General features: G+C 47.4%; 90 protein-coding genes and 1 pseudogene (2 of these 91 only partly in view). 66 read left to right on the top strand and 25 right to left on the bottom strand.

Translation table 11 applies throughout. The features are described from left to right. Positions 1-124, top strand: the end of a protein-coding gene (locus AB3Y94_RS09715; protein WP_125683567.1) for a hypothetical protein. 143 nt of this gene lie to the left of the window's left edge; only the last 124 of its 267 coding nucleotides appear in the window; its start codon lies beyond the left edge, outside the window; it ends in the stop codon at positions 122-124. Positions 125-393: 269 nt separating this feature from the next. Here AB3Y94_RS09715 and AB3Y94_RS09720 read toward each other — a convergent pair whose 3' ends face one another. Continuing rightward, complete coding sequence (locus tag AB3Y94_RS09720) at positions 394-675, bottom strand: type II toxin-antitoxin system mRNA interferase toxin, RelE/StbE family (protein WP_225428418.1); 282 nt, start codon at positions 673-675, stop codon at positions 394-396. Continuing rightward, positions 668-964, bottom strand: a complete 297-nt coding sequence (locus AB3Y94_RS09725) for a type II toxin-antitoxin system RelB/DinJ family antitoxin (RefSeq protein WP_367296042.1) — start codon at positions 962-964, stop codon at positions 668-670. Before AB3Y94_RS09725 ends, AB3Y94_RS09720 begins: the two co-directional genes overlap by 8 nt. 319 nt (positions 965-1,283) lie before the next feature. On the opposite strand from AB3Y94_RS09725, the gene AB3Y94_RS09730 reads away from it, so the two are divergent. The 6 genes from AB3Y94_RS09730 (at position 1,284) to AB3Y94_RS09755 (ending at position 8,600) form a co-directional block, all read left to right on the top strand. Beyond that, on the top strand, positions 1,284-1,667 hold the full coding sequence (locus AB3Y94_RS09730; RefSeq protein ID WP_367296043.1) for a hypothetical protein: 384 nt from the start codon (positions 1,284-1,286) through the stop codon (positions 1,665-1,667). Positions 1,668-1,903: 236 nt separating this feature from the next. Beyond that, positions 1,904-2,545, top strand: coding sequence for an SDR family oxidoreductase (locus tag AB3Y94_RS09735; protein ID WP_125683574.1), 642 nt, complete (start codon positions 1,904-1,906; stop codon positions 2,543-2,545). A gap of 694 nt (positions 2,546-3,239) precedes the next feature. Further along, positions 3,240-4,385 (top strand): ImmA/IrrE family metallo-endopeptidase, encoded by a 1,146-nt coding sequence (locus AB3Y94_RS09740; protein ID WP_367296044.1) that lies wholly within the window; start codon positions 3,240-3,242, stop codon positions 4,383-4,385. Continuing rightward, positions 4,370-4,885 (top strand): DUF4411 family protein, encoded by a 516-nt coding sequence (locus AB3Y94_RS09745; RefSeq protein WP_367296045.1) that lies wholly within the window; start codon positions 4,370-4,372, stop codon positions 4,883-4,885. Before AB3Y94_RS09740 ends, AB3Y94_RS09745 begins: the two co-directional genes overlap by 16 nt. Positions 4,886-6,240: 1,355 nt before the next feature. Continuing rightward, the gene (locus AB3Y94_RS09750) at positions 6,241-7,065 is read left to right on the top strand and encodes a phosphopentomutase (RefSeq protein WP_367296046.1); all 825 of its coding nucleotides are present in this window, start codon (positions 6,241-6,243) and stop codon (positions 7,063-7,065) included. A gap of 275 nt (positions 7,066-7,340) precedes the next feature. Next, entirely contained in the window at positions 7,341-8,600 is a 1,260-nt protein-coding gene (locus AB3Y94_RS09755; RefSeq protein WP_367296047.1) for a NupC/NupG family nucleoside CNT transporter, read from the top strand. Between the two features lie 558 nt (positions 8,601-9,158). On the opposite strand, the gene AB3Y94_RS09760 is transcribed toward AB3Y94_RS09755, so the two are convergent. Then, entirely contained in the window at positions 9,159-9,311 is a 153-nt protein-coding gene (locus AB3Y94_RS09760; protein WP_367296048.1) for a hypothetical protein, read from the bottom strand. A 156-nt stretch (positions 9,312-9,467) separates the two neighbouring features. On the opposite strand from AB3Y94_RS09760, the gene AB3Y94_RS09765 reads away from it, so the two are divergent. From AB3Y94_RS09765 to AB3Y94_RS09875, 23 genes are all read left to right on the top strand, one after another. Further along, positions 9,468-10,781: an NCS2 family permease gene (locus AB3Y94_RS09765; RefSeq protein ID WP_367296049.1), complete on the top strand. Its 1,314-nt coding sequence runs from the start codon at positions 9,468-9,470 to the stop codon at positions 10,779-10,781. A gap of 81 nt (positions 10,782-10,862) precedes the next feature. Then, the gene (rihC, locus tag AB3Y94_RS09770) at positions 10,863-11,777 is read left to right on the top strand and encodes a ribonucleoside hydrolase RihC (RefSeq protein WP_367296050.1); all 915 of its coding nucleotides are present in this window, start codon (positions 10,863-10,865) and stop codon (positions 11,775-11,777) included. A 515-nt stretch (positions 11,778-12,292) separates the two neighbouring features. After that, positions 12,293-13,201, top strand: a complete 909-nt coding sequence (locus AB3Y94_RS09775; protein WP_367296051.1) for a metallophosphoesterase — start codon at positions 12,293-12,295, stop codon at positions 13,199-13,201. Positions 13,202-13,739: 538 nt separating this feature from the next. Further along, positions 13,740-14,468: a 16S rRNA (guanine(527)-N(7))-methyltransferase RsmG gene (gene rsmG, locus AB3Y94_RS09780; protein WP_367296052.1), complete on the top strand. Its 729-nt coding sequence runs from the start codon at positions 13,740-13,742 to the stop codon at positions 14,466-14,468. Positions 14,469-14,487: 19 nt separating this feature from the next. Next, the gene (gene noc, locus AB3Y94_RS09785; protein WP_367296053.1) at positions 14,488-15,321 is read left to right on the top strand and encodes a nucleoid occlusion protein; all 834 of its coding nucleotides are present in this window, start codon (positions 14,488-14,490) and stop codon (positions 15,319-15,321) included. A 14-nt stretch (positions 15,322-15,335) separates the two neighbouring features. Continuing rightward, positions 15,336-16,103, top strand: coding sequence for a ParA family protein (locus AB3Y94_RS09790; RefSeq protein ID WP_125683594.1), 768 nt, complete (start codon positions 15,336-15,338; stop codon positions 16,101-16,103). Then, positions 16,093-16,977 (top strand): ParB/RepB/Spo0J family partition protein, encoded by an 885-nt coding sequence (locus tag AB3Y94_RS09795; RefSeq protein WP_367296054.1) that lies wholly within the window; start codon positions 16,093-16,095, stop codon positions 16,975-16,977. The genes AB3Y94_RS09790 and AB3Y94_RS09795 overlap by 11 nt, the downstream gene beginning before the upstream one ends. Positions 16,978-16,997: 20 nt before the next feature. After that, a complete protein-coding gene (locus AB3Y94_RS09800; protein ID WP_125683597.1) occupies positions 16,998-17,204 on the top strand; it encodes a DUF951 domain-containing protein in 207 nt (68 codons plus the stop codon). Positions 17,205-17,209: 5 nt separating this feature from the next. Next, a complete protein-coding gene (gene ychF / locus AB3Y94_RS09805) occupies positions 17,210-18,310 on the top strand; it encodes a redox-regulated ATPase YchF (protein WP_367296055.1) in 1,101 nt (366 codons plus the stop codon). A gap of 16 nt (positions 18,311-18,326) precedes the next feature. Further along, the gene (locus AB3Y94_RS09810) at positions 18,327-19,055 is read left to right on the top strand and encodes a DUF1129 family protein (protein WP_367296056.1); all 729 of its coding nucleotides are present in this window, start codon (positions 18,327-18,329) and stop codon (positions 19,053-19,055) included. A 1,177-nt stretch (positions 19,056-20,232) separates the two neighbouring features. Continuing rightward, positions 20,233-20,856, top strand: a complete 624-nt coding sequence (locus AB3Y94_RS09815; RefSeq protein WP_367296057.1) for a hypothetical protein — start codon at positions 20,233-20,235, stop codon at positions 20,854-20,856. Positions 20,857-20,947: 91 nt separating this feature from the next. Then, entirely contained in the window at positions 20,948-22,585 is a 1,638-nt protein-coding gene (locus tag AB3Y94_RS09820) for a teichoic acid glycosyl transferase (RefSeq protein WP_367296058.1), read from the top strand. Between the two features lie 950 nt (positions 22,586-23,535). Beyond that, the gene (locus tag AB3Y94_RS09825; protein WP_125683608.1) at positions 23,536-24,675 is read left to right on the top strand and encodes an IMP dehydrogenase; all 1,140 of its coding nucleotides are present in this window, start codon (positions 23,536-23,538) and stop codon (positions 24,673-24,675) included. Between the two features lie 668 nt (positions 24,676-25,343). Beyond that, positions 25,344-26,033, top strand: a complete 690-nt coding sequence (locus tag AB3Y94_RS09830) for a response regulator transcription factor (protein ID WP_125683610.1) — start codon at positions 25,344-25,346, stop codon at positions 26,031-26,033. 87 nt (positions 26,034-26,120) lie between these two features. Beyond that, on the top strand, positions 26,121-27,296 hold the full coding sequence (locus tag AB3Y94_RS09835) for a sensor histidine kinase (RefSeq protein ID WP_367296059.1): 1,176 nt from the start codon (positions 26,121-26,123) through the stop codon (positions 27,294-27,296). 51 nt (positions 27,297-27,347) lie between these two features. Continuing rightward, positions 27,348-28,676, top strand: coding sequence for a D-alanyl-D-alanine carboxypeptidase family protein (locus tag AB3Y94_RS09840; protein ID WP_367296060.1), 1,329 nt, complete (start codon positions 27,348-27,350; stop codon positions 28,674-28,676). A 405-nt stretch (positions 28,677-29,081) separates the two neighbouring features. After that, positions 29,082-32,189 (top strand): YhgE/Pip family protein, encoded by a 3,108-nt coding sequence (locus tag AB3Y94_RS09845; RefSeq protein ID WP_367296508.1) that lies wholly within the window; start codon positions 29,082-29,084, stop codon positions 32,187-32,189. Positions 32,190-32,288: 99 nt separating this feature from the next. Continuing rightward, positions 32,289-32,804 carry an N-acetyltransferase family protein gene (locus tag AB3Y94_RS09850; protein ID WP_367296061.1) on the top strand — a complete coding sequence of 172 codons (516 nt, stop codon included), beginning with the start codon at positions 32,289-32,291 and terminating at the stop codon, positions 32,802-32,804. 276 nt (positions 32,805-33,080) lie between these two features. Then, complete coding sequence (locus tag AB3Y94_RS09855; protein ID WP_367296509.1) at positions 33,081-33,803, top strand: AzlC family ABC transporter permease; 723 nt, start codon at positions 33,081-33,083, stop codon at positions 33,801-33,803. Positions 33,804-33,820: 17 nt separating this feature from the next. Beyond that, positions 33,821-34,168 (top strand): AzlD domain-containing protein, encoded by a 348-nt coding sequence (locus tag AB3Y94_RS09860; RefSeq protein ID WP_367296062.1) that lies wholly within the window; start codon positions 33,821-33,823, stop codon positions 34,166-34,168. Beyond that, positions 34,165-34,290: a hypothetical protein gene (locus AB3Y94_RS09865; RefSeq protein WP_367296063.1), complete on the top strand. Its 126-nt coding sequence runs from the start codon at positions 34,165-34,167 to the stop codon at positions 34,288-34,290. Before AB3Y94_RS09860 ends, AB3Y94_RS09865 begins: the two co-directional genes overlap by 4 nt. A 180-nt stretch (positions 34,291-34,470) precedes the next feature. Continuing rightward, on the top strand, positions 34,471-34,707 hold the full coding sequence (relB, locus tag AB3Y94_RS09870; RefSeq protein WP_367296064.1) for a type II toxin-antitoxin system RelB family antitoxin: 237 nt from the start codon (positions 34,471-34,473) through the stop codon (positions 34,705-34,707). Next, complete coding sequence (locus AB3Y94_RS09875) at positions 34,700-34,987, top strand: type II toxin-antitoxin system RelE/ParE family toxin (RefSeq protein ID WP_367296065.1); 288 nt, start codon at positions 34,700-34,702, stop codon at positions 34,985-34,987. The genes relB and AB3Y94_RS09875 overlap by 8 nt, the downstream gene beginning before the upstream one ends. A gap of 242 nt (positions 34,988-35,229) precedes the next feature. Here the strand turns inward: AB3Y94_RS09875 and AB3Y94_RS09880 are convergent, their stop codons facing one another. Continuing rightward, positions 35,230-36,426 carry a class I SAM-dependent methyltransferase gene (locus tag AB3Y94_RS09880; protein ID WP_367296066.1) on the bottom strand — a complete coding sequence of 399 codons (1,197 nt, stop codon included), beginning with the start codon at positions 36,424-36,426 and terminating at the stop codon, positions 35,230-35,232. Positions 36,427-36,632: 206 nt separating this feature from the next. Between AB3Y94_RS09880 and AB3Y94_RS09885 the strand changes: the two genes are divergently transcribed. From AB3Y94_RS09885 to AB3Y94_RS09945, 13 genes and pseudogenes are all read left to right on the top strand, one after another. Then, positions 36,633-37,529: a hypothetical protein gene (locus AB3Y94_RS09885; protein WP_367296067.1), complete on the top strand. Its 897-nt coding sequence runs from the start codon at positions 36,633-36,635 to the stop codon at positions 37,527-37,529. 458 nt (positions 37,530-37,987) lie between these two features. Beyond that, positions 37,988-39,151, top strand: a complete 1,164-nt coding sequence (locus tag AB3Y94_RS09890; protein WP_367296068.1) for an ROK family protein — start codon at positions 37,988-37,990, stop codon at positions 39,149-39,151. 211 nt (positions 39,152-39,362) lie between these two features. Continuing rightward, positions 39,363-40,445: an AI-2E family transporter gene (locus AB3Y94_RS09895; protein ID WP_367296069.1), complete on the top strand. Its 1,083-nt coding sequence runs from the start codon at positions 39,363-39,365 to the stop codon at positions 40,443-40,445. Positions 40,446-40,928: 483 nt separating this feature from the next. Continuing rightward, positions 40,929-41,621, top strand: a complete 693-nt coding sequence (locus AB3Y94_RS09900; protein WP_125683634.1) for a 2,3-diphosphoglycerate-dependent phosphoglycerate mutase — start codon at positions 40,929-40,931, stop codon at positions 41,619-41,621. Positions 41,622-41,733: 112 nt separating this feature from the next. Continuing rightward, positions 41,734-41,985 carry a hypothetical protein gene (locus AB3Y94_RS09905; protein ID WP_367296070.1) on the top strand — a complete coding sequence of 84 codons (252 nt, stop codon included), beginning with the start codon at positions 41,734-41,736 and terminating at the stop codon, positions 41,983-41,985. A gap of 576 nt (positions 41,986-42,561) precedes the next feature. Beyond that, positions 42,562-43,266 carry a hypothetical protein gene (locus tag AB3Y94_RS09910; protein ID WP_367296071.1) on the top strand — a complete coding sequence of 235 codons (705 nt, stop codon included), beginning with the start codon at positions 42,562-42,564 and terminating at the stop codon, positions 43,264-43,266. Positions 43,267-43,543: 277 nt separating this feature from the next. Next, positions 43,544-44,596, top strand: coding sequence for an IS30 family transposase (locus AB3Y94_RS09915; RefSeq protein ID WP_367296072.1), 1,053 nt, complete (start codon positions 43,544-43,546; stop codon positions 44,594-44,596). 568 nt (positions 44,597-45,164) lie between these two features. Further along, a complete protein-coding gene (locus tag AB3Y94_RS09920) occupies positions 45,165-45,530 on the top strand; it encodes a hypothetical protein (RefSeq protein WP_367296073.1) in 366 nt (121 codons plus the stop codon). A gap of 19 nt (positions 45,531-45,549) precedes the next feature. Continuing rightward, positions 45,550-46,233 carry a transcriptional regulator gene (locus tag AB3Y94_RS09925; protein ID WP_367296074.1) on the top strand — a complete coding sequence of 228 codons (684 nt, stop codon included), beginning with the start codon at positions 45,550-45,552 and terminating at the stop codon, positions 46,231-46,233. Beyond that, the gene (locus AB3Y94_RS09930; RefSeq protein WP_367296075.1) at positions 46,200-46,634 is read left to right on the top strand and encodes a hypothetical protein; all 435 of its coding nucleotides are present in this window, start codon (positions 46,200-46,202) and stop codon (positions 46,632-46,634) included. Before AB3Y94_RS09925 ends, AB3Y94_RS09930 begins: the two co-directional genes overlap by 34 nt. A gap of 569 nt (positions 46,635-47,203) precedes the next feature. Beyond that, on the top strand, positions 47,204-48,376 hold the full coding sequence (locus AB3Y94_RS09935; protein WP_367294952.1) for an IS256 family transposase: 1,173 nt from the start codon (positions 47,204-47,206) through the stop codon (positions 48,374-48,376). Positions 48,377-48,428: 52 nt separating this feature from the next. Continuing rightward, a pseudogene (gene gpmA, locus AB3Y94_RS09940) lies at positions 48,429-48,596 on the top strand (2,3-diphosphoglycerate-dependent phosphoglycerate mutase); the annotation flags it as partial. A gap of 112 nt (positions 48,597-48,708) precedes the next feature. Further along, entirely contained in the window at positions 48,709-48,960 is a 252-nt protein-coding gene (locus AB3Y94_RS09945; protein WP_367296076.1) for a hypothetical protein, read from the top strand. A gap of 582 nt (positions 48,961-49,542) precedes the next feature. On the opposite strand, the gene AB3Y94_RS09950 is transcribed toward AB3Y94_RS09945, so the two are convergent. Together AB3Y94_RS09950 and AB3Y94_RS09955 are read right to left on the bottom strand one after the other, a co-directional pair. Next, positions 49,543-53,043: a KxYKxGKxW signal peptide domain-containing protein gene (locus tag AB3Y94_RS09950; RefSeq protein WP_367296077.1), complete on the bottom strand. Its 3,501-nt coding sequence runs from the start codon at positions 53,041-53,043 to the stop codon at positions 49,543-49,545. 743 nt (positions 53,044-53,786) lie between these two features. Then, positions 53,787-54,716: a helix-turn-helix transcriptional regulator gene (locus AB3Y94_RS09955; protein ID WP_367296078.1), complete on the bottom strand. Its 930-nt coding sequence runs from the start codon at positions 54,714-54,716 to the stop codon at positions 53,787-53,789. A 101-nt stretch (positions 54,717-54,817) separates the two neighbouring features. On the opposite strand from AB3Y94_RS09955, the gene AB3Y94_RS09960 reads away from it, so the two are divergent. Beyond that, positions 54,818-55,468: an FMN-dependent NADH-azoreductase gene (locus AB3Y94_RS09960; protein WP_367296079.1), complete on the top strand. Its 651-nt coding sequence runs from the start codon at positions 54,818-54,820 to the stop codon at positions 55,466-55,468. A gap of 228 nt (positions 55,469-55,696) precedes the next feature. Here the strand turns inward: AB3Y94_RS09960 and AB3Y94_RS09965 are convergent, their stop codons facing one another. Continuing rightward, on the bottom strand, positions 55,697-55,873 hold the full coding sequence (locus AB3Y94_RS09965; protein ID WP_367296080.1) for a hypothetical protein: 177 nt from the start codon (positions 55,871-55,873) through the stop codon (positions 55,697-55,699). Positions 55,874-55,897: 24 nt separating this feature from the next. Beyond that, a complete protein-coding gene (locus AB3Y94_RS09970) occupies positions 55,898-56,182 on the bottom strand; it encodes a hypothetical protein (protein WP_367296081.1) in 285 nt (94 codons plus the stop codon). Between the two features lie 340 nt (positions 56,183-56,522). Between AB3Y94_RS09970 and AB3Y94_RS09975 the strand changes: the two genes are divergently transcribed. From AB3Y94_RS09975 to AB3Y94_RS09995, 5 genes are all read left to right on the top strand, one after another. Next, positions 56,523-56,834 (top strand): hypothetical protein, encoded by a 312-nt coding sequence (locus AB3Y94_RS09975; protein WP_367296082.1) that lies wholly within the window; start codon positions 56,523-56,525, stop codon positions 56,832-56,834. Between the two features lie 946 nt (positions 56,835-57,780). Then, a complete protein-coding gene (locus AB3Y94_RS09980) occupies positions 57,781-65,610 on the top strand; it encodes an MBG domain-containing protein (RefSeq protein ID WP_367296083.1) in 7,830 nt (2,609 codons plus the stop codon). 255 nt (positions 65,611-65,865) lie between these two features. Beyond that, positions 65,866-68,406 carry an AAA family ATPase gene (locus AB3Y94_RS09985; protein WP_367296084.1) on the top strand — a complete coding sequence of 847 codons (2,541 nt, stop codon included), beginning with the start codon at positions 65,866-65,868 and terminating at the stop codon, positions 68,404-68,406. Between the two features lie 339 nt (positions 68,407-68,745). Next, positions 68,746-69,306 (top strand): hypothetical protein, encoded by a 561-nt coding sequence (locus AB3Y94_RS09990; RefSeq protein ID WP_367296085.1) that lies wholly within the window; start codon positions 68,746-68,748, stop codon positions 69,304-69,306. A gap of 30 nt (positions 69,307-69,336) precedes the next feature. Continuing rightward, positions 69,337-69,900, top strand: coding sequence for a hypothetical protein (locus tag AB3Y94_RS09995; RefSeq protein WP_367296086.1), 564 nt, complete (start codon positions 69,337-69,339; stop codon positions 69,898-69,900). Between the two features lie 171 nt (positions 69,901-70,071). On the opposite strand, the gene AB3Y94_RS10000 is transcribed toward AB3Y94_RS09995, so the two are convergent. Continuing rightward, positions 70,072-70,590, bottom strand: a complete 519-nt coding sequence (locus tag AB3Y94_RS10000; protein WP_367296087.1) for a MarR family winged helix-turn-helix transcriptional regulator — start codon at positions 70,588-70,590, stop codon at positions 70,072-70,074. Between the two features lie 151 nt (positions 70,591-70,741). Here AB3Y94_RS10000 and AB3Y94_RS10005 point away from each other — a divergent pair, with 151 nt between their 5' ends. From AB3Y94_RS10005 to AB3Y94_RS10015, 3 genes are all read left to right on the top strand, one after another. After that, positions 70,742-71,677 carry an ATP-binding cassette domain-containing protein gene (locus tag AB3Y94_RS10005; RefSeq protein ID WP_367296088.1) on the top strand — a complete coding sequence of 312 codons (936 nt, stop codon included), beginning with the start codon at positions 70,742-70,744 and terminating at the stop codon, positions 71,675-71,677. A 16-nt stretch (positions 71,678-71,693) separates the two neighbouring features. Continuing rightward, entirely contained in the window at positions 71,694-72,467 is a 774-nt protein-coding gene (locus AB3Y94_RS10010) for an ABC transporter permease (protein ID WP_367296089.1), read from the top strand. A 906-nt stretch (positions 72,468-73,373) separates the two neighbouring features. Next, entirely contained in the window at positions 73,374-79,550 is a 6,177-nt protein-coding gene (locus AB3Y94_RS10015; RefSeq protein ID WP_367296090.1) for an MBG domain-containing protein, read from the top strand. Positions 79,551-79,999: 449 nt separating this feature from the next. On the opposite strand, the gene AB3Y94_RS10020 is transcribed toward AB3Y94_RS10015, so the two are convergent. Continuing rightward, positions 80,000-80,359 carry a hypothetical protein gene (locus tag AB3Y94_RS10020; RefSeq protein ID WP_367296091.1) on the bottom strand — a complete coding sequence of 120 codons (360 nt, stop codon included), beginning with the start codon at positions 80,357-80,359 and terminating at the stop codon, positions 80,000-80,002. Between the two features lie 153 nt (positions 80,360-80,512). Continuing rightward, on the bottom strand, positions 80,513-81,442 hold the full coding sequence (locus tag AB3Y94_RS10025) for a tyrosine-protein phosphatase (RefSeq protein ID WP_367296092.1): 930 nt from the start codon (positions 81,440-81,442) through the stop codon (positions 80,513-80,515). A 244-nt stretch (positions 81,443-81,686) separates the two neighbouring features. Here AB3Y94_RS10025 and AB3Y94_RS10030 point away from each other — a divergent pair, with 244 nt between their 5' ends. After that, positions 81,687-82,259, top strand: a complete 573-nt coding sequence (locus AB3Y94_RS10030; RefSeq protein WP_367296093.1) for a DUF2975 domain-containing protein — start codon at positions 81,687-81,689, stop codon at positions 82,257-82,259. Positions 82,260-82,272: 13 nt separating this feature from the next. Then, complete coding sequence (locus AB3Y94_RS10035; protein WP_367296094.1) at positions 82,273-82,497, top strand: helix-turn-helix domain-containing protein; 225 nt, start codon at positions 82,273-82,275, stop codon at positions 82,495-82,497. Between the two features lie 151 nt (positions 82,498-82,648). Here AB3Y94_RS10035 and AB3Y94_RS10040 read toward each other — a convergent pair whose 3' ends face one another. After that, positions 82,649-83,977, bottom strand: a complete 1,329-nt coding sequence (locus AB3Y94_RS10040; RefSeq protein WP_367296095.1) for an enolase C-terminal domain-like protein — start codon at positions 83,975-83,977, stop codon at positions 82,649-82,651. A gap of 243 nt (positions 83,978-84,220) precedes the next feature. On the opposite strand from AB3Y94_RS10040, the gene AB3Y94_RS10045 reads away from it, so the two are divergent. Next, positions 84,221-85,111 carry a LysR family transcriptional regulator gene (locus tag AB3Y94_RS10045; RefSeq protein ID WP_367296096.1) on the top strand — a complete coding sequence of 297 codons (891 nt, stop codon included), beginning with the start codon at positions 84,221-84,223 and terminating at the stop codon, positions 85,109-85,111. 360 nt (positions 85,112-85,471) lie between these two features. On the opposite strand, the gene AB3Y94_RS10050 is transcribed toward AB3Y94_RS10045, so the two are convergent. Both AB3Y94_RS10050 and AB3Y94_RS10055 read right to left on the bottom strand, forming a co-directional pair. Then, a complete protein-coding gene (locus tag AB3Y94_RS10050; RefSeq protein ID WP_367296097.1) occupies positions 85,472-86,599 on the bottom strand; it encodes a lactonase family protein in 1,128 nt (375 codons plus the stop codon). A gap of 14 nt (positions 86,600-86,613) precedes the next feature. Continuing rightward, entirely contained in the window at positions 86,614-87,831 is a 1,218-nt protein-coding gene (locus AB3Y94_RS10055) for a mandelate racemase/muconate lactonizing enzyme family protein (protein ID WP_367296098.1), read from the bottom strand. A 372-nt stretch (positions 87,832-88,203) separates the two neighbouring features. Here AB3Y94_RS10055 and AB3Y94_RS10060 point away from each other — a divergent pair, with 372 nt between their 5' ends. The 3 genes from AB3Y94_RS10060 (at position 88,204) to AB3Y94_RS10070 (ending at position 92,039) form a co-directional block, all read left to right on the top strand. Then, entirely contained in the window at positions 88,204-89,187 is a 984-nt protein-coding gene (locus AB3Y94_RS10060; protein WP_367296099.1) for a hydroxyacid dehydrogenase, read from the top strand. A 21-nt stretch (positions 89,188-89,208) separates the two neighbouring features. Further along, the gene (locus tag AB3Y94_RS10065) at positions 89,209-90,606 is read left to right on the top strand and encodes an SLC13 family permease (protein ID WP_367296100.1); all 1,398 of its coding nucleotides are present in this window, start codon (positions 89,209-89,211) and stop codon (positions 90,604-90,606) included. 95 nt (positions 90,607-90,701) lie between these two features. Then, the gene (locus AB3Y94_RS10070; protein ID WP_367296101.1) at positions 90,702-92,039 is read left to right on the top strand and encodes a gluconate:H+ symporter; all 1,338 of its coding nucleotides are present in this window, start codon (positions 90,702-90,704) and stop codon (positions 92,037-92,039) included. A gap of 145 nt (positions 92,040-92,184) precedes the next feature. Here the strand turns inward: AB3Y94_RS10070 and AB3Y94_RS10075 are convergent, their stop codons facing one another. Beyond that, the gene (locus AB3Y94_RS10075; RefSeq protein WP_367296102.1) at positions 92,185-94,029 is read right to left on the bottom strand and encodes a DUF5776 domain-containing protein; all 1,845 of its coding nucleotides are present in this window, start codon (positions 94,027-94,029) and stop codon (positions 92,185-92,187) included. Between the two features lie 268 nt (positions 94,030-94,297). Here AB3Y94_RS10075 and AB3Y94_RS10080 point away from each other — a divergent pair, with 268 nt between their 5' ends. The 3 genes from AB3Y94_RS10080 to AB3Y94_RS10090 all read left to right on the top strand — a co-directional run bounded on the left by AB3Y94_RS10080 (position 94,298) and on the right by AB3Y94_RS10090 (position 98,941). Then, on the top strand, positions 94,298-95,026 hold the full coding sequence (locus AB3Y94_RS10080; RefSeq protein ID WP_367296103.1) for a GntR family transcriptional regulator: 729 nt from the start codon (positions 94,298-94,300) through the stop codon (positions 95,024-95,026). Between the two features lie 274 nt (positions 95,027-95,300). Then, positions 95,301-97,760 carry a phosphoketolase family protein gene (locus AB3Y94_RS10085; protein WP_367296104.1) on the top strand — a complete coding sequence of 820 codons (2,460 nt, stop codon included), beginning with the start codon at positions 95,301-95,303 and terminating at the stop codon, positions 97,758-97,760. Positions 97,761-97,993: 233 nt separating this feature from the next. After that, entirely contained in the window at positions 97,994-98,941 is a 948-nt protein-coding gene (locus AB3Y94_RS10090) for a helix-turn-helix transcriptional regulator (protein WP_367296105.1), read from the top strand. Positions 98,942-99,083: 142 nt separating this feature from the next. On the opposite strand, the gene AB3Y94_RS10095 is transcribed toward AB3Y94_RS10090, so the two are convergent. The 4 genes from AB3Y94_RS10095 to AB3Y94_RS10110 are packed head-to-tail and all read right to left on the bottom strand — an operon-like array spanning position 99,084 to position 103,108. After that, positions 99,084-100,337 carry an ABC transporter substrate-binding protein gene (locus AB3Y94_RS10095; protein ID WP_367296106.1) on the bottom strand — a complete coding sequence of 418 codons (1,254 nt, stop codon included), beginning with the start codon at positions 100,335-100,337 and terminating at the stop codon, positions 99,084-99,086. A gap of 5 nt (positions 100,338-100,342) precedes the next feature. Beyond that, entirely contained in the window at positions 100,343-101,164 is an 822-nt protein-coding gene (locus tag AB3Y94_RS10100; protein WP_367296510.1) for a carbohydrate ABC transporter permease, read from the bottom strand. Between the two features lie 2 nt (positions 101,165-101,166). After that, a complete protein-coding gene (locus AB3Y94_RS10105) occupies positions 101,167-102,072 on the bottom strand; it encodes a carbohydrate ABC transporter permease (protein ID WP_367296511.1) in 906 nt (301 codons plus the stop codon). Further along, positions 102,065-103,108: an ABC transporter ATP-binding protein gene (locus tag AB3Y94_RS10110; protein WP_367296107.1), complete on the bottom strand. Its 1,044-nt coding sequence runs from the start codon at positions 103,106-103,108 to the stop codon at positions 102,065-102,067. The genes AB3Y94_RS10105 and AB3Y94_RS10110 overlap by 8 nt, the downstream gene beginning before the upstream one ends. Before the next feature lie 338 nt (positions 103,109-103,446). On the opposite strand from AB3Y94_RS10110, the gene AB3Y94_RS10115 reads away from it, so the two are divergent. Then, positions 103,447-103,623: a hypothetical protein gene (locus AB3Y94_RS10115; RefSeq protein WP_367296108.1), complete on the top strand. Its 177-nt coding sequence runs from the start codon at positions 103,447-103,449 to the stop codon at positions 103,621-103,623. 134 nt (positions 103,624-103,757) lie between these two features. Here AB3Y94_RS10115 and AB3Y94_RS10120 read toward each other — a convergent pair whose 3' ends face one another. Next, positions 103,758-105,410, bottom strand: a complete 1,653-nt coding sequence (locus tag AB3Y94_RS10120; RefSeq protein WP_367296109.1) for a peptide ABC transporter substrate-binding protein — start codon at positions 105,408-105,410, stop codon at positions 103,758-103,760. Between the two features lie 636 nt (positions 105,411-106,046). Between AB3Y94_RS10120 and AB3Y94_RS10125 the strand changes: the two genes are divergently transcribed. Both AB3Y94_RS10125 and asnS read left to right on the top strand, forming a co-directional pair. Then, positions 106,047-107,177 (top strand): GGDEF domain-containing protein, encoded by a 1,131-nt coding sequence (locus tag AB3Y94_RS10125; protein ID WP_367296110.1) that lies wholly within the window; start codon positions 106,047-106,049, stop codon positions 107,175-107,177. 748 nt (positions 107,178-107,925) lie between these two features. Beyond that, entirely contained in the window at positions 107,926-109,317 is a 1,392-nt protein-coding gene (asnS, locus tag AB3Y94_RS10130) for an asparagine--tRNA ligase (RefSeq protein WP_367296111.1), read from the top strand. A 91-nt stretch (positions 109,318-109,408) separates the two neighbouring features. Here asnS and AB3Y94_RS10135 read toward each other — a convergent pair whose 3' ends face one another. From AB3Y94_RS10135 to AB3Y94_RS10145, 3 genes are all read right to left on the bottom strand, one after another. Further along, a complete protein-coding gene (locus tag AB3Y94_RS10135) occupies positions 109,409-110,302 on the bottom strand; it encodes an IS3 family transposase (protein ID WP_367294846.1) in 894 nt (297 codons plus the stop codon). Further along, on the bottom strand, positions 110,299-110,973 hold the full coding sequence (locus AB3Y94_RS10140) for a helix-turn-helix domain-containing protein (RefSeq protein WP_367294845.1): 675 nt from the start codon (positions 110,971-110,973) through the stop codon (positions 110,299-110,301). The genes AB3Y94_RS10135 and AB3Y94_RS10140 overlap by 4 nt, the downstream gene beginning before the upstream one ends. A gap of 233 nt (positions 110,974-111,206) precedes the next feature. Continuing rightward, positions 111,207-111,632 carry an Rrf2 family transcriptional regulator gene (locus tag AB3Y94_RS10145; RefSeq protein WP_367296112.1) on the bottom strand — a complete coding sequence of 142 codons (426 nt, stop codon included), beginning with the start codon at positions 111,630-111,632 and terminating at the stop codon, positions 111,207-111,209. 187 nt (positions 111,633-111,819) lie between these two features. Between AB3Y94_RS10145 and AB3Y94_RS10150 the strand changes: the two genes are divergently transcribed. Then, complete coding sequence (locus AB3Y94_RS10150) at positions 111,820-112,395, top strand: NADPH-dependent F420 reductase (protein WP_367296113.1); 576 nt, start codon at positions 111,820-111,822, stop codon at positions 112,393-112,395. A 209-nt stretch (positions 112,396-112,604) separates the two neighbouring features. Here AB3Y94_RS10150 and AB3Y94_RS10155 read toward each other — a convergent pair whose 3' ends face one another. Both AB3Y94_RS10155 and AB3Y94_RS10160 read right to left on the bottom strand, forming a co-directional pair. Continuing rightward, positions 112,605-113,645, bottom strand: a complete 1,041-nt coding sequence (locus AB3Y94_RS10155) for a zinc-binding dehydrogenase (RefSeq protein WP_367296114.1) — start codon at positions 113,643-113,645, stop codon at positions 112,605-112,607. A gap of 176 nt (positions 113,646-113,821) precedes the next feature. Beyond that, the gene (locus tag AB3Y94_RS10160; protein WP_367296115.1) at positions 113,822-114,697 is read right to left on the bottom strand and encodes a LysR family transcriptional regulator; all 876 of its coding nucleotides are present in this window, start codon (positions 114,695-114,697) and stop codon (positions 113,822-113,824) included. Positions 114,698-114,815: 118 nt separating this feature from the next. Between AB3Y94_RS10160 and AB3Y94_RS10165 the strand changes: the two genes are divergently transcribed. After that, on the top strand, positions 114,816-115,343 hold the 5' portion of the coding sequence (locus AB3Y94_RS10165) for an aldo/keto reductase (RefSeq protein ID WP_367296116.1). 339 nt of this gene lie beyond the right edge of the window; the window shows 528 of its 867 coding nt (coding positions 1-528); it begins with the start codon at positions 114,816-114,818; the stop codon falls past the right edge of the window.

The following is a 115,343-nucleotide window of genomic DNA, read 5'->3' on the forward strand; positions in this document are numbered from 1 at the left end:
TCTGACCATTGAGAAATCAAACTTACGTGAATTAGCCCAACCAGTTTTCCAAAAGGAACTGGTCTTCGGTGACTTAGGCGACAGCCTGAACCCCGTTGAAGGCGTAACCTTAATGTTGATTTAGGGTGAAGCACTGTAATCTTAGATTACGGTGCTTTTTAATTTGGCTTTCCGCGGTGAGTCGGCCGAGGTGGGGAAGGCGGTCTTGTACCTCCACTAGGAATACCTCAACAAACCTGGACTTGATATCATGGGAATGTGATTGACACGTTAAAAAGGATTCAGACGAATTCAATTCGTTTGAATCCCTTTACTGATTAGTTGACTGTGATAGCCATCTAATTAAAGTTTTAAACCAATTTAGTGTTAACTCAAAATCGTTTATTTTCGTGTTCAGAGCATATCGTGCGAGCCGGTATTTAAAATCAGTAATGTAATCTCATCTTCACTGGTGACTTCGTATAGTAATAGCCAATTGGCGTCTAGGTGGATCTCGTTGATGCCTGTTTTATCGCCTTTGAGCATGTGCCACTTGAATTGTCGAACCAGAGCATCGTGGTCTTCAGCCGCAATCAAAGCGATTGCTTGTTTCATTCTCGAAGAGTCGTAATGCTTCTTTTTGAGCCGCTTCCAATTTCGCAAGAATATCTTAGTATATTCGATGCGCTTAATCATTAGTATAGCCGTCGGGGTCATCGAGAATCTTCAGGAATTCATCGACTGAGACCGTGGTGGTTTCGCCGTTTTTGACTTCCTTTAAAGCTTGCTTGAGATCTGAAGCTAGCGTGTCATTGGTTGGTTTGAAAGGCAGTCCGTTTTCTTTGATCATTTGTGAAATGAACAGGTTAACAGCTCCTGTGAGGTCGATACCTAAGCTGCTAGCTACTTGTTCGGCCTTCTGCTTACGGTCGAGGTCCATGCGGATCGTTAGACGCGTCTTTTCTGATTTACTGGTATTGATCATGATTTTTAGCCTCCTGCTGGTGCTATTTGGTGAATATTTTATCACCAAATGACACAAAGACATAGTGAATCGACTTTTTTTCGCCAAATTCACGCCTAAGTTAATAATTTGTAATGGTGTTGGCAGCCGTGCTTCTAGTGACTGAGTTTTAAGTAGTGTTGATCGTTGTTAGTGGTGGGCTTAGTTCAAGTACGCAGTGGTTTCTTGAAGTAACTGTTAGTGGCAAATTCAATTGTGGCTAATCAGCCACTACATTGTGGTTAACAGTTTAATAGTTTATTCTTAAAGTGAATAAGTGTGATTATTGGAGGAGATTGCGATGCGGCGCTATCTACGAGCGCTCATGCCATTAGTAATTAGTCTGATAGTGATTAATTTTAAACTAGACGTTTCAGGCGTTGTGCCAGTTTGGACCTGGTGGAGTCTTTATTTATTGCTGAACTATGGCCTGTTTTTTACGGCGGTGGACGGCTGGTTACGGACTGGGAGTGTGAAGCAAGTCACGCAGCTTCACCCTAAGTCAGATCAAGAAGCCATGCGGTTGGGAGCCAATTACGCAAATACCGGGCACACGGGTGTCGGGCGGATTGGTGATGCCGGCGGTGATAGTCGGTTAAGTAACTGGGGGACCGATTTTATTCTGCGTTCGTTGATTATCTGGTTTGGTGTGTTTTGGTATCTATGGTTGAAACTAAAGAAGTAAGATGTGCTTAGGCGCTTTGAATTAGGCCGACTCTAACTGCTTGTTGTTTAGCAAACGGCTAAAATCAGTCTGAGTTTTGAGAAATATATTTACTAAAAGAATGAATTTCAGTTAAGCGCTGACCCCCATAATGGTTTGGCGTTTTTTTAGTTTGATCGTTAAGACACTTGGCTTGCTAAATGTAACTATGAGTATTACAGTATAACTGTAAACAAAACGAAAAGGGGTTCTTCAATATGACAAACGTATTAGTTCTCGGTGCCAATGGTAAGATTGCCAAGCTGGCTACGGCTCAGTTGTTGGCGGAATCCGACGCACATTTAACGTTATTTTTACGAAACGCTAAGCGCTTAGCAAGTGCGGCCAGCGACCGCGTCAAGGTGGTTGACGGTGACGCCAGCAAGCCGACAGATTTGCAGGCAGCCATGGCCGGTATTGACGTGGTATACGCCAACTTGGCTGGCCACAACATCGAGGCCGAAGCTCAGGCGGTGGTAAGCGCCATGGACGCTGCCGGTGTGAAGCGTTTAGTTTGGATCTCGACGTTGGGCATCTACGATGAAGTTCCGGGTGCTTATGGCAAATGGAATCATCAGATGTTGGACGGTGGCTATCTGGAGACTTACAGTGCTGCAGCTAAGGTCATTGAGGGTTCCGACCTGGATTACACGTTGATTCGGCCAGCCTGGTTGTCTAACAAGGACGAGGTCGATTACGAGACCACTCAAAAGGGTGAAGCTTTCAAGGGAACTGAGGTTTCCCGGAAGAGTATCGCCGATTTGGTCAACAAATTAGTGGCTGATCCTAGCCAAGCAATTCGTGCTTCACTAGGGGTCAACAAGCCTAACACGGATGGGGATAAGCCTTCCTGGTACTAATCGAAAACTTATTTTTATCTGTAAACGCCCACCGGTAGGCATTATCCAAGGGTGGGGGTAAATTAGACGGTTCAAAAAGAGTGCAATGGTTCCGTTTTCGCGGTATAACTATGGTGTGCGTTGAGAAAGACTCCGTACATAGCCAGAAGACCGAAATCATCTAATTTGGAATCAATTTACTAAAGCTATTCTGTGAAACTTTTCCTCCAAACAAGAACCCATGGATTTGCCGGAAATTGATTCATACGTTGCGGAAATACCGTTGGTGGCACTGCCACTAGCGGTATTTTTTGTTGGGGTGGACGGCCACCGGTGGGTCAGTACAGGTGCCAGCTTTGGGGACCGGTCCAAGCCTGAGAGGCGGGCTTGAACCTCGACTTTAAGTCTTGGAAGCCCACCCAGTCTGAAAGCTCTTCCTGCGGTGTAAGCCCGGGAAGAACCTAGCACCTGAGCTAACACCACCGGAGGCTACGTTGTTGGTTAAATAAAGTAGGCTTCACATACTTAGTTTACAGTTGTTCTAAGAATTAAATTGTCGGCAGCTGGTGGGTTCGTAGATAAAATGACAATTAAAAGAAAAATTTAGAGCTAGCTTGCGTAGTTAAAGAGTGTCCCCTCAGATTGTTTAACCAGAAAGGATGTGGGGGAAGTGTGCTAGACTTAGTGAAAAGTTCGAGAAGGGGTGAGATAAGTAATGACGGTTTTGAGAGTGCCAGTAGCAAAAGCAGTTATTGATTGGGCAGTGACTCATGGTGAGAAGTCTCAGGAAGAATTACGGCAGAAGTATCAGCTGCAATCGTGGATTAGCCCAGAAACTGATCGTGATTATCCCACGTTTAAGCAATTGCAAAGTTTTAGCCGGGATACGCGAATCCCATTTAATTATTTTTTTCAGTCAGAAGTTCCGCACGAAAAGTATGGGTTTGTAAACTTTAGAACGGTTAATAATACGACTAGCCATCCTAGCCGGCGATTGATTGAGACGATTCATACGATGGCGGCTCGACAGGAGTGGATGAGGGACTATCTGATTGCACAAGATGATGGTCATAAATTTAAACTGCCAGGTGAGTTCACACGACGCTTGAGTCCAGAGATAGCTGCCACCAAAATCCTTAGGCTATTGGAGTTAGATGATAAATCTTCTCAGCACGCAACCGATGAGGTGTTCTTTAATCAATTACGGATGAGGATTAGTTCGCTGGGAATCATGGTCATGCAAAATGGGGTGGTTGGCACGAATACACATCGACCATTAGACGTTGCTGAGTTTCGGGCGTTTATTTTAGCTGACGAAGTAGTGCCATTAATATTTTTGAATAGTGCTGACAGTAGGAAGGCGAAGATATTCTCTCTAGTGCACGAATTTATTCATGCGCTACTTGGCGATGATGAGGTCCTTAACGTTTCGCCCGACGTGGATGTTGCCCATGAACGTTGGATCAATCAAGTGACAAGTAATGTGTTGTTACCGACCAAGCGCGTTATTACGACGCTATCTGACAGTTTGTCGATTGAGGCTAATCTTAAACAGTTGAGCCATATTTTTCATACGAGTCTGGTGGCCACAGCAATTCGGTTGAATACATTAGGATTGGTAGGCAATCGTGAAATAATTTGGGCTACGATTATCCAACGACGGAGTTTAGAGTTACGAACGAAAGAATCTGGTGGCGATTTTTATAATACAGTTGTGTCACGCGTTGATCGCCAATTTGCGAGCGCTGTTATTAGTGATGAGGCTTGCGGGCGTTTACCCGTGAATCAAGCAGCTGAAATGTTAGGTGTGACCTTGAAAACTTACGCGATGACGGCTGAAAAATTGTGGCAACGCGCATAGTGGATTATCTGTTAGATACGAATTCGTTGATCGATGCTCATACAAAGTGGTATCAGCCACAAGTTCTTCCGTCTGTCTGGCGGCGACTGGCTACTGATGAAGCTGTGGGGATGACTTCGCTGGTTTACGCAGAGCTCCAATATCCAGACACGCTGGTTAACTGGGCGTGGACCGCGTTTAGCAGCGACTTGCTTGAACCAACTGAAGAAGTTATTTTGGCTTATAGCCAAGTAATGAGTTGGGTGACGACAGCGACACGCTGGAATACAGCTGGCATTGCGCAATGGCAGAATCCAGATAAGGCCGATCCGTGGTTGATTGCGACGGCGATGGTGAATCATCAAGCTATTGTAACGTTAGATGGTAATGGGCGTGCGTTCATGCCGGATAAGCATGCTTTCTCAAAGCAGGAGCCTAAAATTTCTGCGGTGGCAGAGTTGTTTGGGGTAGCCACTCTAACTATCTATGAGTTACTTGATAAATTGCGTCTTTCACTATAACTAATCGAAGTGGCATCTCTAAACTAGAGGTGCCATTTTACTATCCTCAGCTTGAATGCCACTGAAAATAACCTCATCACCGCTAAATTATCTCCGCGACCAGTGACTGGGATTTTCAACTGCCATTGAATTTGAAAAATATAATGAATTCATCATGAAAATATTTAAGTCTTAATTGCGGTGAACCAACCGGACGAGGTGCGACTGTCTCAGCCCCAACCTGAGCCAAGAAAGGCCGTGTGTCAGCCTTGATAGAACCTCACTAACCCTGACCTATCAAGGGCTGCCGGCCAGTTAAACCAGCAGTGAAGGGCCAATTGAAACTGCATTTGTGCGTTTTTGAGCAAAAGTTAACGCTTTTCTATTGCAAACGCTTCCAGCTCGTGATACTATATGTTTGTGGAAAGGAACAAAGAGTTGTGATAGCAACACCAGTTAATCTAAAGAGTCATTGTTTTCAATAGAAACTGATTTCCGTTATTTGCGCAAATCAGGTTTTACAGAAACTCCGAGATACTGAATGATATTTAACAACTCCGATAAACCTTCTAACGAACTCTAGCGGTTCCAAACAAAAGGATTTGGGTCATGTATCATGATTCACGAATATGGTTCACGAAAAACTGAATAAAGGTTTAACTTAGTGCTTGTTGTAAGCGTAAGTGTTTAAAGACTTGTAAACAGTTCCAGATTCAAGCTAGAGCTCGGATGTCACTGCGGCGAGGTTCACAAGGATTTCAAGAAGAATCGTTAATAGCGAGTCTTGGTAAAGTGATGAAGGAATTAAGTTCCAAGTAAAACTGAAAACGGCAGCCGGAAGATAAATAGTGAAAATGTTAAAAGGGGCTGTGTCTGCTCAGTGGAAACGACAGTTATGAGGCGATTAAGAATTAAAAAGTTTACGCAACGGAAATTTAGTAACAATCACAACCTCCTTTCCATGAGTTAGCGGACTTCAAGTTATTCTCTAAATAAACTTGAAGCCCGTTTTTGATTTCGGAGAGACTTGTTGTTCGGGTCAACCAGAGATTTACAGTTTTAGATAATGGTCTTGGTATAAATAGTTTAATGGGAAATCCCGTAGACTAGCCGGGCTATCAGCACCTTTTTGATCTTTGAAAACTAGGGGAATTGTTAAAGGTAAATCCTTTTAGCAGATTAATGACGTCGTTCGGAATGCTCCCGAACAGATGGCTTCCCGTAACTGATTCATTGCCTGAATGTTCGGAAATAGGCAATAAACAGTTTTCCGCAATCGACCATTTACAGGCCGGTTCGGAAAAGGTATATTATTACTAGACCGAAAAATTTTGTTAAAGAATTTTATGGAACGTTGACCTAAGGAGTGAGAAGTAGTGGCCTTTCATCGCATTTTTGTGATTGATTTTGCTGGATTGGGTCTGGGCGAAGCCTCGGATGCTAACCGCTTTCAATCTGTGGGCGCCGATACGTTGGGTCACGTGGCGGTTAGTTGGCCCGATAAACTAAATCTTCCAACATTACAGCAGTTGGGGCTTGGTAATATTCGTGTTGACCATCCCATTCCCGGAGTTCCTCCGGTGGATCATCCCGCTGGATTCTTCGGTCGCTTGCATGTGCAGGCGGAAGGTAACCGGCGCGCCACGGGGTTACGTGAGATGTGGGACTTCACTGGTCGTGAGCGCACGGAAAGTGTGTTTGACACCTTACCCACGGCTGGTTATGACGTCAGTCTAGCCGGACCATTTCTCAGTTATCTTCAAACGCAGAACCTGGCGCAACGGAATCAATTGGGCAGTAATCAAGATGCCTTCCGGATTCTCTACGACCGGTTGTATCAGCCGGCTTCAGGATTGACCTACGTCGTGTTACCAGATTTCCGGTTCGCTGGTTCCCAGCAAGATCCTCATGCATTTGGGGAGTCCCTGGAAAGCGCCGACCGGTATCTCACACAGGTCAAGCATGATCTGGGGGCCAACGATCTGCTGATTGTTACCGCCACTCATGCCGACGACCCGACTATGGCAGTCACGCCGACTCGTGAGTATTTACCACTACTGGCGTATTCGCCGTCGCGGCCAAGCGCACACGCGTTGGGCATTCGGCGAACGTTAGCCGACGTGGGGGCCACGGTCCTCGAGAACTTCGGTTTAGCAGCCTACGCTGCCGGACATAGCTTTTTAAATGAAATTACGCAATAAGTAAGTGTAGAACGAACCTTGAAAGGGGGTGAGGGGGCGTCATACCGGATAAGTTCGATTGGGTTGCAAAGGTCAGCCGACCACTAAGCCGTAATTTATCAATTATTCACCAATTTTTTCCTTGGTGGTCGCTGAGACTCAATCGTTACGAACCGGCGTCGTTCGTTCGTAACAGAAGTTATGCGTTACATAATTTCTGCAGCAACATCGTGTCAACTTTTGTGCGGGAACGCTCGTGCATCAAACAATAATATCGGAAAGAGGTATTTTGACCAATGCTAGTCGCAGTCAATATTTTAGGGGTAATCGTTTACCTCGCTATCGCTTTCTTATTCTCTAAGAATAAGAAGAAAATTAATTGGAAATCAACTGCCATTGTTTTAGTACTTAACTTGATCTTAGCCTGGTTCTTCACCAGTTTCTCAATCGGTCAAGACATTGTTAAGGGTGCCGCAGATGGTTTCAACTGGTTAGTGCAAGTTGCCTACCAAGGGATTGTCTTCGCCTTACCTAACTGGGTAACGCCACAATTCGGTGGGACTGCTAAGTCCATGAACTTCATTACCAGTTCATTGCTGCCAATCTTATTGGTTGTTCCAATGTTTGATATCCTGACTTACATCGGGATCTTACCATGGATCATCAAGTGGGTTGGTCGTGGCCTTTCCTTCATTACTGGTCAACCTAAGTTTGAATCATTCTTCTCTGTTGAAATGATGTTCTTAGGTAACACTGAAGCCTTAGCCGTTTCTCAATTGCAATTGAAGAGCATGCGTAAAGAACGTAACTTGACGCTTGCTATGATGTCCATGTCATGTATCACTGCCTCCATTCTGGGTGCATATACCCAAATGGTTCCTGGGCAATTCGTTTTGACGGCCGTTCCAATTAACATCTTGAACGCCATCATCGTGACGAACATGTTGAACCCTGTTGAAGTAACGCCAGAAGAAGACACCATTGCTAAAATTGGTGGGTCTAACACTGCTGCTGCTGAAGAAGGCGCCGTTGAAGATGATGGGAAGCGCGAACCATTCTTCTCATTCTTGGGTGACTCCATCTTGGGTGCTGGTCGTCTGATCTTGATCATTGCCGCAAACGTTATCGCCTTCGTTGCCTTAGCTGCTTTGATCGACAAGTTGCTTGGCTTGGTTTACCCATGGTTATCCTTGGAACACATCTTGGGGATCATCATGTTCCCATTTGCATGGTTAATGGGTCTGAACGTCAACGATGCGTTCGGCTTCGCACAGTACATGGGTACTAAGTTGGTTACGAACGAATTCGTTGTCATGGGTAAGATTTCTTCAACCATCAACACGAATGCTTTCTCACCTCACTACCGGGCAATCCTGACTGTCTTCTTGACTTCATTCGCTAACTTCTCAACTACTGGGATGATTATCGGTTGTTTCAAGGGGATCGTTGACCGTGAAAACAACGAACTTATCTCTAAGAACGTTGGTTACATGCTCCTTTCCGGGATTCTGGTTTCCTTGCTATCAGCCGGAATTGTAGGACTGTTTGTTTGGTAAAATAAACGCTCACTCATGCGAGTAGGCTAAAAATTGGATGGCCCAGGGGCACTAGCTTCCTGGGCCATCTGTGTCACTAGGCCCTTGGTTTTAGTGGCAAAATGGTGTAAGGAAGCCGCTCACTGCGGGCCTTGTGGGGCTGGAACGGTGCCGGCACAACTTGAAGCCTCGAATACCACGAGTCTCCAAGCTTGGCCTTGTTCTAAGCCGTAAACGGCTAAGAACAACGAGGCGCCTGAGCCCCCGGCCCTCCGTTCGCTGGATAGTGGTTGTTAAAACCATGGTTCTAGTGAAGTGGGGGCGGCAACAATTGGCTCTGATTTTCAGTGAGACAACGGTGTTAACTCGGACTCGCTGGCTCACAATCAATAGTGGCCAATTAACACGCAGTCTGAGTCACTGCCGGTTCATGGGCTTAGTTGTGGGCCGACCACGTGGTTGTGGCGATGCACTAATCGTGAGCCGGAGGATGGCAGGGACCGCGCAGTGTCGATGTTCTTAGCGGTTTACCGCTTAGAACATGGGCCGACCTTGGAAACTCGCGAACTGAGCGAGGTTTCAAGGCGCCTGAGAGACCGCTCTTAGGCTCCCAGGTTCGCCCCACAGCGCGGTCCCTGCCAGCCGCAGGCGGGCAACTTGTTCTTCAACGCAACCAACAAGTAACCACCCAACAACTAAGCCCATAACCTTTTGGCAGTAACGAAGGACCATGTTAAAATATAAGGCGGTTGGCAATTGCCAGCCGTACGGGTGTCCGACCTTTCCTCAGCGGGAAAGTGAAACCCAGCCGGAAGTTTGAGACCCTCCGGTTGCAATGCCCGTGAAGTTTGTGCGTCACAGCTGGCGCACCGAAAGATAGGGATTTTTATGGATAAGCAACAGACGCAGGTGGAACGCGCCAACGACATGACGCTACGCGAAGCACTGCGACATAAGGATGTCGTTCGAAACGAGATAATCGCCGGAGTGACGGGGTTCTTCGCCATCTCCTACATTATTATCGTGAACCCGTTGATCCTGAAGGACGCGGGAATTCCCACGGACTTGAGCGTCTTCGCCACCATTTTCTCGTCAGTCATTGGGTGTTTGATGATGGCCTTCTGGGCCAATGCACCGGTGATTTTGACGCCTGGGATGGGGGTCAACGCCTTCTTTACCTACACCATCGTGGTGAACATGGGGCTAAGTTGGCAAGAAGCACTGGGTATCGCGGCGGTCGCCAGTTTTATTTACATGTTGATTGCCTTCACTAAAGTTTCGACCATTCTCTCAGAGGCGATTCCAGAGTCGCTGAAGAGTGGGATTACCGCGGGGATTGGGCTCTTCCTGGTTGAAATTGGCCTGGAAAAAGCGGGCCTGATCGTCGCCGGTAAAACCTCACTGGTCGTACTAGGTGATTTGACCAAACCGACGCCGTTATTGGCTCTGTTTGGCCTGGTACTCAGCTTGATTCTTTACATCCGCAAGATTAAAGGGAACTTCTTCATCGGCATCATTGCCACGAGTTTGCTGGCGTTCTTTCTGGGTGTGAAGGATAGTGACACGCCAACCGTTGATCTAGCACGGTTGGGCCAATACCACGAAATCGTCTTCAAAAATGACTTCTCTCACTGGTTGAGCACACCGTTCATCTTAGCGGCCTTCTCGATGACCATGATTTTGGTCTTCGAGTCGATGGGCCTGTTACAGGGCCTGCTACCGAACCACAAGAAGTTCAAGAAGACCTTTGAGGGAAGTGCGGTTACCACGTTTCTGTCTGGTTTCTTAGGGACCAGCCCGACCGTTGCCGCAGCCGAAAGTGCCTCCGGAATCGAGAGTGGGGGTCGGACCGGGATCATGGCCTTAGTGGCCGCCGTCCTGTTTGCCCTCTCCCTGATTTTCGTACCGCTGCTGGCCTACGTTCCTTCAGCTGCCATTGCGCCAGTGATTATCATCACTGGGGCCATTATGATGGCTGCCATCGGCAACATTGACATGAAGGACTTCTCTGAGTGGTTCCCAGCCTTTCTGATCATCGTGTTAATTTCGTTCACCAATAGTATTGCCACCGGGTTGGCTTTCGGATTCGTTTGCTACCCCATCATGAAAGTGGCGTTGGGCAAGGCCAAAGAGTTGACCTGGCCAGTTTATCTGCTTGGTGGGTTATTCCTGTGTGACTTGGTCTTCAGTGCCATGTTATAGCGGGAATTTACCGCCAGCCTAAAACGTAAGCGTTTCCGCTTTATAAAATTACAACTAATTTCATTGGGAGGATATTTTATTATGACTATCAAAATTATTATGGATACAGACCCAGGTATTGACGATGCAGCTGCTTTGACTATGGCTATCAACGACCCTAAGATCGACTTGAAGTTGATCACCACGGTTGCTGGTAACGTTACGGTCGACAAGACCACCATCAACGCCTTGAAGATCGTTCGGTTCTTCAACCAAGACATTCCAGTTGCCGGTGGTGCTGAACAACCACTGTTCAAGGACTTTGAAGATGCTGCTCGGATTCACGGAGCATCCGGGATGCCTGGCTACGAATTCCCAACTGATTTGCCAACGCCATTACACAAGACGGCCGTTGAAGCTCTGCATGATGAAATCATGGCTAGTCCAGATCCAATCACGTTGGTCCCAACGGGTTCATACACCAACATCGCTTTGCTCTTCTCTGAATACCCAGAAGTTAAGAGCCACATCGAACGGATCGTGGCCATGGGTGGTTCATTAGGCATGGGGAACATGACGAGTGCCGCTGAATTCAACGTCTTCACCGACCCAGACGCTGCCGCTATCGTTTACAAGTCCGGTGTGCCAATCGTGATGGTTGGTTTGGACATCACCATGAAGGCTTTGTTGACGCACGAAAGCATCGAAGAATTGCCTAAGATCAGTGAAACTGGGAAGATGTTACACGACATCATCGTTAACGATGGTGACAACAGTGATGCTGGGATCGCCATGCATGACGTGAACACCATCTTCTACCTGTTACACCCAGAAGCAATTACGACCAAGGACATGTGGGTCGACGTTGTGACCGATGGCCCAGCTATTGGTGAAACGGTCGGCGATATTCGTGGGGCTTATCACGATGGCAAGACCAACGCGAAGGTTTCTGTCGACATCGACGACCAAGCCTTCAACAAGTGGTTCCTTGAAGAAGTTCGGGCCATTAAGAACTAGTTTCGTAAAGTGAATGAGCTAAACGTCGTTTGAAATGACGACGGCAAAGGTAGTGTCAGACTGCGGTCTGACACTACCTTTTTTGATGAAAAAAACTTTACAGAAACGGGTGGTCTTTCCATACAGAATCGTTACATGAGCTTGGTATGATGGAGTCAAAATTAGGGGAAGAGGATGGTCCTATGTCTGCCACAGATACGGATACGTTGATCTTGTTGATTTTAACCTGGCTCCCCATGCTATGGTTCGTACGGAAGCCGAAGAACCGGTACTAGTTGAAAATAAAGCTGGGTCCTCAGAGTTGTTTCTGGGGGCCTTGATTAGTCGGGTGATGATGATAAATTGAATCGGTAATTCTGGCTGATTGGAATCGGATAACCTGGCGAGTTTGCTCAGCTTTTGCGGAAAATTTACAAGATGTTGACAGAGACCACATCAATTATTTACAAGAATCCGCTATGCTAGGGAGTAACTTAGTGATAGTCGGGGTTCTGCTGTCGCCGGGTGCTGTCCCGGTGGCTGCAAGTTTATTTGATGGGGGCAACGGGGGCATGAATAAATTCACAATCGTTCACATATCCGATCCACAGTTAACCACGGCGGAACCGCAGTACCACCAGCAGCTCCCGCCAACGGCCAAACTACAACGTATTTTTGACGATGTTTTAGCGCACGACCTTCGTCCAGACTTGGTGGTGGTGGGGGGCGACCTGCTACAGGAGGGGACCTCGCAGGACTATGCGTGGTTCCGGCAGTACTTGGCCCAACAAGCGAAGCGCTTGGGAGCACCAATCAACGTGATCTTAGGGGATGGAGACGACCGGGAAGCTTTTAACACCGGCTACTTAGAACAAGCACACCAACCGTATTACGCGTATAAGCAGATGTATCAGAACATGGATTTTTACTTTCTGGATTCCAAATGGGAACCGAACAAAGAGGCTGGTTGGCTGGATCGCCAGCAACTAGACTGGTTGAATAAGAATCTACACTTAGCGCCCCGGCGGCGGGCTTTTATTTTTCTCCACCACCCACTGGACGCACCGGCTTTGCACAATATGCGTTACGCTTTGCTCCAAAATAATCGTGAGTTGCTGGCAATTTTGCACGGCCATAACATCGGTGGCATTTTTGCTGGGCACCTGCACTTCGATGCCAGTTACCTGGTTGATTTGACTATTCCAGTGACGGCGGTGGGCTCGGCTTCTACGTACATTGACTGTCAGGACCCGAACCGTCACGAGGTTCACGACGGTTGTAGCTACAACGTCATTACGATTCAACGGGGGATGGCGAGTGTGACCCACCAGCCGCTATATCTGGGCCAGACCATCATCGACACCATCGACGTCAACAGTACGGGTTTCGTCAAGCACCGCCCCAGGCTAACCCTCTCAAAGAGAACGGCGGGGCCGTCGGTGTAGGGTGAATAACCCAAGATTCTCGTAGGCAGCGAGCAGTCTAGCAGCAAGTGATCGCAATTTTAGAAGAATAACCAACCAGAGTTGCTAACAATTAATCTGAATGAAGAATTACAATCAACGGCTAATCTTAGCCGAGAGGTCACAGCAGATGGGCTCAGGCGCCTCGTTATTCTTAGCGCCGGTGGGTTACCGACGCTTAGAATAAGACCAAGTTTTAAGACTCGGGGTTTTCGAGGCTTAAAATTGTGTCGGCACCGTTCCAGCCCATCTGCTGTGACCGGTAAGGCGAGCATTAAAGTAAATTGAAAAGAGTTCATGGAGGGGTGATTCCCAGTAGGTCAACGGGAATCACCCCTCATCTTATTTTCCCTGGGCAATTGCCGTTTCATGTGACGCCGCTTTTCGGTATAATAGGAAACGACGTAAAGACGAATCCCAATTGAACCGTCAGTTCGGTTGCGTTTCGCCTGTAAGTAAGGTAAAGTATAAATAAGCGTGAAACAATTGTGTTTCACAGAAGTGAACTGGGAGATATTGCATGAATCCTGAAGAATTTCGTGCCGCGCTCGCTGCGCAGGGCATTGCGTTAAACGACACACAGCAACAACAATTCGCTGACTACTATCAATTCTTGGTGGCGACCAACGAACACGTTAATTTAACCACGATTACCGCGGAGCCCGACGTCTACTTGAAGCATTTTTATGACTCGGTGACCCCCGCTTTTTACGTGCCCGCAATGCGGACGGAACCGTTGACGCTTTGTGACGTAGGAGCCGGCGCTGGTTTCCCTTCGTTACCGTTGAAGATTCTGTTTCCGCAACTACGGATTACTATCGTGGATTCATTGAACAAGCGGATCACCTTCCTGAATGACCTGGCAGCTAAGTTGAACCTGACCGGCGTCGCGTTTCATCACGCACGGGCCGAAGAGTTTGGTGGTAAGCGGGCCGATTCCCGGGAAGCATTTGACCTCGTGACGGCCCGCGCCGTTGCGCGGATGTCCGTGCTGAGTGAACTGTGCCTGCCACTAGTTAAGGTCGGCGGCCAGTTTGTTGCGTTGAAGGCGGCTCAGACGGAAAATGAATTGGCTGTTAGCCAGACGGCAATCACCACGTTAGGCGGTAAGCTGAACGCGGACCATGCTTTCAATTTGCCCGAATCCAACGACCCACGGCACATCGTGGTCATTGACAAGGTCAAACATACGCCCAAACGGTACCCACGTAAGGCGGGAACACCGAACCGGGAGCCGTTAGAAGATTAATGGGATGGGGGTAAGATAATTGCCATTTTCATTATTTGGAAATAATCGGGAAAAGGCCACGCATCCGGCACATCCTGTGAAACAAAATGTGGTGATGATTCCGGTTGCGCAAATCATTCCCAACCGGTTTCAACCGCGGCGTCGTTTCGATGCCACGGGCATTACGGAGCTAGCTCAAACTATTCAAGAGCACGGACTCTTACAGCCCATTGTGCTCCGGGAATATGAGACCGACCATTACGAGTTGATTGCCGGTGAGCGCCGCTTTCGGGCCGTCTCTTATTTAAAATGGGAGACAGTACCAGCTATTATCGAAGCCATGAACGACGACGAAACGGCCTCCATGGCGTTGATTGAAAACCTTCAGCGTGAGGAGTTGACCGCTGTTGAAGAGGCCCATGCCTATCAACAGTTGATGGAACTCAATCACATGACGCAGGCGCAACTGGCTGAAGGGATTGGAAAGTCCCAGGGGTTTGTGGCCAATAAGTTACGACTGCTTAAGCTGAGTGCCCCCGTAACCAACGCGATTTTGGACCGTAAGATTACGGAACGTCACGGCCGCGCGTTGTTGGCCGTCTCTACTGAGGACCAAGGGACCGTTTTGAAAACGGTGATTGATGAGGGCCTCACGGTCAAAGAGACCGAGGCACTAATTGCCAAACAAAAACACCCCAAAAAGAAACGTCGACGGGTGACAAAACGTAGCGTGACGGGAGATACCCGTATCGCCGTGAATACCATTCGTAAGTCAGTCAAGATGGTTACCGACGCCGGGATGACGTTGACGACCAAGGAAGAGGAGACGGCTGACGGTTACCGCATCACAATAGATATTCCCAAAGAAAGCTAGAGGTGGAACGACATATGGGCTACATCATTGCATTAGCCAATCAAAAGGGCGGCGTGGGTAAAACCACGACCGGGGTCAATTTAGGAGCCGCTTTGGCTTCAGCCGGCCAAAAAGTCCTGCTGGTGGATACCGATGCACAGGGTAACGCAACCAGTGGAGTCGGCATTCAAAAGGCCACCATTGAACGTGAAATTTACGACGTCTTGGTCAACGAAACACCCATCCAGGAGGCCATTTTACACACGGAGCACCCTGGATTGGACGTCGTGCCAGCAACCATCCAGCTTTCTGGGGCCGAAATTGAACTGACCCCAATGATGGCGCGGGAGACACGGTTGAAGGCCGCCCTAGACGACGTGCAGGATAGTTACGATTATATTTTGATCGACTGCCCGCCATCGCTGGGACTGTTGACCATCAACGCGTTTACGGCTGCCAATTCAATCCTGATTCCTGTGCAGAGTGAATACTACGCACTGGAAGGATTGACGCAGCTGTTGAACACGGTCAAGCTGGTCCAAAAGCACTTTAACCGCGACCTAAAGATTGAGGGCGTGTTGTTGACGCTGTACGACGCTCGGACTAATCTGGGTAAGCAGGTCAACGAAGAAGTTAAAAAGTATTTCCAAAACAAGGTCTACGCCACGATTATTCCGCGGAACGTTCAGTTAGCGGAAGCACCTAGTCACGGCATGCCAATTATTGATTACGCACCAAAGTCTAAGGGTGCGGAAGTTTACTCTGAACTCGCAAAGGAAGTGCTAGCTGCCCATGGCAAGTAAGAAAGAGAAAAGTTTAGGACGGGGAATCGACGCGTTGTTTGCGGAAAACGGCGTGGACACCGGCGAAGAGACCGTTGCTGACCTGACGTTAGCCGATATCCGGCCCAACCCGTATCAGCCACGGCAGAAGTTTGACAAGAAGGGGTTAGACGACCTGGCAGCTTCCATTCAAAAGGCCGGCGTCTTTCAACCGATCATCGTCCGTCAACCGGACAAGCAGGTCCAACGCTACGAGATTCTAGCTGGCGAACGGCGTTTCAGAGCGTCCAAGCTGGCTGGCAAAGACACGATTCCTGGCATTGTGCGGGACGTGACCGAAGAACAGATGATGGAAATCGCCGTGTTGGAAAACCTCCAACGCGAAGACCTGACACCACTAGAAGAGGCCGAAGCCTACGATACGTTGATGACGAAGTTAACGTTGACTCAGGCACAAGTCTCCGAACGGTTGGGGAAGAGTCGACCATACATTGCCAACTACTTGCGTTTGCTCGGCTTGCCTAAGGCTGTGAAGGACATGCTCCAACACAACGAGCTCTCAATGGGGCAGGCCCGGACGCTGTTGTCCTTGAAGGACAAGAGTAAATTGGTTGCCTTGGCTAAGAAGGCAGTCGCAGATGGCATGACCGTGCGGACCCTGGAGGCTGAAGTTGGTAAGTTGAATGGTGCAGCGAAGAAGCTTGCCAAGAAGCCGGCCAAGAAGAAGTCACCATTCCTCCGGTCGACTGAAAATCAATTGCAAGAACGGTTCGGTACGCAGGTCTCCATCAACGAGGCTGCTAACAAGGATCATCAGGGACATATTGAGATTGAATACATGTCTAATGATGATTTGAACCGAATCTTGGACCTACTGGATATCCACTTGGATTAGCGAACATTGGAGGGAAAGCCATGTACGATTTAGGTGATTTGGTAGAAATGAAGAAGCCCCATCCTTGCGGCACAAACCGTTGGGAGATTACCCGGATGGGTGCGGATATTAAAATCAAGTGTACCAACTGCGGGCACGTGGTAATGCTCTCGCGGCGTGATTTCGAAAAAAAACTTAAAAAGGTGCTGGTCCGTAAGGCCGACGCTGACAATGGAAAGAGTGAATAATTTTTATGTCATTAACTGCAGGGATCGTCGGACTGCCCAACGTCGGTAAGTCCACTTTATTTAACGCGATTACAAAGGCCGGGGCCGAAATGGCGAACTACCCATTCGCAACCATTGACCCGAACGTCGGGATGGTGGAAGTTCCAGATAGCCGGCTCGACCGGATTCAAGAACTGATTCCAGCTAAAAAAGTTGTGCCCACCACGTTTGAATTTACGGATATTGCCGGAATCGTTAAGGGTGCCAGCAAGGGTGAAGGTTTAGGGAACCAATTCCTGGAAAACATTCGCCAGGTGGACGCTATTGTGCACGTTGTGCGGGCATTTGACGACGACAACATCACCCACGTCTCTGGGAAGATCGACCCAATCGATGATATTGAAACCATCAACTTGGAACTCGGTCTCTCCGACCTGGAAGCCGTTAACAAGCGGTTGGCTAAGGTTGAACGGGCAGCTAAGGGGAGTGACAAGGAAGCCAAGGCTGAATTGGCCGTCCTCGAAAAAATTAAGCCAGTGCTCGAAGCCGGCGGTGCCGTTCGGACCATTGACTTCGATGAAGAAGAAATGAAGATCGTTAAGTGCCTCTTCTTATTGACGTCTAAACCAGTCTTGTACGTGGCCAACATTGCCGAAGACGACATGGCGGATCCGGAAGACTCCAAGTACTTTGGCCTCATCAAGGATTACGCTGCTAAGGAAGGCGCCGAAGCAATTGCCGTAGCCGCTGAAGCCGAAGAAGAAATCGCCCAATTGGACGATGACGAGAAGCAAGACTTCTTGGAAGCTGAAGGGGTCGAAGAACCTGGGTTGAACCGGTTGATTCGGGCTTCATACACGCTGTTAGGCCTGCAAACGTTCTTTACGGCTGGTGGTAAGGAAACCCGTGCCTGGACGTTTAAGAAGGGCACTAAGGCCCCTCAAGCAGCCGGGATTATTCACTCCGACTTTGAACGTGGGTTTATCCGTGCTGAAGTAATGGCCTTTGATTCTCTGGATAAATTTGAATCTGAAAGTGCCGTTAAGGAAGCCGGTAAACTCCGGGTCGAAGGGAAAGACTACGTGATGGAAGACGGCGACATCGTCGAATTCCGTTTCAACGTTTAGAAGGGAAACTGTATAGATGAGTGATAACAAAGAAACGCCACGGAATGCGGGCGTGCACCAAAACCGCAATACCGTTGCGTCTAACGAACGGGCAGCCTTTGACAACGTCGGGCTGACCAAGCGGAACGCCGACTACATGTTCCGGTTCAATAAGGCTTTAGAAAAGACCAAGTTGACGCCGGAAAAAAAGGCAGCTGCTGTTCAAAAGATGGTCGCAGAATTAGTTGACGGCCAAAAGAGTGGGGCGACCGCTAAGAACCTGTACGGGGATGTCGATGCGCGGGTCAAGGAAGTCGTTGAAGGGCCTGAACGTGAGGTTCAAGTCTTTGGCGGTCCTGATTACTGGCCAAACATGATTTACAACGCGCTGTCATTCTTCATGATCTTTAACCTGATGTTCGGGATACTCTACCTGTTTAGCCCGAACCTGGTCAAGGAAAGTAACAGTCCAATTGGGATCTCAGCAATCATTATCAGTGCGATTGGTGCCGGATTCATTATGCCAATCATGCCTAAGCTGTTCGATCCAAAGATCAAGCACAAATACAATGGGTGGATTCGCCTGTTGATCGTTTTAGGTGGGTTCTTGATCTGGATGGTGCTGTTCTTCTTCGCACAATTAATGCCACGGACAATCAACCCAGTACTGGGTGGCTGGCCTAGCTTGATGCTGGCGGTGTTCTCTGGTATCGGTATGTACTGGATTCGTCGGCATTACAAGATTACTGGTGGGTTCTTCGGTTAAAGCTTTGGGGTAAACCCAAGATTTTGACAAGGTGGACGGTGGTGTTGGCCGCCTGCGGCTGCCAGGGACTGCGCTGTGGGGCGAACCTGGGAGCCAAAAAGCGGTCTCCCAGGCGCCTTGAAACCTCGCTCAGTTCGCGAGTTTCCAAGGTCGGCCCATGTTCTAAGCGAAAACCGCTAAGAACATCGACACAGCGCAGTCCCTGGCTTTCTCCGGCTCACGTCGGTGGTTAGCTGGTCCACTTTAGTTTCCGAGTACCAATTATATTTTAATTTGTAAGGGGGTCGGGACGTTTTGTTCCGGCCTTTTTGTTGCAGTGAATGCCAATTATTGCCGTCTGCAGCTGACTGGGGCTACGTTGTGGGGTAAACCTGAGAGCCAAAGAGCGGTCTCTCAGGCGCCTAGCAACTTCGCTAAGATTGCGAGTTTCCAAGGACGGCCCATGTTCTAAGCGAAAATCGCTAAGAACATCGACACAGCGTGGCCCCAGTCAGCCTCCGGCTCTGAATTGTGGTGACTTGCTCTGTAGATAGCTAGGCTTATGATTGGCCAGTATAGGTGGTATGAATTGTTCGAATTATCTGGAATATTAATTGGGGGTTAGTGAGTTAATTTGCGGCATGCCTTTACCAGACTGATAGGGGTGCCAGCCATGTTAGCCGAGAGGTCGTCAAATATAGGCTCAGCCGTGGAACTGTCTTAGCGGAGTGGGTCTGCTCCGGTTAGACAGCGCCGGCTTGGGAGACCGCTCTTTGGCTCCCAAACGCGCGCACAGCGTTCCAGCCTATATTTGACGGCCGGCAGGCGGTACACAACCGGTACACAACCGACAATCCCACAATCCCATCAGACCAGTAAATGCAAGCCTGAACACTCGCTTAGTTTTAGTCGGAATAATAGAAAAAATTTTTTTCGGATGGTCTTTTTCAATAAATGGGCGTAGTGGTACAGGGGCGCATCTGCTTGTGAAAAGGTGGCTGGTATTGGCAGACGTACAGTCTGAAATTTTGACGCTAGATGTTGGCCCGTAGCGGTTAATGGGCGCACTCACGAATCGGGTAGAACCTGTGAAAAGTTGGCGCTTGACCCGGCAAGCGGATGGCCCTATTATGCAACCAAGTAGTTGAGCTGCTTCCGGGCCCGACGAAAAAATCCATATTCTCGGGGAGGATTTTTTATGAAAAAAGTCTTTGGATATGTTTTAGGGTTGGTTGCTGCGCTGACGCTTGCCGGGGGGATTGCCACGACCGCTAACGCTGATGGAAGTAGTGCTGACGCTGCGAGTGGTAGCGGTAGTGGGAGCGGAAGTGCTCCTGTTAGTGCCGTCGTGCCTTCAGGGCCTTCAGATACGATTGCCCCGGCTGCTGCGATGTCGAGTAGCAGTTCTAGCAGTGAGTCCAGCAGTGCTGCCAACAGTAGTAGTGCCGTTGATAGCTCCAGTGCCGTTAGCTCATCATCCAGTTCCGCAACGCAAAAACCACAGAAACCTGAAAAGCCTGCGAAGAAGCCAGCCAAGGAAAAGGAAATGCGTGCTGCGAAGAAGATGCGCGGGCGTTTACACTACAAGAAGGATTCTCGTGTCATCCTTTTCCAGAAAGGCCGCAAGGGTGCTGAAGTAACGTTACGCAACCGCGAGGGCAAGTTCGTTAAGAAGTTCCGAATTAAGAAGAATGGCAAGTTTGAAGTTCGTTTGTCTGCCAAGGAAGTTAAGGAATTAAACAAGGGCGGCAAGTACTTCAAGTTCACTGTTAAGGAAAAGGACTACAAAGCCTACACTATCCACTACCTGATTGAAAAGTAGCCGATTGGTTTAGAAAAGACGTGGGTGACCACGCCTTTTCTTATGCAGAGAGATTGATTGTTCACCGAATTAATGGGGAGGGGCAATTATTATGAAGCGAATAGGGACACACCTGCATAGTAAAAATAGTCAGGTCCTGGGGTTGTTAACGATTGTAGGCGTGTTTATCATGACCTTCTGCTCCTACACCTCCCCAGCGTTTTATTTTGACACGTCACCGGATAACAACGCGTTCTTCACGGTCGGCAAGGCCATGATGCACGGCATCGTTCCCTATAAAGATATTTTTGAACAGAAGGGGCCGTACGTCTACTTTCTCCACGGCTTGGCCTACCTCGTCAGCAATCGCAGTTTCTTGTTGATCTTTGTGTATGAAGTTGCGACGCTGGTGGCCGCCATGTTTTTGGTCTACAAGTTGGGCCAGCTACTCAAGGTCAGCCAACTGGGCGCACTGTTGATTGCGTTGTTATCGCCATTACTATTTTTATATCACCCGTACTACGATTACGGGGATACGGTGGAATTTTTCACGTTGCCGCTATTGATTTCCCTCGTTTACCTGCTAGTTCTGTTGGACCAACGGGGGTTAACGGTCAGTCACTGGTGGTTCTTCGCGCAGGGCGCCATCGTGGGGGTCGTGTTCCTGTCGAAGTATACGTTGCTAGGCGCCTGGATCGTCTTTTATTTGGGCTTGGTGGGTGGCTTGCTGGCGAAGCGCCAGTGGCGGCAATTGGGTCGCGTGGTGGGTTGGAGTGCCGGCGGGTTCCTGGTGACGACCGTGCCGTGGCTGATTTACTTCCTGGTCACGGGTGGGTTGCGTGCGTTCATCAACGTGTATATTCTGTTTAACACCAAGGTTTACCTGACTTCATCAGTCGCCGCGTTTTCTAACCTGGTGCAGTCGATGACGGTGGTTTCTCAATTTTTCCAGAACAACGTCCTGTTCTTCTTACTGGGCGTGGTGGGGACGTTACTGGTGACGTTTCAACGCGACGTGTTTCAGCATAACTTCACACGTGGCCTGTATCTGTTGACAATGTTGGGGTGCGACCTCTTTGCGCTCTATGGATACCAAGCGGGGTCGGTATACCAGTACTATGAACTGATTTACTTTGCGGGCTTCGTCCTACCATTCGTGTACCTGGGCAAGCTATTCTTTGCACGGGTTCAGTTGCCAAATGAAAACGAAGACACGTTCGCAATTTTGGCAACGTTGATCATCAGTTTATTTCTGGTACTGGGTGTGAATAATAACGTGACGAATTCCAAGATATTTCCCAATAACGCGTCCGTTACAGAAAAGGCGACGACCAAGCCGCAACAGCCCGCGCAATTGGTTTTTGGGCACATCATGCGCTCGGCGCACGCTCCGCTGACGATGTTGAACTACGGCTCAATCGATATGGGTTTTTATACAGCATCGGGCGCCGTGCCGTCGACGTATTTCTTTCAGAACTACAACATTCCGCAGGCCTCAGCGCCGCAGATCCTGCAGTCACAGGTTAATTTGATCAAGCAGGGCCAGGTAGAATGGGTCGTGTTGAATACGCCGGCTGGTAAGACAGTGAAACAGTGGCAGGGCGGGGGTGGCCGCATTAGCAGCGGCAATCTGAACCCGGGGACGGCGAAGTTGGCAAAACCACTGAATGAGAATTATCGGGAAGTGGCGCAACACACCCAGGTCTTTGAAGGGGTCAGCGTGACTTACTGGTTGTATCGGCTTCGGTAGTGTTCTTATTGCCGCCTCCGGCGCCCAGAAATTTGGCCCGCTGTGGGGAACGGGCCAAGCCTGGGGAGCGGTCTTGTCCCTCGACTTGAAGCCTCGGTAACCCGTCGAGGCTCCAAGCTCGTCCCACGGACTAGGTCGGCCAAGAACGCCAACCAATTCCGTCGCCACTGCGGACCAAATTTCTGGTCACCTACGGCTACGGTGGTCGGTGACCACTACCTGGCTGATGCAGTCTGTGACGTCACTGGGCCTGGCATGTGGTGTGCTGACCAGTTGATTACTGTTGGGATTGGAATAGCTGATTTGTATTGTAGGCTGGCTGTGTGCGACGGCTACGACAATTGATTTTTCGATTGCTGACAGATTAACTGAAGGGTCAGAATAGCTAGCTCACTCAGTATCTAAGTTGTGGCTAACGACGGAAGATTTAGTGGTTAAGACTATGATGGAAATTTTAAACTAAACTGATGATTAGCGGACGATGTAGCCGGAGAAAGTCAGGAGCGGTGCTGGCCGTGTCGGTGGTCTTAGCTCGGCGAAATTTGCCGAAGTTAGAGCACGGGACGACCTTGGAGACTCAGGGTTCTTCTGAGGCTTCAAGTCGAGCTGAAGGACCGGTCCTTAGGCCGGAAGCGGTCCCCACGGCAGGCACTGCTCCTGACTTTTGTAGGCGGAAAGCTTCTCGGAACCAGCATCACACCAGATATTTTTTAACCAATTAATGATATGACAACTCTAATATAAGGGGCGTTGGAGACTACTCTGACGCCCTTTATGTTGGACTTGATACACAGCGGGAAATAGCGTGGTTGCTTTGAAATTTGCTCAAAACGATGATAGTTCAATGAGAGTCCTTGACCTGACTGGCCTAGACTGGTAAATTAAGAAACAATATCTCCCAGGATTCCTAACCGAGCCTGAGACTGAAAAAAAGAGGAGCGATATCAACCATGTCTAATTGGGACACGAAGTTTGCTAAAGAAGGAATCACTTTTGATGATGTTTTGTTAATACCCGCTGAAAGTCACGTTTTACCAAATGAAGTCGACTTAAGTACCCAATTAGCGCCTAACCTGAAGTTGAACGTTCCATTTCTGAGTGCCTCGATGGACACGGTTACTGAGACTAAGATGGCAACAACCATGGCTCGTAACGGGGGCTTGGGGGTCATCCACAAGAACATGAGCGCTCAGGAACAGGCCAAGATGGTGGCCAGCGTCAAGGCTATCGAAAACGATGCCAGTGAGTTCCCTCAAGCAGCAGTGGATGACAACAATCACCTGCTGGTTGCCGCTGCCGTTGGGGTGACCTCCGACACTTTTGATCGGGCCGACGCTTTACTCAAAGCTGGCGCAGACGCCATCATCATTGATACGGCGCACGGTCACTCTGCTGGGGTGATTCGTAAAATTACTGAAATTCGCCAACAATTCCCAGACGCAACGCTGATTGCCGGCAACGTGGCTACGGGTGAAGGTACCCGGGCCCTGTTTGAAGCCGGTGTTGATGTGGTTAAAGTTGGTATCGGCCCTGGTTCGATCTGCACGACGCGGATCGTTGCCGGTGTTGGGGTGCCACAACTGACGGCGATTTACGATGCCGCAGCCGTTGCCCGTGACTTTGGCAAGCCAATCATCGCTGATGGTGGGATCAAGTATTCCGGGGATATCGTCAAGGCCATTGCGGCTGGCGGTAACGCTGTGATGTTTGGGTCCATGTTCTCCGGGACTGATGAAGCCCCTGGCGACATCATTGAAGATGGCGGTAAGAAATACAAGACGTACCGTGGGATGGGGAGTTTAGCGTCCATGTCGCATGGGTCAGCCGACCGGTACTTCCAGGGTGGCGTCAACGAAGCCAACAAGTTAGTGCCAGAAGGTATTGAAGCTCGCGTGGAATACAAGGGCAGCGTCAATGATATCATCTTCCAAATGGTTGGTGGGTTACGTTCAGGGATGGGCTACACGGGTAGCGCTACGATTCAAGACCTGATCAACGACGCCCAATTCGTCCGGATCTCTAACGCTGGTCTGATCGAATCGCATCCACATGATGTGCAGATCACAAAGGCAGCACCTAACTACAAATAAACAGACTTTTTAAATTGAAGGGACTGACCGTTGTTTAACGGTTGGCCTTTTTTGTTTGTGTGTTGTTTGCGCCTTGCCAGGCGAGAAAAATAGGCTGGAACGCTGTGAACGCGATTTCGAGCCAAAGAGCGGTCTCGAAACTCGGTTCTGCCTAACCACGGAAGGACGCCGTGCTAAGGCAGTGCCACGGCTGAGCCTATTTTTCTCGCCTTCACGGCTGATACAGATGGACGACTAAGATGTTCAGCGACGATGAACCGGGCGGTCAAGTCAGGGTGAACCTGTGTTACAGTTGGTGTGATGTCAGCCGTGAGGGCGGGCCTGTAGGTGCTCAGCCATGAAATTTCTCTTAGCTGAGGGGACTTCTCAGGTTAGAGAAAGGTCGGCCTTTGAGACCGTTCTTTGGCTCAAAGCCGTGCCCATGGCGTTCCAGCACCTACAGGATCGCCCGGTAAGGCGCCAACAAAGCACCACTCCCAGCACAAACCCTTAGTTGGTCAGGAACAGGAAAATAGTGTAAGATTAAGGAATGGTAAAGTGCCTTACGCCCGACTAAAGGTTCGGGTTTTTCGGCCGCACTCCGGCGTTTATTTGCTAAAATGGACAGTAAACCTACGGGGACAGACCGCTAGTGAAATTGCCTAGCTGTTAAAGGAGATTACTACACGATGAAAATTTTAGTTGTCGATGACGATAAAGAAATTGCCCAGTTACTTGAAATCTACATTAAAAACGAAGGTTACGAACCCCTGACCGCTTATGACGGTAAGGAAGCGCTGACCAAATTACACACCACGCCTGATATTTCATTGATGATTTTGGACATTATGATGCCCGAAATGAGTGGGATTGAAGTCATGAAGGAAGTTCGGAAAGACTCCCAAATTCCCATCTTGATTCTCTCTGCTAAGACTGGGGATATGGACAAGATTCAGGGGTTGATTTCTGGTGCCGATGATTATGTAACCAAGCCATTTAACCCATTAGAAGTTATGGCTCGGGTCAAGTCACTGTTACGGCGGAGTCAAGACCAAGTCACTGACGATGCGCCAGACGTTCTGGACATCGGGACGTTGACCATCAACAAAGATTCCCACGAAGTCAAGACGATTGCCGGCAAGACTATTTCCCTGACGGCGCTGGAATTTGGGATTCTCTACCTGCTGGCCAGTCACCCCAACCGGGTCTTCTCAGCCGATGAGATTTTTGAACGCGTTTGGCGTCAGGAAAGCATTGTTTCGGCCAAGACTGTCATGGTCCACGTGAGTCACTTGCGGGATAAGATCGAAGAAGCCACGAACGGCGAAAAGGTTATTCAAACCGTTTGGGGCGTTGGTTACAAGATTGAGTCACACTAAGCCAACAAGTTGCGGCTATTGGAGAGGGAAGTTACCATTGGAAAATTTACACACATCCCAATTAAATAGCAGACTGGGGGCCGCGGCATGAAGCTAACGACACGGGAAAAAAGCGCGCTCTTCATGGAAGGTGTCGTGACGGTTATTCTCCTATTGATGCTGAACCTGGCATTGCTGGTGCTGATCAGTCAGGCCATCGAAAGCAACCCCGGACTGCGTGATGGGATCTTTATCATCAAACGGTCCGTGGTGTTTGGCCCTAACCACTTCCAATTGTGGAGTTGGGAAAACGTCTTTGTGACCTTCATGGTATTGGCCGACGGGGTCGTCGTTTGGTGGCGCCTGATTCGCCGGTATCACCAGATGCAGCTGCATCACATCATCGACGAATTACACTATATTGCCAACGGCCACTTTGACCATCGGATTCCGTTCCGGGTCAGTGGGGACGTGCAGCGGGTGGTAGATTCTGTCAACGCCCTGGTGGATTCCGTCATTAACTCGATGGATGAAGAACGGGCCATCGAGAAGTCGAAAGATGAGCTGATCACGAACGTCAGTCATGATATCCGGACGCCGTTGACCTCGATCATTGGCTACTTGGGTTTGATTGAAGACCAGCAATATCACACGAAGGACGACCTGTTAAAATACACGCATACGGCCTTTTTGAAATCGAAACAGATGAAGTCCTTGGTGGATGATTTGTTTGAATACACCAAGGTGCGGCAGACCGATACGCCGTTGAGTCTAAACAACATTGACTTAGCGGCCATGTTGGAACAGCTTGGCGCTAGCTTTGAGCTGGAGGCCCAGAAGAAGGGCATGACGATTGGCTCAACCAGTGAGCCAGCAATCCTCATGATGGAGGCAGACCCCGAGAAATTAGTCCGGGTATTTAACAACTTGGTCTCTAATGCGTTGAAGTATGGCGACGGCGGTAAGGAAATCAACCTGAACGCTAAGCGCCTGAGCGACAACGAGTTGGAAGTTCGGGTCACGAACGATGGGCCGAAGATTCCTAAAGAATCCCTGGCGTTGATCTTCGAACGGTTTTATCGGGTCGAAGAATCGCGTTCCAAGGAAACCGGTGGAACCGGGCTGGGACTCGCCATTGCGCAGAGCATCGTAGCCTTACACGGTGGCTACATTTACGTGGAGTCGGACGACGAACTCACCAGCTTTGTGATTCATTTACCAGTTAAACACGATCACCCGTTGGAGATTCCGCAACGGTTGAAGGGTCCAGCTACGCGCAAGTAAGTCAGCGTCGGTTCACGCCGACATTACATAAGATAGAGGAGTTTTAATTCAATGAAACGATTAAAGCAAGTTGTCATGGGCCTGGTAACGGCGGTTACGCTGTTTGCCGGGGGCATGAGCACGGCCGTGACGGCGCCGGTAACGGCCCAGGCGGCAACGACCAGTAAAACGAGCACGACCGTTAACCTGAAGGCTAAGGCGGGAATCGCCGTTGACGCCAAGACCGGTCAGATTCTGTACGAAAAAAACGGTGACCAAGCGTTGCCCGTTGCTTCCATGACGAAGTTGTTGTCCATCTACCTGGTTCTTCAGGCGATTCACAACGGCAAACTGAAATGGGACCAGAAAATTACCATCAATAAGGATATTGCTAAAATTGCCCAGAACACTAAGTTGTCCAACGTCCCACTACGGGCGGGTCACAGCTACACGGTTAAGTCTCTGTACCAGGCCTCGCTGATTTACTCCGCTAACGGGGCGATTGAGGCGCTGGGGGAGGCCGTTGCCGGTTCACCGCACGCGTTTGTGACTCAGATGAGGGCACAGGCCAAGAAGCTGGGAATGACCGACGTAACTATTTACAACGCCTGTGGGTTGACCAACAAACAGGTTGGTAACCTGGGGTACGACAACGTGAGTGGTTCCACGGAAAACAAGTGGTCTGCCGCGGACCAAGCTAAGCTGACAGTGGCCTTGTTGAATAAATATCCAGAAGTCTTACAGACGACGAAGATTTCTAAGCAGTGGTTTGAGAAGGGCACCGCTGATGCCACGAAGATGGAAAACTGGAATTGGATGTTGAAAGGTTTATCCGCAGCCTATTCTAAGCTCCACGTTGATGGGTTGAAGACGGGGACGTCCGACGCTGCCGGGGCCAACTTTACTGGGACCGCCAACAACAACGGAAATCGGATCGTGACGGTGGTCTTACACGCCGCCCACAAGTCTGAGACCGACCCATCTCGTTTTAAGCAAACGCAAAAGATGATGTCGTACGTTTACAACAATTTCAAGACGGTCGACGTTAAGGCAGACAGCCAAGTGGCTGGGGCCAAGTCCGTGAAAACGAACGATGCGAAACAGCCAACCGCTAAGACGGCGGTGGCCAGTGGCGTCAAGCTCTGGATTCGTAACGACCAAGTGGCCAGCAACGTGCAGGCTAAGGCCCAGTTGAAAGGGAAGCTGACCAAGAACAACGCCTTGGAAGCACCCGTTTCAAAGAATTCAACTATTGGAACGGCCAACATTTCCTTGAAGGGTGACCAGTTAGGTTTCTTGGGCAATACCAAGACGACGAAGGTACCGTTGAAGGTGACGCAAACCGTTGAGAAAGCCAACATCTTTGTTCGGCTGTGGCGGTCCATCGTCGCGTTATTCTAATTTAGATGGTAGAATCGCTCACTGATGGTGGGCGATTTTTTAATGCAGTAATTGATAAGAATCAAGTTGTTTGGTGAGCGAATCTGCTACGATATCAGCTAGAGTAGTCTTCACCCGAGACCTCATCGAGTAGTACGGCGTTGGTCTCAAATCGGTAAGTTGAGTGGGACTGTTTATTCAGTTAGTCCTATTAACTGCTAGTTTCCTAATGCAAATTTTATTTTTGTCTTATTTTCGACGATTAAGACTGGTATCACGCGTTTGACGGCGATTTCAGTGATTAATGAATGCCGTGTTGTGTTTTTGACAAGTCAAGTAATAGTGTGCGAAGATACTTTTATTATTAGCTGAAAACGCGCAATTTTAAGGATATTTTGAGGATAAAGGGAGTTGGAATTCGTGAACATGATTAAAGGCGAGTGGAATTACATTCGGCACAACCGGTTAATTTTGATTTCTGTGTTGGCCATTATGTTTATTCCATTCCTCTACAGTATCTTCTTTCTGAAGTCTGTCTGGGATCCATATGGTGAGACTGGCTCGTTACCCGTTGCGGTCGTCAACCAAGACCAACCAGTGACGTATCAGGGACAGAAGTTAAATGTTGGTGACCAAACGGTAACTAACTTGAAGAAGAACCATCAATTAGGATGGAAGTTTGTCTCCGCGAAGACCGCGGCAGATGGGTTGAAGCATCACAAGTACTACACGGTGATCACTTTCCCTAAGAACTTCTCGGCCAACGCCGCTACGGCGCTGAACGAACATCCTAAGAAGATGACGTTTAGCTACAAGACGAATGGGTCAGCCAACTACATCGCGCAAGTTATGAGTGAAGTGGGTTCATCGCAACTCGACAGTCAGATTCGCTCTAAGGTAACGAAGGCTTACGCCCAGGCTACCTTTAAGCAGATCTACTCTGTTGGTAAGGGGATGGAAAAGGCGGCCACCGGTTCCGCTAAGTTAAAGGACGGAACGGTCACCTTGACTGATGGTCTGAACACCTATACGACTGGAGTTCACACGTTGAACAATGGTCTGCAACAAATGAAGACCTCCGTGGGACCACTGGCGACTGGGATTCAACAGTTAAACACTGGGGCACAGAAATTGAATTCTGGTCTGGGTGAATACACAAGTAAAGTTAATACGTATGCTAACGGGACAAGCCAATACGTCAGTGGAGTCAACCAATTTACTGGCGGTGTTAGCAAGTTGAGTGCTGGTATGCCAAAATTGACTTCAGGTGCTAACCAAGTGGCTGCGGGAACCAAGTCATTGAACTCGGGTGTATATCAATATGTAAATGGTGTTTACACGCTGAAGACTGGTGTTAAGCAATTAGGCAGCGGAGTTGGTCCATTAGCTAATGGTGTCTCGAAACTTTACACTGGAAGTAAGTCGTTGAATTCTGGCTTATCGGAACTTAGTGGTAAGTCGAAAGACTTGAACTCTGGTGCAAGCACAGTTGCAGCTGGTGCCTCTAAGCTGAGCCAAGGGGTTAGTTCTGTGAAGTCTGAGCTGAACGGCTTGACGGAACCTAATGCAGCTGGTCAGAGTGTTTCAGATCAAATTGTAGCTGCACAAGCATTAATTAAAAATATGCAGGCATTGCAAGCTAATTCAGGCCTACAGAACATTGCGTCAGTCTTAACGCCGGCTTTGCAAGATTTGACGAAGGCAGAAGTACAATTGAATGCAGCTTTAGCTAATCAAAAGGCTGCTGCCAAGACTCTGGAACAGGATGCATCCCAAGGGTCAACGACCACTAAGAGTAGTGGTTCGACTGATCTCAGCAGTAAAATAAAGGCAGCTCAGTCTACCGCTGCCAAAATTGCCGCTGAAAAGGGCGATAGTGACGGGGTTGGCACTGACACCGCAACGTTGCAAAAGCAATTAGCTGAACTGCAAGATGCTGCGGGCAGTGGGTCGTCTAACACTGTGACGACTAAGTCCAATAATGATGTTACTGGTGACGCGACAGAGTTAGAACAGGCAACTCAGGCGGTTCAAACAGCAACTGCAGCATTACAAACAGCACTTGGTCAAGTTATGACGGGGTTGAATACAACCGGACTTGATGCAACAACTGCACAACAACTTCAAGCTGTTGTTGCTGGAGCTAAGAACACCGATCTTGCTGACTTGCAAACTAAGTTGGGGAGTTTAAAGACGTTAGCCGATAATTCTGGCCAATTATCTGACCTTATCGATGGTGCTAATGAATTAAGCGCCGGTGCTTCAACGTTAAGTAATGGTGTTGGACAATATACATCTGGTGTTGACTTAGCATTTGCTGGATCAACTCAACTGAACAGTGGGATTTCAAGTTTGAACGCACAAGTTCCTACTTTGCAAAATGGTGTAACTAAGATTGTGAATGGGACTGCTAAGTTAGCCAAGAAGGGAACTACTTTGAAGAGTGGTTCCGCTAAGGTTGCTAGCGGGGCATCTCAAGTCAGTGGCGGTCTGCAAAAGGCAGCCGCTGGGGTTAACCAGTTAACTGCTGGTACACCTAAGCTTGCCGCAGCTGGTAGTAAGCTGCAGGCTGGTACACCTAAGTTGGTGGCTGGTGGTAATCAGCTGAACCAAGGAGCCAACCAGGTGGCTAGTGGTTTGACCCAACTGAACAGCAAGGTACCAGCATTGACCAGTGGGGTTACGCAACTGGCCGATGGCTCACAAAAACTGGACGACAATAGTGGCCAGTTGATGAGCGGTGCCAAGAAGCTTTCTGATGGGAATGGCACGTTAGCTAAGTCCTTGAAGTCAGGTGCTGATCAGATTCAAGCACAACCATTGACGAGCAAGACAGCTGACATGTTTGCCGCACCAACTAAGCTGAAGCATGAAAGTTACAGTTACGTGCCTAACTACGGTCACGCACTGGCACCTTACGTGTTGTCCGTTGCCCTCTACGTTGGGGCGTTGGTCTTCAACTTTGCTTTCCCAATTCGGAAAGTCTCGCGTAAAGACGGGACTGCTACTGGTTGGTTCTTGAGTAAGGTCTCTATTGGTGCCGTTGAAGCACTCGCAATGGGACTGATTGAACCAGCTTTGATGATGTTGGGTGGCTTGAGCGTTGATCATCCAGGCCAAATGATTCTGATCTCCGTCATCTTTGCCGAGGCGTCGATGTTCATTGTCATGTTCCTGTCGATGCTCCTGGATAACCCTGGTCGTTTCATTGCCATGGTGCTTCTGATGTTGCAACTTGGTGGTTCCGGTGGGACGTTCCCTATGGAAGTTACCAACCACTTCTACAACGTTGTGCACCCATTCTTGCCAATGACTTACTCAATCCTCGGATTCCGTCAAGCCATTACGTCAGGGATGACGGGCATGGTCGGCGAAGCGGTTTGGGTCTTGATTCTGTTCACGATTTTGGCATTGGCACTTCTCTGGCCAACCATGATCTGGTTACAGAAGAAGCACCTGATGGGCTTGTCGCAATTAGACAATAACCAAGAGTTACAGGCGGTTGAAGATCCAAACGCTAAGAACCATTTATAGAAATAAATTTAAGAGATAAACGGAGCGTCGCGAAGCCACTGGTTTCGCGACGCTTTTTGCGTATAATTAATTTCATACTGAGAAAAGAAGGAATTGCTCATGTCCGTAACCTTTCGTTTAGCCACACCAGCTGACCAACCAAGAATTGTGGCCATCTACAACCAGGCCATTGCCACTAAGGAGAGTACGGCAGATCTCACGCCCATGACGGTGGCGGAACGCCAACCGTGGTTTCAGGAGTTTGATTCTCATCATTTTTCACTCTGGGTCATCGTCCATGAAAATCAGGTCATTGGTTACGTTGGTCTGGAACCCTACAGCGACCGTGCAGCGTACAACCAAACGGCCGAAATTGCCCTCTATTTAGCCGCAGGAGCGCAGGGAATGCACGTGGGCAGTCAGACACTCGACTGGGTAGCTAAAGTCGCTCCTGCCCATCAAATTACGACAATTATTTCGCGTATCTTTGGGCATAACCAAGCAAGTCGCCGGTTATTTGAAAAGAAGGGTTATGAACGGTGGGGCCATTTGCCAGCAATTGCCGATATGGCGGGATTTTCAGCGGATTTGGAAGTCTACGGTCGACATTTCGTGAAACCGCACGGGGATGAATAGATATGAAAACTGCCTTTGGATTTTCACAAACATTTAATCAAAGCAGACCCAATGCAGGATTACCTTTGCTAAATATCACATCTGTTATATGAAAATAGCCTGAAACATGTTAAAATATCCTCGTGTGGTTTTATGGATGACGGGTCTTACCCGTTAACTCGCTTCATATCTCAGAGTATTCGACGGAGGCAAACATTTTTGAATAAACGACGGCCAAACCCCAAGCAGGTGCCTGACCCCAACGAACCCTTATGGCGGTCAACACTGCGGGTAGCCATGCCCCTTAACTTAAGTTACATCCCAATCGGGCTGGCTTGTGGGATTTTGCTTCACGCGGCAGGGTTCAATACCTTACTGACTGGATTAGTTTCATTATTGATCTTTTCCGGTGGGGCACAATTTTTAATTGCCACGATGTTGACTATTAATTCCCCTCTACTTTCAATTGTCTTGATGCTATTCTTCTTGGAATTACGGTATGCGTTATTAAGTTCGAGTCTATCCCCTTACTTAAAGGGTCAATCCAACCGCTTTCTATTTATCTTCGCGGTCTCTCTTAACGATGAAAATTACGCCATCAATTACTTAAAATTTGCCACTGATAAAAAGTGGACGGGTAAGGAAGCTCTGATGGTGGAGCACTATTCCTTGCTGTTCTGGGCAGTCAGCAATGTTATCGGGAGTTTGATCGGTAGCACCTTAAAGATTGACCTAGGAATCGTCAACTTTGCATTAACGGCTTTATTCATCTACATGATCGTGATGCAGATCAAGAACCGATTGACTATTGTGATTTGTTTGATTTCCGGTGTGCTTGCTGCGCTCTGCATGATGTTGACCAAGAGTACGTTAGGGCTAGTTATTTCGACCCTGATTGCGTCTCTGATCGGGTTCTTACTCGAGTCAACGTTGCGCAAGCGTTTGCCGGACAGCCACTGGTTATGGCGTTTGCATAGTCCCGGATCGAAGAAGTCGGCAGTCGAAAATACGGATAATTAGGACACAGGAGACGCTATATGAGTACAGTTAATACGTGGACCAGTACGCAACACTTTTGGCTAATCATTCTAGGATTTTTCGTTGCCTTCGTACCGCGCTTTCTTCCCCTGATGTTGTTCACCAAGCGGGCAATTCCCGAATGGTTCAACGAATGGATGAAGTATGTGCCGGTATCATTATTTACGGCACTGGTGGTCAAGGATATCTTTATCAATAGCGAAAGCTATCAATTCATGTTCACCAAGTTTTCCGAAATGATTGCAGGCATTATTGTGGTGTTCATTGCGTACAGGACGCGGTCAATGGCACTTTCCGTAGTTGTCGGACTAATTGCTGTTTTCCTGTTGTCGATGGTTATTGCGTGACTAAATTTAACGAATATGACGAAGGCGGAGCTGCTGGCTCCGTCTTTTTTGAGGCCTTTTTTATTGATAAAGTTATCTTTGAAATTAAGTTAATGATGTTCACCATCTCTGATGGAGGCTAAGCATAGCACGTTTTTCCTCCGAGAAACAGGAGAGATGAAAATCAGGTGAATCGGTTTAGGGGCGACGCTACATTAATAGAATTTTTGGGGAGATTTTGCGTAGTTATCTGGAGTAAGGCCTTTAGCTTGTGCATTCTGAAAGGACGTAGTAAGATTTGACTACAAGTTGGGAGTGATTTTATGACACAGGCTACCTCAGTTCGTTTTGATTCAGAAACGAATGCATTACTTAATGTATATACACAGGCTCATGGAATTAGTAAATCTGAGTATATTAAACGAGTAGTTGCAGAAAGTCTTGAAGATTGGGCAGATATTCAAGCAGCAGATCAAGCATTTCAAGCGTGGAAGGCTGATAATTTTAAGACAAAGTCATGGCAAGATACTTTAAAAGAATTGAAATTAGACGATGAGTAAATATGATGTGAGAACTGCGAAACCATTTCGACAAGCACTTACTAAATTGGATAAGTCAACACAAAGGACAATTTTAAAATGGATTGCGAAACATTTAGTGGATACGGATTTTCCAAGTTCTCCGGGAAAAAAATTGACTGGCAAGTTCTCCGGATACGTTAGGTTTCGTATCGGTTCATATCGTTTAATTGCGGTAGTTGATGATGAGCGTTTAGTAATTACAAATGTTTTTGTTGCTAAACGAGAGATAGTTTATAAAAATAAGAGATATGATTACTAACTGTTGTAGGCTAGAGTACGGGTCGATCTTTGAAACACGTCCTTTGAGGTTCAAAGTTGCCCTGAAGACCGGGCCACAGGCTTCAGGTCTACGCCACGAGACGACGTACCGGCCGACCGACAACGGAATTACACAACGCCAGTTCGAAATAAAAAGCACCGCTCCAACCAGTGATCAATCCGGTTGAAACGGTGCTTTTAACATTCATATCGAGTGATCCGCGGTCACCCAATCTATTTGGCTTAGTCCGCTACCTTGGCGTGGGTTTCATCGTACATGTAATCACGCGTCATAGGTAACATCCGGGCTGAAGGGCCCTTAGAAATCAAATACTGAATCACGTCAATATTACCAGATTTGAAGGACGCAGCGCAAGCCTGTAGGTAAAGATCCCACATGCGGACGAAACGTTCGTCAAACATCTTGGTAACTTCGTCGCGGTGTTCGTTGAAATTCTTGTCCCAAATTTCGACCGTCTTTTGGTAGTGACGACGTAGGGGTTCCATATCATCGATCTGTAAACCACTTTCGATGATGTGGGTGGTGTTTTCAATCAAACCAGGAACGTAGCCACCTGGGAAGATCCATTTGTTCAACCAACCGTTGTTAGCGCCACCTTGTTGACGGGTAATCCCGTGAATCAAGGCAACCCCATCGTTCATCAGGTACTTTTGAACGCAGTCGAAGTATTGACCCAAGTTTTCTTGGCCCACGTGTTCGAACATTCCAACGGAGGTGATGTAGTCCCATTTCTCGTCGCCTAATTCCCGGTAGTCTTCCAACCGGACTTCAGCAACGTCTTCGAGGCCTTCATCGGCGATGCGTTGGTTCACGTAGTCGTATTGTTCCTGACTCAACGTGATCCCAGTAACGTGCAGGCCATATTCCTTGGCAGCCGTTAACATCAAGGTTCCCCAGCCACAGCCAATATCAAGCAACGTTTTACCCGGTTGGGGGTTCAACTTCTTGATGATGTGGTGGACCTTGTTGACTTGGGCCGTGTAGAGGTCGTCCTCAGGTGTTTCAAAGTAGGCACAGGAGTAAGTCATCGTGTCGTCCAACCAGAGATTGTAGAAGTTATTCCCAATGTCGTAATGGTTTTGAACGTCAGTCTTGCTTTCCTTTTCGGTGTGCTTTTGCTTAGGCAGGAAGTGGATAAACTTCTTGTTGTGGAAGAAACTGTCGGCATTTTCGTAAGCAGCCGTCAGTAGGTCCTCAATACTGCCGTCGATTTCAATCTTACCGTCCATGATGGCTTCCCCCAGCGCAATGGATGCGTTGCGAGAAATTTCCTTAATTGGAATGGCCTCATGAATTGTGATGGTGACTTCGGGAGTGCCAGTCCCATATACATCAGATGATCCGTCCCAATAGTTAACGCGAACGGGGATGTTAAAGGTGTGACTCAGAAACGTTTTGTAAAAAGTTTTTTCAAGCATGTCTGGGGTCCTTTCCGGTTTCGGTGTCAATGACAGAGAAACAAAATTACCTAGCCATTATACGCCAATTACCCCCCTAAACGTAAGAGTGATGACTTAATGTAAGCGATTAACCTTTGCTTTTGATAAGAGTATTTCCAAATATAGGCGGACTCCGGGTCAGCATGGTATAATGAAAGTACAATTAACCAGCGGAGGTCTTCATTTTGAAAAAATGGGTATGGGTCGTGGCAACAATCGTGGTGGCACTGCTGATTGGTGGTTACGCATATTCGAATCATCATGCGACAGCCAAAGAATACCAAGCGGCAATGGCCAACGGGCGGACAGCCATTCAAAGTAAACACTACACGCAAGCGGAAAGTTACTTCCAAAACGCTTTAAAGCGGCGGTTGAATGATAAGACCGCGCAGACGTATTTGACACAGACACAACGGTACGTGGCCGCTGACAGTGCCATGGATGCCTTAAAGTTTGATAATGCTGAAAAGCACTATCAGGACGTTAAGGAGACGACTGGTGGGTCGAAGGTTTTAGTTACGCGGGCCAAAGCAGCGTACAAGAACGTTAAGGTGGTTCGCAATAACGCTAAGCAATTTAAGAAGATTTTGAGCAAGGCCCAGGGTGAGAACAAAGCCTTGAATTACGGGCAATCCAACACGACGTTGGATGAGTTATTTACAAATGCTAAGTTCAAGCAAAAGTATTACAAGGATATCTATGCTCAGGCATTGGCACTTCGTAAGGCCAACAATGCTGGTCAAACGAGTCAAGTGACGTCTGATGCTACGACGGCAACTTCTTCCAGCGATAAGAGCGGTAGCGACACGGCTACTAGTAGTTCCAGTGCTGGCTTGACGTCCGCCGAACAGGCAGCGGCCAATAATTACTCTGGAACCAATGAGTACACCGTGACGAAGAAGCAAAAGGAATTGAATGGCAAGGTCATTACGGACGGTCAAATCAGTAGCGCCCGGAAGACCATCAATGCAGCCGGCGGCCAAGCCGACGCCATGAGTGATCAGGACGTGCGGGTTGCCTTACAATCAGCCAGCAAGAAGGGCATGTCTTTAACTAAGTACGCCCAACAATATTTGAAATAGATTCAGCGATAGACGCCACATCAGTTAACGCAGTTTAGCTGGTGCGGGCGTCTATTTTTAGTCAAAACTTACCTTTTTGAACGAAACAGTCCCGGAACTTAACCCGATTGGTAAGTTAGCGAACAAATAGTTTCGGTGGGTGTATAATTAATTTGATTGGTGGATTAGTTATTTTAATGACTTAAACCCCACAGTGACGCTGGTTTCCCGGATATTCAACGTTTAAACCAGCAAAAAAGTTCACGAGTCATTATTTATAACAAATTGGTATGGTTGGCTTACTATAGACTTAGAATCAGAATCTACAAAGGGGGTGGGTAACACGGCCCCTGAAGAATAGCAGGTGAGCACCAATCTTGGGGGATGGGGCGACCTATAAACTGATTTGATTCCCGAATCACCAAAGCTATTTGGGGGAGCAGTGTTACCAGAAAATTATGATTATCAACAAACACATCATGCGTACAACCAATGAGAAACAGGTTTTGCAGCAGATCGTGAATGCTGGGCCAATTTCTCGTAGTCAAATTTCAAGAAATCTCTGTTTGAATAAGGTGACGGTCTCTGATATTTATAGTCAATTACTCAGTGAAGGGTTGATCCGTGAGGTTGGTCACGGCGTTAGCACCCGGAACGGTGGTAGAAAACCAGTTATGGCATTGCTAAACGTGGGGTATGGTTATGTCATTAGTATTAACATTTTGCGGTCACGTTTTTCAATGATTACGTGCCGGCTGGATGGTCGGTCTGAGAACTATCAGAGTGTGTCGACCCGCGACGTTGATCTGACGACTGTGCTAGACATGATCGACGAACGGATTGCGGCCACTATTGCGGCCAGCGAGACCAAATTATTAGGCATCTCGTTTGGACTGGACGGCGTCATTTACGAAAACCAGATTTTGGGTGCCTCACTGAAGGGCTTTAAGAACTTTGATTTAGCGAAATACTTCAGCGATAAGTTCCAGGTACCGGTCGTTTTGGAAAACCTGGCGAATGAATCCGCTATTTACGAGCGGGACTTCTCGGGTAAGGGTGTCTACAACAACCTGATTTCCGTGACGATTCGGGATCAGGTTTCCGCCGGTATCATTACCGAAGGTCACCTGTACCGTGGACATAACGGTGAGGCTGGCAATATCGGTTCCTGTCCATTAGCGGACCGTTATGAAGAAAAGACGTCAGATACCGTCAACCATTATGTGGCGGAGCGGCCAGTCTTACAGAAAATTATGGCGTACCAGAAGCTCGACCGGGTCGACGTTAACCGGATTCGGCGTGACTACCTGGGGCACCGGCCAGAGTTGTTGGCAATTCTCGACGAATTTGCCTACTACCTGGCGAAAGTCCTGGGCAACCTGTCTAATACCTTTGCCCCGGACGCCATCATTGTAAACGCACCAATCTTGGAACTCCTGCCTGAAATCATGGATAAGGTGCGGACTTACGTGGACGGCATGGCTATTATGCGTAAGGCACCGATGATTTTAACGAAGAACGCGAAGGAAGCCTCTCTGATGGGGGGAGCCTCCGCTATCATCCACAAGGCCTTGGCCTTAGACGACCTGCAACTGACATTTGGCAATCAGCGGTCGGCGGTTCTAGAAGAAGTTGAATCTTAAAATAAGAGAATGAGTGAAATACTCGCTTGAATGAGAAAATGGGAAGCTGGGTCCGGTGGGACTGAGCTTCTTTTTTTGCGTGGAAAGTTTGGTGGATGGGTTAAGGCTGCCTGGGGCTAGCTCACGCGTTGGGGTGTCTGACAAAAATACTAGGGAATCTGTCCCCTTAGGGTATAATAAGGGTATTAAAAGAACAGAGGGAGGACCACAAGTGAGTTTATGGCAACGCTTCGTTGAAAACGTTCGGCTCCGGCGATTTACGGTGCTGGTATTATTGATATTTGTCCTATGGTTGATTCGGTCGGAAATGAACATGATTCTACTGACGTTCATCTTTACTTTTCTGGTGTTGCAGCTGGTTAAAGCGATTCGTAAGGTCGTTAAACTGCCGTCTGCGCTGATTGTGACGGTGACCTACGTGTTGGTTATCGGTGGCCTGTACTGGGCGGTAACGACTTATTTGCCGCAAATTATAACGTCTTCGATGCATGGTATCGACAATTTGTATAAGTTCTACCAGAAACCGGGGAACGACAATAACGAGATCATTCGTTATGTGACCAGTTATATCAACAATACCAACTTCATGAGCCAGCTCCAGAGTGGGGCGAAGATCGTCTTGACCTACATTTCAACGATTGGGTCGTTCGGGGTCACACTATTCATGTCGATGATTCTGAGTTTCTTCTTCACCATTGAGAGCAAACAGATGACGGCGTTCTCTAAGCGCTTCTTGACGAGTACGTACGGCTGGTTCTTTGAAGATATCAATTTCTTTGCGACTAAGTTCGTGAACACGTTTGGAATCGTGCTGGAAGCGCAGTTCTTCATTGCACTGTGTAATACCGTGATTACGACGGTAATATTGGCGATTATGGGGATGCCCCAGTTGCCAACGTTGGCCATCATGATCTTTATCCTGAGTCTGATTCCAGTGGCCGGGGTCATCGTGTCCATCGTACCGTTGTCGATCCTGGGTTACTCAGTTGGTGGCTTCCGCTACGTGGTCTACATTTTGGTCATGATGGTGGTCGTTCACGCGTTAGAAGCTTACGTGTTGAATCCAAAATTCATGTCGAGTCGAACGGAACTCCCCATCTTCTACACCTTCGTGGTGCTGCTGGCTGGGGAACAACTCTTTGGCGTGTGGGGTCTGATTGTCGGGGTACCCATCTTTACGTTCTTCCTGGATATCCTCGGTGTCCGGCCGGTGCATGGGCTGCACCAAGCACCGCATGTCGATGTCAAAAAACTCAAGGAGTATCGGCGAAATCACAGTAACGACGAACGCTAGTCGTTGCTTGGGGTGGTCGCCTGCGGCCGCCAGGGATGGTGACGCTGCTGTGGGGACCGGAGCAAGCCTGAGGAGCGGTCTTGCTCCTCGACTTGAAACCTCGGGAGGTCACCGAGTTTCCAAGCTCGTCCCGTGGCCTAACCTCGGGAGTTCAACGAGGCAATGCCACCGTCACAGCCGGTCACCATCCCTGGCAACCTCCGGCTACGTTGGTGGTTCGTGGTGATACTGGTGTTATGCCGGTACTGTTACGACGGTGGGTTGGTCGTGGTCGTACTAGTGGCTTAACTTTTAGAAACTTAAATAACTTGAACGGCGTCGTCGCAAGATTACTAGGCGATGACGCCGTTTTTCTTAGCAGTTGTTAATTAATTTCAAGAAGAAAGCGGATACATGAAAATGCCGCGACAATTAGGCTGAAATTTGCCGGTAGATGGTGTAAAATAAGACGGATAATACAAGAAAAGAAAGAGGTCATAAGTGATGGCAAAATTAGTATTGATTCGCCACGGCCAAAGTGAATGGAACTTAGCTAATAAGTTCACTGGCTGGGTTGACGTTGATTTAAGCGAAAAGGGTGTCGAAGAAGCCAAGGCTGCTGGTCAAAAGATCAAGGAATCTGGCATGAAGTTCGACTACGCTTACACGTCAGTTCTGAAGCGGGCAATCAAGACGTTACACTACGTCTTGGAAGAATCTGACCAACTTTGGATTCCAGAAACCAAGACTTGGCGTTTGAACGAACGTCACTACGGTGCTTTACAAGGCCTGAACAAGAAGGAAACCGCTGAAAAGTACGGTGATGACCAAGTTCACATCTGGCGTCGTTCATACGATGTTTTGCCTCCACTTTTGGATGCAGATGCTGAAGGTTCAGCTGTTAAGGACCCACGTTACGCTAACTTGGACCCTAACATCGTACCCGGTGGTGAAAACTTGAAGGTTACCCTGGAACGCGTTATGCCTTTCTGGGAAGACCAAATCGCACCTAAGTTACTTGATGGCAAGAACGTGATCATCGCTGCCCACGGTAACTCATTACGTGCTTTAAGCAAGTACATCGAACGGATCTCCGACGATGACATCATGGACCTCGAAATGGCTACTGGTGAACCAGTTGTCTACGACTTCGATGACAAGTTAAACATGACTAGCAAGACGAAGATGGGCAAGTAGTCCTTCTGACTCGGAGCCGCCTCGCACATGGGGGGCGGCTTTTTCGTGGCCTGAAACTGGCTGGTAACGTTAATAATTAGCAGCATACTTATAAGAGAAAAGAGATTGGATTTTGGCTGATAAAGAAGTAACACAACTTGAAAAGATGAAAATCATTGGTTTGTTCCGTAAAGAGGGGTTCTCAGGGGACTACGAGAGTTTCCAACGCGTCAGCGGAACCGACCGGGAATTTTTCGTAGTTATGAGTAACGAACAGGGCATCAAGGCGTTGTTCCGGGCTAGCTTGATGTTGAATGCTGTGGAATTCCAGTATGTGTTGGATGATAAGCATGTGTTTGTGACGGAAGACGCGGACGCAAGCTAATCGGGAGTTAGAAGCGTTAGTCATTGCGGTATTATAGGGTACCAATACTAATATCGAGGAACAAAGTGAAAAATTACGACGTGACTAATCTGCCACGGCAAGTACAGTTAGTGATCAATCCGGTTAACTACTTTTTGATTGCTGCAAGCTGTCTACCTGATTTGAATAGAAGAGAGCAATCAATGGGACTAACTCCTCAACTGATTCGTTCGTAAGTGGTGTGATGAAAGGTCAATCCAGTGATGGGTTGGCCTTTTTTATTTGCAATGGCAATAGAAAAATCCGTAGCCAACTGGTCGCGGATTTTTTTGCGTAAGAATTTAAACTAAATTAGTTAGCGATGCTTGTCGCACTGAGGCTGCCAGGAATTCCGCTAGTAGTATTCAAAGTACCAAGCATTTTTTCGTGGTAGCATTTAAAACGACATATTGTGTCACCACCGTTTTGTATAATAAGACCTATGAATTAGCAATAACTACTAGTGGAAACATTGAGAGTTGTCTGGACAAAATGAATCTACAAAAGTTGTACCAAAGTGTGTCCAATTAAGAAAAAATAAAAGGAGAGATACATATTATGAAAAAAATCGTTAAGGCAAGTGCCTTGGCCGTACTGAGTTTGGCTCTAGTTGTTCCAGCTGAATCGACATCGGCTAGTGCCAAGAGCCGCGTGAAGGTCATTTCAACGACTAGCGTGGCTAAGCGAGCTTATCATGGAAAAAAAGGAAATATTTATACGAGTGCTAAACTGAGCAAGCGTCACTATGTGATGAAGCATTATAAGCACACGACCTGGTACATGACGAAGAAAGCTGTCATTAAGAACAAGGGTAAGAAGGGCACTCTGGCCTACATCAAGGCTGGTAACAAGTCTGGCTGGATCTACAAAAAGTATTTGACGGCTGGCAAGGCACCAGTGAACAAGGCTAAGGTTTTAGCAAATGATTCTATTTCGTTTAACCGGGCGATGATGTCGGCTAGTTCACAGCTCCAGGACGAAGCAACTGGAAGCTATGATGGATACAAAGATATGGGTGGTCGACTAACGTATGGGTATGTATACGGTAATGAAGTAGATGAAATTAAAATGGACAGAACAGCACTGTTAAAGGTTTATAAGCTGTTTAAGGGTCGGTTTAACAAATCTCAAAATGCAGATTTAGCTGCAATGGCTAGCCAAATAAAGAACTTACAAGTTACTGGGGATAACTGGCAACTGGCAACGACTAAAATGGCGACGTTTGGAGCAACGCTGGGAAGCTTAATTGAGAGTCTGGCTTAGCTAGAAGTAAACTTAAGGTGCTCAAAGAAGTCGCTTTAAACTCAGCCCGATTATTCCGGGCTAGCTTGAGGTTGAACGCCGTTGAGTTGTAGATGATAAGCATACGTTTGTGACGGAAGCTGCGGACGCTAGCTAAGATTGTTAGTGCCTCACTAATCAAAGTGTTGTTACCAAATAGCTGATTTAAATCAATAGAAACGGCATCACCACGTGCAATTTAAACATGTGGTGGTGCTTTTTTTTACAAGACGAATTTACAATTGAAGTGCAACATTAATTGAATAAAAAAACCCATAGCGGGTACAATTACTTAACGACCAAGAAAAGCAAAGGAGTACTCGCTATGAGCTATCACCATCTTACTATAAATGAACGAGAAAGTATTCTAGAGCTTTCGGCTAAAGGATTATCAATTCGTGGGATTGCCTTGAAGTTACGGCGTTCACCTAGTTCAATTTCGAGAGAATTAGGTCGTTTGAATGGGCACTATTCACCATCTGAGGCTCAAAAGGATTATCGAAAACGACGCCGAAATAGCCACAAACCCCGACTTCTTGATCAGCTACCTCAACTGTGTTCAAGAATTGCCTATTTAATCAGGGAACGCCAATGGTCCCCACAACAGATCGCCAATCGTCTGAAATTAGAGGGCCAAACGTTTGTTAGCTACAATACTATCTACCGCCACATTGAGCAACATAACCTCAACCAATCTTTTACTTCTCATGGAGATACTGGTATTCGGCGCAAGTTAAGACACCGAGGTCGCCAACGGCATCGTCCAGGTGACCGTAAACATCGTGAACCTAAGGTAGACTACATTTCCATCCATGAGCGACCTAAGTTCATTAATGAACGTCGTCGCATCGGGGATTGGGAACTCGACACAGTTCAAGGAAAAGTTGGTGAAGAAGTTCTAGTGACTGCCGTTGATCGTAAAACACGATATACCTTGATTACTAAGGCATTGCGTAAGAATTCTGAGTCAATAAACGAGGCTCTATTGGCCATGTTTAGCCGTGTTCCTAAAGAGTTTGTCCACTCAATTACGCCAGACCACGGAACTGAATTCTTACAACTAGCAGATATTCGCGATGAGTTACAAGTGACCATTTACTGGCCGGATCCATATTCGCCAGAACAACGTGGAACCAATGAAAATACCAATGGGTTAATTCGAGAATATTTTCCTAAAGGGAAAAGCCTCAACGGTCACAACCTAGAGGAAGTTTTGAAGTGCCAGAATCGGCTAAATCGACGACCTAAAAGAGTTTTAGACTATCGTACCCCGGAAGAAATTTTATTTGATAAAGTGTTGCGCTTGGTTTGACAATTCGTCCCTGAAATTGACTTGTAACGTTAATAATCAGCAGTTTCCTTATAGGAAGAAGGAAATTCAATCTTGGTAAATAAAGAAGTATCACAACTTGAAGAGATAAAAATTATTGGTTTATTTTTTTAAAATAGTTCTCTGGAGATTACGAGAGCTTCAAGCGCGTCAACGGTACCGATTGGAAATCCTTGGTAGTTATGAGTAACGAGTTGGGAAACAAGGCATTGTTCTGGGCTAGTTTGATGCTGAATGTAGTTGAATTCCGATATGTGTTCAATGAAAAGCATACGTTTGTGAGGGAAGAGGCAGACGATAGGTAGATGAATGTTCCTAAAACCGTGTGACGGATACATAAGTAAAATTACTGCTAGTTCTATAAGGGAAACTAGTGGTTTTTTTTGTTGTCTATCTCCTGTGTTATTTCAATATTCTGCTAAGTTAACATTACAGGTCAGAACATATATTTCCTATGTATTCTCTCTGCACATAAAAAGCATCAGTTATTGATTTGTTGGAATCAAGCTGGTAAAATGTTACCATACAATAACAGGTGGTGGGAATTAAAGTGCAGGATGATAAGCTAAAAACTGAGATAGCCAAACTACGTATTATAGCTGACTATGATGCGGGACGTCTAAAGCCTGCCTTCCATAAAAAAACAACAGATTATATCCGTTCGCAAGGTTTAACTTATCAACTTGTAATAAAAGAAGCGGTGTCACATCTGGACACTTGCAGGTACAGCCGTGGCCCTAGTCCCCACCATTGGAAAAAGGATACAGAAGTATATGAATTTTTAGAATACATAGATTCTCTAGATATGTACGTTAAATTTAGTGTTAATATTTCCAGTCCTGACGGTGGAACACAGTTAGAGTCGTATCACAAAGCTGAAAAAGATGCGGACGAAACATGGCAGAATAATAACTAATAGAAATGGGGGCCTTATTTTGAAATCTAAAATAATTGGAAAATCTAGCTTCCCGGGTATTGATGGTAAATACATTAAATACAATGTGTTGGAGTTAACTGAAATTGTTACTGTCTTTACAGAATCCTTTAAAAACACCCATTGTTATTGGGTTGAAGAGGGTGAGGACATCAATAACGAAGAAAATTATATGGAACCTATGGATGATCCTGACTTTAACTTAAAGTTAGATTATAAGATGTATCGAGAAAAATTTAATTTCTTAAATCCAAACGAAATAAAACATAATCGAGAGAAACTAGGTCTCACGTTGCGAGAGGTCTCTACTGTTTTAGCGATGAGCTACGCGACTCTGTCAAATATTGAAAATGGCCTGATATTACAATCATATAGTCAGGAACTTAAGTTAAGACAGATGGATAACGTGACACGTTTTTGTGATCTTGCAGAGACACACAAATCACTTATAGCTCAAAGGAAATCTGTAGATGTGGAGAAACTCTTTAGAAAATTGCGCAAAGATAAAAACGAAGAAATAGCCTCATTTGATGATGAAGTTAGCACTCTAGCTGTTGATAGCTCCTATACTGACGAGAATTCTAGCGAAGATTCAAACGATCTCATAATCAATATTTTTAACAATTCGTTTAGTGAAGGAGGGGGAAATTCTTGGAAAAAGCACGTGGTAAGGTCGAGTATATAAGATCAATTATAGATGAAGTTAAATTTAGGAGAGATAATTTTAAAGGTAATCAAATTATAGTTCGTGAGAGAAATAGTATAGGACAAAATAAGGAACAAAATACTTTGAGATTTTCTTTAAAATGTGAAATAAGTAGTAAGGGACAGGAGCAACCTTTCTTTGAAGTTGAAATTCATTCATTTTTCAAAGCAGATTTCATGTTTGGTCTGAGTTCTAAAGAAATTCAAGAAGCAATTTGGGATGACGAGGCTTTGAAAAACGGGATTGCTAATCCCACTGCTGACTGGCTTTTAAATGTCTTTTCTAATACCACCTCCTGGGGACTTGGGAGACCCATCTCACTAAATAGAAGTGACTTGACTAAAGGCCTTTTTATAAAATCTAGTAAAGCCAGTGATTAAAAGAAGATACAGATGCTAGCTAATCAAACGGTCCTAATGAAATTAGGGGAAATGCCTGCTATGTAATTGGTGTATCAACGAGTGGACAAGAAGTTGTCAGTTAATCTGTCGCGGGTAGAAATAGAGGCGGCGGTAGTGATTGCGGTACTGAATGATGCCGCTAGCCGAGGCGAGAGGTTAGATGAAAATTACTACATGAATAACCAGTCTCTCCAGAGGCAATTGGTGATCAATTCGTTTAATTGTCTATTATAACTGTGCAACTGAATAGGGAACTATTAAATACTGTCAGCCCTGCTCAAGTGGTTGGCAGTATTTTTTAAACCTTACAATTCATTGTGTAAATGCAAAATTGGCTGGTATGTTCTGGTAAAACTCTGGAATTATGCCAGCCAATTAATAAATTAGAAATTCAATGCGATTGTAGGTCCCTTCGTTTCCAATTTAAGGGATTTGGGTGTTTAAATAATTATGTGTAAATAGAAAAATAAGCAATTGAAAAGGGAAAGCCTCTCCCTTATGATAGTTAGCAACCACACTCACTTCATAGGACATAGGAGGCTTTCCCCATGACTCAGTTTAACAAAGAAATTATGGCAGCACTAGCACAAAAGCAAGATTTAGATGAAGTTTTTCGGCAACATTTGGAAACGGCCATCAATGATTTAATGCACGAGGAACTTTCGTCGTTCCTCGGTTATGAGCCTTATGATCGCCAAGGTTTTAACAGCGGCAATTCACGCAATGGGCATTATCTGCGGACCTTTAAGACTAAGTATGGAGAATTAAATTTGGAGATTCCACGCGATCGAAATGGTATTTTTAATACGAAAACTATCCCGAGCTATCAACGACAAACGGATGGCTTAGAGGCTACTGTTGTCCAGCTCTACGAAAAAGGGATTACCACTAGTGAGATTGCGGATTTGATTGAGAAAATGTATGGGGCTCATTACACATCACAAACGGTTTCGAACCTCACGAAGGTCGTTGACCAACAGGTCAACGCCTTCAAAACGCGTCCTCTAGCGAGCCGATACGCAGTCATTTATGTGGACGCAACATACTTACCACTTCGCCGGGACTCAGTGGCTAAAGAAGCCGTGCATATCGCCATTGGCATTCGACCAAATGGAATGAAAGAGGTCCTAGCATACCAAGTCGCTCCAACTGAATCCAGTACCGTTTGGGAAGAGCTTCTCGTGGACATCCAGCAGCGTGGTGTAAAGGAAGTCCTCTTATTCGTGGCCGATGGCTTAGTCGGCCTTACCAACACAATTGGTGACCACTTCCCTAAGGCTAAGCTCCAGCAGTGCCTGATCCACGTCAGTCGGAACATTGAAGCTCACGTTCGAACTAAGGACCGACAAGAGGTTCTTAACGACTTCAAACTGATCCATCAAGCAGCTACCATGGACGACGCAAAACAAGCCTTAGCTGACTTCATAGACAAGTGGCAAAAGACGTATCCAAAAGTAACGAACAAGCTAGAAGATAATCTTCATCTCTTGACCTGTTTCACGTTTCCAGCTGCGATACGCAGTAGCATCTACAGCACAAATCTCATTGAATCGTTCAACAAGAAGCTAAAACGACAGACAAAGAAGAAAGAACAATTTCCAAATGAACCAGCGCTAGAACGAGTTCTGGTCACAGTTATTCGTGACTACAACGGCCAAAATTTTGAGCGAACGCATCGAGGTTTTAAGCAAATTCAGGACACGTTAGAATCCATGTATTAGAAACTAGCTAATGGGAGAGGACTTCCATTTACACAAAAAATTTGACACTCCCAACGTTATCATCGCTGCCCACGGTAACTCATTACGTGCTTTAAGCAAGTACATCGAACGGATCTCCGACGATGACATCATGGACCTCGAAATGGCTACTGGTGAACCAGTTGTCTACGACTTCGATGACAAGTTAAACATGACTAGCAAGACGAAGATGGGCAAGTAGTCCTTCTGACTCGGAGCCGCCTCGCACATGGGGGGCGGCTTTTTCGTGGCCTGAAACTGGCTGGTAACGTTAATAATTAGCAGCATACTTATAAGAGAAAAGAGATTGGATTTTGGCTGATAAAGAAGTAATGCAACTTGAAAAGATGAAGATCATTGGTTTATTCCGTAAAGAAGGGCTTTCTGGAGATTACGAAAGTTTCCAACGGGTCAGCGGTACTGATCGGGAATTCTTCGTGGTCATGAGTAATGAGCAGGGCATCAAGGCATTGTTCCGAGCTAGCTTGATGTTGAACGCCGTGGAGTTCCAGTATGTGTTGGATGACAAGCATACGTTTGTGACGGAAGATGCAGACGCTAGCTAATCGGAACCTTTTAGACGACCTTAAGAAGCACATCTGCTATACCAAACTGGTGTACCAGCGAGTGAATAAGAAGTTGGCTGTTGATCTGTCATAGCTGGAGGTAGAAGCGTTAGTCATTGCGGTGCTAGAGGATACCAATACTAGTGTCGAGAAATTAGGCAAAAATTACTACGTGACTAACCTTCTATGGCGAGTGCAGTTAGCGATTAATTAGTTTAACTATTGTTTGATTACTGCAAGCTGTTTACTTGATTTGGATGGAAGAGAGCAATCAATGGGACTACCCCCTCAACTGTGGGTTAGTCCCATTGATCGTTTTTCTAAACTAAAGTTCAAAAGCTACATAATTGCTAGATTGCTTTGCTGGGCAAAAAGATAGGGTTGTCTCCTTCCTAAGAAATCTACTTGTAATTCTGTGACCGTTTGTCAATCAAGTTTTCTTCTGTACGACTATTTGTGGAAACCGGAGGAGCTGATAATGATGTTCTAAAAGTTGAATGTGCTACTGTTGTACCTCAATTGTAAATTTGTCGGTAACCAAAAAGACGGCCACTGGCCGCCTCTTTATCTATCATGAGTCATCTACAACTTACGCCGTCCAATGACTGACACACCTAATAGTGTTAATAGTAAGCTGCCGATGAGTGCTAGGAACCCTTGCGATTGACCATCGGTTTGTGGCAGTGTAGCATTAGTCCGGTGCTCACGATCTTGTGCTTGGTCAGCAACCTCTTGCCGATTAGCAAGCGCCTTAAACTTGTCCTCGCTGTCCATCGCTACACTCGCCTTGGCCGACTTGTCAGCCGGATTTCGTTCGTTAGTTTGTCCTGGGTGATCGACACCATCTGGGTTATTCGAATCGGTTGGAAGGGGTGTGGGCTGACCTGGGTTAGTCCCGGGCACTTGGTTACCACCAGGTTCGGGAGATTCATTACCGGGATCAGTCGTTTCGGGATCAACCGTTCCGGGGGTGTTCGTTGAGGCTTCGGTAACGTGATTCAAACTAATGAGGGGTGCTTGCTTCGCGGACAAATTAAAGGCATTATCAATTTTCTTCTCGCCACCGGCAAATTTACCTGAGACATCGCTTCCACGCTCAATAGCTTTATTGGGCGCAGGTGTTGTTAATGTTCCAAGCGTGTCTAATGCCCCCTTGGTCCAGCTTCCTGGGGATTCCAAGACCTCCTTATCAAAAGGTTTTAAGCTGGGTAACGTAGTCTCAACGGCGAGATTTGTCAGATCGTCTACCCCTAGTTGCGGTGACGCGGTGTAGAGAAAGTAAAAGGTCGTATTCGTTTGGGTATTATAATTCATACCGGTAAACATCGCCATAACCTCGCCCACCGGATCAAAGCTCGTGAAGGTGTACACGTCTTGTATATTATCAAGCCTGGGCTCGCCATGACCATCACGTCCTAACCCCGGAACGGCGAATGCCGTCAGATGGTAGACCGTACCATCTTTCTCATAGAAAGGCAGAACCATTCCTTGTAATAGTTCGGCTAGTTCGGCTTTTTTAGCCTCATTAACGGTCAAATACTTCGCACCGGTTGTGCTCGTCTCTTCTTCGGTGTCTGTGGAGTCGATATAAAAGGCGACAAAGTTGCTGCGCGTACTTTGAACATCAGATGTTAACTGCCAATCCTTGACGGACTTACCAAGAAAATTATCTAACCCCTGAGCATACCGGGTGTCTATATTAACGCTCGAGCCCCCTCGCTCAAACTCATCGTCCTCAGTGGCAGAGTAGGCACCGTTAGTCGATAGATAATCACCATCTTTCATCCTGGCGACAACCGTCGCATTATTCTCCTCAGTTGGCGCACTCTTAGCCAAGAAGTCTAAAAATTCCTGGTAAACTGTTTCAAAGCTGGTCCAGTTCTTGCCAAAATTCGAGTATTGTGTCGTGACGTCATCATTCGCCGGATAAGTGTAGGCATCATCGGTAATGCCATAGTCCGCATTAGCAGTCGTTAGAGTCGCAATCAATTTAGCATAGCTGGCGACCTGATCATCGCCGTTAATCGCCAATTGATAGTCCACTGCCTTGCTGGCTAAGTCGGTCCCAATCGTTTGGAAGCTATCCGTCAAGACCGTCCAAATATTCCCGTCATAAGCTGTTTTATAAATGTTTTTTAGCATAGCTTGGTCACTGTTAATTGCGAGTACGATTTGATTGATTTGATTAATTCGTTGTTGTAAGGCGGTTTGCGTTCCAATAACTGCCAATAACTTCGGCGTAGCGGCTAGTACAGCGCTATTTTCTTCAATTTTTTGGGACAAGTCTGTTTGTAGGACCGCTAGATCAGGGAGCACCCCATCAGTGGTCTTAACCGTAGTCCGCCCACTCTTATCCAATGCCGTTTGATAGGCTGTCAACGTGGCCTGATAATCAGCCTGACTATTTGTCATCGCTGAGAGGGCGGCTTGGACTGCTGCTTGCGTCTGCAACACCGTCGTTGCCAGCGCCTTAAAGTCTGATGCGATGGACTCACTACTTACCGGCTGAGTAACCGCCGTCTCATATGCCGTGTAAGCTTTCTGCCAGACGGCCAATTTAGTAGTTAAGTCGCCGAGGGCCTCATTAAAGTTTTTGATGACCAGATCCTCGCGTTTTGCCAAGTCATCGAAGACTGCTTTAGGCTCCTGCATGGTCGTTTCAGCGGCTGCTACCACCTGCGTTGCCGCATCAAATCGGTCTTTATTTGATGCCACACTGGGTAATTTCTTGGCAATTTTATCTTCCCAGTACGTGGTGTCTGCACCGGCCGCCTGGGTCAGCGCTAAGTTTTCCTTTAGTTGTTCTAGATTAGTCTGCGAATTGTCATAGTCCGTTTTCGCACTACTTTTTGCTGCAACTGCGGATAAATAAGACTTATAAGTGTTCAAGTAAGCCGAGATAATGTCGTTATTTTGGGGATCCTGAACGACGTCACTGTAGTCAGCTTGCACCCCCGCCATCAACGCAGCAGCTTTTTCTACCGCCTCTCGGGAGGTCTGAAGTTCTGTTTCACTGGCCATTGGGGACATGGTTAAACTGCCCAAAGTCTCATTGTATTTGTTCACCGCAGTCTGCCAATCGCTCACCGCATCCTGATAAACTTTGGCCTTAGCTTGAAAATCTTCGTATTTCGCAACCGCCTGTGAATAAGTCTCCAACACCTGAAGATCGGCCAGCTTCTGAGTAATCTTTGGATTCTTATCGGCGCTAATGACGGCCATGGCCTCTCCAGTCTTATCGTTATAGGCAACGACCGCGGTATTGTAAGCCGTGAGTGCTAAATCGTATGTCGCTTTCAGCTTAATGAGGTCCGTACTCGTCAATTCTGGATTCTCAAGGCCTTTATTTAACTGCGTGGCGGCTCCTGTTAGCGTCTCACTCGCCTGGTTAACCTGGTCTGACACGACATAGTTGGCCAAATTTGTTTGTACTGTTTGAACCTGGGCTGTCACGTCTTTCTGGAGATTGGCCGTCAATTTTTGATAATCAACCAAGTTGTCGCTGATGGTTTCGGCATCTGTCACCTGTTTGACGGCATTGGGTGAATCTTTGATTGTTTCATTAATTTTGGCTTGGTAAGCCGTAATTAAGGCCTGCGTCTGAGAATTGGTCTCGCCAAAGGCGCTCACATTACTCTGATACTCGGTGAGCGCTGCGCGGATAGTTTCTTGCCAATTAGCTTGTGCGGTTAAGTCCGTAGCGTTCAGCAGGCTCTGTAATTTAGCTAGACTGTCATTGACCGCCTGAGCTTTCACGTTCGCTGCATCGACCTGCTTTTGAGCATCGGTATAGGTATCCGCTAAACTAGCGGACGGAGTCGTGGCTGAATCTCCCGGCTCCTTGGAATCTGAGTCAACTGGCTCATTCTGGATGGCTAGCGAATCTCCCGCCGGGTTTTCATCAATATCATCAGCCTGCTCTACCGGGGGATTCTGTTCACTGGCGGCCGATGCTGTCACTGGCTGGCCGACACTCAGCCCGGTTAAGAGACCAATGGTGACGATTGATCCAATCACCCAGTTCTTGCCAACTTTATACATTTTACGATGTTCATGAGTAATTGACCTTCGATTAAAATACATGGCGCTTCCTCCTACAATGGTTGACTGACATTAGGAATATCAAATTGCCGTGCGTTATCTACTGATTAATTGAAGTATAACAATATTAAATGGGTAAAACAACGCTCTTATGGAAACGCTTTCTTTATTTCTAGCGGTCTACATTAAATTCGTTTCAAATTTAACGTTAAAGCAGTTACTTTTAAAAAGGGGAACCGTGAGAAAACGATTGGTTAATGATCGCCATTAATCTCGTCCACTAGGTTTGAAGTAGTCTGATCGGAGAACTTAGCAGGCACTCGTACCTACTGAACAGGCGCCCCAATTATTATTTTCTCGAACCTAGAGGTTGAAAGCACTGAAACACCCACTATGACTGATACAACCAGGATTGGGTGTTCGGATTTGGTCAGACATAGTAGGAAATTGCCGCCTTACCGTTCGCCAAATTTGGACCGGAACGGAAGGACGGGACAAGCCCAAAAGCGGTCTTCCTCCTAAGTGTGAATAGGTTGTGCGCCTTTACTTATAGGTTGCGTACAAGCAAGATGTGACGGCCATTTCGCAAATTGAGAGGGGAATTCGCGCAACTAGGGGTGTCGCAATGGGGGACGAATGGCCGTTACAACAGTGTTTAATGTGGTTGCGTTGTGGCTAGCCGGTTTATCTTGGAAATATGAAATGAGCCTCCAAGATTGGACAGAAAATCCAACCTTGAGGGCTCATTTCAATGACTAGCAAGAACCTCATTTAGTGATAATTTTTTATTGGTACATGGCTTTGATTTTATTAATCGCGGCTAAGTAGCCGGCTTGTAAGGATTCAGGTTCTAAAATTTGAACGTTAGTGCCGAGGGACAATAAGTATTGAATCATGTAGTTATATTCGTCTTGGTTGTAGCCACCGTACAAATAGTCTTGGCCATCGATGGTTTCCAGCTGCATATTTGCGTAGTGGTTACGTTGAACCATTTCCCGGCCACGGGGAGTCAGCTGACACCGGTACGCAATATTGTGATGGTGTTGGTCGTAGGCAGCTTGATGCTGCTTAAGGGCCTCATAACTGAATGGGGCTGGTTGGTAAGTGGGGCTGAGCGCGGTTACCGTATCGCAGCGAATGATTTTCCAGTCTTGCGTGGCTAGGTTGACGCCACTGACAAACCAAACGCCGTTGCGGAAAAGAAGGTCGAATAGCTGGAACTGTTGCGGTGCTGGCTGGTCTTTTAGCTGTAAGGCCACAACGGCCTCATCCAAAATGGCGGTTAACAGCGGTTGTAAAAGTTGGGGACCATCGAGGTTAGGAATCGCGTAATAGTTGACGACTTCCTGAAGTCGCGTCACTTTTTGTTGCTCGGCTAGTGGCAAAGTCGCCATGAGTTTTTGATAAATGGTGGTGTAGGATTTTTCGAAGGGCGTCGCTGATAGTAGGCTCAGTGCTTTGATGGCAAAGAAGAGGGCGTTGATCTCTTGAATATTTAATAACACGGGAACCCAGAGTTGGCGCTTAGTCAGTTTATAGCCACCGTAACGCCCGGGTTCAACGTAAAAGGTGAGTCCTAATTGTTCTAGGGATTGAATATCGCGTAAAGCGGTGCGCTTGGAAATCGCAAAGGTCGTCATTAAATCTTTAATGTGGAAACCATTCTTATAACTTAAGAAAATCAATTCTTGGTTTAAACGTTCAGAGCGTTCCATACGAAATTCCTTTCCAAATAATTTCTAATGGTGACGGTAATTGGCACCTTTGACGTTTAGTATAGATCTTGTTGCAAGATAAAAGAAATGAGGACTTACTGATGATGAAAACCTTATTGATTAATGCCCACCCTGATTTTCGGAACGCCGCTCACTACTCGATTCAACTGGCACAAGACTTCTTAGCTCAGTTTCGAACCGCATTTCCAGATGAGACGGTTGATGTTTTGAATCTGTATGATACTGAGATTCCACAGGCGACGACAGAAGAGCTGCTGGGTATCTGGGAAAAACAAAGCAACCACGTTAGTTTAAATGATACGGAACAACATGTTTACGAAGTTAATCAACGACTACTAGCTCAGTTCAAAGCGCATCACCGTATCGTAATCGCGACACCGTTGCACAATTTTAACGTGACGTCGAAGTTAAAAGATTATCTGGATAATATTTTAGTGGCGCGCGAAACGTTTCGGTATACGGAAGCTGGGTCAGTTGGCCTGATGACGGATAACTATCAAGTGATGTTGTTACAGGCGAGCGGCTCGGTCTATACACGGAATGATCGTTACACGTCGATGGAATTTTCCCGGATGTACCTGGAGAAGATGTTTACTGAAATTATGGGGTTTGATGATTTTTACGTGGCCCGAGTCCAAGGCACTCAGACTCATGGTATCGATATTAGTCAGGCGGTTAAGGAAGGCCATGCCGAATTAACGACAGCTTTTGCTAAGTTTTATCAAGAATAGTAATTGACGCTATGCAGGAAAGTTAACCACTATAGCTAGAAGCTAGCTGGGTACCAGCTTTGGGCAGAATTAATTACCGATTGACGCATGTTCTAGCGCCATAATCCAAAAGTAAAATCGGCTTTTTCAGAACTTATACAATTCTGAAAAAGCCGATTTTGAGTTATGTTCAGTCAAGTTTTGTTGGACATAGCTTAGCTCTAGTAGGCCGAGCAGTGACCATATTCTCTAGCGCTTAGGAGTCCCACAGAAGCCATCGCAGGCACACTTACGGTCAGAAATCATTGGGCAGTGGCAAATGCCATCGGCACTGGCACAGCCACAACCAGGTGCGCAGGTCATCCCGGCATGACAAAATGGATTGTCGTCAGTTTTAGTTTCATTCTTTTTAACATTTTCAGCCATTATTATCGTCTCCAATTCAGTGAGTTAGCAACTTTCCAGGTTATCAGTACTGATTAAGCTAAAGTTCTCGTCGAGTTTCTGGGTCAACTGGGCTCGTTCTTGCTCAGTTAACTGGGTGCGTTCGCTGCCAGCGGCGGGCTGCGTCAAGACCTGCTGGTATAACGCAGTTTTGGCGCTTGTCGGGGAATCGGTCTTGACCGCTACCGCGACATCTAGTCCGGCAGCAGTATCTACATATGCAGCACCGTTGTTGACAACGAAACCGGCCGCAAAATAGTCTTGATGGTTGATCAGAAAATATTCAGTCATGACAAGTCCCCTTTGAAAAACAAGATTTACTACATGGTTAAAGTATACTAGCTGTGATTAGTAAAGCAATAGGGCTGAGTTCTTTAAATAATGGTGAGTTAATGGACCTGAATGACAGTTTAAAATTTGAGACGTTTTTCAATGGGTCACAAATAGTTCAGAAGGAATTTCGCAGGAAATGTAAACATGTAATAATTAGTTCAGCAATTATAGTGGCACGATTTCTTTTGATAATTTTGAGTTTCAGCTTGGACTGAATATAATAAAAAGTTAGTGATAATCAAAGCGGTTTGTTAAAATGTTTAGGTGACCGACATGAGCGTTAAGGGCAGGTGATTGCATGAACTGGTACCGAAGAATCTCCGAACGCTATGGTCGGACGTACACGCAGACTACGGTGAACCGAGTGATCCCCATTACTGGACTGGTTCTGTTTATTGCTAGTCTGATTTTATTGGCGGTCACTAAGTTACATGATTGGGGTTTTGGTTTGTACGGAATGTCAATTCTAGCGTGGGCCGATTATATCTCAGTTAAATTGGCACAACACAGAGTGGGAATCATTGGCAGCTTTTTCATCGCCTTTGGATTGTTTGCGATTGTCCTGGGTGGGGTTGGGATGATTCTGCTCGCACTGGCTTTTGGTGATTGAGAGTGGGACCAAATGCGGTTAGTCACTGGGTATTAACATCGATAGACGAATAATCTTGATCGTAGATTGTTTGACAATCGGGATTAAGCGGAGTGGACCGTCTTTTGTCGTACATTTCGACTATTTAAGTTTCGGAACACAACGAGGGTTGTCTCAAACTCTTGGTGAATGGTATATCAGTTTAGTTAGAATAGCTTGGTTTTTATCTGGGGTGGGTCCTTGCACAAAGGTCCCACTCTTTTTTCATGCCATTGATTTTGAAATTAGCGTGCCGAAATTCAAGCATACTTGGAGGACCCAGTATTCACAGACACGCAGCTGAATCCGGTGATTTTTAAACAGTGGACGAGGCTTACGAAATCAACCAACGCGGCAATTGACGGGGAAACTAATTACTAATTTTGGGACTGTGGAAAGTTTGATAACTTAACCGTCATATACATTGCTCTGTATAAATGTTGGTAACACATAATATTATTTGTGATTAGCAATAAAATCAAAGTATGAACGCCTTGAATGTTAGTCCCGTCACACTTATAATGAGATTGCGATTAAAATAACCGCGAAAAGGTTGGTAGTCAAAACGGTTTTTGAATTTTACATTAGCAACACAGTTATTTAACTGTGAGACACTATTTTCTAGCCTATGTATAACTCGGCTAGTCTGATGACTAGATAATTAATTTTGACAAGTTACTTCTGAGCGGGTAAAACTCTGGATTATACATCACGAAGATTTACTGGCAGGCGTTGACTAAACTTTGCCGGTAAGATGAATCCACTAGATGCCGTGATTATAGGCAGGTTAACCAGTGAAAGGTAATTTTACTAACTGATTGTGACTGGTTGTGTCAGGTAGCAATCTTTTTTTGGTTGTTGATTGGGATATAGATGAAGTGGTACTGAACACATGAGGGTTCAATATCGTTAAAAGGAGAGGTCAAGCTTGAGACAAAAGGTTGCGAATCAAAATGCAAAAAAGAACTTTATTTTATACAAGGGACATACGGGCTGGAAGATTAAGACCCGTTTATTTGGGACACTGCTAGTTGGTCTTTCTGCAGTAGCCATCGCTGAAAGTACGGGAACGGTTGATGTGCATGCGGCAACGGGGGATGCACCAGTGACGGACACGTCTTCATCACCAGCGCCAGCAACGTCTGGGAGTGCGACTCTTGGTTCTAGCAAAACTGATGGAACGACACCAACACCTACGGCACCGGCGACTACGACGCCCACAGGTACGGCACCAACGAATGCAGCACCAGCAGCGGAATCATATTCTATAAATGCTGAGTCAGGGGATATTCCCGCCGGTGATCCAGCAGCAAGCGCAACTGCTGCTGCCACGACGTCTGCTAAGCAGTATCAAACCTTAACGCCAGACCAATCAATGACGGTTGGCAAGACGGATGGGTCCGGCGTAACACTATCTGGTAGCCAGGTTCAGGACCACTTTACGAATTGGGTCGAAAACCTTAACACATCTGGCGACAACTCCCCTAAAATTTCTGCAGCGAATACGTCGTCACAGGCGGCTGATGCTAAAGGCGTTTGGCAGTTGACAACCGGCCAGCCGCATACTTACATCTCGCCAGATATGCCTGATTTTCCAATGAAAGGTGTTAAAGGCCAGGAAGTTGCTCACGTCGCTTTTGAAAATGAAATTGATTTTAGCCATAATTTTACAATGGACGGTGCTTTAGGGATTGGGACGAAGACCTCAGGTGGAGCTGACGGTATCGGAATTGTTTTCGCACCTGGTGATCCAGAATATGCAACGACAGGTAAGAGCGGTGGTAATTTAGGCTTAGGTGGGTTGAATAATGCCTTTGCCTTCGTTTTCGATGATTTTCATAACAGTGGTAGCGACACGAGTGGCGTAACTGACCCTGGTACAGGGGCATACTTTGGCTGGCGGTCGACGAATGGCAGTGGGGTTATTCAAAATGTTAATGACTCGAATGATTGGAAAGCGGCTAGCACATTTGACTTAAGCAACCGGGCAACCAATCCGCTGATAGATTTCAATATGACTTATGACGCGAAGAGTAAGATATTAACCGTTATTATCCAGAACAAAACGTTCACCCGTGACCTCACTGGCATCGACACTTCCAAAGGTTATTCAATTTCAATTGCGGCTTCAACTGGAGACAATAAGAATGATTACTCCGCCAGAATCGACAGCTTTACCTACGCCCCAAAGACGGCGTCAGTGGATGTCAAAGTGGCTACTGCGTCTGGAGATGTAAGTACCACGACGCCAGTCACTGCAAACATTGGGGATACCATTTCTGTGTTCTCTACGAAGGAAGCAGCGGAGCGGGCAGTGGCCGCAGATCCAACCCTGGATCCTAGCCTGGTTACAGTAATCCCTGCAAGTACGACGAACAATGTTTACGTTGTTGATGGCGACCAAGCCACTGCCAGCAATGGGACGGTTCACGCCTCAAGTCTTGCTGATGCATCGTACTACAGCTACAAGGTGACTGGGGATGCTACCCAAGCTTTTAGTGTACCTGTTAGTCAGGCATTTAAAGCTAACGTCACACCTATTGATTCCGTGACCGGGGACCCAATTCCTGGCATAGATCCTATCCAAGTGACCACGGTTGCCGGAAAATCAGTTGTTATTCAGATTCCAGGTTATACGCCAGCAACTGTTACGTTAGCCGCACCTAAGGCTGGTGAAACAGTCGCCAATGATGCCGTACAAGTTAATACGGGAACACCTGTGGATGCTACGACGACCACAACAACTTCGGATACTGCTAACCCAATTAAACATTACTACACGGCCACTGGCACCACGGTTGACGGGAAAACGGTCAGCGTTTCTGCCAGTGCCGGCACCAACCAGTCCGTTGCTGATGCTCTGAATGGCCAACCTTTGGAAAATGATGGGGCTGCTGTTGCGAGTGGAGATAAGACGCAGATTACCACTGATGACTACTATTGGGCACCAGTCGGCAACGCTGCTGGGACGGATTCCACGGATTCCACAACGCCTCAGGATAGTAAGAGTATCTTGGTTCCAACTCAATCGACGCTAGACTACTGGATTAAAAAGGCAACTGATAATCAAACCGCAGCCGATACTGAAAAGGCTGCAGCGCAGGATATCTATGATAAATTTGTGGCTTCACCCAACATCACGGATGAGCAAAAGGCTGCCGCAAAGAGTTTACTGGATTCCGTGAACGCAGTCTACGATCAACTCTCAAAGACCAATTCAGATGCTAAGGCATCTTTGGAAGATGCAAAGAATTCAACGGATCCTGCAACCATTGTTACAGACAGTCAGGCTGGTTATGCTGGTATCAGTGGCATGGATACGTCACTCAGTGAATTCAAAAACGATGTAGATAACATGTCGACGACTAACGCTGCAACCCAAGCTAGTATGGTGAGCTTTAGTTCTTGGTCCCAGGACTACGGTACGCCATTAAAACATCCTGAAGCTGTCTTTGGTGACGGTTTTAGTACTACTCCGGTCTCTGATGACCAAGTAGCGGGCTTATTTGCCGATCCAGATAACTTCTATTACGTTGATGCACTTGATTCAGATACGTCGGTTACGCCAAAAGATGTGGGTACCTACTACTTCAAGTTAACGGAAAAAGGGCGGAGCTATATTAAGAGCTTAACGCCAGACAACCCGAATGCGGGGCTCTACGTTTCTGGGACGGTCACGATTAACCCCGTAGCTGCGGCACCAACTATTAACGCAGCTAGCGTTGTGTACGGTGCAGAGCCAAAGATCACGGGTAGCTTAGGATCGGATTTAGCAAATACAGACGATCCACTTACTCAGGATGATTTTGAAATTATTGATAATGCTACTAAAGAGGTTGTTTCGAGTAATCAGCTACAAGCTGGTGGTGACTACACGATTCAATACACCACTGATGCACAGAACAATTTGAAGAAAGACACGAATTATACTTTTGGTAATTTTGGCACGGCCACGTTAACCGTGACGCCACGAGACATCACCGTAACCGCACCAACACTTACGAAGACTTATGGTGATAAGGATCCTGAATTTGAGCTTACCGGTGTCTCAAGTGGTGAGCTAGTCAATAATGATCACCTCTCTGATTTGGGTGTGACGCTCAATCGGGATGCTGGTGAAAATGTTAAGGCTCAGCCATATACAATCAGTGCTGACCCTACGTCAAAGCTGAATAATAATTACACCATTACCGTTACACCAGGAAGCCTAACTATCGACAAGAAGTCAGTCACGGTGACAGCTAATGATGTTGCGACTACTTACAATGGTTCTGCGCCCGCAACCAATGGCTACAGTGTGCCCGATGATGCTTTGGTCCCAGGCGATACGTCTACTGCTCTGGGGGTTACGTTGAACCAGATTACTAAGACTGATGCTGGAACGTATCCGGATGCTGTTACAGGGACTGCAACTTCAGACAACTATGACGTTAAAGTTACCCCGGGCAAGTTGACGATTGCGCAAGCAACTAGTTCTGTGGACTTAGGTGCCGCTACCATGGTTTATGGCGATACATTCCCTACGTTCACGTCCACAGACAACGTGCCAGGAACCACTAGTACCATTACTCAAGCTGACTTTGAAATTATGGATACTACTGGTAATACAGTTGGCGCATCCAAAGTACAAGCTAATGGCAAGTACACGCTACAACTGTCCCAGACTGCCAAAAATCGACTGATTTCGGAAAATCCTAACTATGCTATTACGTTTGGGACGAGTACCCTGACTGTAAAACCACGGCCAGTTTCAGTGACAGCGAAAAATATTGATAAGACTTATGGCGATGCAGATCCTGACCTAGAGTTAACCGATACAAGTACTGACGCAAGCACTGGTTTAGTTACTGATGATGATCTCGGCGTAAAGCTTACTCGGGAGTCAGGCGAAAGTGTTGGCTCGTATGATATTACGATGGATTCGTCTTCAAAACTGAACCCGAATTACGCAGTCACCTTTACTCCAGGAACCTTTACGATTAAGCAAGCGGATGGCAACGTGGCTGTAACGGGGACCAGTGTGACTTATGGTGATTCATTACCAAGTCTGTCAGTCTCAGTTAATGGGCCAGATGCTAGTGAACAACTTGGTGCGGACAATTTCGAGTTTGTTGATACAACGACACACTCAGTGGTAACAGCTGATAAATTACCAGCTGGTAGCTACACAGTACAATTAACCAAAGCTGCTCAGGATACTTTGAGCAAGGCCAATGGCAACTTCACACTTACTTTTGGGACAGGTACATTGACCGTGAATAAGCGGCCAATTACGGTGAACATTAATGATGTCACTACTGATTACGACGGCTCGGCACATGGTGCGAATGGCTTTAGCATTGCAGCGGGTGATAAGTTAGTCGATGGCGAATCGAGTGATGAGCTCGGTGTTAAACTGGCCCCAATCTCTGAGACTGATATTGGGACGTACACAATTACCGGGACCGCCGACTCAGCAAACTATGCCGTTACCGTTAACAATGGGACATTGAAGATTTTGGGCAATGATAAGGATGCCAAAGGTAATGTGACAATTACTGAAAAAGATGCAGCTGGTAACGTGGTTCGGATTGATAAGCAGTGGGCTGATGGCAGCGAAACAATTTACAAGAATGACAATGGTAAGCTGACAGTAACGGATAAAAAGGGCGACAAAACGCTTGACCAGCAGACGTTTAACCCTGCTGGTGATCCGCTTACGCTGACTGACGACCCGAATACGAACACTATCGTTGCCCTTGATCCTACGACCAAACTGCCAGCGTTTGCGCATGAGACAACGGAAACAAATGAGGCTGGTGATACCACCACGACGACGGACGCTGAAGGCAACGTTGTTAAAGTCGTTAAGCAGTGGCCCGATGGTACCCAAACGACGTACACGTCTGATCCTTTGAATAATGGAGAGCAGACGGTTACGGAAGTGAAAGATGGCCAGACGGTTGACGAAAAGACATTTGCTACCGACCCTAAGACCGGGAAGCCTGAAACAACTGCAACTGTGTCGAATGGTGATGACATTCAAACCATCGTTAACGTAAGCGAACCAGGGGCAGTACCAACGTTTGAACATGATACGACGCAGACATCGAAAGATGATTCTGGAACCGTTACTGCTACAACGAAAGACGATGCTGGTAATGTCGTCAAGGTCGTTAAGACGTGGTCTGATGGTAGCAAAACGACGTACACGGATGTTAATGGTCAACGGACGGTAACTGAAGAAAACGGTGGCAATCAGATTGACGAGGCAACGCTCGGAGACAATGATACGGCAACGTTGAAGAGTGGTGATGGCGTTCAAACCATCGTTAACACTGGCAAATCAGGTTCAGCACCAACGTTTGAACATGATACGACCGTGACGACAAAAGATGATGCTGGAAACACTACTGCTACAACGAAAGACGCCGATGGTAAAGTTGTTAAAGTGGTTAAGCAGTGGACCGATGGTAGCCAAACGACGTACACGGATGAAAATGGTCAACAGACAGTAACTGAAGAAAAAGATGGTAAGCAGGTTGACCAAAAGAAGTTCGTTACCGATCCTACGACCGGAATCACTGATGCGACGGAAACGTTGAAGACTGGTGACGGTGTTCAAACCATCGTTAAAGCTGGTGAATCAGGTTCAGCACCAACGTTTGTGCATGAAACAACAAAGACGGATGGTGATACCACCACAACGACGGACGCTGAAGGCAACGTTGTTAAAGCAGTTAAGCAGTGGCCCGATGGTACCCAAACGACGTACACGTATGATCCTTTGAATGATGGAAAGCAGACGGTTACGGGTAGCAAAGATGGCCAGACGGTTGACGAAAAGACACCTGTTGCTGATTCTAAGCCTGGAACCACTGATTCAACGGCAACTGTGTCGAATGGTGATGACATTCAAACCATCGTTAACGTAAGTAAACCAGGCGCAGCACCAACGTTTGAACACGATACGACCCAGACGACGAAAGATGATTCTGGTAATGTTGTTGCTACAACGAAGGACGATGCTGGTAATGTCGTCAAAGTCGTTAAGCAGTGGCCAGGCGATAGCCAAACGACGTACACGTATAATCCAGGCACTAATGTCCAGACAGTAACTGAAGAAAAAGATGGTAAGCAGGTTGACCAAGCGACACTCGTTGCCGATCCTACGACCAAAATCACTGATAAGACAACGTTGAAGAGTGGTGATGCTGCTCAAACCATTGTTAACCCTGTCGAACCAGGTCAGATGCCAACGTTTGAACACGATACGACGGACACGGTGACTGATAATGATATCACTACTGCTACAACGAAGGACGATGCTGGTAATACTGTCAAAGTCGTTAAGAATTGGCCCGATGGTACCCAAACCACGTACAAGCTTGATCCATCCACAGGAAAAGGTGATGTGAGTGAACAAAAGAACGGGAAAACGATCGTCGACTCACAGGAGATTCCCGCTGATTCTCATAAGGTAACTATTACTGATGATGATAAGACGAGCACTATCGTTACCTATGATCCTACGACCAAACTGGCAACGTTTGAACATGACACGACGGATACAACGACAGATGATTCTGGAATCGTTACTACTGTGACAAAGGACGATGCTGGCAACGTCATCAAGGTCGTTAAGACGTGGCCAAAGGATAATAGTACAACGACGTACACGTATGATCCAACCAGTAGTAAAGCGACGATAACTGAGGAAAACAACGGGAGTCTGACCGATCGGCAGGAAAATGTCTCTGTTCCTTCGAAGTCCACACTGAAGAGTGGCGATGGCGTTGAAACCATCGTTAACACCGGGCAACCAGGCGAGATGCCAACGTTTGAGCATGATACGACGGTGACCGTGACTGATAAACTTGGCAACGTTACTGCCACGACGAAAAATGTTGCTGGTGATATCGTCAAAGTAGACCAGAAGTGGAAAGATGGTAGCGAGACAATCTACACCAATGACAATGGCAAACAGCTGGTAAGTGAGCTGAGAAACGGGAAGTCTGTTGCTCAGAAGCCACTTGAGCAGCAACCTGTTGATCCCGACAATCCCGATGCCACTAAACTTTCGGAAGTGACACTGCCAGATGGTGCCGGTGGTACAGTAACTGTCAAACTTGATCAACCCGATGCAGCGCCAACGTTTACGCATGCGCCAGCAGTCTTCAGTGCGGGCGTTAATGCACCAGCTAAGGACGCCGATAAGGTCGTGAAGATTACCAAGAAGTGGTCTGATGGGCTTAAGGTAGTTTATACGTATGATCCAGTAAGCGGCCAACGGATTATTAGTGAACTGAAGAATGGTAAACTCATTGAGCAACGCGCGATTGAACCGGGTGCTGTACAGGCAGCTCTGCCTGACGGTAAGGGTGGTTCGACCATCGTTAAGTTTGATAAGACTGGCACGGTTCCAACCTTCACGCGTCAACTTGCTGCTAAAGTAGCTGGTCGCAAGGTAACTTCGCGGAAGAAAGCAGTGAAGAAAGTCACTGCGAACAAGGGTCAGAACCTGCGTAAGCAATCGGCTGCTGTGAAGCCACTGGTTCAAAGTGAAACGAGTCATCGTTACGTCAATGAAGCATTGGCCGGTGATACTGTTGCAACTGGACATACTCAGTCTCAACAGCTGACAAAGCAACAACTGGCAAATCAACAGCAAACAGAGTTGCCACAAACGGGTCAGAAGAATGAGAGTTTCTTGGCCCAATTAGGCGCAATCTTATTGGCACTGTTGATCACACCATTTGTTCGTCGGCGCTCACATTAACCTAATCGACTAGAACTATTAAAAAGAGCATAGATCCACTAAAAGCCGTCTCGATGCCAGAGACGGTTTTTTTTAGTATTCGTGGATAATGATTGATTTTTTGTTGAACTGTCCCGTAATTGGGGCTGACTGTAGGGAACGGAGACGTCGGCCAAAAAGAATGAGCAATTTTTAGCCCAGACTTGACTGTAACGTTACAGGATAGTTTAGAATGATAGGTAACATGAACGGAACTAAAGGCAAAGGTGGGCAAGTATGACAACGAGTGAAAAACAACGTGAACATATTAGTGTACGTGGTGGCAACGTCCATAATTTAAAAAATATTGACGTGGACGTTCCGTTGAATCAGTTTGTGGCAATTTCAGGTCCCTCGGGCTCTGGAAAAAGTTCGTTGGCCATGGGAATTTTATATGCGGAAGGGTCGCGGCGGTACTTAGAGGCGCTGTCTACCTATACCAGACGGCGAATCGGGCAAAGCAAGCGGTCACAGGTCCAGGAAGTTCGGCACATTCCATCCGCGATCGCTCTACGGCAACGACCGGGAGTCCCTTCCGAACGCTCAACGGTGGGATCGATGAGTGAGCTGTTCAACGTCGTGCGCCTCATCTTCTCGCGCCTCGGCTCGATGGTGTGTCCCAACGGCCATCGGATTGCGCCTAGTTTGAAAGTTGCCCAGGCCATGGATCTACCGGGTGGCGCAGACAGCAAGATGGGAATTGTGACCTGTCCGGAGTGTGGGGTCGAATTCATGGCGCGATCTGCCGAAGACTTTGCCTTCAACTCCGGCGGTTCCTGCCCAGAATGTCACGGGACGGGGACGGTTCAGACCTTAGACGAGGATAAACTGATCGGTGATGAGAACCTCAGTCTGGCCGAAGGGGTCGTGGCTTCATGGCATCTACCCGGCCGAAACTTTATGCCGACGGTGGCGGAAACGCTGGGTGTACGCATCGACGTGCCCTACAAGGACCTCACCGACCGGGAGAAGGATATTGTCCTCAACGGTGCCAAGAAGCAGTATCCCGTGGACTTTCGGACCTCGACCGGTCGGGTCTTCCATACCGACAACACGCTGTATGAGAACGCTCACGAAGCGGTCTACGATTCCCTGAAGACGGTGAAGAGTGAGCGAGCCATCAAGAAGGTCAATGAATTTTTCCACTTCTCTGTGTGCCCGACCTGTCACGGAACCCGTTTGAATCCAGAACTCTTGACGCAATTAGTTGGGGGTAAAAATATTGCAGAAGTTTCTGACCTGACCCTGGGATCGTTAGCCGGGTGGCAAGCTGCAGCGCAAAGTGAGTTACCTACTGAGATGAAGGCCATGGCTGACGTACTCTTCAAAAATCTGACGGATACATTGCGGCCCTTGCTGGAGCTGGGGCTAGATTACCTGACCTTATCGCGGAATGGAAACACGTTGTCGACCGGAGAACTTCAACGGCTTCAACTAGCCAAGACCATTCGGACGGAGACGACGGGCGTCCTGTACGTGCTGGATGAACCCTCCATTGGGTTACATCCCGATAACGTTAAGGGACTCATTCGGATCTTTCGGGAATTGATTGCCCAGGGAAATTCTTTGGTGGTGGTCGATCATGAAGTGGACATCATTGCGGCAGCTGACTGGGTGATTGAGATTGGCCCTGGGTCAGGGGATGCCGGCGGTCAAATCATTGCCGAAGGAACGCCCCAAGACCTAGTGGGGAATTCTCAGTCACTGATTGGGCCTTACATTTCGGGACAAGCCCAAATTATGCATGACAAGGTACCCGCTAGTCGGAAGGCCAGCGAGCTCACCACGCAGTTTGAGGTGCAGAATTACTTTAATCTACACGATGTAGCCGTGGCCATTCCGGGCAACGAGATTACTGCTATCACCGGGTTCTCTGGTGCCGGTAAGACGAGTTTGATTTTGGACAGCTTAGTCCCAGCCATTCAGGCGGCAAACAGCAAGGCTGCTCTGCCTAAGCAGGTAACGACCTTGAAGACTCATTTGAAGGACGTGGTGTCCGTGGATGCCAAGCCGATTGGGAAGAATGCCCGTTCGACGGTGGCCACCTATACCACCATCATGGATAATTTGCGACGAATGTTTGCCAATTTACCAGAAGCCAAGGCCAAGAAGTTTGGCCTCGCTTACTTCTCGTACAATAACAAGCAGGGGGCCTGTGAACAGTGTGGCGGACTGGGTACCATTACCCTGGATATTCAATACTTGCCAGACATGGAAGAGGTCTGCCCTTACTGCCACGGCGCCCGGTACAAGGATGAGATTCAACAGATTCGGTGGCACGGTTACAGTATTGTCGACCTGTTGAACTTATCAGTCCGTGAGGCGTTAGCCATCTTTGAAACGGTGCCTAAGATTGAGAAGCAGCTTCAGTTGCTGGATGAAATGGGGCTGGGCTACCTGCACTTAGGTGAAAGCACGCCGAGTCTGTCCGGTGGGGAGGCCCAACGGCTAAAGCTCATGAGTCATTTGAACAAACGCCAAAGTAAGACGCTATTTATCTTTGACGAACCGTCCGTCGGTCTACATCCCCAAGACGTGCAAACGCTACTGGGTGTGATCAACAGCCTGAAGGCCAAGGGAGCTACGATTATCATCATCACGCATGACCTTGACCTGATGACCAACGCCGATTACCTGATTGATCTCGGCCCCAAGGGTGGGCAAGCTGGTGGCCGATTGATGGCTAGCGGTGAGCCACAACAGTTGATCAAGACGGACAAGAGTCTGACGCTGGATTATTTGAAGGCCCATTTTGAAAAATTCCATTTAGTTGATTAAATCTATGTAGACTAAAAGCCGTCCCGATTTGAGGGACGGCTTTTTGTGTACGCTGGCTATTTAGCCGCACTCCGGCGGACAGGGATGTAGCCTGCTGTGGGGACGCTTCAGACTGGCAGAACACCAGTTGACTGTTGGCATCACTTTTTTCAAATAGGTAGTCATATCAGATAACGATAAGTAGTATGCTTATTTGAATTTTTAATCCGCTAACCCGACAAACGACAAACTGTGACACCCAAGCTTGCTATACTGAAGCGTAGTTAGTTACATAAATAGTCATTAACCGCATCAATGAATGCTGGTTAATGAAGTTGATTTTGAGGAGGAAAAAATACCATGCGAGTAAATAGACTTTTTAGTGCGTTGATGGTGGCTACGACGATTGGTGCCACGGCAATCGTTGCTGTGCCTACCCAGGCGCAAGCCAAGTCAACGAGCAGTTTGAAAACGTTCCCTAAGGCTATGCGGGGAACTTGGTACCACTATGAGGAGAACAATGGCTACTACTACAAGTCGATGAAAATTTCGTCGAAGAAGATGACGGTTAAAAACTTCCTTAATCCTTTTTACCAAAAACAGGCGAAGTGGACGGGGACTATCCATCCACTTAAGAGTCAGCGGTCGTTTATTGAGGGGTCGAATTCTAAGAAGGCGCACTGGACTAGTGCCAGGAGCGTAAAGGGTGGTTATACTACGGTGTTGGCTTACGGTATTGGTGCGACGAATGGTGGTGGGACTTATAAAGTCATCCACAAGACCTACAAGGGCAAGTCCGTCAAGGTGCTCTACAGTAAGCAGTTTATGACAATTCAAGGGACCAAAAAGGTAACGGATCACTTTTACAAGACTAAGGCACAGGCCAAGTACTTTAATCCAGTTGGTGCGCTACATAAGTAATTCGTTCATGAAATTAGGAGGAAAAGAACAATGAAATTAACCAAGATGATGGGGGTACTCTTAGCGTCAGTTGGGTTTGGCGCTGCCCTGGTCGTTGCCAATCCAACGACGGATGCGCAAGCCAGTACCAAGATGAGCTTAGCCAGTTACCCACAAAAGTTTCAGGGCACCTGGTACTATTACCAAAACGGTCACTATGATCAGTACAAAATTGGGTCCCAGCAGACGTCCGACCGCAGCTTTTATAATAAAAAATGGCATTCTGGTAGCTCGGTCGTGAAAGTTACTGCTTTAAACAAAGATATGAATAACATTAAAAAGGGTAAATACAATGGTCTTTTATTTATGAGCAAGGGCTGGTTGGTTGATCAGCAGTGGCAACAACACCACAAGGACTCCGCCTTTGGTACGGTAGGTACCGAGTCCTACAAGATTGTTAAGCGTCACTATAAGGGCAAGCAGATTAAGTCGCTGTACATATACACCATGTGGAACATGGGGGATGGCGAAGCTCACCTGCAACACTACTACAGTACCAAGGGCCAAGCGAAGGCCTTTAATCCAACGGGAGCAGTTGAAGACTTTACCAACTAATTAAGTCGAAGAACTGCTAGGTTTAGCTGAAAGTTTTGCGTACAAAAAAGCCACAGTCGGTGATCTTCCAAGGCTGTGGTCATCAAGAATAGTGATATTTGTTAATTGGGGTTTGGGACAAAAGTCTCAAACCTTTTTTGTGTTCCAACCAGATATAGTCGCAAGCTTAAATTACAAAAACCAGTCGCGCAATCGGTCCGCCACGACCTGCTGGAATTTACCAGATTGGTCGGGGGTAATCGAATCGATTTCGTCGTAAAGGTTGTGGTTGATTTTCGTCAGGATGGTGGTGAGTTGGTCGAGTTCCGTATCCGTCAGTGAATCCAGATAGGCCGGCACCTGCGCCGTTTCGGTGGCTGCCGTTTCTCGGCCCAAATCAGTCAGGCGAATGATGGTCTTGCGCCGATCAGTCGTTGACTTCTCCTTGGTGACGAGCTGTTTTTTTACCAGTTTGTTAACAAACTCCGCTGTGGACTGCACCGTTAGATTTAGGCGGGTGGCAAGTTCCTTTTGTGAGAGGCCATCGGCTTGAGCGAGCGTTAGGAGAATCTTGCCCTGTCCCTGAAACCGCAGGGGGCGCTTATCCTGTTCCGCGTGGTAGCGGCGGGCCACTTCGTCGGCGGTGTGGCTGACCATACCAAATTCAATCAGTTTTCCAGCCGCGTTTTTTTGTTTATTTATATTAGGCATGTCATCGCCCTCCTACGGCTATTATACCCGACAATGGCTAGCAGGGGCATTCAATATTTGAGAGAAACTGTTGACAAATTCATCAGGGGGCCTTATTATAATTTTAGTCAGGGGGACCTGATTAAAATGTGAAAGCTAAGAGGGGACCAATATGTCAGCAAAGAATGCAATTGAAGTCAGCCACCTGACCAAGCGGTTTGGGCAGAAGACGGTGGTCGATGATATCTCGTTTAACGTGCGTCAAGGAGAAGTCTTTGGCCTACTCGGGCCTAACGGTGCGGGGAAGACCACGACCTTGCGGATGATGACCACGTTACTCAAGGCCGATGCAGGTCGGGTAACGATCTTTGGTCACGACACGGTGAAGGAAGGCCGGCTGGCGCGGTCCATGTTCGGTCTCACCGGCCAATATGCTTCAGTTGATGAAGATATTTCGGCACGGGAGAACCTGATGATTTTCGCCCGACTAAATGGTCTTTCACGCGCGGCCGCTAAGCAACGTACGACTGAACTGCTAACGGAATTTTCACTGGAAGAGTCGGCGGATAAGACGCTGAAAAACTTTTCTGGTGGGATGCGTCGGCGGCTAGACCTGGCCGTTAGCTTGATTACCCGGCCGACCCTGATTTTCTTAGATGAACCAACGACGGGGCTGGATCCCCGTACCAGAACGCAAATGTGGGCGACGATTCGGCAACTCGTGAAGCAAGGTTCAACCATCGTGTTGACGACGCAATATTTAGAGGAGGCCGACCAGCTGGCGGATAATCTCGCCATCATTGACCATGGTAAGCTCGTGAAGATGGGGACGCCGGCCGAACTCAAGGAACAGATTGGCGGTGCGAGATTGGCTTTCACCGTCAGTCAGGAAACGCAGGTTCAACCGGCCGTTCAGCTGCTGACCGGGCAAGTGGCTGGTGCCATTCAACAAACGGGTCAACAACTGAGTGTGCCCCTAAAACAAATTACTCAGTTGCCACCGATTCTGGTGGCACTCAAGCAAGCACAAATCATGATTAGTCACTTGTCAGTGAAGGAACCTTCGCTAGACGATGTTTTCATGAATCTAACCGTTGGAAAGAACTAAGGAAGAGGGATGCAAGATGGATGTACAAACGCACAGCGGCAATGTTGTGATGAACACGGCTACGATGGCGTACCGCAATTTATTGAAGACGATTCACAATCCGGATAGCTTTATGGATGTGGTTATTCAGCCGGTGATGTTCATGTTAATGTTTGGCTATCTGTTTGGTGGGGCAATTGCCGGGGGTGTCCGTGCCTACCTCCCCACCATCGTGCCAGGAATTTTGATGCAAACGATGTTGTCAGCCGGGACCGGTTCTGGGTCCCAAATCAGAGAGGATCTCGACTCCGGGGTCTTCGACCGGTTTAAGTCGTTGCCGATGGCTCACATTGCACCGTTAGCGGGACAACTATTTGCCGACAGTCTGCGTCTATTGCTGGCGACCATCACGTCACTGACCACCGGCTACCTGATGGGCTGGCGGCCGGCTGTCGGTTTCAAGTGGGTTGTGGTAATTGGGCTACTGGCGATTTTCACGGGTTGGGCGTTGTCCTGGATATTTGCCTTATTGGGTTTGTTAGCCAAGAGTGCTGCATCCGTTCAAAGTCTGTCGCTGATGACGATGCTGGTCCTGTCGTTCATGTCAAACGCGTTCGTCCCATTGCACTCGTTGACCAAGCCATTGCGGTTCATCGCCAACCTGAATCCAGTCACCTATGTGATTACAGCCATTCGGCAAATTTTGGCGACGGGTGGTTGGACACACGAGGCCTTGTTGGTCGTTGCCTTTGATGTCATCGTCGTGGCAATCTTTGCGCCACTGGCTGTTTGGGCTTACGATCGGAATTAATCAGGGAGTTATGGTAGAGAGCGTTCAGTAAAAGTGACACGTGGGATTAAGAAAAGACTAGGTCGGGGGTTGAAAAGCCCGGCCTTTTTTGCGTTCCTAAGTTGATAAACCGGTTAAAGAATAGTCGACTGACTAAGAATAAACAGAATATTGTCAGAGCTGAATAGCGTATACAGTGAAACGGCCACTAAGTGTATAAAGTTCCTGTTACATATAATACAATGCGTGATACTTAGTGATGGTGAAGTGTAAATACCTTGAATGTTTATAACCCTGATACTATACTGTGGTTGCTCTAAAGGCTGATTATTCAAGCTTTAGAGCAACTAATTTTCAAACTGTATGGCTGGCAATTACTGTCTGATGCTATCAGATGGGAATCAATTACGTTAGCCGCACGGGGAGCTAGACTGTTAATTTAAGGAGATTTATACATTTGAACGTTGCTCAAATTTTGATGGGAATTCTGGTGAATCGGGAAAATTGAGCTGATTTTTGGAAAATCTCATCAAAAAATTAGCGTACAGATAGTGTCACCAATTAACAGTGAGAATCGTAGTTTTAATGGCAGCTTTTTTCGCTGCGCAGGTTTAATCGCTGATGTAACAGCAATTGGGGGCCAATAATCAATCGGTCAATTGCTTGGCAGTTAACTGCCAGACAGTGCTCTTTAAAAATAATTTGCTGAGCAGATTACCTTTGCAGCGGCTTTTCTACCGTCTATGGGCCAAAGTACCACATAGGGTGAAAAAATTAACTTACATATTTGACGGCGATGTGATGATTGTCGCTAACGTTAATAACCGTTGCAATAACGGTTAAATATCATTTAAAAATGCGGGTTACGCGGTGATTTAGTTGGTCAAGAGAAGCCAATACTGCGTGACTTAAAGGGAGATCTGGATCATGAAACAGAAGACTGAAAATCAAACTATTAAAAATCCAATTGTTTTATATAAAGGGCATACGGGCTGGAAGGTTAAGACCCGGATCTTTGGGACGCTGTTAGTGAGTCTATCCGCGGTTGCTATTGCTGAAAGCACGACTAGTGTTGACGTTCATGCGGCAGCGGCGACCTCAACGACGGCCGTTCAACCAGCTGCGGCTGCTAGTATGCCAGCAACACCTACCAGTGGCGGCCCAGCACCGGCTAAAGTTGCAAGTAACTCAGCAACCTCAGTGGTTGAGTCGGATTCAGTAACGGCCCCTCAAGCTGATGCGGCAGCGCCAACCGCAAACCCGACCAGTGACTCCGGCGATTATCCAGTTCTTGTCCAAGACAAAGATGTCAACGTCGGTGCGGATACATCTCAGGTTAGTTTACCAGCTGATCAGATTGCCAGTCACTTTACGGCAACTGTTGAAAATCGGGATAATAACGATGATGATGGCGACCCGACGGATAATAAAAAGACCAAGCCAATTGGGAAGGATGGCAGTGTGTCGCTGACCACGTTGGGTAAACACGACTACTACAATTCTTCTACTAGCACCACGCCAGTTGCGGGACATCAGGTGGCCCATGTGTCGTTTGAACATGAAATTGACTTCAGTCATAACTTTTCCATGTCTGGTGCCTTAGGAGTTGGGAGTCAACCGTATAGTGGGGCCGATAGTGTTGGGTTTATTTTTGCCCCCGGTGATCCAGCCAAGGCTACTGAGGGTGGTGCTGGTGGTCGGTTGGGGATTGCTGGTTTGCAAAACGCCTTTGGTTTCGTTTTTGATGAATACGATAACCGTTCACAGTACAATGACCCGACCAGTAGCCCCTATGTTGGCTGGCGTTACACCAATTCGAGTGGGACGTTGCAGGCGGCTGACAGATCAGATTGGGTATTGGCCAGCAAATTAACTTTAAAGCGGACCTCAACACCGGATAATGCGTTTACGATGAACTATGATGCCGGGACACAAACGTTAACGGTTATCTTAAATGGTCAAACCTTCACCCGGAAAATTGACGACGTCACCACGGGATATTCTCTGTCTGTGGCGGCTTCAACCGGTGGGAGCTTGAATGACTATTCCGCTAAAATTGATAAATTCAGCTATACGCCAAAGACGATTCCACTGGCCGTAAAGCTGGTGGATGCTGCGCAAGGTGAGTCTGGTGCACTGTTAAATAATACGAGTGTCAATGCGGTTGCGAACATTGGGGATACTATTTCTATTTTTTCCACGCAGGATGCGGCTAAACGGGCGGTGGCAGCGGACAAAAACCTGAATCCAGCGCTGATTGCCGTGATTCCATCAGACTCAGCGGGCAACGTTTACGTCATTGATGGTAGTCAGGTCGTGGGTGGCAACAACGGAACGGCTCATACGATTGCGGATGCTAGCGGTCAGGACGTCGCTGACGGAACTTATTACAGTTATACCGTTCAGGATGGTGACGGTCAACAGATGACCGTACCAGTTAGACTGGCGTTCCAGGCCAAAGTCACGCCGATTGATGCGACGACCAAGCAGCCCATTGCGGGACTAGAACCGGTGACGGTAACGGCGGTGGCTGGCGAACCAGTTTTAGTTTCAATTCCGGGTTATACGCCTACGCAAGTGGTCTTAGCGGCGCCAACGGATGGCAAGACAATTGCGGAGGATGTTTTGCCAATTGATTCCGCGACGACTGGGACTAGTACCACAACGACGTCCAAGGAAGCGAACCCAATCGGCCACTACTATACGGGAACTGGGACTACCGTTGATGGGAAAACAGTGAACGTGATTGCAACGGTCGGGACGGGTCAGTCCGTGACGGATGCCCTTAACCAAAAACCGCTACTGAATGGTGATCAGCCAGTGGCCAGTGGTGGTCAATCAACCATCAGCAGTACCGATTACTACTGGTCCGACGTGGGTGACGCCAGTGCAACTGATTCTACGGATGCGAGTCAGGCCCAGGACAGTGGTAGCCTGCTGTTACCAACGACGTCTACACTGCAGTATTGGGATCAACAAGCCATCACAAACCAAACAACGGCCGATAACTATCGGTCGGAGGCCCAAGCTATGTATGACCAATTTATTGGATTGTCCGGTTTAACGCAGGCTCAAAAGGATGCTGCGGATAAATTATTACAATCGATCATTGCAATCTACACGCAGGCTTCGGCCACCAACGCTCAGGCGGAGAAGGCCTTTGAGGGTGCTGAAACGGAGACAGTTCCGGCCACCATTTATCAGGATGGTCAAACCGGGTATGCGTCCTTGGAAGCCGTGCGAAACTTACTGGTCGACTTTAAGGGGGACCTCGATAACCTGACCACGACCAATCAAGCTGCACAGGATAGTTTGGCCACCTTTTTGTCCTGGGATCAGTTTTATGGGAGTGACTTGCAGTTCCCAGTCGTGACCTTCGGGAAGGATTTTGGGGATGTCAGTGCTGCGGCTAAGGATGGTTTCCACAATCCCGATTACTATGAGTACGTGGAAAATAAGGACTCCGATATCGTCGTGAAAACGCCTAAGAATGTTGGAACCTACTACTTTAAATTGACCGAAGCTGGGCGAGCATATCTTAAAAGCCTGAGTCCGAACAACCCCAACGCTGGCCTGTTTGTGCCAGCTATGCTGACGATTAAACCGCAGACAGCTGCCGCTACCGTGGATGGTACGACAGTGGTTTATGGCGGTGTTGATGGGAAATTTCCAGAATTTAAGGGTAGCCTGGGCAATGCAGATAAGGACCATCAACTTAGTCAACCTGATTTTGAAGTTGTTGATACGACTGGGAAAAAGGTCGCTGTCGATCAGCTTAAAGTGAATGGTGACTACACGATTCAGTACACAGCAGCTGCTCAGGCGGCCTTGAAAAAGGATAGTAACTATCAGTTCACGTCGTTTGGCCACGCTAAGTTGGGCGTAACGCCACGAAAAATTACAGTTCAGGCACGAGATAGTGTTAAGACCTACGGGGATGGTGCAACAGATTTATCGTTGACCACTGACTCAGCTGACGGTTTGGTCAATAAGGACACGTTAGATTCTCTGGGTGTGCAATTGACCCGCGAGTCCGGTGAAGATGCTGGGACATATCAGATTGTGTTGAATCCAGAATCGGTGATCAACCCGAATTATGACGTGACGGTTAACCCCGGGACGCTTACGATTGGAAAAAATCCAATTACAGTTAAGATTACGAGCTTTGAACGGAATTACGGGACACCACAACCGGATTTGACGTTCAGTATTCCTGCGAAGACTGCCACTGGGAAGAAAAACAGTCAACTGGTTGGTCAGGACCAACTTGCTGATCTACACGTTCAGTTGACCCGCGCTTCTGGAGATGACGTTGGGACATACGCCATTACGGGTTCAGTTGATCAGAAGACTAACTATAATGTCACGTTTGAAGATGGTGAGGACGTTATTTCACCGGCAACCGCTAGTGTGGTGGTTGCCGATAGTGGATTGACTTACGGGGATGACACCACGGCCTTTACGGCAACGGTAACTGGGCCGACTATCCCCGCGTTCGAGCAAAGCGACTTTGAAATCGTGGACGCTGAAGGGCAACCGGTCGTGTGGACCGGTCATTTACCAGCAGGAAACTATCAGGTTCAGTTGACGGCGTCAGCCCAAGATGCTGTGAAAAAGGCCAATCCTAACTATGATTTTACTAGCTTTAAGATGGGGAACTTGACAGTGTCACCTAAGGTAATTACGGTAACTGCCCAGAGCAGTGCTAAAACTTATGGTGATCCTGAACCTGAGCTGACACTGACGCCTGAATCGGCTGACGGGTTGGCAAAGAATGATGATCTCAGTAGCTTGGGAGTTACGCTGGTCCGTATTCCGGGTACAGATGTTGGCAAGTATGACATTACAGCCGACAAGTCATCAAGCTTGAATAAGAATTACACCATAACGGTTAACGCCGGTAAACTAACGATTAATCCGAGACCCCTCACGGTGATGATTAAGAATGTCACTGCCACTTATGGTGGCACCGCTGATCCGGTGTTGAGCTTCAGCCTTTCAACGGATACAAAGGCCGGCTTAGTCAAAGGCGAGACTGAAGGGGAGCTGGGTGTGACGCTGAAGCGGGCTCCTGGAAACGCTGCTGGTCACTATGCCATCACTGGGACCGCTACGAATAAGAATTATGATTTTACCTTTATACCTGGAACCTTGACGATTCTGCCAGCTGCCTCTAATGTGACGATTCCGAGTCTCAATATCGTGTATGGCGATGCGATTCCGGTACTGTTAGCGACATTGAATAATCCGACGACAAGCAAAATTGAACCGGCCGACTTGGAAGTCGTAGATGCTACGGGCCAATCCATGACGGCTGATAAGTTACAAGCTGGGACCTATAAAATTCAGTTGACGGCAGCTGCCAAGACGCGCTTGATTGGGGAGAACCCCAATTATGATTTAAGCGACCTGGCGACCGGTGAACTGGCTGTTGCTAAACGAGCAGTCACTGTACAAATCACGCCTCAGGTGATCTACAGTGGTGAAGCTAACCCAGCCAATTCGGCAAGTCTGACGAAGGGGAGTTTCAAGCCAGGTGAGACAGTTGCTTCATTGCGCCTAGAGTATACAGACCCAACTGATCCGGTCGTTGGGACCTATCCGATTACGGCCAAGAGCTCTAATTCAAACTATGATGTGACCGTTCTGGCGGGAACGTTGACGGTGTTGGGCAAGGATGTCGATTCTGATGGGACTGTGACAATCACTGAGAAGGACGCTGACGGTAACGTGACGAAGGTCACGAAGCAGTGGGCCGTCGATGATGGCAGTGGCAACAGTGAGACCGTGTATACCAACAATCCGGGTACCAATACGCAGACGGTGACGGAGTTTCAGAATGGCCAACAGGTTGCGCAACAGACAATTTCACCAAATTCAGCGCCGGCCATTTTGCCAGATGGCAATGGGGCTGCGACAGTGGTTACACTCACCCAGACAGGCCAACCGACGTTTGAGCACTACGGTATTGATCCGGACAAAGATGGTGTCGACAGCGATAAGGAGCTGGAGGCCGGTACGAATCCGGTAAATGCTGACAGTGATGAGGATGGCGTGGATGATGGTGAGGAAGCCAAGCTTGGGACTGATCCGTTGAAGGCTGATACGGACGATGATGGTTTGAGTGACGGTGATGAAGTCAAAGCGGGAACCGACCCGACGAAGGCGGATACCGATGGCGATGGTCTGAGTGACAAGGAAGAAATTGACCTGGGAACCGACCCCCTGAAGGTCGATACGGATGGTGATGGTATTAGTGATGGTGTCGAAGTCAAGAATGGCACGAATCCGCTGATACCAGAAGTTCGGGTTGCCCCGAAGCCAGTCGACACCGATGGTGATGGTGTGAGCGATGAAGATGAAATCAAAGCCGGGACTGATCCGTTGAAGGCGGATACCGATGGCGATGGTGTCAGTGATGGCGACGAAATTAAGGCTGGCACGAATCCGTTGAAGGCAGATACGGATGGTGACGGTGTCAGTGATGGCGCCGAAATCAAGCGTGGCACTGATCCGCTAAATCCTGACACGGACGGCGATGGCATTTCTGATGGCGCTGAGATCAAGCGCGGCACTGATCCACTGAAAGCAGATACGGACGGTGATGGTATTCCTGATGGTAAAGAACTTAAGCTGGGCACGAACCCACTAAAGGCTGATACAGACGGTGATGGCGTTCCCGACGGCAAGGAACTTAAGCTAGGAACGAACCCGCTGAAGGTCGATACGGATGGTGATGGGGTTTCTGATGGTCAGGAGCTACGCAAGCATACGAATCCATTGAAGCCGGACACCGATGGCGATGGGGTGAATGACGGTGAAGAAGCCCACAATCACACGAATCCGTTGAAGGCTGATTCTGACAACGATGGTTTTAGCGATGGTGAAGAACTTCAACATCATACGAATCCCTTGAAAGTTACGACAGCTGATCAGTTTAATGCTAGCATGCAGGTAACCACGACTCGGCGTGCTCGACAGCAACAACAGCTTCACGAAGGGTTGCTTCCACAGACGGGACAGCAGAACCAGAGCTACTTAGCAGCGCTAGGTTTGGTCTTATTGGCTAGCTTGATGCGGCCATTCCGTCGGCGCCGGCATTAATTGGTACCGTTGAATCTCTACGCGTGATTATGTGACTAAAGATTGAAAGTTCAAAAACCGTTATCAAACCAAGAATAGTCTGGCGTTACAGGCTTAAAATTAGTCGCACCCAGCCACCTGCGGCCGCCTGCTGTGGGGAACGCCTCCGGCCTGAAAAGCGGTCCTTCGGCTCGGTTTGAAGACTGGAAAAACCACCAGTCTTCAAACCCGTCCCACGCTGTAAGCCGAAAATCGGCTAACACCGTCGACACAGCTGGCTCCACCTCTGACCGCCTCCGGTTAAACGGATTTTTGGAAATTAAGCTAGCTTACATGCCTGAATGACAGGCACTTACGCAATATTATTGGCGAACGGTGAGGCGGCAATTTTCCACTATAGCTGACTACCCCCCATACCCAATCCTTGTTGTATCAGGCGTAGTGGGTGTTTAAGTGCTTTCAACCTTTAGTTATTTAAGATTCAGAGCTTGTCCGTAGATCCAGTAACGGTGCGTGGCGTGTTTGTTCGTTGATCGGATACGGTACCAGTTGTATTGGGTTCCTTGGTTAGCCATCAGGTCAATCGAGACCTTACTACCAGCCTTGAGTTTGGCGTTTCTCCAGCTGGTGGTCTTGATGAGCTTGTAGGTGCTGTTGGGCTGATGATTAGTTAGTTTGAAGTGCTGGTAATTCTTTTTGATAGTTGTCGTCCCATGATACCGGTGGTACTGTACGGTTCCCACCAACGTACTAGCGGAACCGACCACTGGACTAAGACTTAACGTACTGAGTATCCCCATAACCCCTAAGATGATTGCTGCTTTCTTCATAAATAAAACCTCCCCAAATTTGTTCCAGTTAGAACGTTTCTAACGGTAACATTATTGAGGAGGTTTTATTTTAATTTCAACTAAAGTTTGATAAAACATATCGTTTTGTTGCGTCGCCAAAATGCTTTAGGCCTTATTCAAATAGCTATGCCCTTATTTGGCAGGGGTTAGGTAATTAGCTTGCAATTGTTTCAATTGCTTGTTGGATAAGCCTAAGCCCTTGTGCAGGAAGTTATCCATGTTGCCGTACTTGGTGTTAACGGCTTTGTACATGGTGTTTAAGTAGGCCATCTTGACACCATTTTGGGCCTTGAAGTTGCTGATGACGGTTGGCGTCAGATCTTTACCAGCGGCCTTCCAGCCAGCTTCTTGCTTCGCCAGGTTTTCCTTATTCGTGTTGACTAAGTAAGTGTTGGACTTCAAGTAATCCTTGGCAATCGCCTTCTTGTTAAAGTTTAAGGCAGACAGAACCAGGACAGTTCCCATACCAGCGCGGTCTTTACCGGCTGAACAGTGCCAGAGCACGGCTTTGTTTTTAGGGTTCTTTAGTAATTGGTGGAAGAGGGACTTATAGGCTTTCCGCCCTTGGGCAGTGGTGATGGCGTCGTGGTAAGACTTCTTCATCATCTTGTCGCCGGCCCCCTTCTTAGAAAAGTCTGGGAAAGCACCGAAGGACTTGAAAACGTTGGCTTTAACCAATTTAACGCCACTCATTTTCACGTCAGGACTCTTTTGTTGTTCAATGACGGTCCGCAGATCGACGTCGGTGGCCACGTGGTAAGTCTTAACCAATTTCTTTTGATCGGACTTAGATAGAGTGGAAAGACTGTTGGAACGAATTAAGCGGTGCACCTTAATCTTTTGACCCTTTTGGTTAACGTAGCCGCCCAAGTCACGAGCGTTAGAAGCACCCTGCAACTTGATGTGGATTGACTGGGACTTGACCGTCTTGGCCTTAGTCTTCTTCGTTGTCTGAGTCGTCTTGGTCTTAGCAGCGGCTGTAACCGACAGCAGTGGTTGTTGCCAACCCAACGTGGTGGTTAATAGCAGTGCGGTTACTAAGGTACTGATTCGTTTATTCATATCGCAAACTCCTCCTCTTATCTTGGTGCAAATCCTAGGATACCTGACGGATGTAAGAGAATGGTGTTGATTATGTAAAGATAAGGGGCATGAAAGAAATTAGATATAACATCGGTTATAAAAGATAGAGCAATCCGTTTCTTAGGATGTAGAGAACGATAGTTGTTTATTGGTATTCAATTATTGATTATCGAATAACGATATGTTAATATCGATAGTGAATAAAGAAACGGGGATGTTGGCTATGCCAAAATGGGTGAAGTTTTTTACGAATTTAATGATTGTGATCGTTCAAATTTCGATATTGTTTGCTTATGTGGGATTCTTGTGGCCACTGGGGTACCTTTATGAAGGTTATCACGGGGACGTGGCGCAAGCGGTTTTGGACAGTGATGATTTCTTACAATACTCAGCCCATCATTTGACGGCCGGAGCTATGGCCAGTTTTCCAGGCTGGCCATACGTGTTATTGATGGCCGTTGGCTCAGCAATTTGGATGGGGGCTGCCATCATGTTTGCTAAGGCGATGGTCAAATTGCTTAATAATGTGGTTGAAGAAGACTACTTTTCTCAGAACAATATAGCAGCGGTTAAGCGACTGGTTGTTGCTCAATGTTATGTTGTCATTGGTGAATTCTTCCTCGCCGGTGGTAATCAGCTCACCAGTAGCTGGCTGCGGGGGTATAATAATGGGGTATTTTCACAAACGTGGAGTAATATGATTGATTCAATCGGGTTACTAATCGTCTTAAAAGTCATCTCAGTAATTTATGAACGCGCAATGACCATGAAGATTGAAAACGATTTGACAGTGTAAAGGAGGATGCGCGGTGGTTAAACTGACATTAAACGTGGTGATGGCGGAACGGAATATCAGCAGTCAAGAACTTGCGGCTGCCATTGACATCACACCAGCCAATTTGTCCATCTTGAAGACGGGCAAGGCTAAGGCTATTCGCTTCAGCACATTGGAAAAGATCTGTCGGGTCTTAGCGTGCCAGCCCGGTGATATTTTGAAATATGTGGCTGATCCGACAGAATCAGAAGATGAATAGGTAAGTTGAACACAATAGATACTTAATCGATAATAAAGGAATGGTGCGAAAGACTTTAAATCTCTCGCACCATTCTTTTGCTTTTATATTGGATACAGGTCCGTTACTTACAAGGAATTGTTGGTTAGGACTGATGCATCAGCTGATAGGATTAACGAACCATTGCTGGTTTCTTGGGATCAAACTTCCAGTTAGGAATCAAGTATTGCATGGCTTCGGCATCATTCCGAGCACCCAGGCCCTTGTCGTTGTACAGCTTGTTAGCTGCCAGAACGGCGTCCATGTCAAGTTCAACACCTAAACCTTCGTTGGTGCTTGGCACAGTGATTTTGCCATCTTTGATTTGGTAAGGGTGCTTGGTCAAGTTTTGACCATCTTGCCAGATCCAATGCGTGTCGATGTCAAAGACGTTGCCAGGAGCAGCAGCGGCGGTGTTAACGGCCATCGCTAAGGAGATATCAAAGTGGTTGTTAGAGTGAATTCCCCAGTTTAAACCGAATTCTGAACAAAGTTGCGCAACCCGAACGGCACCTTCCATGGTCCAGAAGTGTGGATCGGCCAGAGGGATTGAAACGGCGTTCAAGGCGATGGCGTGAGACATTTGCCGCCAGTCGGTATCAACCATGTTAGTGGCAGTAGGCATGTGGGTCTTCTTCAAGAATTCAGAAAGAATTTCTCGACCGGAAAAGCCATCTTCAGCACCAGCTGGGTCTTCGATGTAGTGGAGAACATCTTTCATTTCATCAGCATAGTGCAGGGCGTCCTTCAAAGGCCAAGCCCCGTTTGGATCTAGGTCCAACTTAGCGTCTGGGAAAGCTTTATGTAAGGCCTTCATGACTTTAACTTCTTCTTCACCGTCGAGCACACCACCCTTGAGCTTGAACGTCTTGAAACCGTAACGATCGTAGGCAGCTTGGGCTAATTTAACGATAGAGTCCGCGTCCATGGCTGGCTCACGCCGAAGCTTGCCCCAGTCGTCGGAGTTGTCGTCGTTCTTCAGGTAAGGTAACTTGGTCTTGGAGCTGTCACCTACAAAGAATAGGTAGCCCAGGATACCAACGTCTTCACGTTGTTGGCCGTCACCCAACAGGGCAGCAACTGGCACGTGTAGGTACTTGCCTATAAGGTCTAAGAAGGCCGTCTCCACAGCGGTTACAACGTGGATGGTCGTCCGTAGGTCAAAGGTTTGCTGGCCCCGGCCGCCCGCATCCCGGTAGCCATATTTTTTATGAATCGCTTGTAAGACTCGCTTGTATTCACCGATTGGTTGGCCAATGACCAATGACTTGGTGTCGTTTAACGTATCCGTGATGGCTTTCCCACCAGGGATCTCACCAACACCGGTCATGCCGTTGTCGGTCGTTAGGATAACTAAGTTACGTGTGAAGTAAGGGCCGTGAGCACCGCTCAAGTTCATGAGCATGCTGTCGTAACCAGCTACGGGGTAAACATCCATTTTAGCAATTGTAGGGACTGTCATAATTATTGCTCCTTTGTGATTTAATTAACATTTTCTATACTTATATTCTACTCAGTAATTGACCGTTTAAACAGTCACGAAAGGGACCGTATGCGCACCAAAAGTACCTACGAACTGGCAAAAGTTGTTGCGAGACGGCAACCCCGCGGTAGCGTGCCTGTAATATAAGTAGTGTAAACTAGAAAAAGCGGCGTCTGTCGTTTTGGGGGAGTAAGGACAGATTTTACATAGAGGTGAATTTGCGTGGATATTAATAAGATGCGGACATTTTTAACGATTGCCAAGTATGGTAGCTTTCGGGCGGCTTCTGAGAAGCTATTTTTATCTCCCAGAGCGGTGTCTAAGCAGATGGATCAGATTGAAAATGAGCTGGGCGTCAAACTGTTCAACCGACAGAAGAACAATACGAGCTTAACCAACATTGGTGAAGAGTTCATCGTGACGGCTCAGGATATTGTTAATAATTACACGGATGCTTTCAACAAGATTCAAATGGAGAGTGCCAGTGATTCCAATAAAATTCTCCTAGGTTTCTCTTCGCAAAATCAAGCGACGGTGATCCAGCAGACCTTTGAACCGGTCTTGAAAAAGCGGCCGGAGCTTCGCTTGGAGATGCGTGAGGAGAGTGGCAAGCGGCTGATTGCGATGGTGGCAGCAAAGAAGCTGCATCTGGCAGTCACGCCAGAATACGCTGAAGAAGCCACTTATAGTCCTGATGTGGGGGTCAAGAAACTTCTCACCGGCAAGATGGTGGTCGGAATTAGCAAGCTAGATCCGCTGAGTGAACTGGATAGTATCGATTTGGAACAGCTGAAGGATCGACTGGTCTTATACTACAACAACTCTGAGTCGACCTACCTGCAGGATGTTTTCTTCAAAAAGTATGACGGTATTTTTGAGAAGAAGCATATTAAACGGGTTTCTTCGATTGAACAGCGGGACCTGTTGATTTCATTTGGGCGAGGGATCGGGTTTTATCCGGAACCCTTGCAACCAGCTGAAAAGTTGCGGAATCCCATGCTTAAATTCTTAACGATAACGAATAACATTAGTACCTACTACTCATCGGTTCTTCTGTACAACAAGAAGGAAGACAATCCAATCGTCCGCGAGTTTATTTCTAACTTTGATTAATGGACGTTTAACCTAAAGGCTGAAAGTACTGAAACACCCACTATGCTGGATACAGTAAGAATTTGGTATTGGCGTTTAGTCAAGAACAGTGGAAAATTCCCACCTGACCGTTCGCCAAATTTGGACTGGAACGCGGTGAGAAGGACGGGACAAGCCAAAAGGCGGTTTTGCCCCTCGCCTGAAGCCGCAAAGCACGGCTTCAAGTCGCCAGTTTCAAGAAAATCACTTGAGAATCCCACGGCTGAGTCCAGATTTGACTAAAAATGATGCGCAATCCTGAACAGGGACTGTGCATCATTTTTGATGAGGACTATTAATAATGGGTGCTGTGATTGTGTGATGGAAGCTAGTCACATGCTATTAGGCCAAGAAATCCGTTGCTTCAACGACCCGGACACAGGCATCGTGTTTGATGTGACGTTGGGCAACACTTAAGTAGCCGTTTTCCTTGTCCCGGTTAAACAGAATCAGCTCATTGTTGTTCTGGTTAGCACAGAGCAAGAAGTCACCGTCACGGCTGATACCAAAGTCACGAGGGAAGACCCCTTCCGTTTTAATCTGTTGAATCTTCTCTAAGCGCCGACCACCATCTAAGACCTTGTGAACGGCCAACGAGTTGTGGCCCCGGTTAGAAACGTAGACGAATTTTTCGTCAGGAGAGAGCCGGATAGCGGCAGAACCGTTGTGACCAACGAATCCTTCAGGGATGTTTGAGTAGTCTTCAATGACGGCTAACTTCCCAGTTTCGGGATCATACTCAACGACGGCGACCTTGCTGGCTAATTCACCCAAGACGTAGATGTAGTTAGTCTTCTGTGACATGGCGATTTGCCGTGGGCCAAAGCCTGGACGCATCTTCAATTCGTAAACGGGGGTCAATTCAGCCGTATCGTTGTTCACATCAAAAACGAACAACTTGTCACAACCTAAGCCACAAATAATTAAGCGGCCATCTGGTAACAGGCGAGCAAAGTGAATGTGGGCGTGGTCTTGTTCAACCAGGGGACCGTTGCCTTCGATTGGGTAGGTGTGGCTGGCAGTGATGTTGAAGTTGTCGTCCATCTTGTAAGTGTGGATGGCGTTGGTGTTGTAGTTAGCAGCAAAGAGAACTTTGTGTTCGCTGTCGATGGAGATGTATGACGGCACGGTGTAAGGTAATTTGTTCCAGAAGTACAGGTTCTTGGCAGCATCGTAGGCTTCGTAGGAACCGTGCTTCTTAGGTAGGTAACTTTCTGAAATAGTCTTGCCGGATTCAGCGTCGATGACGGCTACGCCACCTTCGTTCTCGTTGCGGGTAAGAACGGTCGCAATCTTCTTGCCGGAAGCAGAAAAATTAAAGAATGCGGGGTTTTCAACCTTGGCAAGCAAAGAAATATCTGTAATTTCTTGTTTGGCCGTGTCGAGTGATGCGACGTAGATACCATCAGATTGGTTGTTTTCCGTATAACTATCGCTGGTATAACCACCTAATAAAAACTTATCAATCATTTGAATAACCTCCCTTAGTCAACAGTAACGATCTTACATTTAGCAATTGTTTCTTCGGTTAATTCTTGGCCGATCCCAGGACGATCAGGAATGTCGATGTGACCGTTAACGGCTTGGAAATCGTCGTACTTGCAGGTTGAACGGTCCTTGGCGTTGCGGGCCCGTTGGTAAACTTCGTGAATCAAGAAGTTAGGAATGACGGCTTCAACTTGAACAGCGGCTGCGACGGCAATTGGACTCCCGCAAACGTGAACTTGAGCGTTGATGTCGTAGGTGTAAGCCATGTCACAGATCTTCTTGGCTTCGGTGATCCCCCCGCACAAGCAGAGGTCAGGTTGAGCAACCTTGATGGAACGGTCTTCGAAGAATTTGCGGAAACCGAAGCGGGTGAAGACCCGTTCACCGGCAGCAACGGGGATGTTGACGTGTTCAGCAACTTCCTTGGTGTTGTCGGAGTTCAGTGTGTTCACGGGCTCTTCATAGTAGAGAATGTTCAAATCTTCTAGTGCCTGACCAATCTTAATGGCAGATGTCGTGTCAGAGTTGGCGTGCATATCGATGATGATCCCCAGGTCGTCTCCACCAGCCTCACGCATAGCTTTAACCCGGTTATAAGCCACGTTGATCACGTGTTGGGAGACGGTCCCACGAGTTTGCCATTCGTCACTGCCATCGGGCTTTTCACTCAATAGGACGGGGTCAAACTTCAAGGCATCGTAGCCTTCTGCCATGATGCGCTTGGTGACATCGGCATACTCGTCGGGAGTGTAGAGCTTGAGTTTCTTGATATCTTCACCCCAGTTGTACTGTAACTGACTGGCGTAGGAACGCAGGTGGTCGTTAGTTTTACCACCGAGTAATTGATAGACGGGGGTGTTGTAGTACTTCCCTTTGATATCCCAGAGAGCAATGTCAATGGCACTGATAGCAGCGTTAACCACGACCCCGCCGGCAATTCCCCAATATGTAGTCGTTAATAATTGGTTCCAAATCTTTTCGATGTTGCGGGGGTCCTCACCGATAATGACTCGGCTAAAGTCCTGCAACATACCGAAGCCACCGCGCCAGCCCTTACCATAGGCTAAGCCGGCTTCACCGAATCCTGAGATACCTTCATCGGTGTTGATGCGAATAACTAAGGGAGACCAAGCTTCCTGGCTGCCTGATCCGTTACCACTGAAGCTGGGATCTTCGCTAGGCACTTTCATGATGTCGACGCTCGTAATCTTCATAGCATTATTCCTCCTAACAAATTAAGTGAAGCGTTTACATTCTTAGCATAGTGACTAAATTCACTAATTGACAGATACGACTTGTTCGGTAGGGCGACTTAAAGTTGCCGTGAAGGTTTTCTATAAAATACAGCTAAAATCTTGGAATGTTAGTAAATCGCTGGCATTACAATGTCGATAGCGTATACACCTTTATGAATAACTCGTAGAAGACGTTGGCCATTCACTTCTGCGGGGACTAATTGTTCACATCAGGTCAGATTGGTCGCTTTCTAATCGTGAAAGGTCTCACGTATACTTATGGCAGAAGCTAATTGTGATTGTCGTTTCCCGACTAGCAATTCTACATATTTATTACAGGAGGTCAGTTCAATGAAGAAAGTATTGATGAGCGAGAAGATTGACGATGCTGGTATTAAGTTGTTGGAAGACAACGGGTTTACTGTCACCACCTCTCCCGCGACTGATGTTGAGACTATGAAGAAGGAGATTCAGGATGCCTACGCTGTGATTATGCGTTCTTCAGAATTACCTGAAGAAGTCATTGCTGCTGGTAAAGAGTTGCAGATTATCTCCAGAAATGGAACCGGTATCAATAACGTCGACGTGGACAGTGCCACGAAGCACAACGTTCTGGTTGCTAAGGTCAATGGTGCCAATGCATTCGCCGTTGCTGAATACGCCTTAACTTGCATGTTGATGTTGAGCCGTAAAATCGTGAATGATGATCGATTGGTTCGTGCTAAGAAGGATAGTTTGGCTGAATATGGGTCAATGCCAAACTTTTCTACTCAGATGGGCATCAACGGAAATGAACTTCGCGGCAAGACGTTGGCTATCTTAGGTGTTGGTCGGATTGGGCGTCAGTTGGCCAAGTTTGCTGAAGCCTTTCAGATGAACGTTATCGGCTACGACCCCTACGTCAAGGATGATCCCGTTAAGATGTACGATTCCTTGGATGAGATTTACCCAATTGCTGATTTCATTTCAGTACATATGCCTTACACCCCTGAAACTGCCAACATGATCAGCAAGAAGCAATTGGCTATGATGAAGCCCAATGCTATCCTGATTAATTCGGCACGGGGTGGCATCATTAATGAACAAGACCTAGCAGACGCCTTGAATAAGGGCGAAATTGCTGGGGCTGCCTTAGATTCATTCAGACCAGAACCACCAGCTCCGGATAATCCACTGTTTGCCACCGACAACGTCCTCTTAACTTCGCACATTGCTGGGACAACGGCTGAAGCTAACCGCGCGCTGGGTGTCGGTGCTGCGCAAGCTATCGTGGACTTTTCTAACGGTAAGATGCCTGAATTTCCAGTAAATCCAGAGGTCTTTGCCACGAATTAACGTTGAGGAGATGTCATTGTCATGAAGCACGGAAAATTAATTGCCGGTGTTATCGGACTAATCTTAGGAATCATCATTGCATTCTTTATTCCAGTTCCGCATGGGTTAACGCACGCAGCTATGGTCGTCTTGGCAACGTTAGTCACGGCGAACATCTTCTGGATCTTTAACGTCATTCCTAGTTTTGCTACTGGGCTATTGATGTTATCTTCCTGGGTCGTTTTAAATGCGGTACCGTTTGAAGATTCATTTGCTATTTTCTCTTCCACAACGATGTGGATCATTATCGGTGGTTTGGCCTTAGGGGCCGCTGCCACAAAGACCGGGCTAATTACGCGGATTGCCTACAAAATCATGTCATTGTTCCCGGCTAACTTTAAGGGGCAATCACTGGCGCTGTTTATTTCTGGAACAATTATTGCGCCTATGATTCCTAGTGCGCACCCTAAGGCTGCGATGAGTACGCCTTTAGCTAAAGGAATTAGTAATGCTCTGGGGTACAAGCCCAAGAGTGCTGCCAGTTCAGGCCTGTTCTTGGCTGCTATGTGGGGCTTCTTCGTTACGGAAGGTAGTTTCCTCAGTGCCACGGCGCAGAACTATGCGTTCAAAGGCCTGTTGCCAGCTAAGTATCAAGCCGTTCTGTCTTGGGGTAAGTGGTTCATTATGATGCTCCCATGGACGATCGTTATCTTAGTTGCGGGTTACTTCTTGCTTAATTCGTTGTTCAAACCCAAGGATGATAAGCCGGTCTCGCGGGAATTCATTAACCAGCAGTTATCTGATTTAGGCGGCATGTCGCGGAACGAAAAAATCACGGCGGCTGCAATCTTAATCGCAATCGTGATGTGGATTTTGGAATCCACCATCAACATTCCGTCTGCAGTTACCGCTTTAATCTGGGTTAGTGTTCTGGTTGCCTTGAAAGTATTGACGCCAGATGACTTCAAGTCGCGTTTGAGTTGGTCAACGATTATCTTCATTGGGACGGTTATGGCGTTAGGAAACGTGATGCAGACGGTTGGACTGACGAACTGGTTGCGGGACGTCTTAAAACCCGTCATTGGACCAGTCGTTGGCAACATCTGGATCGCCGTCATCGTCTTACCAATCGTGATTTACTTGATCAAGTTTGTCGTAGTCTCCCTGATTTCTGCTGGGACGTTGGTAACCCTGGCGTTGCTACCATTTGTTACGCAGATGGGCTTCAACCCTGGTATCTTGGTAATTATCGTTACGACCAGTGTTAACGTTTGGTTATTGTCTTACATGAACGCGCCATTCCTGACTGGGTCAGCCGCTGTTCAGGACAGCATGGCGTCGCGGGCTTCAATGGCCAAATCTTCTGTCGGGTACATGGTCATCAACATTGTTGGGTTACTGATCTGTGTCCCGCTGTGGCAGTTAATGGGTCTGGCTTAATCAGGCCAATTTGTCAAAATAAAAACCAACGCACGAACGCGTTGGTTTTTATTTCAACTTGTTAGTGAAACCGCTCACATTTGGAGGTGCTACAATTGCCAATTATTGCGATAATATTAGGAATTGCCATACTGATTTACATGATCATCAGACTAAAAATGAACACTTTCGTATCACTGGTGATTACCTCAATCTTCGTGGGGTTATTCTTAGGGATTCCATGGACGCGAATTGCTGAGGTCGTTGAAAAGGGGATTGGCGACCAGGTTGGTCACTTAGCCATTATCTTTGGGTTAGGGTCGATGCTGGGCAAACTGATTTCTGATTCAGGAGCTGGTCATCAGATTGCTATGACGTTAACCGAAAAGTTCGGCCCCAAGTATATTGAGTGGGCTGTGGTTATTTCGGCCTTTGTCATTGGATTGGCCCTGTTCTTTGAAGTGGGTCTGGTCGTCCTATTGCCAATTATTTACGTAATCGCTCAAGAGATGAACATTGCTTTGCTCTACCTGGCCATTCCAATGGCAGCGGCACTGAACGTGGCCCACGCCTTCTTACCACCTCACCCAGCACCAACGGCGATTGCTGGTATTCTGGGCGCACCATTGGGTCAGGTCCTGCTGTTAGGGATAATTGCGGCTATTCCGACGGTCATTATTATGGGGCCAGGGTATAACCACTTGCTTCACCGGCTAGCCCCACAGATTTACCATAAAAACGTTAAGATTGCTGTTTTAGGTGACGTGAAGATGGATTGGCAGAAGGATGAGTTGCCGTCATTTGGTGTCAGTCTGGCGACTGCCGTGATGCCGGTGATTCTGATTGTGATTGCGACCCTAGCGAAGTATCTCTTACCTAAGCATATATTTATTGGTGAGTTTCTCCAATTCATTGGGATTCCAGACATTGCCATGATTTTGGCTTTGATTTGGGCAATCTATGCCGTTGGTCTCAAACGAGGGATGCACATGAAACAGATTGGCCAGTCGTTTGAGACGGCCATTAAGCAGATTGCCATGATGCTGCTGATCGTTGGTGGTGGCGGCGCCTTCAAGGAAGTTTTGGTTGAAGGTGGCGTTGCAAAATACGTGTCACAGATGTTTACGAACTTAGACCTCTCACCACTGATTGCCGCTTGGTTAATTACGGCTGTGCTACGGATCTGCTTGGGATCGACGACGGTTGCTTCCTTGACGGGTGCCGGTTTAGTTGCACCCATGATTGCCTCGACGACTGTTGATCCAGCATTGATGGTCTTAGCGGTTGGGGCTGGGTCGGTCTTCTGCGACCACGTTAACGGCGCCGGTTTCTGGATGGTCAAGCAATACTTCGGGTTGACTTTGAAGGAGGCTCTGCTGTCCTGGACGACTCTGACTATGGTGATGTCAGTTGTGGGTTTAGTTGCTGTCCTAGGCATTTCACTGTTTGTTTAAGTAAATTAGGTTGGTGGTCACTAGAACTTACATACATGATAAAAGGCTTGAGACAAACGTCTCAAACCTTTTTTATGCTCATCCATGGTCGAAACGTGCGCCAAAAGGCAGTCTCTTTGCGTTAACAGACTTTAGGTGTGATTAGCTACTTCACTGCGCTAACCAAGTGAGGATTGGCGGTAATGTACCCACCAGCAACCCGGTAACGTAACGTTCCAGCGGTGGTCGGGTTATTGCCTTGAGAGTAATCCCAGCCAAGAATTTTGAAGGTGTGGTGCGTCCGCCGTGGGTAATGCCGTTTCCGTTGGGTGAGATTCACGTCAGCATAGCGGTTCACGGCGGTCTTGGCACGGACTCGGGTAGGCACGCGATATTTTTCGGCAACGACAAAGTGGCGGTTTCCTGAGATGTATTTACCATTGGCGAGGAGTAGACGGGTCGTCTTTCCCTGGGTGACGACTTTTTTGACAGCCAATTGTTTTCCTTGGGCGTAAGCAACCTGGGGTTGAGACAGAGCTGCTGAGTCATAGCCGTTGATGCCGCCAGGATTGATGACGGTCACAGTTGGTGGCGTACTTTGGTAGTAACTAGCTGTGACGTAGTTGGCCTTGGTTGTGACGTAGCCAGCCGCACCATACGTCTGGGAATGCCGGTTAGTATCTTTGACCTGATAGCGGTCATTGCCAGCCTTAGTGGTCGTGATACCAGTTACCAAGAAAGTCGGCTGCTTCATCTGTGGTTTTTGGGCAAACCAGGCTAGTCGAGTGGCTGCGCTGAAGTTTTTACTGCTATACAGTCCAATTTTTTTGGTAGCGGAGATGTAAAATTGTTCGAAGTCTGCCGTGTCATCTTTTGTGGGTGTGGTTGGTGAAGTTGGCGCGGGGATCGGTGTCGGTGTGGGTGGCTCGGGTTCCTTGATGGTCATACCTGGTTGGGGCTCACGCACGTATGTTTGATTGCCAGTGAGCCCGTGATCTTGACCATCATAGAGATTGAGTAATTGTTGCGTACTGTCGTTCACCGTTGGGTCCGAGTCGCCCAGAACTGGTCCTTGGGGATCGTAGGCCTGATAGTTCGTAAGAAAGTCGTCGTAGCCAGCAAATGGCGGTTGGTGGTTTAAGTCAAAACTGACTTTGCCACTACCGACTTCCTGCCAGCGATTGGTGACCATTGAATTACTGCTCGTTAGGTTGTAGAGGCCACTATCTTTGAGCATGAGAGTGGGGCTGACGGTGAGACAATTGATTTGGGCGTTGGAATCAATGTAGTTGGTGTAATTCGCAACGAGTTTATCAGACGAAGAGAAGTTGCCTAAATTGAGAACCTGTAACGCTGTACAGCCCAGGGTTAGACCAGACAGGTTGGCAACGTTAGCCGTCTGCATTTTGGAGAGATCCAAGTAAACGAGCGAACTGTCATTTTGAAACATGTTGGCGATGGAGTGGGTATTACTGGCTGCGAAGCTCGGTGCAGTAAAAGTTGTTAAGGATTGGTTATTGGCAAACATTCCCATGAGGCCTGAACCGCCAACAATATTCGTGCTGTCTAAGTTAGTCAGGTCTAAGTTAGCTAGCCCACTGTAACCGGTTACATTTGAAAAACCAGCAAATAGGTAGGCAGCGTTGACGCCAACGTTAAGTTTTCCGTTGACTGCGATTTGTTTTACCTGGTCTTGGAAGTCGGTTCTAGTAAGGCCATCCTGATTGTCTTCAACGAGATCAGTCAAGACTTGCCCATTGGGAAGGGTCATCCAACGTCCAGAAAACTTGCGTAGCGTGCCACTCTGTAACGTCAATGTACCGTTGTCTAGCGTCCAAGGAATGCTGGTCTCGCCGGAACCGATAGTTCCCGAGTAATTGGTTGCGTCAGTCGCGGCAGCTAAGACGCTTGGGACATCTTGGCTGAATTGCTGACGGTTAACGGAAATTAGTGGACTGAAGCCAATAGCCAGTCCCAATGTGAGTAATCCAATTTTCCATTTCATTTTCATTAGGCATACCCCTCCCTGAATAAATAGGTGGTAAATGGGTTAAACAGATTAAGTATTATCATCGTTAGTTTATCATTGACGAGCTTTGATAGTGAACGATAGCGACTCATTTTGACAGAATTTTTTAACAGTATTGAAGGAAAATAAAACAGCAGTCATTGTGCTAAAAAAGGCCGTTCATTCTTTGAGCAAATTGGTAAGACCAATTAGAAAAGTCTGTTATACTGGGAGCGATTATTAGCGTGTAAGCGGATCGTAGGAGAAAATGATGGCAGATTTGATTTACAGAGAGGTCGTTAACGACCTCAAGAAAAGAATTCTCAGTGGCGAGTTTGCGGACCGCAAGTTTCCCGATGAACGACACCTCAGTGAGAGCTATCAAGTGAGTCGCAGTACGGCTAAGCGGGTGCTCAACGTCTTAGCTGATCAGGGAATTGTCTTCAAGAAGCGTGGTTCTGGGACTTACGTCAACCCCCTGTATTTAAAAGATAAGTCGATTTTTCGCTTTGAGGGGAAGAATTTAGGGGTGACGGATAGCCTACAGATTGGGGATGAACAACCCCAGAGTGATATCCTAGATTACCAGGTGATTGCAGCGACCCCCGAGCTACAACAGGACCTATTTCTAAATAGTTCAGACTTTGTCTACCGAATTAAGCGGCTCCGGATTTTTGAAGACCAGCCAGTGATCATTGAGACGGGATACATTCCCATCAAAATTTTGCCGGATCTGTCGCCCGATGCTGTGAAGACTTCTATCTTTAATTATTTACACGCGGCCCAAGGTAAGTCGGTGACGCGGTCATTTCTGTCGATTTCAGTGGCGCCTTCAACGGTTGAAGACCGGCAATTGCTTCATCTTTCAGCGACAGAGCCAGTGGGCGTCATGGACGGTATCTTTTTCCTAGATGATGGGACCCCGTTTGAAGTTTCTAACATGCGGCTGCATTACCAGTACATGAAATATAATACATTTGTTAATTTGAATGAAGATTAGTTGATTTTTACCGGGAAGGTGCTAAATTTACCGGTAGGCGGACAAGGATGATGGATTGTCCCTTCAAGCAATCGTTCTACGTGAACGGTTTTTTGAAGGGGTAATTAATCAATAATCACCAGAAAATCTAACTAATTTTGAAATTGGACCGTATCAATTTTGAAAAAGGTTGACTTTTTGAAATTTTCCGGTATTATTGGGAATATAAATTAACCTCTGATTCACGTTGATTGTGTAGAAGTTTGTTTACCTAAGACGAAGGAGTGTAAAATTCATGGCAGTAGATTACGATTCCAAGTCATACTTGGAAAAGGTTGACGCCTGGTGGCGTGCTACAACTTATCTTTCCGGTGGGATGATCTTTTTAAAGAGCAACCCATTGTTCTCAGTTACCAACACACCAATCCAAAAAGAGGACGTTAAGGTTAAGCCTATCGGGCACTGGGGTACTATCTCAGGCCAAACGTTCCTGTACGCACATGCTAACCGTTTGATCAACAAGTACGGTTTGAACATGTTCTATATCGGTGGCCCTGGTCATGGTGGCCAAGTTATGGTTACCAACTCTTACTTGGACGGTACGTACACTGATGACTATCCTGAAATTACTCAGGACCTTGAAGGTATGTCACGCTTGTACAAGCGGTTCTCATTCCCAGGTGGGATTGGTTCTCATATGACTGCCCAAACACCAGGTTCACTCCACGAAGGTGGGGAACTTGGTTACTCACTCTCCCATGCTACTGGTGCCGTTTTAGACAACCCAGACCAAATTGCATTTACTGTAGTTGGTGATGGGGAAGTTGAAACTGGTCCTGCTATGACTGCATGGAACTCCATCAAGTTCTTGAACCCTAAGAACGATGGTGCCGTATTACCAATCCTCGATGTAAACGGCTTTAAGATTTCCAACCCAACGTTATTCTCTCGGATGAGCGACGACAAGATCGCTAAGTTCTTCGAAGGTTTGGGCTGGTCTCCTCGTTTCCTTGAAAACGAAGATATCCATGACTACATGACTTACCATGAAAAAGCTGCTAAATTGTTTGACCAAGCTATTGCTGACATCAAGCAAATCCAAAAAGACGCCCGCGAAAACGGCAAGTACGAAGATGGGACTATCCCAGCTTGGCCAGTTGTTATCGCTCGCTTGCCTAAGGGTTGGGGCGGTCCTAAGCACAACCCAGCCGGCGAACCTATCGAAGGTTCATTCCGTGCTCACCAAGTTCCACTTGGCTTGAGCCAAAACAACTTCGATGAATTACAAGAATTTGAAGACTGGATGAACTCATACAAGCCAGCCGAATTATTCAACACTGATGGTTCATTGAAGGCAGAAGTCGCTGACTTTGCCCCTAAGGGTGACAAGCGGATGGCTGCTAACCCAGTTACGAACGGTGGTCGTCACCGTGGCGAAAAGGCTAACATGCTGGACTTGCCTAACTGGAAAGACTTCGCTAACGACATCAACGAAAGTAACCGTGGGACTAACTTGCCTGATGGCAACCGGAACATGGATATGAACGTTCTGTCAACCTTCTTCGCTGGCGTTGCTACGAAGAACCCATCATCATTCCGGATCTTCGGACCTGATGAAACGATGTCTAACCGTCTTTGGGAAATGTTCAAGATTACGAACCGTCAATGGATGAGTAAGGTCAAGGAACCAAATGACCAATACGAAGCTCCAGAAGGTCGTATCTTGGATGCCCAATTATCAGAACACCAAGCTGAAGGTTGGCTTGAAGGTTACACCTTAACTGGTCGTACCGGTGTGTTCACGTCTTACGAATCATTCTTGCGGGTTGTCGACTCAATGACGACACAACACTTCAAGTGGATCCGTCAGGCTGCTGCCGAAGACTGGCGTAACGATTACCCATCCCTGAACTTGGTTTCTACTTCCACTGTGTTCCAACAAGACCACAACGGTTATACCCACCAAGATCCAGGTATGCTGACCCACTTGGCTGAAAAGAAGTCTGACTTCATTCGCCAATACCTGCCAGCTGATGGGAACACATTGTTAGCTGTCTTTGACCGTGCCTTCAAGGACCGTCAAAAGGTTAACCACATTGTTGCTTCTAAGCAACCTCGTCAACAATGGTTCTCTGTTGCTGAAGCAGAAGAATTAGCTACTGAAGGTCTTAAGGCTATCGACTGGGCTTCCACTGTTGCTGAAGGTGAAGATGCTGATATCGTCTTTGCTTCCGCCGGTGTTGAACCAACCATCGAAACTTTGGCTACTGTAGACCTGATCAACGACGCCTTCCCATCTGTTAAGATGCGTTACGTCAACGTTGTTGAATTGGAACGTCTGCAAAAGAAGAACGGCCCATTGAACGCAGAACGTGCCTTATCTGATGACAAGTTCAGTTCATTATTCGGTCAATCTGGTACCCCAGTTCTCTTCGGTTTCCATGGGTACGAAGATTTAATCGAATCAATGTTCTACGAACGTCAACACTTAGGCTTGAGCGTACATGGTTACCGTGAAGACGGTGATATCACGACTGCTTACGACATGCGTGTATACTCCGAATTAGACCGGTTCCACCAAGCCAAAGATGCTGTTAACATCTTGATCAACAAGGGTGCTATTGACGAAGCTGCTGGTAAGGCCTTCGACAAGAAGATGGATGACATCTTAGCTAAGCACTTTAAGGTTACCCGTGACGAAGGTCATGATATTGAAGAATTTACGAAGTGGCAATGGACGCCATTGAAGAAGTAATTTCTTTCAATGAACCTAAACTTTAACTAGTGTGTTAATTGCCAATTGGTGGTTAGGATACGGGGACGCGCAATTCTTAAATGAATTGCGCGTCTTTTTTGTTGCAGATAATTGTTAAGCGTAGGCAACGGTTTACTTTTTTAGTATGACGACTCATAATTGGATTAACTATGGTAATTGCGGGTCGTTCATGCAGACGATACCAATTAAGTCCAAGGTAGGAGGCGCAGCGTATGCAAAGTAATCAGCGAATAGCAGAATTATTGGTCCGTTTGATGGTTGGTGAGACCTTGAAACAGGCGGAACTTGAGGAACGTTATGGCGTTAGTCGGCGAACTAGCCAACGCGACTTGGCATACATTCGTCATGCACTATCGGAGTATACCGCCGGTGACTTAGTTGAGGATCAGGGGACGTATCGGTTGTCGCGGCAGAGTGAATCGACAGACTCCGCCATGGTTCTGACGGCTAGTAACATTCTGTTAGGTTCGCGGGCACTGAATCAACCGGAGTTGACGGCTACTTTGGCTTACCTGAGTTCGACTCTTTCACCGGAGATGCAGTTAGCGGTGCGTCAACAGTTGAAACTCTCGCGGGGGAGTTATGTCCCGTTGTCCCGAGCCAAGCCACTCCTTCATCGGTTGCAGGAAGTGGCCACCTGCATCGCTCAGAACCAAAAGATGGTCTTTTCTTACCGGAGTAGTCGCCCAGGAGAGACGGCGGCCCAGATCCATCACGCACAACCAGTAGCGTTGTTTTTCGAAATCTTTTATTTTTACGTGGCCATGTATAGTGAAGAACACCATGGTTATTGGTTGTACCGGCTAGACCGTATCGAAGATATTTTAGAGAAGCTACCGGGAGAAAAACTGGATTATGACGAGCGGTTTTCGTTGCAGGAACACCGACACTACACGTACCTACTGGATTCTGGGTCGATGACGCAGGTGCGGTTTATTTACCGAAATTACATTCAGACCGTATTGGATTACTTTCCTGATTCGCGGGTGATCAAGACGAATGCGGACGGCAGCCACGTGGTGGAAGCCTACATTAAAGTGGACGGGGCGATGCTATGGCTCATGAGTCAGGGGGCGGGTCTGCAAGTCCTTTCACCCCCATCGTTGGTTAAACGGATGCGTGATGCTCTGGCCGCCGCTTATCAGCAATATGATGAGTGAGTTTAGACCAGCTAATGGCCCTGGTTTTATTGATCGACAGTTCATCATTAGTAAAGCCAAGGTCGACTTGGTTGAAATAAAATTAGTTAAAAAAGATAGTTCCAGAAATCATACCTGATTTCCGGGACTATCTTTTTGGTGATTATTGATCAGCAAGCATGGTGCTTACCTGCTGTTGTAGTTTGGCCAAACCTTTTTCTGGTGTCGTTTCACCACTACTTAACTGACTGAGCATCTGGTTTACATCAGCCTGATATTGGGTGTACCCAACGAGGGTGGGGTCCATGAAGCCATCGGGTAGCGATTGGTCCGCTGCCCGCGCTAGAGGGTGTCGCCGTAAATAGGCTTGGTAATTTTGACTCTTTAACGCGGCGGTTGTTAATGGGAGGTAACCGGTGGCCTTGACCCACTTCAACGTTTGTTTCTTAGCCAGTAAGAATTGCATGAAGGCCACCGCTCCTTTACGTTGATCCTTAGAAGCTGACTGGAAGAGCACTAAGTCGTTACCGGCAATGGCGGGGCGCCGCTTACCTTGATAACTCGGTTGCGGTGCCGTTTCCCAGTGTAGTCCCTTAGGCGTGCTGGTTTGCATGATGCCTAACGCAGCGGACGAACCACTGTAGAAGAGGGTCTTGCCCTTGAGAAAATTGACGTTACCGAAACCGTTTGTGCCGGCTGTCGTGGCAGTCTTGGCCTGCAGCATGTCATAGATGATGTGGGTGGCGCCAACAATTTTCGAGTTCGTAAGTTGTGGTCGTCGTTGATACAACGGAGTACCGGCCGCCTGGGCGAGTGAATCGATTTCAGACGAAAGGCTTTGGTCTAAGGCCAGCCCCGTTATTCCCTGGGCGCGGACTTTCTTACCAGCTTTGGCCACGGCCGCCCAAGTTTGGGGAACCTGGATATTGTTCTGCTTGAGGAGGTCGCGATTATAGTAGAGTACCCGAATTGATTTGGAGAAGGGCAGCGCGTACGTCTTACCCTGATACTGGGTTGCCGCCTTAAAATTCGGGGCAATTTTACTAACCGTTTGTTTGGATAAGTAGGGGTCCAGCGGCGTCACGAAGCCGCCCCGCACGTAGTTAGGAACGTTGGTGTAGGTGGTCTGGGCCATCGTTGGCAGGGTATGTGACTTAGCCGCGGCGGTAATCTTTTGCTGGACGTTAGCGAAGTCTCCCTGAGAACTTCCCACGACTTTGTAAGTGGATTGGGAGTGGTTGAAGTCTTTGATCATCTGGTTGAGTGTCTGCTCACTGGCACCACTGGTACCGTGCCAAAAGGTCACCGTCACTCGTTGCTGGGCGGTGGGCTTGGTTTGATGCTGTGCACAAGCGCTGAGGGTACCTAACAGTAGGAGCGAACCAAGACTAAGACTGAGTCGGAACAAGCGTTTCATCAGATTCATCCTTTCAAATGAGTTGCAGAAATCCCCATGACTAAGTATTTTTGGAGGCCTAAGTAGAGGATAAGTAATGGCAAGATGACGCAAACTGTGGCCGCCATCAGCAGGGGGTAGTTAGCACCTTCTGTGGTGGTAAAGGTGACCAAACCAATTGGCAAGGTTCGTAGATTATCGCTGTTGGTGACAATAAGGGGCCACATGAAGGCGTTCCAAGAGGCAATCATTTGTAGAAGGGCCACCGCTGTGATGATGGGTCGAGTCGTTGGAACCAAGATGTGCCAGAGGTATTGCCAGTCGCTGGCACCATCAAGGTGCGCCGCGATGTAAAGGGTCGCGGGTTGTGCCCGAAAGGCTTGATGGAGCGCCACTACCATGAAGACGCTGGCCAGCCACGGAATGATAAGTGCTGCGTAGGTATCCACCCAGTGGAACTGGGCCAGCGTCACAAAGTTGGGAATCAAAAGTAGTTCGCTGGGTACCAGCATGAGTGCAATCAGTAGACCAAATAAGGTGCGGCGACCATAGAATTGAAGGTACGTGAAGGCAAAGGCGGCTAAAATACTGGTGATAAGTTGACCAGCTGTGGTAGTGGCCGTTACCAGTAAGGAGTTTAGGCAGTACCGGGCAAACGGTGCGGCCTGCCAAACGTGCCAATAGTTCAACCACTGCAGCGACTTCGGCAGCCAAGTTGTTGGAATCGTCAGGGTGGTGGCGGCTGGTTGAAGGCTGGTGACGAACATCCAGACAAACGGGATGAGTATCAGAATTGCGCCCAGCGTTAGGAAGAGGGTGCGGGTAATCATTGCGAGATAATGGCGCATCATTAACGCCCCCCTAACTGACGACGGCGGTGACGATAGTAGCCGTAGGTCAGAAGAGTTAAACCGCCGACCAGAACGAATAGGACGACACCGCTAGCGGCGGCTACGGCAAATTGATTTTCCACGTAGAACTTTTGGTAGAGGTAATACATCAGTGTGAGATCGGCGTTGCTGGGTCCAGCCGTGCCGTGGAAGAGCGCGTAAACTTGATCGAACACTTTAAAATTGGTGATGCTCGTGTTAACGACGATCAGGACTGTGATAGGCAAAAGCAACGGCCAGGTCACGTTGGTAAATCGTTGCCAAGGACTAGCACCATCGAGCGTGGCAATGACGGCGTATCGTTGATCAATGTGATTGAGACCGGCCAGAAATAGGATGATATTGACGCCTAGGCCTTGCCAGATACAGACGACCATCAGTGCGGCTAACGCGTAGTGGGGGTCATTTAACCAGTCAATGGCGTTGATCCCGAAGTAACTTAAGAATCGGTTGAGGAGTCCGCCGTCCAAGCGAAACAGCCAGTTCCAGACCAGTCCAATGGCTACCGTGGAGGTCACAAACGGTAGAAAGTAGACGGTCCGGAAGAAACCCGCTAAGCGGCGTGACTGGTTGATTCCTAGTGCAATCAGTAACGATAGTAAGACCGTGACGGGCATGGCGACAAGCACTAACAGGAGCGTGTTGCGACAGGCCAGCTGAAAGGTGGGGTCGTGCCAGAGTGTGATAAAGTTGCCCCAACCAATTGCGCTGACCTGGTTGGTGTAATAGTTATAGTGGGTGTAGCTACTCATCAGAAACGCATGAATCAAAGGCCAAACGGCAAAGATTCCCGTAATGATCAGGAAGGGCGCCAGGTAGAGTAAGGCTTTCAGGGTTGATTTAATAGTGGGTTGGGCGTTAAGCATGGGCATCACCCGACCAAAGGCACGTGCCAGCGTTATTAAATAGATGACAGCCTTGTGGTGTAATGGTTAAGGCAACTTGAGTTGCGGTCGTGGGGGCAATGGCGGTGCTGACAAAGTTGCCGCTTAGATTATGTAGGTACGTTTGAGTGTCTCGTCCCAGCTGGGTTTGTTGCGTAATATCAGCCGAAAAGGTTGCTACGTCGGGTGTAGTGGGCAGAATTGCCTCGCTACGGATGCCGAAGGTGTTTGCCTGAGCGAGCACCGTGGCTGGCAGCAACGCGCGTAACTTTGCCGGTAACGTTGCGACTGGTAATAGGTTGATCTGGGGGTGGCCGATAAATGCGGCGACGGTCTGATTATGTGGGTGACGATATAGTTCGACGCTGGTACCAACTTGTTGGAGCTGACCATTTGCTAGGATCATGATGCGGTCGGCAATTTGGAGGGCGTCCTCTTGGTCATGAGTCACTAGCAAAGTCGTGACACCAGTCTGTTGCTGGATGTGACGAATGACAGCGCGGAGGTCTTCGCGCAAGGCGGCGTCTAAGTTGGCGAGGGGTTCGTCCAAGAGCAGGAGGTTCGGTTGCTTAGCAAGTGCTCGGGCAATAGCAACTCGCTGTTGTTGTCCCCCGGAAAGGTTACGGGGAAACTTGTCGAGTTGGTCGGTTACGTGGACCAGTTCTGCCAAGGCGGCGGCCCGCTGGTAGCGATGACGTTTCTTGACGTGGGCCATTTTCAAAGGAAACGCAATGTTGTCCTGAACGGTGAGGTGGGGGTACAGTGCGTAGTCCTGGAAGACCATGCCAATGTTACGTTGCCGGCTATCTTGTGAGGTGACATCGGTCTGATCGAAGATGATTTGACCAGCTGCTGGGGTCAATAATCCTGCAAACAGATTTAGAATCGTGGTTTTCCCACTCCCACTGGGGCCCAGTAGCGCGACTAGTTCACCGTCGGGGATGGTCGCTGAAAAATGGTCGAGGATAGCGGGATGGTGATCATAGGCCAATGTGACATTTTGAAGGGCGACCTGCATGGTGTCGCCTCCTTTCGCTAAAGCATGCAATATTTTGTCGACTTATATTGTCGAATGACTAGGAAATCACGTACCAATAACTGGTTGACTGGTTATGATTTTACTCAGTATAGATACCTTTCATTATAGCTGATTCAAAATTATTATGGTATAAATTATCTTTATTCGGAATGATTGGCTATTATGAAAATGTCCCGACTTAAGATACCTTGCTATGACGGTGATCACTGCTGGAACCCTTGGTATAACAATACTTGTAAGACGTATCGTTTCGACTACTGGTCGGTTTCTGCTAAAGTTAGCTGTGAATCAGATAGAGAGATGAGAGAACGGGTGAAATGGCAAAAGAGGGGAAACGCCACAGTATTTTCGGCGACGTTATCGCCATTGTGGGGTTAGGAATCATTGTGTATGGGTTCCAATTTTCAACGGACATAACGTCGTTGGTGGCGCTAGTTGGTTTTAGTTTTACCGTTTTCAGTCAAGATATTGGCCGTATGATTTTTCACGGATAGTAGTGAAAGGTCGACTAATTAAGCGGATAAGTAAACCGGCTAAGCCCTGAGGACTTAGCCGGTTTTGAGTTGGTTGGTATTGAAGAAGTCAGTTTCAGTGGAGGTCGTCCTCCTGACTGCCGCAACGCAGTCAGTTATTTCGTCATATACATGTACTTGTAGATCCATTGAGCGCCTACGGAGTTGTGAACCATACCGTGTAGCTTCATGTTCTTCAAATAGTAGTTATAGTTTTGATACAGTGGGGTTTCGGCCTGGTCATCGGCCAGGAGCTTTTCAGCTTGGAGCAGTTTGTTCCACCGTCCCGTGGCGCTCAAGTTGTCAGTCGTGGAGTCATTGATCAGTTTGTCATACTGCTGGTTCTTCCAGCCACCGTAGTTTTGGGGGTTATTGCTGAGCATTGGCTTTAAGAATTCGATGGGGTCCGCGATATCCGCCCCACGGCCCCCAATGTAAGCGTCATATTGGCCGTTAGTGCTCCGTTGGTAGGCAATCTGGTCCGGTACCGTTTGTAACGAAATGGTGAGCCCAGAGAGCTGCTTTTCAGCGGATGCTTTGACCAGTTCGGCTAACTTGCTGGAAGCATCATCGGTGGACGTCAGCAGGGAGAACTTCAACGTCTTTAAGTTAAGCTGGGCTAACCCTTTTTTCCAGTAAGTTTTGGCTAGACTGGGGTCATGAGTCACACTTTCGCCGGCATCTTGCAGTTTCCCAAAGTCTTCGTTTTTAGCGTTATAACTCAGGTAGTTCGTGACCATCCCAGTTGGTTGTAGGGCGGAACCGCTAAAGAGGTCTTTAACGATTTGCTTGCGGTCCAACGTCAGAGAAATGGCTTTACGGATGTTGACGTTGTTGAAGGCCCGTTTGAGCGTAGCGTCCTTTGAATTTTGGTTGTACAGAATGTAGTTCATGTACGAGTAAGGACCGGCAAATAGCCGTTTATCCCCCTTGAAGTTCTTGTACTGGTTACTAGACAGGATGGTAAAGTCTAGCTTTTTGGTTTGGTAGAGATTAAGACTTGTTTGGGGAATTGGTTCGTAGAACAGGTTGATTTTATTCAGTTTGACCTGGTCCTTGTCCCAATATTTATCATTTTTAACGAACGTCCAGTTCTTGCTTTCAGGTTCCCACTTACTCATCTTGAAGGGACCAGAATAGGCGACTTTGTCGGGCGCTGTACCGTATTCCTTGCCGTATTTATCCACAAGCTTTTTGTCCTGTGGCGAGAAGGCCTGGTAGGTCATTAGCTTGTCAAAGTAAGCAATGGGGTGCTCTAGGGTAACGACCAGCGTTTGGTCATCCTTGGCGACAGCTCCCAACTTATTAGCAGGAAGCTTACCAGCGTTGATGGCCATGGCATTCTTGATGCCTTTAAATATGTACGGGAACATTGACTTAGTGGCTGGCTTAAGTGAGCGCTGCCACGAGTAGACAAAACTCTGGGCATTGATTGGATCGCCGTTACTAAACGTGGCACCCTTGCGAATGGTAAATGTGTAGGTCTTGCCGTCCTTAGAAACGGTGTGTTTGGTAGCTAAAGCAGCGACCACTTTATGGTGTTTATCTACGGTCAGCAGGGTATCAAACAAATTTCCGGTCTGGTCGAAGCCACGAGACTTGGAAATATCTAACGTAGAGACTGAGAAGTTTGACGATAAGTTGGTCGTGCGCACCAAATCTTGATGAGATGCATCGGACTTTTTACCACAAGCAGCGAGCGTCAAAACCAGTGTTGCGGAAGTGGCCACCACAGCCAACCAACGCAGGTGGGACGATACTTGAGACATAAGAGAACCTCCTAATATAAGCTATTAACCACGTACCTCGCGCAGTCGCCACCATTGACGATGCCGTCCAAGGTACAACCAAGGATAGTATAGCAGGATTTAGCTAAACTAAGCAACTGTAAACTATCTTAGATAAATATAATTAATATTATAAAATGATTTTAACAATTCTCGGAAAATAGGTTACAAATAGCTGCGGCATTTCGTTAGTGTTAGTAAGGCGTGTGTTTAATAACTAGTGCAACCTTCAGACTAGTCCTGGATAATTAGTGAGCGGGAAGTTTTAAATGAGTTCAGGATACGGGTAAACTAGTCATTGGCGGGAAAGTGAGCCGCCTACATGGATCAGAATGGCACTTGACTGATGAGTTAGATATTCCTGAGATGCGTGCGAATTCCTACAGTCACCTGGTTACTGGTGTGTAGAGGTGAAACCGGACAAATCCTGGTTAGCCCGGCTTAAATCACGTCACATGCACCACGTTCTGATAGTGGTATTGGTGAAATAAAAGGACTATATTGCTTGTTAGACTGCGAAATGATGGTGTTTTAGCGCCATCAATCGGCAGATTGGCTGGGTATTTACGATACAGACAACCCTCAGTCAACATTCTAATGGATGAGGAAGGTTTCGGCATGACATGGTCACACTGGCAAGTCCCACCGTTTGAAACGAGCGTGTTCTTCGTCTTAGGCGTGCTTACGCTCTACTGGGTCTCTTATAATTGGCTGGCAACCTGGTTTCACAACCGGCATAGCAAGCTAAGTGACGACGTCATCAATACCTGGTACGGCGTCATCTACATGTTGGTTTTTGTCTTTAGTATTCAAACGCTAGTCATTGGTAGTCAGGATGCCTGGCAGTTCATGAATTTTCAACTGATTGCAATTATTTTCTGTGCGTATTTTCTAAATATTCACGTATCGTATTATTTCTTTTTCCCAATCGTTTTGATCTACATGGCCTTTAACGGTTCGTTGGGCTACTGGCAGTCGTGGGGGCACGCCGTAACATTGATGGCTTTCTTCTGGATACTCAATGATATTCGGGTCAGGTGTCACGGGCGGCACAGTATCTTTGCGGTGTATATGCTGGTGGGGGTGCCCTTTGGCGGTTTGCTGTGGCTGTGGATGAAACTTAAATTTGCGTTCACTTGGACAACGTTCTGGCAGGAATGGATCTACTTGGTAATTTTTGAGGCCTTGCTGTTTATTTATGTATCCATGCTATCTCATGATAGTGAAATCAAGGTGCGTCTGGCGAAATTTGCTAGTCACGATGCGCTCACCCAAACGGAAAACTTTGCTGCGTATACTAGCGCGATTGAAGCTTTGTTTGCGGAGAGTCGTAAGCAAGAGCAGCCGCTGACGATGATGATGTTTGATATCGACCATTTCAAACAGATCAATGACACCTTCGGTCACTCGGTGGGAGATCAGGTTTTGCGAGAAGTGTCGTCGGTGGTCCAGACCGTGATTGCGGCCAACGATGACCAGATCTCTTTTTATCGAACCGGTGGGGAGGAGTTTAACCTGCTCTTTCCGACGTATGACTTAGAAACGGCGGCCCCCGTGGTTCATCAAATCTTTGCGGCAGTGAACCACGTGACGATTGAGACGGAAGCGAATCAAATCAACGTCACGATTTCCGTCGGGGTAGCGGTTGCCAATACCGATGATCGGTCCCCCATGGACTTTTACAACCGAGTTGACAAGAATCTCTACCATTCCAAGCGTCACGGGCGGATGCGAATTACGATGGCTTGACTGCCACTTGTCGCACATTTTGACTTATATATGTTTGGAGCACAGAGAGGGTGTGAGACAAGAGTCTCACACCCTCTCAAACTTTAGATTGAACCAACCGCCGTTAGCAGATTCGCTGATGGCGCTCGGCTCGTGTACGTGAAGTCGTTGGGATACCGCTTGATTAGGGGCCAGCAGCAGTGGTACCTCAGAACGTAGCATACGACTTCTCACGCGGTGTTACATTATGGCTTATCTGAAGGCCTTCTGATAATTTTTCAGAATGGCTTCAAATCGAGTGAGAAGCCCAACCTTTGGCTGAAGCGTCCCCACGGCAGGCGGAATCCCTGACCACCGGAGCGCGACCAGGCTAACAGTAAAATATGAGGCTGATGCAAACAAGTTAACTGTCAGTTGTAAGTTAGCCCCATTTGTGATAATCTGACAACAGTTGCATAGAAATAAAAACGAATGAGACGGTCAGCGCCGGATTGGAAATGGGTGTTTAGCGAGCTAAGGATGGTGTCAGCTTAGCCACCCACTAATCTAGGAGAACTCCGTCTCTGTTGTGGGCTGAAACCTTAGGAGTAGGCCTCACCGTCCCCGTCACGTTAACAACGGTGCGTATGTTTAGTACGCTTATTAAAGTTGGTTTTGTATTAAAGACAATTTGGGTGGTACCGCGGAAAGATCTTTCGTCCCTGTTTGGAGGGATGATGGATCTTTTTTTGTGTCATCATCGGAATTTTCACTATAAAGGAGAGTAATCATGGCAGAAGTTTTAGTAAAAGATTTATTTAGCGACCAGCACTTTGCTGAGGATGAAGAAATTGTTTTACACGGTTGGGTTAAGACCGTTCGCGGTTCCAAGCGAGTTGGATTCATTGAATTAAGCGATGGTTCAAGCATGAAGCACGCACAAATCGTGATGCGTAGCGACTTGGAAAACTACGCCGAAATGACGAAGTTGCCTTTGAGTTCCACGATTAAGGTTGTGGGGACGGTTGTTTATACGCCAGACGCTAAACAACCATTGGAAGTTCACGCTTCTGAAATCGTGTTGGAAGGGGCTTCCGACAACGACTACCCCTTACAAAAGAAGAAGCACACGTACGAATACCTGCGGACCATGGCCCACTTACGACCACGGACGGACACGTTCTACGCAGTCTTCCGTATCCGGTCATTGGCAGCCTTTGCCATTCACCAGTACTTACAGGAACACGGATTTACCTACGTGAACACGCCAATCATCACGAGTAGTGATAGTGAAGGTGCCGGCGAAATGTTCCGGGTTACCACGCTGGACATGAACAACTTGCCTAAGACTGAGGACGGTAAGGTTGATGACAGCAAGGACTTCTTCAAGGCAGAAACGAACCTGACAGTGAGTGGTCAACTCCAGGTTGAAGCCTTCGCTCTGTCCTTACGGGATGTTTATACGTTTGGCCCGACTTTCCGGGCGGAAGATTCCCATACTGCCCGGCACGCCTCTGAATTCTGGATGATCGAACCAGAAATGGCCTTCGCTGACCTACACGACAGTATGAAGGTTTCTGAAGAACTATTGAAGTCCGTGGTATCCTACCTCTTGAAGCACGCCAAGGATGAATTGCAGTTTTTGAACGACAACGTCGATGACGACTTGCTGGACCGGTTGCATCAAACTATCGGTGAAAAGTTTGCGGAAATCACTTACACGCAAGCCATTGAAGAGCTGGAAAAGGCGCCAGTCAAGTTCGACGTTCCCGTTAAGTGGGGGATTGATTTACAGTCCGAACACGAACGTTACTTGTGTGAACAGGTCTACGGTCGCCCAACCTTCCTGACCGACTACCCACGTGACATCAAGGCCTTCTACATGCGCGACAACGATGACGGTAAGACGGTTGCTGCTGCCGACATGTTGGTCCCTCGTATCGGTGAATTGATCGGTGGGAGTCAACGTGAAGAACGAGTCGCCCAATTGGAACAAAAGATCAAGGACTTCAACTTGCCACCAAAGGAATACGAATGGTACTCAGAACTCCGGAAGTACGGCGAAACGCCACACTCTGGTTTCGGTATCGGTTTTGAACGGTTACTGATGTACGTCACCGGGATGGAAAACATCCGCGACGTGATCCCTTACCCACGTACGCCAGGTAACGCTGAATTCTAAAGTGATTGTTTAATTGCAAAAATAGCGCCCGAGATGTTTGTACTAGTCCCTGTCAAGTTGTCATATGAAATAATATAATTTTATGTTGTCTCTAAGCGGCCTCACTCCGGTATTCTACCGGGGTGAGGTCGTTTCTTGCTGGTGAGCGATCTAGGTGATTGAAGTAGTGGATTCCTTCCTTTACCAGCGCTTCAAATTCTTCGTAGGTTTTGGGCATTGGATGACGATCCATCCAATGCGTCTTGAACTCATTCCACCAACGTTCCATTGGCGCGTTATCGCAAGGCGTACCCGGTCGTGACATACTGCGTGTGACTTCGTAGGGGACCAGAAAGTTATTGAATTGTTTGGACGTATAAGCCGATCCGCGGTCAGTATGAACTACCGGATTGACGTCACCAGCGTACTCAAAAGCCCGCCGAAATACTTCGATTTCGGCATCTGCTGTTTCTGTTTTACTTAAGTTAGAGGCAATCAAGACCCGTCCGTAAAGGTCCAAAACGCCGCTCAACCGCATTTTGAACTGCCCATTAACGCCGTAAGATAATTCAGTTGAATCGGACAGCCAAACCTGATTAGGGGCGGTGGCCGTAAAATTTTGGTTCAAAAGATTATCTTGCATGTACTGTTCTTGTTCCTTGATTCTATGATGCTTCTTGACCCGAATCTGGCATCGAATCCCTAGGTTACCCATAATGCGTTTGACTCGCTTAATGGTAACGTCAAAGGTGATCTGCTCGTCTCGGTTCAGGTTTGATAAAATCTTACCAGCACCGATTGCTTGATGATGTTGTTTAAACCAATATGTGATGCGTTCTTCTAGTAGCTTTTCTTGAGCGCCCCAGACCGTTTCTTGACGGTGGAGGAACTTATTGTAGGCTTGCCGGCTCACGCCGACGTATGACAATAATTTTGTGATGGCACCGTGTTTCCCTTGACTGACCTCGCTGATTGCCCGATATGCCAGTCGATGTTGTTGTTTCACCCCTTGCGCTGAAGTTCCTGATATTTTTTTACAAATTCTTCCAGTAGTTTCATGTCGGCGACCTGACCTTCCAATTGTCGAATCCGTAGATTCGCTTTGTCTAGGTCGGTCACTTCTTTTTGTGCCTTACGGCGCCCACGGTTGTCTCTTAGAACCTCATATCCGCCATCTTTAGCCTTCATAACCCATGAACGAGCCTGCTGATAGGAGACTTGATAATGTTCGGCCGCTTCGCTATATGAGTGCTTGTGTTTGGTAATGAATTCAACGACTTCAATACGCTCTTCCCACGTGGTTTTTCGACTCATTTTCGGGACCTGCTTTCTTGACGGCGACGCCGTCACAGTTTTGTCCCTATTATACTTGGAAACCCAAGTCATTACTTGGGAAAATGAACGTAAACCATACTTCATAGCTAGTTCCTGTGCGGAACCTTCACCGTTCAAAAAGGCATAGATAACCTGTAGTTTGAAGGCACTACTGTAGTGATGATTTTTCTTGGCTTCCCTCAGTCCATCAAGGCCATCACGGTGGTATCGATCTAGCCACTGAGCCACCGTATGCTCACCTAAACCATTTGCTTTTCCAAAGGCTGTACTTGATAGTCCCGAAGCCTCAAATTCGTTAATCAATGCCAGCTTCTCCATGGCACTAAACTTGGCTCTTGGCATACAAAAAATCCCTCCGTCATTGTCAGATGAATTATATTATTTCATCTGACAACCACAGAGGGATCATAACAGTTTTCTCGGACGCTATTTTTGTGCTGGTGATTAAGTTTGATTCAACAACTAAAGGTTGAAAATTTGAAAATCATTATCAAGCCAAGAATAGTCAGGCGTTATAGACTTAAAATTAGTCTCACCCCGCCACCTGCGGCCTAAACAAGTTCTTGGAAATTAAGTTAGCTTAAGCGCTGCATCAGGGTCACATCGTTTAAGATGTCTTGCAAGGTGATTTTAGCCATTTTGGCTTCAGCCGCGGCTTGAATCTCCTGATAGTAGTGGCTCAAGACCTTGGGAACCGTTTGGCCGACTGGACAATTTTGAGACGTATGTGTGTCCACGTTCAGTAGGGGAGCTTGGCCGGGGAGCGTAGCGTAGATGTCACGCAGGGTGATTTCGGCTGGATTGTGTGCCAGTGCAAGTTGAGTGGGGCCGTGAGTGGGGGCTAACAACTGATGGTGTTTTAGATTAGCCATGATTTTCCGAATTAAGCTGGGCGATGTTTCAAGACTGCTGGCAATTTCCTGGCTAGTCATCTTTTTACCTTTAAAGTAGGCGATGTAGACCAGGACGTGGATGGTATCGCTGAACTGGGTGTTTGCCATGTAGAGGCTCCTCTCTGTTAAGATTATGTATTATATTCTATAACAGTTTGGTGTAAAAATCAGGTAAAACGCCCAACTAGTTTGTTTTATTGTGCCAATAAATTGACATTTTAGAAAAAAGCGGTTATTCTTAAAACTGTACTTAAAAAGAATACAAAATTTAAAAACTTATCAGGGGGTCTGCATTATGTCAGCAATCACGATTTTTGGTAAAGGTAACATGGGTCAATCAATCGGTGACGTCTTCAAGCAAGGCGGGAATCAGGTTAGTTTTATTGATTCTGCCGATCCCGTAGAAAACTTAGGATCAATCGTTGTTCTGGCCGTTCCTTACAACGCTGCATTAAGCATTGCCAAGGCGAACCAGGCGGCATTAGCAGGGAAAATCGTTATCGATATTACGAACCCACTGAGCTTTGAAACTTGGGACGAATTAGTTGTCCCAGCTGATAGCTCAGCCGCAGCCCAAATTGCGGCTTTACTACCAGAATCTAAGGTTATCAAGGGCTTCAACACAACCTTTGCGGCAACCTTACAGAATCGCAAGGTCGGTGACCAAGCACAAACGACAGTTATGGCTGCGGGTGATGACGCTGATGCTAAGCAAGCATTTGCTGATGCATTGACCGACAGTGGTGTGGCTTTCGTTGATGCCGGTTCCTTGAAGCGGGCTCGTGAACTCGAAAGCTTTGGCTTCTTACAAATGACCTTAGCGGCTAACGAAAAGATTGGCTGGACTGGTGGCTTCGGCGTTTTAAAGTAAACCAATCAGTATAATAGAAGAGTGTAATATGGAGACTCAAGCAGAGGTGAAAAGTGCTTGAGTCTCTTTTTGGGTAGTCCAATACGAAAATTGGAAAAGGGACCAACGTCATAATCAGACGTTGATCCCTTTAATACTACAATATAAATTTAATCATAATCGTGACTAATACTAGTGTAGCCAGAGGCGGCAAATAAAACGTTGGCTAGTTAGTCAACAACGACCAAGGACTTAATAGCTTCACGCTTAGTCATTGCTTGGTAAGCATCATCGATGTCATCCAGAGCAAAGGACTTTGTGAAGACCTTACCGGGGTGAATGTCGCCATCCAGAACGGCCTTCAACAAGAGTTGTTTGTCGTAAGTCGTTACGGAAGCAGGGCCCCCAGCAATAATCTTGTTGGTGTAGAAGGATGGTGCCATGTCGATCTTAGGTTCATGAGGCAGACCCACCCGGCCCACGATAGCACCTGGACGGGCGACCTTCATGGCCGTGTCGTTAGATTGTTCCGTACCGACACATTCCAAGACAGCGTCAGCGCCGGAGTTGTTGGTTAATGCCATGACTTTGGCAACGGCTTCGTCACCCCGTTCAGCAACAACGTCAGTGGCACCGAATTCCATGGCCAATTTTTGACGATCTTCGTGACGGCTCATTGCAATGATGCGCTTGGCACCACGCATTTGAGCGGAGATAACCCCACAGAGACCTACGGCACCGTCACCAACAACGACGACCGTGTCACCAGTCTTAACGTTGGCTACGCGAGCAGCGTGGTAACCAGTTGCCATGACGTCGGCTAGGCTCAGCAAGGACTTCAGCATTTCGTCGCTGTAGTCGGCTGGCTTGCCAGGAATCTTAACCAAAGCCCACTCGCCGTGTTGGAAACGAATGTATTCGGATTGCACGTCACTACTGAAGTTGTCCGTGTGGTTCTGGCAAGCACCGTCAAAGCCGGCCCGACAAGCAGCACAGTGGCCACAGCCGTGGGTAAATGGTGCAATGACAAAGTCACCGGGTTGAACGGTCGTGATGTCGGAACCGACTTCTTCAACGATCCCAATAGCTTCGTGACCGGAGTTTTCGGAGTTTTTCGCCTTGTCTTCTAAGCCGCGGTAAGCCCAGAGATCTGAGCCACACACGCAAGTCCGGACAACGTGAATAATCACGTCATCAGGTGCCTGAATCTGAGGCATATCAGCGTCAACGACTTTAACCTTACCTGGTTCTACAAATACAGTTGATTTCATCGTGTTACCTCCTAGATGTTTCTATCAAAAGTTTAAGCGTTCACAAATTGTTTGTAAAGAATGATTACTTTCGTGATGGTGCTTGGTCATCATGGATTAGCTTAGTGGGAAATTACCGGCACGTTCAATGCTTATTGCGTATCATTGTCTATGCTTAATGTACATGAGTTGAATCGTTAGTCGGGCCACTTTGCCATGACTTGGTCGATCAAGGGTTGGACGCGTTGTTTTTCTGATCGCAAAAAGTTGGCGTAAATGGTCAGTTGCGCTTGGTCATCACTGATGGGAATCCGAACGCGACTGTCATTTAGGGTAGTGGGGGATGCTTGGGTGGGATCGAGCGGATCAAAGATGGAGATGTTGGTACTGAAATAAGGAAAGTCAGCGAATTTTGTAATTTCATCGAAGGCTTCTCGCTGTTCCTGGTAGAGAAATTTGGCATTGGGAATTTCCTGCTGAATCACGTTACGCCACGGGCCAATATTAGTGAGGACAATGAAGCTAAGATCTTTTAGCTCGGCGAAGGTGATGGTCGATTGATTAGCCTGAAACATAAATTTATTTAGATTGACTGCTAGCCGTTCGTAGCCAACTAGCTGAGAGCTGGTAGTTTTAGAGGCGAGCTTGTGATCGGAAAAAATTAGTGAGTAATCGTGGTTGATGAGTAGTGTGTCAATGTTGGTTGCCAATAGCTCGTGGTTGATCGTGACGTTGGTGGGCAGGGATAGTGTGTTCAAAACGTAGAGGGGCCCTGGCAGCGTGGTGCCAATTTGCAGGGTTCGTTGGTCTTGATCAAAGCTATGAATTCGTGCAACTGCTTGGTTCTGTGCTTGGAGCAGGGCAGTGGCTTCTTGGGTAGCCAATTCGCCGGTGGGGGTCAGACTGAGTCGGTTGGGTTGACGGTCAAATAATTGAACGCCGAGGTCACTCTCCAATTTTTGCATGCCCCGCGTAACGGTGGGTTGGGTGACGTTGAGCTGCGTTGCAGTTTCGGCTAGGGTGCCGGTCTGAGCAAAGGTCACCAACTCTTCTAATAAGTAGTTTTCTAACATAACAAGTCCCTCCTAGTATACGTCACCTGTATGCTAGCATGTTTATCTGGTAATTTTCAACTAAGGCGTTTGCCAGTATAGTAGAGTCATTCAAGACATGAAGGGATGGACCAGCAAAATGACTACTGTACCAACAATTAAATTAAATAACGGGGTTGAGATGCCTCAACTAGGATTTGGCGTTTTCCAAGTACCTGATTTAAAGGAATGTGAAGAAGCCGTCGTCACCGCATTGCAAGCCGGTTATCGGTTACTTGATACCGCAACGGCTTATCAGAACGAAGAGGCGGTCGGTCGTGCCATCAAGAGAAGCGGCGTGCCGCGTGATGAAATCTTTGTTACATCAAAGTTGTGGGTGTCAGAATTTACTTATGAACGTGCTCAGCAGGGAATCAACGATTCTTTACAGCGGTTAGGTTTAGACTATATGGACCTATACTTGTTGCATCAACCCTATGGTGACACGATGGGGGCTTGGCGCGCTTTGGAAGAAGCCCAACAAGCTGGCAAGATTCGCGCGATCGGCGTCTCCAACTTTTATGCCGATCAACTGAAAAATTTAGAGTTGACGATGACGGTCAAGCCAGCCATCAATCAAATTGAAATCAATCCTTGGTACCAACAGCCCGAAGAGGTGCAGTTCAGT

Origin of the sequence: Levilactobacillus yonginensis (assembly GCF_964065165.1) — a bacterium.
GTDB lineage: Bacteria > Bacillota > Bacilli > Lactobacillales > Lactobacillaceae > Levilactobacillus > Levilactobacillus yonginensis_A.

What these genes read in the sequence shown, in the direction of transcription:
- AB3Y94_RS10105 (WP_367296511.1), bottom strand. Translation starts at nt 102,072, where the DNA reads ATGCTTAACGCCCAACCCACTATTAAATCAACCCTGAAAGCCTTACTC.
- AB3Y94_RS10090 (WP_367296105.1), top strand. Translation starts at nt 97,994, where the DNA reads ATGCAAAGTAATCAGCGAATAGCAGAATTATTGGTCCGTTTGATGGTT.
- AB3Y94_RS10125 (WP_367296110.1), top strand. Translation starts at nt 106,047, where the DNA reads ATGACATGGTCACACTGGCAAGTCCCACCGTTTGAAACGAGCGTGTTC.
- AB3Y94_RS10145 (WP_367296112.1), bottom strand. Translation starts at nt 111,632, where the DNA reads ATGGCAAACACCCAGTTCAGCGATACCATCCACGTCCTGGTCTACATC.
- AB3Y94_RS09955 (WP_367296078.1), bottom strand. Translation starts at nt 54,716, where the DNA reads ATGGAACGCTCTGAACGTTTAAACCAAGAATTGATTTTCTTAAGTTAT.
- AB3Y94_RS09730 (WP_367296043.1), top strand. Translation starts at nt 1,284, where the DNA reads ATGCGGCGCTATCTACGAGCGCTCATGCCATTAGTAATTAGTCTGATA.
- AB3Y94_RS09820 (WP_367296058.1), top strand. Translation starts at nt 20,948, where the DNA reads ATGAAGCGAATAGGGACACACCTGCATAGTAAAAATAGTCAGGTCCTG.
- AB3Y94_RS09875 (WP_367296065.1), top strand. Translation starts at nt 34,700, where the DNA reads ATGAGTAAATATGATGTGAGAACTGCGAAACCATTTCGACAAGCACTT.
- relB (WP_367296064.1), top strand. Translation starts at nt 34,471, where the DNA reads ATGACACAGGCTACCTCAGTTCGTTTTGATTCAGAAACGAATGCATTA.
- AB3Y94_RS10050 (WP_367296097.1), bottom strand. Translation starts at nt 86,599, where the DNA reads ATGATTGATAAGTTTTTATTAGGTGGTTATACCAGCGATAGTTATACG.
- AB3Y94_RS09725 (WP_367296042.1), bottom strand. Translation starts at nt 964, where the DNA reads ATGATCAATACCAGTAAATCAGAAAAGACGCGTCTAACGATCCGCATG.
- AB3Y94_RS10020 (WP_367296091.1), bottom strand. Translation starts at nt 80,359, where the DNA reads ATGAAGAAAGCAGCAATCATCTTAGGGGTTATGGGGATACTCAGTACG.
- AB3Y94_RS10140 (WP_367294845.1), bottom strand. Translation starts at nt 110,973, where the DNA reads ATGCCAAGAGCCAAGTTTAGTGCCATGGAGAAGCTGGCATTGATTAAC.
- AB3Y94_RS10095 (WP_367296106.1), bottom strand. Translation starts at nt 100,337, where the DNA reads ATGAAACGCTTGTTCCGACTCAGTCTTAGTCTTGGTTCGCTCCTACTG.
- AB3Y94_RS10065 (WP_367296100.1), top strand. Translation starts at nt 89,209, where the DNA reads ATGAAGCACGGAAAATTAATTGCCGGTGTTATCGGACTAATCTTAGGA.
- AB3Y94_RS10080 (WP_367296103.1), top strand. Translation starts at nt 94,298, where the DNA reads ATGGCAGATTTGATTTACAGAGAGGTCGTTAACGACCTCAAGAAAAGA.
- AB3Y94_RS09720 (WP_225428418.1), bottom strand. Translation starts at nt 675, where the DNA reads ATGATTAAGCGCATCGAATATACTAAGATATTCTTGCGAAATTGGAAG.
- AB3Y94_RS10110 (WP_367296107.1), bottom strand. Translation starts at nt 103,108, where the DNA reads ATGCAGGTCGCCCTTCAAAATGTCACATTGGCCTATGATCACCATCCC.
- AB3Y94_RS09760 (WP_367296048.1), bottom strand. Translation starts at nt 9,311, where the DNA reads ATGGTCCTTCGTTACTGCCAAAAGGTTATGGGCTTAGTTGTTGGGTGG.
- AB3Y94_RS09990 (WP_367296085.1), top strand. Translation starts at nt 68,746, where the DNA reads ATGCGAGTAAATAGACTTTTTAGTGCGTTGATGGTGGCTACGACGATT.
- AB3Y94_RS09845 (WP_367296508.1), top strand. Translation starts at nt 29,082, where the DNA reads ATGATTAAAGGCGAGTGGAATTACATTCGGCACAACCGGTTAATTTTG.
- AB3Y94_RS10100 (WP_367296510.1), bottom strand. Translation starts at nt 101,164, where the DNA reads ATGCGCCATTATCTCGCAATGATTACCCGCACCCTCTTCCTAACGCTG.
- AB3Y94_RS09790 (WP_125683594.1), top strand. Translation starts at nt 15,336, where the DNA reads ATGGGCTACATCATTGCATTAGCCAATCAAAAGGGCGGCGTGGGTAAA.
- AB3Y94_RS09860 (WP_367296062.1), top strand. Translation starts at nt 33,821, where the DNA reads ATGAGTACAGTTAATACGTGGACCAGTACGCAACACTTTTGGCTAATC.
- AB3Y94_RS09835 (WP_367296059.1), top strand. Translation starts at nt 26,121, where the DNA reads ATGAAGCTAACGACACGGGAAAAAAGCGCGCTCTTCATGGAAGGTGTC.
- ychF (WP_367296055.1), top strand. Translation starts at nt 17,210, where the DNA reads ATGTCATTAACTGCAGGGATCGTCGGACTGCCCAACGTCGGTAAGTCC.
- AB3Y94_RS09755 (WP_367296047.1), top strand. Translation starts at nt 7,341, where the DNA reads ATGCTAGTCGCAGTCAATATTTTAGGGGTAATCGTTTACCTCGCTATC.
- AB3Y94_RS09975 (WP_367296082.1), top strand. Translation starts at nt 56,523, where the DNA reads ATGAACTGGTACCGAAGAATCTCCGAACGCTATGGTCGGACGTACACG.
- AB3Y94_RS10040 (WP_367296095.1), bottom strand. Translation starts at nt 83,977, where the DNA reads ATGACAGTCCCTACAATTGCTAAAATGGATGTTTACCCCGTAGCTGGT.
- AB3Y94_RS10015 (WP_367296090.1), top strand. Translation starts at nt 73,374, where the DNA reads ATGAAACAGAAGACTGAAAATCAAACTATTAAAAATCCAATTGTTTTA.
- AB3Y94_RS09900 (WP_125683634.1), top strand. Translation starts at nt 40,929, where the DNA reads ATGGCAAAATTAGTATTGATTCGCCACGGCCAAAGTGAATGGAACTTA.
- AB3Y94_RS09970 (WP_367296081.1), bottom strand. Translation starts at nt 56,182, where the DNA reads ATGACTGAATATTTTCTGATCAACCATCAAGACTATTTTGCGGCCGGT.
- AB3Y94_RS09855 (WP_367296509.1), top strand. Translation starts at nt 33,081, where the DNA reads ATGCCCCTTAACTTAAGTTACATCCCAATCGGGCTGGCTTGTGGGATT.
- AB3Y94_RS10075 (WP_367296102.1), bottom strand. Translation starts at nt 94,029, where the DNA reads ATGAAAATGAAATGGAAAATTGGATTACTCACATTGGGACTGGCTATT.
- AB3Y94_RS09850 (WP_367296061.1), top strand. Translation starts at nt 32,289, where the DNA reads ATGTCCGTAACCTTTCGTTTAGCCACACCAGCTGACCAACCAAGAATT.
- AB3Y94_RS09960 (WP_367296079.1), top strand. Translation starts at nt 54,818, where the DNA reads ATGATGAAAACCTTATTGATTAATGCCCACCCTGATTTTCGGAACGCC.
- AB3Y94_RS09985 (WP_367296084.1), top strand. Translation starts at nt 65,866, where the DNA reads ATGACAACGAGTGAAAAACAACGTGAACATATTAGTGTACGTGGTGGC.
- AB3Y94_RS09910 (WP_367296071.1), top strand. Translation starts at nt 42,562, where the DNA reads ATGAAAAAAATCGTTAAGGCAAGTGCCTTGGCCGTACTGAGTTTGGCT.
- AB3Y94_RS09890 (WP_367296068.1), top strand. Translation starts at nt 37,988, where the DNA reads ATGCGTACAACCAATGAGAAACAGGTTTTGCAGCAGATCGTGAATGCT.
- AB3Y94_RS09840 (WP_367296060.1), top strand. Translation starts at nt 27,348, where the DNA reads ATGAAACGATTAAAGCAAGTTGTCATGGGCCTGGTAACGGCGGTTACG.
- AB3Y94_RS09800 (WP_125683597.1), top strand. Translation starts at nt 16,998, where the DNA reads ATGTACGATTTAGGTGATTTGGTAGAAATGAAGAAGCCCCATCCTTGC.
- AB3Y94_RS09735 (WP_125683574.1), top strand. Translation starts at nt 1,904, where the DNA reads ATGACAAACGTATTAGTTCTCGGTGCCAATGGTAAGATTGCCAAGCTG.
- AB3Y94_RS09830 (WP_125683610.1), top strand. Translation starts at nt 25,344, where the DNA reads ATGAAAATTTTAGTTGTCGATGACGATAAAGAAATTGCCCAGTTACTT.
- AB3Y94_RS10060 (WP_367296099.1), top strand. Translation starts at nt 88,204, where the DNA reads ATGAAGAAAGTATTGATGAGCGAGAAGATTGACGATGCTGGTATTAAG.
- AB3Y94_RS09765 (WP_367296049.1), top strand. Translation starts at nt 9,468, where the DNA reads ATGGATAAGCAACAGACGCAGGTGGAACGCGCCAACGACATGACGCTA.
- AB3Y94_RS09815 (WP_367296057.1), top strand. Translation starts at nt 20,233, where the DNA reads ATGAAAAAAGTCTTTGGATATGTTTTAGGGTTGGTTGCTGCGCTGACG.
- AB3Y94_RS09740 (WP_367296044.1), top strand. Translation starts at nt 3,240, where the DNA reads ATGACGGTTTTGAGAGTGCCAGTAGCAAAAGCAGTTATTGATTGGGCA.
- AB3Y94_RS10000 (WP_367296087.1), bottom strand. Translation starts at nt 70,590, where the DNA reads ATGCCTAATATAAATAAACAAAAAAACGCGGCTGGAAAACTGATTGAA.
- AB3Y94_RS10155 (WP_367296114.1), bottom strand. Translation starts at nt 113,645, where the DNA reads ATGAAATCAACTGTATTTGTAGAACCAGGTAAGGTTAAAGTCGTTGAC.
- AB3Y94_RS10030 (WP_367296093.1), top strand. Translation starts at nt 81,687, where the DNA reads ATGCCAAAATGGGTGAAGTTTTTTACGAATTTAATGATTGTGATCGTT.
- AB3Y94_RS10005 (WP_367296088.1), top strand. Translation starts at nt 70,742, where the DNA reads ATGTCAGCAAAGAATGCAATTGAAGTCAGCCACCTGACCAAGCGGTTT.
- AB3Y94_RS10085 (WP_367296104.1), top strand. Translation starts at nt 95,301, where the DNA reads ATGGCAGTAGATTACGATTCCAAGTCATACTTGGAAAAGGTTGACGCC.
- rihC (WP_367296050.1), top strand. Translation starts at nt 10,863, where the DNA reads ATGACTATCAAAATTATTATGGATACAGACCCAGGTATTGACGATGCA.
- AB3Y94_RS10115 (WP_367296108.1), top strand. Translation starts at nt 103,447, where the DNA reads ATGGCAAAAGAGGGGAAACGCCACAGTATTTTCGGCGACGTTATCGCC.
- AB3Y94_RS09880 (WP_367296066.1), bottom strand. Translation starts at nt 36,426, where the DNA reads ATGCTTGAAAAAACTTTTTACAAAACGTTTCTGAGTCACACCTTTAAC.
- AB3Y94_RS10120 (WP_367296109.1), bottom strand. Translation starts at nt 105,410, where the DNA reads ATGTCTCAAGTATCGTCCCACCTGCGTTGGTTGGCTGTGGTGGCCACT.
- AB3Y94_RS10025 (WP_367296092.1), bottom strand. Translation starts at nt 81,442, where the DNA reads ATGAATAAACGAATCAGTACCTTAGTAACCGCACTGCTATTAACCACC.
- AB3Y94_RS09935 (WP_367294952.1), top strand. Translation starts at nt 47,204, where the DNA reads ATGACTCAGTTTAACAAAGAAATTATGGCAGCACTAGCACAAAAGCAA.
- AB3Y94_RS09965 (WP_367296080.1), bottom strand. Translation starts at nt 55,873, where the DNA reads ATGGCTGAAAATGTTAAAAAGAATGAAACTAAAACTGACGACAATCCA.
- AB3Y94_RS09810 (WP_367296056.1), top strand. Translation starts at nt 18,327, where the DNA reads ATGAGTGATAACAAAGAAACGCCACGGAATGCGGGCGTGCACCAAAAC.
- AB3Y94_RS10150 (WP_367296113.1), top strand. Translation starts at nt 111,820, where the DNA reads ATGTCAGCAATCACGATTTTTGGTAAAGGTAACATGGGTCAATCAATC.
- asnS (WP_367296111.1), top strand. Translation starts at nt 107,926, where the DNA reads ATGGCAGAAGTTTTAGTAAAAGATTTATTTAGCGACCAGCACTTTGCT.
- AB3Y94_RS09950 (WP_367296077.1), bottom strand. Translation starts at nt 53,043, where the DNA reads ATGTATTTTAATCGAAGGTCAATTACTCATGAACATCGTAAAATGTAT.
- AB3Y94_RS09795 (WP_367296054.1), top strand. Translation starts at nt 16,093, where the DNA reads ATGGCAAGTAAGAAAGAGAAAAGTTTAGGACGGGGAATCGACGCGTTG.
- AB3Y94_RS10055 (WP_367296098.1), bottom strand. Translation starts at nt 87,831, where the DNA reads ATGAAGATTACGAGCGTCGACATCATGAAAGTGCCTAGCGAAGATCCC.
- AB3Y94_RS09825 (WP_125683608.1), top strand. Translation starts at nt 23,536, where the DNA reads ATGTCTAATTGGGACACGAAGTTTGCTAAAGAAGGAATCACTTTTGAT.
- rsmG (WP_367296052.1), top strand. Translation starts at nt 13,740, where the DNA reads ATGAATCCTGAAGAATTTCGTGCCGCGCTCGCTGCGCAGGGCATTGCG.
- AB3Y94_RS09995 (WP_367296086.1), top strand. Translation starts at nt 69,337, where the DNA reads ATGAAATTAACCAAGATGATGGGGGTACTCTTAGCGTCAGTTGGGTTT.
- AB3Y94_RS10160 (WP_367296115.1), bottom strand. Translation starts at nt 114,697, where the DNA reads ATGTTAGAAAACTACTTATTAGAAGAGTTGGTGACCTTTGCTCAGACC.
- AB3Y94_RS10010 (WP_367296089.1), top strand. Translation starts at nt 71,694, where the DNA reads ATGGATGTACAAACGCACAGCGGCAATGTTGTGATGAACACGGCTACG.